This window comes from Cedecea sp., assembly GCF_036500665.1.
Classification (GTDB): Bacteria; Pseudomonadota; Gammaproteobacteria; order Enterobacterales; family Enterobacteriaceae; genus Cedecea.
Genome location: NZ_DASYBS010000009.1, coordinates 1 through 115343 on the forward strand (window position 1 = coordinate 1; position 115343 = coordinate 115343).

At 54.5% G+C, this 115343-nt stretch carries 92 protein-coding genes (1 of these 92 running past the window's edge); 51 read left to right on the forward strand and 41 right to left on the reverse strand.

Annotated features, from left to right (window positions below; translation table 11 throughout):
• Positions 1-224: 224 nt before the first annotated feature.
• Together artJ (VGM55_RS00915) and VGM55_RS00920 are read right to left on the reverse strand one after the other, a co-directional pair.
• Complete coding sequence (artJ, locus tag VGM55_RS00915) at positions 225-956, reverse strand: arginine ABC transporter substrate-binding protein ArtJ (RefSeq protein ID WP_154185035.1); 732 nt, start codon at positions 954-956, stop codon at positions 225-227.
• A gap of 105 nt (positions 957-1061) precedes the next feature.
• Positions 1062-2069 carry a KpsF/GutQ family sugar-phosphate isomerase gene (locus VGM55_RS00920; RefSeq protein ID WP_331634304.1) on the reverse strand — a complete coding sequence of 336 codons (1008 nt, stop codon included), beginning with the start codon at positions 2067-2069 and terminating at the stop codon, positions 1062-1064.
• 170 nt (positions 2070-2239) lie between these two features.
• Here VGM55_RS00920 and VGM55_RS00925 point away from each other — a divergent pair, with 170 nt between their 5' ends.
• From VGM55_RS00925 to VGM55_RS00940, 4 genes are read left to right on the forward strand one after another with little or no spacing between them, the layout of a single operon-like run.
• On the forward strand, positions 2240-2959 hold the full coding sequence (locus VGM55_RS00925; protein ID WP_154185034.1) for a DeoR/GlpR family DNA-binding transcription regulator: 720 nt from the start codon (positions 2240-2242) through the stop codon (positions 2957-2959).
• A 29-nt stretch (positions 2960-2988) separates the two neighbouring features.
• Positions 2989-4293: a four-carbon acid sugar kinase family protein gene (locus VGM55_RS00930; RefSeq protein ID WP_331634305.1), complete on the forward strand. Its 1305-nt coding sequence runs from the start codon at positions 2989-2991 to the stop codon at positions 4291-4293.
• Positions 4294-4311: 18 nt separating this feature from the next.
• Positions 4312-5310 (forward strand): 4-hydroxythreonine-4-phosphate dehydrogenase PdxA, encoded by a 999-nt coding sequence (gene pdxA / locus VGM55_RS00935; protein ID WP_154185033.1) that lies wholly within the window; start codon positions 4312-4314, stop codon positions 5308-5310.
• Between the two features lie 46 nt (positions 5311-5356).
• Entirely contained in the window at positions 5357-6853 is a 1497-nt protein-coding gene (locus tag VGM55_RS00940) for a GntP family permease (RefSeq protein ID WP_154185032.1), read from the forward strand.
• A 49-nt stretch (positions 6854-6902) separates the two neighbouring features.
• Here VGM55_RS00940 and artM read toward each other — a convergent pair whose 3' ends face one another.
• The 5 genes from artM to VGM55_RS00965 form a co-directional block, all read right to left on the reverse strand.
• Complete coding sequence (gene artM / locus VGM55_RS00945; protein WP_154185031.1) at positions 6903-7571, reverse strand: arginine ABC transporter permease ArtM; 669 nt, start codon at positions 7569-7571, stop codon at positions 6903-6905.
• Entirely contained in the window at positions 7571-8287 is a 717-nt protein-coding gene (gene artQ / locus VGM55_RS00950) for an arginine ABC transporter permease ArtQ (RefSeq protein WP_154185030.1), read from the reverse strand. Before artQ ends, artM begins: the two co-directional genes overlap by 1 nt.
• Before the next feature lie 8 nt (positions 8288-8295).
• On the reverse strand, positions 8296-9027 hold the full coding sequence (artJ, locus tag VGM55_RS00955; RefSeq protein ID WP_331634307.1) for an arginine ABC transporter substrate-binding protein: 732 nt from the start codon (positions 9025-9027) through the stop codon (positions 8296-8298).
• Between the two features lie 20 nt (positions 9028-9047).
• Entirely contained in the window at positions 9048-9776 is a 729-nt protein-coding gene (gene artP / locus VGM55_RS00960) for an arginine ABC transporter ATP-binding protein ArtP (protein WP_154185028.1), read from the reverse strand.
• Positions 9777-10003: 227 nt separating this feature from the next.
• A complete protein-coding gene (locus VGM55_RS00965) occupies positions 10004-10528 on the reverse strand; it encodes a lipoprotein (protein ID WP_331634308.1) in 525 nt (174 codons plus the stop codon).
• A gap of 108 nt (positions 10529-10636) precedes the next feature.
• Between VGM55_RS00965 and VGM55_RS00970 the strand changes: the two genes are divergently transcribed.
• Positions 10637-10960, forward strand: a complete 324-nt coding sequence (locus tag VGM55_RS00970) for a heavy metal-binding domain-containing protein (RefSeq protein ID WP_008461083.1) — start codon at positions 10637-10639, stop codon at positions 10958-10960.
• Positions 10957-11787, forward strand: coding sequence for an N-acetylmuramoyl-L-alanine amidase (locus VGM55_RS00975; protein ID WP_331634309.1), 831 nt, complete (start codon positions 10957-10959; stop codon positions 11785-11787). The genes VGM55_RS00970 and VGM55_RS00975 overlap by 4 nt, the downstream gene beginning before the upstream one ends.
• Here VGM55_RS00975 and VGM55_RS00980 read toward each other — a convergent pair.
• The 4 genes from VGM55_RS00980 to poxB all read right to left on the reverse strand — a co-directional run bounded on the left by VGM55_RS00980 (position 11784) and on the right by poxB (position 17138).
• Positions 11784-12794, reverse strand: coding sequence for an NAD(P)-dependent oxidoreductase (locus VGM55_RS00980; RefSeq protein WP_331634310.1), 1011 nt, complete (start codon positions 12792-12794; stop codon positions 11784-11786). The genes VGM55_RS00975 and VGM55_RS00980 overlap by 4 nt on opposite strands.
• Positions 12795-12882: 88 nt before the next feature.
• Complete coding sequence (locus VGM55_RS00985) at positions 12883-14334, reverse strand: SDR family oxidoreductase (protein ID WP_331634311.1); 1452 nt, start codon at positions 14332-14334, stop codon at positions 12883-12885.
• A gap of 15 nt (positions 14335-14349) precedes the next feature.
• Positions 14350-15351, reverse strand: coding sequence for a low-specificity L-threonine aldolase (gene ltaE, locus VGM55_RS00990; RefSeq protein WP_331634312.1), 1002 nt, complete (start codon positions 15349-15351; stop codon positions 14350-14352).
• A gap of 65 nt (positions 15352-15416) precedes the next feature.
• Complete coding sequence (poxB, locus tag VGM55_RS00995) at positions 15417-17138, reverse strand: ubiquinone-dependent pyruvate dehydrogenase (protein WP_331634313.1); 1722 nt, start codon at positions 17136-17138, stop codon at positions 15417-15419.
• A gap of 150 nt (positions 17139-17288) precedes the next feature.
• Between poxB and VGM55_RS01000 the strand changes: the two genes are divergently transcribed.
• A complete protein-coding gene (locus VGM55_RS01000; RefSeq protein WP_154185021.1) occupies positions 17289-17720 on the forward strand; it encodes a DoxX family protein in 432 nt (143 codons plus the stop codon).
• Positions 17721-17903: 183 nt separating this feature from the next.
• Here VGM55_RS01000 and hcr read toward each other — a convergent pair whose 3' ends face one another.
• The 4 genes from hcr to aqpZ form a co-directional block, all read right to left on the reverse strand.
• Positions 17904-18872: an NADH oxidoreductase gene (gene hcr, locus VGM55_RS01005; protein ID WP_331634314.1), complete on the reverse strand. Its 969-nt coding sequence runs from the start codon at positions 18870-18872 to the stop codon at positions 17904-17906.
• Positions 18873-18881: 9 nt separating this feature from the next.
• Positions 18882-20534, reverse strand: a complete 1653-nt coding sequence (hcp, locus tag VGM55_RS01010; RefSeq protein WP_331634315.1) for a hydroxylamine reductase — start codon at positions 20532-20534, stop codon at positions 18882-18884.
• A gap of 141 nt (positions 20535-20675) precedes the next feature.
• Positions 20676-21575: a lysine exporter LysO family protein gene (locus tag VGM55_RS01015; RefSeq protein WP_154185018.1), complete on the reverse strand. Its 900-nt coding sequence runs from the start codon at positions 21573-21575 to the stop codon at positions 20676-20678.
• Positions 21576-21723: 148 nt separating this feature from the next.
• The gene (gene aqpZ, locus VGM55_RS01020; protein WP_061274212.1) at positions 21724-22419 is read right to left on the reverse strand and encodes an aquaporin Z; all 696 of its coding nucleotides are present in this window, start codon (positions 22417-22419) and stop codon (positions 21724-21726) included.
• Positions 22420-22831: 412 nt separating this feature from the next.
• Between aqpZ and VGM55_RS01025 the strand changes: the two genes are divergently transcribed.
• Entirely contained in the window at positions 22832-24487 is a 1656-nt protein-coding gene (locus VGM55_RS01025; RefSeq protein ID WP_331634316.1) for an ATP-dependent endonuclease, read from the forward strand.
• A gap of 19 nt (positions 24488-24506) precedes the next feature.
• Here VGM55_RS01025 and VGM55_RS01030 read toward each other — a convergent pair whose 3' ends face one another.
• The gene (locus VGM55_RS01030; protein WP_331634318.1) at positions 24507-25454 is read right to left on the reverse strand and encodes a VirK/YbjX family protein; all 948 of its coding nucleotides are present in this window, start codon (positions 25452-25454) and stop codon (positions 24507-24509) included.
• A 141-nt stretch (positions 25455-25595) separates the two neighbouring features.
• Between VGM55_RS01030 and macA the strand changes: the two genes are divergently transcribed.
• Together macA and macB are read left to right on the forward strand one after the other, a co-directional pair.
• Positions 25596-26711: a macrolide transporter subunit MacA gene (macA, locus tag VGM55_RS01035; RefSeq protein WP_154185015.1), complete on the forward strand. Its 1116-nt coding sequence runs from the start codon at positions 25596-25598 to the stop codon at positions 26709-26711.
• On the forward strand, positions 26708-28654 hold the full coding sequence (macB, locus tag VGM55_RS01040; RefSeq protein WP_331634319.1) for a macrolide ABC transporter ATP-binding protein/permease MacB: 1947 nt from the start codon (positions 26708-26710) through the stop codon (positions 28652-28654). Before macA ends, macB begins: the two co-directional genes overlap by 4 nt.
• A gap of 78 nt (positions 28655-28732) precedes the next feature.
• Here macB and cspD read toward each other — a convergent pair whose 3' ends face one another.
• Entirely contained in the window at positions 28733-28954 is a 222-nt protein-coding gene (cspD, locus tag VGM55_RS01045) for a cold shock-like protein CspD (RefSeq protein WP_008461102.1), read from the reverse strand.
• Between the two features lie 323 nt (positions 28955-29277).
• Here cspD and clpS point away from each other — a divergent pair, with 323 nt between their 5' ends.
• Together clpS and clpA are read left to right on the forward strand one after the other, a co-directional pair.
• Positions 29278-29598, forward strand: coding sequence for an ATP-dependent Clp protease adapter ClpS (gene clpS, locus VGM55_RS01050; protein WP_008461103.1), 321 nt, complete (start codon positions 29278-29280; stop codon positions 29596-29598).
• A 27-nt stretch (positions 29599-29625) separates the two neighbouring features.
• Positions 29626-31899 (forward strand): ATP-dependent Clp protease ATP-binding subunit ClpA, encoded by a 2274-nt coding sequence (gene clpA / locus VGM55_RS01055; protein ID WP_154185013.1) that lies wholly within the window; start codon positions 29626-29628, stop codon positions 31897-31899.
• Positions 31900-31997: 98 nt separating this feature from the next.
• Here the strand turns inward: clpA and infA are convergent, their stop codons facing one another.
• The 5 genes from infA to trxB form a co-directional block, all read right to left on the reverse strand.
• Complete coding sequence (gene infA / locus VGM55_RS01060; RefSeq protein ID WP_002211347.1) at positions 31998-32216, reverse strand: translation initiation factor IF-1; 219 nt, start codon at positions 32214-32216, stop codon at positions 31998-32000.
• A 285-nt stretch (positions 32217-32501) separates the two neighbouring features.
• On the reverse strand, positions 32502-33197 hold the full coding sequence (aat, locus tag VGM55_RS01065; protein ID WP_331634320.1) for a leucyl/phenylalanyl-tRNA--protein transferase: 696 nt from the start codon (positions 33195-33197) through the stop codon (positions 32502-32504).
• Positions 33198-33385: 188 nt separating this feature from the next.
• Positions 33386-35107: a heme ABC transporter ATP-binding protein/permease CydC gene (gene cydC / locus VGM55_RS01070; protein ID WP_331634321.1), complete on the reverse strand. Its 1722-nt coding sequence runs from the start codon at positions 35105-35107 to the stop codon at positions 33386-33388.
• Complete coding sequence (cydD, locus tag VGM55_RS01075; protein ID WP_331634322.1) at positions 35107-36873, reverse strand: heme ABC transporter permease/ATP-binding protein CydD; 1767 nt, start codon at positions 36871-36873, stop codon at positions 35107-35109. The genes cydC and cydD overlap by 1 nt, the downstream gene beginning before the upstream one ends.
• Before the next feature lie 113 nt (positions 36874-36986).
• Entirely contained in the window at positions 36987-37955 is a 969-nt protein-coding gene (gene trxB, locus VGM55_RS01080; protein WP_154185009.1) for a thioredoxin-disulfide reductase, read from the reverse strand.
• A gap of 493 nt (positions 37956-38448) precedes the next feature.
• On the opposite strand from trxB, the gene lrp reads away from it, so the two are divergent.
• The 10 genes from lrp to VGM55_RS01130 all read left to right on the forward strand — a co-directional run bounded on the left by lrp (position 38449) and on the right by VGM55_RS01130 (position 52988).
• On the forward strand, positions 38449-38943 hold the full coding sequence (gene lrp / locus VGM55_RS01085; protein ID WP_000228469.1) for a leucine-responsive transcriptional regulator Lrp: 495 nt from the start codon (positions 38449-38451) through the stop codon (positions 38941-38943).
• 121 nt (positions 38944-39064) lie between these two features.
• Entirely contained in the window at positions 39065-42772 is a 3708-nt protein-coding gene (locus VGM55_RS01090; RefSeq protein WP_331634323.1) for a DNA translocase FtsK 4TM domain-containing protein, read from the forward strand.
• A gap of 174 nt (positions 42773-42946) precedes the next feature.
• Complete coding sequence (gene lolA, locus VGM55_RS01095; RefSeq protein WP_154185007.1) at positions 42947-43558, forward strand: outer membrane lipoprotein chaperone LolA; 612 nt, start codon at positions 42947-42949, stop codon at positions 43556-43558.
• 8 nt (positions 43559-43566) lie between these two features.
• Positions 43567-44910, forward strand: coding sequence for a replication-associated recombination protein A (locus VGM55_RS01100; protein ID WP_331634325.1), 1344 nt, complete (start codon positions 43567-43569; stop codon positions 44908-44910).
• 95 nt (positions 44911-45005) lie between these two features.
• Positions 45006-46298: a serine--tRNA ligase gene (gene serS / locus VGM55_RS01105; protein WP_154185006.1), complete on the forward strand. Its 1293-nt coding sequence runs from the start codon at positions 45006-45008 to the stop codon at positions 46296-46298.
• A 345-nt stretch (positions 46299-46643) separates the two neighbouring features.
• Positions 46644-49085, forward strand: a complete 2442-nt coding sequence (dmsA, locus tag VGM55_RS01110; RefSeq protein ID WP_154185005.1) for a dimethylsulfoxide reductase subunit A — start codon at positions 46644-46646, stop codon at positions 49083-49085.
• Positions 49086-49095: 10 nt separating this feature from the next.
• Positions 49096-49713, forward strand: coding sequence for a DMSO/selenate family reductase complex B subunit (locus VGM55_RS01115; RefSeq protein ID WP_154185004.1), 618 nt, complete (start codon positions 49096-49098; stop codon positions 49711-49713).
• 1 nt (position 49714) lies between these two features.
• A complete protein-coding gene (locus VGM55_RS01120) occupies positions 49715-50575 on the forward strand; it encodes a dimethyl sulfoxide reductase anchor subunit family protein (RefSeq protein ID WP_154185003.1) in 861 nt (286 codons plus the stop codon).
• A 295-nt stretch (positions 50576-50870) separates the two neighbouring features.
• Positions 50871-52013, forward strand: coding sequence for an MFS transporter (locus tag VGM55_RS01125; protein WP_331634326.1), 1143 nt, complete (start codon positions 50871-50873; stop codon positions 52011-52013).
• A 93-nt stretch (positions 52014-52106) separates the two neighbouring features.
• Positions 52107-52988, forward strand: coding sequence for a LysR family transcriptional regulator (locus VGM55_RS01130; RefSeq protein WP_154185001.1), 882 nt, complete (start codon positions 52107-52109; stop codon positions 52986-52988).
• Between the two features lie 37 nt (positions 52989-53025).
• Here the strand turns inward: VGM55_RS01130 and pflA are convergent, their stop codons facing one another.
• The 4 genes from pflA to ycaO all read right to left on the reverse strand — a co-directional run bounded on the left by pflA (position 53026) and on the right by ycaO (position 59315).
• The gene (gene pflA / locus VGM55_RS01135; protein WP_154185000.1) at positions 53026-53766 is read right to left on the reverse strand and encodes a pyruvate formate lyase 1-activating protein; all 741 of its coding nucleotides are present in this window, start codon (positions 53764-53766) and stop codon (positions 53026-53028) included.
• Positions 53767-53959: 193 nt separating this feature from the next.
• Entirely contained in the window at positions 53960-56242 is a 2283-nt protein-coding gene (pflB, locus tag VGM55_RS01140) for a formate C-acetyltransferase (RefSeq protein WP_331634327.1), read from the reverse strand.
• A gap of 51 nt (positions 56243-56293) precedes the next feature.
• Positions 56294-57151 carry a formate transporter FocA gene (gene focA, locus VGM55_RS01145; RefSeq protein WP_331634328.1) on the reverse strand — a complete coding sequence of 286 codons (858 nt, stop codon included), beginning with the start codon at positions 57149-57151 and terminating at the stop codon, positions 56294-56296.
• 400 nt (positions 57152-57551) lie between these two features.
• Entirely contained in the window at positions 57552-59315 is a 1764-nt protein-coding gene (gene ycaO / locus VGM55_RS01150; protein ID WP_154184998.1) for a 30S ribosomal protein S12 methylthiotransferase accessory factor YcaO, read from the reverse strand.
• Between the two features lie 136 nt (positions 59316-59451).
• On the opposite strand from ycaO, the gene VGM55_RS01155 reads away from it, so the two are divergent.
• The 12 genes from VGM55_RS01155 to kdsB all read left to right on the forward strand — a co-directional run bounded on the left by VGM55_RS01155 (position 59452) and on the right by kdsB (position 73308).
• The gene (locus VGM55_RS01155) at positions 59452-60144 is read left to right on the forward strand and encodes a DUF421 domain-containing protein (RefSeq protein WP_331634329.1); all 693 of its coding nucleotides are present in this window, start codon (positions 59452-59454) and stop codon (positions 60142-60144) included.
• Positions 60145-60306: 162 nt separating this feature from the next.
• On the forward strand, positions 60307-61392 hold the full coding sequence (gene serC, locus VGM55_RS01160; RefSeq protein ID WP_154184996.1) for a 3-phosphoserine/phosphohydroxythreonine transaminase: 1086 nt from the start codon (positions 60307-60309) through the stop codon (positions 61390-61392).
• A 77-nt stretch (positions 61393-61469) separates the two neighbouring features.
• On the forward strand, positions 61470-62753 hold the full coding sequence (aroA, locus tag VGM55_RS01165; protein ID WP_154185425.1) for a 3-phosphoshikimate 1-carboxyvinyltransferase: 1284 nt from the start codon (positions 61470-61472) through the stop codon (positions 62751-62753).
• 193 nt (positions 62754-62946) lie between these two features.
• A complete protein-coding gene (gene cmk / locus VGM55_RS01170; RefSeq protein ID WP_154184995.1) occupies positions 62947-63630 on the forward strand; it encodes a (d)CMP kinase in 684 nt (227 codons plus the stop codon).
• A gap of 118 nt (positions 63631-63748) precedes the next feature.
• Positions 63749-65422, forward strand: a complete 1674-nt coding sequence (gene rpsA / locus VGM55_RS01175) for a 30S ribosomal protein S1 (RefSeq protein ID WP_154184994.1) — start codon at positions 63749-63751, stop codon at positions 65420-65422.
• Positions 65423-65537: 115 nt separating this feature from the next.
• Positions 65538-65822 (forward strand): integration host factor subunit beta, encoded by a 285-nt coding sequence (ihfB, locus tag VGM55_RS01180; RefSeq protein WP_008461182.1) that lies wholly within the window; start codon positions 65538-65540, stop codon positions 65820-65822.
• Between the two features lie 202 nt (positions 65823-66024).
• A complete protein-coding gene (locus tag VGM55_RS01185; RefSeq protein ID WP_331634331.1) occupies positions 66025-68292 on the forward strand; it encodes a ComEC family protein in 2268 nt (755 codons plus the stop codon).
• A gap of 37 nt (positions 68293-68329) precedes the next feature.
• Positions 68330-70078 carry a lipid A ABC transporter ATP-binding protein/permease MsbA gene (gene msbA, locus VGM55_RS01190; protein WP_154184993.1) on the forward strand — a complete coding sequence of 583 codons (1749 nt, stop codon included), beginning with the start codon at positions 68330-68332 and terminating at the stop codon, positions 70076-70078.
• Positions 70075-71058: a tetraacyldisaccharide 4'-kinase gene (lpxK, locus tag VGM55_RS01195; protein WP_154184992.1), complete on the forward strand. Its 984-nt coding sequence runs from the start codon at positions 70075-70077 to the stop codon at positions 71056-71058. Before msbA ends, lpxK begins: the two co-directional genes overlap by 4 nt.
• A 43-nt stretch (positions 71059-71101) precedes the next feature.
• Positions 71102-72334: a winged helix-turn-helix domain-containing protein gene (locus VGM55_RS01200; protein WP_154184991.1), complete on the forward strand. Its 1233-nt coding sequence runs from the start codon at positions 71102-71104 to the stop codon at positions 72332-72334.
• 48 nt (positions 72335-72382) lie between these two features.
• A complete protein-coding gene (ycaR, locus tag VGM55_RS01205) occupies positions 72383-72565 on the forward strand; it encodes a protein YcaR (RefSeq protein WP_039291513.1) in 183 nt (60 codons plus the stop codon).
• A complete protein-coding gene (gene kdsB, locus VGM55_RS01210) occupies positions 72562-73308 on the forward strand; it encodes a 3-deoxy-manno-octulosonate cytidylyltransferase (RefSeq protein WP_331634332.1) in 747 nt (248 codons plus the stop codon). The genes ycaR and kdsB overlap by 4 nt, the downstream gene beginning before the upstream one ends.
• Positions 73309-73356: 48 nt before the next feature.
• On the opposite strand, the gene torA is transcribed toward kdsB, so the two are convergent.
• Both torA and VGM55_RS01220 read right to left on the reverse strand, forming a co-directional pair.
• On the reverse strand, positions 73357-75849 hold the full coding sequence (gene torA / locus VGM55_RS01215; protein WP_331634333.1) for a trimethylamine-N-oxide reductase TorA: 2493 nt from the start codon (positions 75847-75849) through the stop codon (positions 73357-73359).
• 11 nt (positions 75850-75860) lie between these two features.
• Entirely contained in the window at positions 75861-77018 is a 1158-nt protein-coding gene (locus VGM55_RS01220; RefSeq protein WP_331634334.1) for a NapC/NirT family cytochrome c, read from the reverse strand.
• A 254-nt stretch (positions 77019-77272) separates the two neighbouring features.
• Here VGM55_RS01220 and VGM55_RS01225 point away from each other — a divergent pair, with 254 nt between their 5' ends.
• Complete coding sequence (locus VGM55_RS01225) at positions 77273-78166, forward strand: YcbJ family phosphotransferase (protein WP_154184987.1); 894 nt, start codon at positions 77273-77275, stop codon at positions 78164-78166.
• On the opposite strand, the gene elyC is transcribed toward VGM55_RS01225, so the two are convergent.
• Entirely contained in the window at positions 78146-78922 is a 777-nt protein-coding gene (elyC, locus tag VGM55_RS01230; RefSeq protein ID WP_154184986.1) for an envelope biogenesis factor ElyC, read from the reverse strand. The genes VGM55_RS01225 and elyC overlap by 21 nt on opposite strands.
• A gap of 132 nt (positions 78923-79054) precedes the next feature.
• Between elyC and cmoM the strand changes: the two genes are divergently transcribed.
• The 7 genes from cmoM (at position 79055) to VGM55_RS01265 (ending at position 89748) form a co-directional block, all read left to right on the forward strand.
• Positions 79055-79831 carry a tRNA uridine 5-oxyacetic acid(34) methyltransferase CmoM gene (cmoM, locus tag VGM55_RS01235; RefSeq protein ID WP_154184985.1) on the forward strand — a complete coding sequence of 259 codons (777 nt, stop codon included), beginning with the start codon at positions 79055-79057 and terminating at the stop codon, positions 79829-79831.
• 3 nt (positions 79832-79834) lie between these two features.
• Positions 79835-81157, forward strand: coding sequence for a chromosome partition protein MukF (mukF, locus tag VGM55_RS01240; protein ID WP_154184984.1), 1323 nt, complete (start codon positions 79835-79837; stop codon positions 81155-81157).
• Positions 81138-81854, forward strand: coding sequence for a chromosome partition protein MukE (gene mukE / locus VGM55_RS01245; protein WP_154184983.1), 717 nt, complete (start codon positions 81138-81140; stop codon positions 81852-81854). Before mukF ends, mukE begins: the two co-directional genes overlap by 20 nt.
• Positions 81851-86308 (forward strand): chromosome partition protein MukB, encoded by a 4458-nt coding sequence (gene mukB / locus VGM55_RS01250; protein ID WP_331634335.1) that lies wholly within the window; start codon positions 81851-81853, stop codon positions 86306-86308. Before mukE ends, mukB begins: the two co-directional genes overlap by 4 nt.
• 182 nt (positions 86309-86490) lie before the next feature.
• Complete coding sequence (gene ldtD / locus VGM55_RS01255; protein WP_154184981.1) at positions 86491-88329, forward strand: L,D-transpeptidase; 1839 nt, start codon at positions 86491-86493, stop codon at positions 88327-88329.
• Between the two features lie 183 nt (positions 88330-88512).
• Positions 88513-89061: a YcbK family protein gene (locus tag VGM55_RS01260; RefSeq protein WP_331634336.1), complete on the forward strand. Its 549-nt coding sequence runs from the start codon at positions 88513-88515 to the stop codon at positions 89059-89061.
• Between the two features lie 39 nt (positions 89062-89100).
• Positions 89101-89748, forward strand: a complete 648-nt coding sequence (locus VGM55_RS01265; RefSeq protein ID WP_154184980.1) for an MBL fold metallo-hydrolase — start codon at positions 89101-89103, stop codon at positions 89746-89748.
• Positions 89749-89815: 67 nt separating this feature from the next.
• Here VGM55_RS01265 and VGM55_RS01270 read toward each other — a convergent pair whose 3' ends face one another.
• From VGM55_RS01270 to pncB, 4 genes are all read right to left on the reverse strand, one after another.
• Positions 89816-91006 carry an amino acid aminotransferase gene (locus VGM55_RS01270; RefSeq protein WP_154184979.1) on the reverse strand — a complete coding sequence of 397 codons (1191 nt, stop codon included), beginning with the start codon at positions 91004-91006 and terminating at the stop codon, positions 89816-89818.
• Between the two features lie 185 nt (positions 91007-91191).
• Positions 91192-92313 (reverse strand): porin, encoded by a 1122-nt coding sequence (locus VGM55_RS01275; RefSeq protein WP_154184978.1) that lies wholly within the window; start codon positions 92311-92313, stop codon positions 91192-91194.
• A gap of 595 nt (positions 92314-92908) precedes the next feature.
• Complete coding sequence (asnS, locus tag VGM55_RS01280; protein ID WP_154184977.1) at positions 92909-94309, reverse strand: asparagine--tRNA ligase; 1401 nt, start codon at positions 94307-94309, stop codon at positions 92909-92911.
• 177 nt (positions 94310-94486) lie between these two features.
• Complete coding sequence (pncB, locus tag VGM55_RS01285) at positions 94487-95689, reverse strand: nicotinate phosphoribosyltransferase (RefSeq protein ID WP_331634337.1); 1203 nt, start codon at positions 95687-95689, stop codon at positions 94487-94489.
• Between the two features lie 379 nt (positions 95690-96068).
• On the opposite strand from pncB, the gene pepN reads away from it, so the two are divergent.
• On the forward strand, positions 96069-98681 hold the full coding sequence (pepN, locus tag VGM55_RS01290) for an aminopeptidase N (protein WP_331634338.1): 2613 nt from the start codon (positions 96069-96071) through the stop codon (positions 98679-98681).
• 37 nt (positions 98682-98718) lie between these two features.
• Here the strand turns inward: pepN and ssuB are convergent, their stop codons facing one another.
• From ssuB to ssuE, 5 genes are read right to left on the reverse strand one after another with little or no spacing between them, the layout of a single operon-like run.
• Positions 98719-99489 (reverse strand): aliphatic sulfonates ABC transporter ATP-binding protein, encoded by a 771-nt coding sequence (ssuB, locus tag VGM55_RS01295; RefSeq protein WP_154184974.1) that lies wholly within the window; start codon positions 99487-99489, stop codon positions 98719-98721.
• On the reverse strand, positions 99486-100277 hold the full coding sequence (gene ssuC / locus VGM55_RS01300) for an aliphatic sulfonate ABC transporter permease SsuC (protein ID WP_154184973.1): 792 nt from the start codon (positions 100275-100277) through the stop codon (positions 99486-99488). Before ssuC ends, ssuB begins: the two co-directional genes overlap by 4 nt.
• A gap of 9 nt (positions 100278-100286) precedes the next feature.
• The gene (ssuD, locus tag VGM55_RS01305) at positions 100287-101432 is read right to left on the reverse strand and encodes an FMNH2-dependent alkanesulfonate monooxygenase (RefSeq protein ID WP_331634339.1); all 1146 of its coding nucleotides are present in this window, start codon (positions 101430-101432) and stop codon (positions 100287-100289) included.
• Positions 101429-102406 carry a sulfonate ABC transporter substrate-binding protein gene (locus tag VGM55_RS01310; protein WP_154184971.1) on the reverse strand — a complete coding sequence of 326 codons (978 nt, stop codon included), beginning with the start codon at positions 102404-102406 and terminating at the stop codon, positions 101429-101431. Before VGM55_RS01310 ends, ssuD begins: the two co-directional genes overlap by 4 nt.
• Positions 102399-102974, reverse strand: a complete 576-nt coding sequence (gene ssuE / locus VGM55_RS01315) for an NADPH-dependent FMN reductase (protein WP_154184970.1) — start codon at positions 102972-102974, stop codon at positions 102399-102401. Before ssuE ends, VGM55_RS01310 begins: the two co-directional genes overlap by 8 nt.
• Before the next feature lie 247 nt (positions 102975-103221).
• On the opposite strand from ssuE, the gene pyrD reads away from it, so the two are divergent.
• Positions 103222-104232: a quinone-dependent dihydroorotate dehydrogenase gene (gene pyrD / locus VGM55_RS01320; RefSeq protein WP_154184969.1), complete on the forward strand. Its 1011-nt coding sequence runs from the start codon at positions 103222-103224 to the stop codon at positions 104230-104232.
• A 153-nt stretch (positions 104233-104385) separates the two neighbouring features.
• On the forward strand, positions 104386-104928 hold the full coding sequence (zapC, locus tag VGM55_RS01325; RefSeq protein WP_154184968.1) for a cell division protein ZapC: 543 nt from the start codon (positions 104386-104388) through the stop codon (positions 104926-104928).
• Here the strand turns inward: zapC and VGM55_RS01330 are convergent.
• Positions 104925-106040 carry a YcbX family protein gene (locus VGM55_RS01330; RefSeq protein WP_331634340.1) on the reverse strand — a complete coding sequence of 372 codons (1116 nt, stop codon included), beginning with the start codon at positions 106038-106040 and terminating at the stop codon, positions 104925-104927. The two genes, zapC and VGM55_RS01330, sit on opposite strands and share 4 nt — an antisense overlap.
• Before the next feature lie 102 nt (positions 106041-106142).
• On the opposite strand from VGM55_RS01330, the gene rlmKL reads away from it, so the two are divergent.
• From rlmKL to rmf, 6 genes are all read left to right on the forward strand, one after another.
• Positions 106143-108266 carry a bifunctional 23S rRNA (guanine(2069)-N(7))-methyltransferase RlmK/23S rRNA (guanine(2445)-N(2))-methyltransferase RlmL gene (rlmKL, locus tag VGM55_RS01335; protein ID WP_331634341.1) on the forward strand — a complete coding sequence of 708 codons (2124 nt, stop codon included), beginning with the start codon at positions 106143-106145 and terminating at the stop codon, positions 108264-108266.
• Between the two features lie 5 nt (positions 108267-108271).
• Positions 108272-110179 carry an ABC transporter ATP-binding protein gene (locus tag VGM55_RS01340; RefSeq protein WP_154184966.1) on the forward strand — a complete coding sequence of 636 codons (1908 nt, stop codon included), beginning with the start codon at positions 108272-108274 and terminating at the stop codon, positions 110177-110179.
• A gap of 16 nt (positions 110180-110195) precedes the next feature.
• Positions 110196-111464 (forward strand): membrane integrity-associated transporter subunit PqiA, encoded by a 1269-nt coding sequence (gene pqiA / locus VGM55_RS01345; RefSeq protein WP_331634342.1) that lies wholly within the window; start codon positions 110196-110198, stop codon positions 111462-111464.
• Positions 111454-113094, forward strand: a complete 1641-nt coding sequence (gene pqiB, locus VGM55_RS01350; protein ID WP_154184964.1) for an intermembrane transport protein PqiB — start codon at positions 111454-111456, stop codon at positions 113092-113094. Before pqiA ends, pqiB begins: the two co-directional genes overlap by 11 nt.
• Positions 113091-113657, forward strand: coding sequence for a membrane integrity-associated transporter subunit PqiC (pqiC, locus tag VGM55_RS01355; RefSeq protein ID WP_331634343.1), 567 nt, complete (start codon positions 113091-113093; stop codon positions 113655-113657). Before pqiB ends, pqiC begins: the two co-directional genes overlap by 4 nt.
• A 259-nt stretch (positions 113658-113916) precedes the next feature.
• Positions 113917-114084, forward strand: a complete 168-nt coding sequence (gene rmf, locus VGM55_RS01360) for a ribosome modulation factor (protein ID WP_008461244.1) — start codon at positions 113917-113919, stop codon at positions 114082-114084.
• Between the two features lie 71 nt (positions 114085-114155).
• Here the strand turns inward: rmf and VGM55_RS01365 are convergent, their stop codons facing one another.
• Positions 114156-115226: an ABC transporter ATP-binding protein gene (locus VGM55_RS01365; RefSeq protein WP_331634344.1), complete on the reverse strand. Its 1071-nt coding sequence runs from the start codon at positions 115224-115226 to the stop codon at positions 114156-114158.
• Positions 115219-115343, reverse strand: the end of a protein-coding gene (locus VGM55_RS01370) for an ABC transporter permease (protein ID WP_154184961.1). The gene runs 1645 nt beyond the window's last position; 125 of the gene's 1770 nt are visible here — the last part of the coding sequence; its start codon lies beyond the right edge, outside the window; its stop codon occupies positions 115219-115221. Before VGM55_RS01370 ends, VGM55_RS01365 begins: the two co-directional genes overlap by 8 nt.

Sequence of the window (115343 nt, forward strand, 5' to 3'; positions counted from 1 at the left end):
TCGCGAACGACCCCGAATGTTTGGGTGATAGCCGGTGGGTTTACCGCTTCAGCGGCGATGAGCTCGCCGGGCGCCGGGGCTGTCCGGGGGATGGCGTTATCCCCCGGACACGTTCACTACGCTCGGTGATAGCATATGAGCTTGTACTTGAGGTGAACGGAATCTTAGCGGGCCTTACATAAAACATATTTGTGACGAAGGAGCGGCCCGGAGTGAGAACAAACTTACTGCGGGAACCACTCGTTACCGATCTTCTGGTACGTCCCGTCTGCTTTAATCGCCGCCAGCGCGTCGTTCAGCTTCTTCAACAGCGCCTGATTATCCGGGCGAACCGCAATCCCTAAACCGGTGCCAAAGTACTGTGCGTCGGTCACATGCTCGCCTACGGTGCCCAGCTGAGGGTTGGTTTTCAGCCACTCATTCACCACGGCCGTATCGCCGAATACCCCGTCAATACGGCCATTTTTCAGGTCGATAATTGCGTTCTGGTAGCTGTCGTAGGAGACGGTTTTCACCTCAGGATGCTTATCCTGCAGGTATTTCTGGTGCGTGGTGCCGTTTTCCATCCCGATACGCTTGCCTTTGAGATCGTCCAGCGAGCTAAACTGGCCTTTTTTCGCAATCACCACCGCCGAGTTGGCGTAGTACGGGTTGGTGAAGGCGACCTGTTTTGCTCGCTCCGGCGTGATGTCCATGCCGGAAATGACCGCATCGTATTTACGGAACTTCAGCGAAGGGATAAGGCTGTCGAAGGCGTGGTTGGTGAACGTACATTCGGCCTGCATTTGTTTGCATAATGCTTTTGCCAAATCGATATCGAAACCGACGATCTGATTACGGGCATCCAGAGATTCAAAAGGAGGGTAGGTTGCCGAAGAGCCGAAGTTGATTTTTTCTGCCGCGGCCACGTTGAATGCGGCTGTTGCGAACACTGCGGCTAACAGTAACTTTTTCATGCGTGTTGCTCCCGTCTGTCAATATTGTTTTAAATCGCCGTTTCCCGACGTCAAATAACCATGCCAAAAAATGAATTTATATTCAATATAAATGTATTTTTATGTCTATATGGCGTCAGGTACAGGCCGTATGTTCAGCAGGTCAGTGAGGTGCAGCAGACCGACAGCCTGGTTGAGATCGTTAAGTACGGGGAGCACGGTGATGGGGCCTGGCTGATGTTGTTCCATGATGCTGAGGGCTTCATCGACAAGTTGGTGCTGGTGAATACAGACGGGACAAGGGTTCATTATTTCCACTACCGCTGCCTGCAGGAAAAGGTTGTTGTACATCACGTAGCGACGAATATCACCGTCGGTAATAATACCTTCCACCGCATTTTGTTGATTAACAATAAGCACCGCGCCGGAAAGGTGGCGCGTCATGGTGAACAGCGCGTCAAGTATGGTCGTGTCGCGGCTTAACAGGCAGGCTTTTTCCCCGCCGCGCATGACTTTCTCAACCGTCAGCAACAGTTTTCTGCCCAATGACCCCCCAGGGTGATAAAAAGCAAAATGCTCTGTACTGAATTCCCGCTCCTGCATGAGGGCGACGGCGACGGCATCGCCGATAGCCAGAGCCAGCGTGGTACTGGTGGTGGGCGCAAGATTCAGCGGGCAACATTCGTGCTCAACCTTTGACGAAATGAAAATATCGCTGTGCTTAGCAAGCATAGAATCTGCCGAGCCGCATACTGAAATAATCGGTACGCCAATACGCTTTAGCGTCGGCAGCATATTCACGATTTCAGCTGTTTCACCACTGTTAGAAAGAATAAGCATGACATCTTCCCGGCAGACTCGTCCCAGATCGCCGTGCAGCGCTTCCGCGGGGTGCAGGAAAAACGATGGCGTTCCGGTGCTGGAGAGCGTGGCCGAAATTTTATGCGCAATATAGCCCGGCTTTCCTATCGCACTGACGATGACCTTGCCCGATGAATTTAATATTAATTTAATTGCGCGAGCGAATCCTTCATTAATATTAGCGGTTGCGCTAATTATTGCTTTCGCCTCTTCATGTAATACGTTACGGCCTCTGCTAATTAATTCTTGCATGGTGTCGGTTTTATTATTCACGTTGTTTCCTTAAACTAATGATGCTGATTGTGGGGTTTTTACCACAATACTCTTTTAATTTTCTTATTTAGTGAAGAGGTTGTGAATTTGTGATTTTATTCACAGCTGTGTTTTTTTAAAACAGTTAGCTTAAAAATCGAGTGAAGCTAACACTCAACGAGACAGTGGTCATGACACGTTATTCCAAAATGCAAAGGGTACACCGCATTATCGAAATGCTTGATGTTAATCATTCAATTACCATTAACCAGTTAGCGGAATACTTTACGGTTTCACATATGACTATTCGTCGGGATGTCGATGAGCTGCAAAAAGAAGGAAAAGCGAAAGTTATTTTTGGTGGGCAGATTATTAAGGGTTTTATTAACCAGAGTCCAGACTATAAGAATAAGGCGCAGCATAATATTGAGTGGAAAAAGTCTATCGCATTACAGGCCTATAACCTTTTACGCCCCGGCGAAGTGATCTTTATGGATGGTGGTACGACGGTGAAACAGTTGGCCTGGCTGATCGACATTCCACTAACCATTATTACTAATGATATTTCTACTGCTTATATATTGAATGACAATCCCGGCGTTAAGCTGATTATTTGCCCTGGAGAGTTAGTCAGAGAGAGTCGTTCAGCCTATTGCAGTGAAACGCTGCGCTACCTGAGCGATCATTACACCGACCTGGCATTTATAGGGGCGGATGGGTTTGGTGAAAACTATGGCGCCATGACCACGACGCAAAGTAAAGCCGACTGCAAATGGATGGCGATGAATCATGCCGCAAAATCGGTACTGTTGGTTGATGAAAGTAAAAGGAATGTATTTTGCCATTACAAAATAGCCGATCTGGCTAATTTTAATCAGATCATCGTCAATCGCGAGCCGCTTATGACGTGATCTTAATCCGATACAGAGAGGGAAGCACTGTGAAAATAGCCATAATCGCGGATGATTTAACCGGCGCAAATGCCACCGCCGCGCTGTTGAGTACCAAGGGGTTTACCACCATGACCTGCCTGGATGACCACGATGAAGAGGAGACGCGTTTTGATGTCATCTCTTTCTCAACGGATTCTCGCTCGGTTTCATCCTGCGAGGCATACCAGCGCGTGGCGGAGCGCGTTGCTCGCATCAATCCCGAGGAGACGCTGATAAGCAAGCGTATTGATTCGACGCTGCGCGGGAATCTGGGGGCGGAGGTGGATGCCGTTATTGATCGCTTCCCGCATCTGATGGCGATTGTTGTGCCCGTTTATCCTTCAAGCGGCCGCATCTGCGTGGGGGGATCGCTGCTGGTTGACGGTATACCGCTGCAAAATACCGCCATGCGCAATGACCCCAAAAACCCAATGCTGGAATCTTCCGTTGTTGAGCTTTTCCGCCAGCAGACAAATAAGAGCGTAGGATATATTTGTCTGCGTGATGTATTGAGCGGGGAGAGCACCCTGACCAAAAAGCTGAGGGAGCTCTATAGAAGCAATGTTCGTATTGTGATTATAGACGCGACAACGGCGGATGACATTCAGCAAATTGCTCTGGCGGTGCAGAAATCAAAAGTGCCTTTTTTCTGTGTCGATCCCGGCGTATTCACCTCTCAATTGTCATGGCTAAAATTCTCCTCCGGGCGGCGCCGTACAAATAAAGTGCTGCTGGCTATTGGGAGTGTTTCTGATTTAACCCAGCGGCAAATTAAAAAACTTCGCTATGAGCGCGAAGTCTATATCGAGACATTACCGGCCGATATGTTAATTGAGTTTGCATTACACCCTCAAAATACCCTTGAACTGGTCGACCGTTTAATTGACAAAACTCGTACCTTTGATGTTGTTGGCGTTGACTCCGTAGAGTCGCCTGAGCATATTTGCCGTTTGGATACGTTAGCAAAAAAATATGGCGTTGATACTCATGAGGCCAGCTGCATGATAAATCGCGGTATTGCTGAAGTTGTTGCTCAGATTTTAATTAAGGAAAAGTCGCCCATTAGCGGACTTTATGGTAGCGGTGGCGATGTGATGGTCAGCATAACCAAAAGATTAAAAGGCAATGGCGTCGTGCTGAAGGATGAGGTGGAGCCGCTTGCCGTATATGGAAAACTCGTCGGTGGACTGTCAGATGGGCTACCTATTATTACCAAGGGTGGGTTCGTGGGTAATGATGATACGCTTATTCATTGTATTGATTATTTAGTGACGAAGATTTCAAGTAATACCGCTGCAACAGACGTTAATTAATAATAAAAGGAGTTGATTATGAAACCGTTGGTTGTTATTCCAATGGGGGATGCTGCTGGCATTGGCCCGGAGATTACCGTAAAAACATTAGCCTCAGAGAATGCACAACACGATGCCAGAATGATCGTTGTTGGAAATAAAATGGTGCTGGAGGAGGCTGCGAAATTTTCTGATGTGCAATTATCGATTAACGTTATCACCGGGGTAAAAGATTATCTCGACCGCCCGGACACCATGAACCTTATTGAAGCCGGAGAGTTAGATACTGAAACGCTTACGCCGGGTGAAATTCAGGGGCAATGCGGTAAAGCCGCTTATGAGTGTATTGAACTTGCGGTCAATATGGCGCTACGAGGTGAGGTCGATGCCGTTGCAACCACCCCAATAAATAAAGAGTCGCTTAAGGCCGGCGGCGTCGATTTTATTGGCCATACCGAAATTTTTGCTCATCTGACGGGCTCTCATGATCCGCTGACCTTGTTTCAGGTGCATACCCTGCGCGTCTTTTTCCTGACGCGCCATCTCTCGTTGGTCAACGCGATACAAAGCCTGACTCCTGAAAAAGTGTGTGACTACGCCATACGCTGCACCCGCGCGCTACAGCAGCTTGGCGTACCGGCTCCGAAGCTGGCGCTTGCGGCCATTAACCCTCACGGCGGAGAACACGGACTCTTTGGGCACGAGGATGATGACGTTTTATTGCCCGGTATTGAGCTTGCCCGCAAGCAAGGCATCTTGATTGATGGGCCAAAACCAGCGGACAGCGTGTTCCATTTTGCTCTTAAGGGCGCGTGGGATGCGGTGCTTTCGCCGTATCACGACCAGGGGCACATCGCCACCAAAATGGTGGATTTTCACCGCACAATTTCCATCACCGCCGGGATGCCTATCCTGCGAACTTCTGTTGATCACGGTACGGCGAACGACATTGCAGGCAGGGGCATAGCCGACCCTGTAAGCCTGATTGAGGCGGTCAGATTGGCCGCGCTTTATGCACCCTATTATCAAAAACAATAACGTGTGGCGGGCGTAATGGCCTGCCGCCTTTATCCGAGGTGAGTGTATGTCTGATAAACCAATGGAAACCGCTACGGCGGGAATGAGTCCAGGCCTGAAGGGCATAGTTGTCCTTTGTATTGGCTTAGTGATTTTTAACCTCGGTAGTACCAGCGAGGAGGAGTTAAACAGTTTTCGCGTCATTGGTGGCCTGCTGGTCGCGATTGTGGCGCTGTTGTTTATGATCCTCAAAACTCGCATTCCGGCGTTTCCGGCGCTGATTATTGCTGCGGTGATCACCGGCTCGCTGGGGGGGATGAAAAGTGAGCTGATGATAGCCTCCGTGACTAAAGGGTTTGGCGGTACCCTGGGGCATATTGGCATTGTGATTGGCTTTGGCGTGATGATGGGCTCCCTGCTTCAGATGAGCGGGGCCTCTAAACGCATGGCGATTACCTTTATTCGCCTGTTGGGTAAAGGGCGTGAAGAACTGGCGCTGGTTATGATAGGCCTTATCGTCTCGATGGCGGTGTTCTGCGATTCGGCATTTATCGTTTTGGTGCCGTTGGTGAAAGCCATTTCCCGCTCAACCGGAAAGTCGGTGGTTGGGCTGGGCGCTACGCTTGCGGCCGGTTTGGTCATTAGTCACAGCATGATCCCGCCTGCGGTAGGGCCTTTTGGCGTGGTTTCACAATTCAATATGCCCATTGGGCGGTTCATGCTGTGGAGCATGGTGGTGGCGGTTCCCGTGGCAATAGCCGGTTTCCTGTACACCCGACACCTTGGAAAAAGCATTTTCCTGATCCCGACGGAAGACGGTAGCGGGTTTACGCGTGAACGCCCCATTTGCGGAACAGAAGGTCGCGAACAGGAGGAAGACCTGCCGGGTAAGGCAATTTCCTTCGCCCCGTTAATGGTTCCTATCGTGCTTATCCTGCTGGCAACTTTCCTGAAAGAGTTTGGTCATGTCGATCCTGAGATTGATACCTGGCAGCAGTCGCTGACGCAGATGTTTGTGGCAATAGGTCACCCGGTGACCGCGGTGGGAGCCGGGCTACTTATCGCGATTATCGGGCTTGGCAGCCGTTACGATCGCAAAGAAGTGACGCAAAATATGGAAAATGCCATCCGCTCTGCGGGGATCATTTTTCTGGTGATCGGCGGTGGTGGGGCGCTGGGGATGGTGCTGCGTGACTCTGGCGCAGGCAATATGATAGCGGAATATATTATTTTGATGGGCGTGCCGGGCGTCTTGCTGCCGTTGACGATTTCGACGCTGGTTCGCCTGATTCAGGGTTCTGGTACGGTAGCGATGATTACCGCCGCGAGCATCACGGCACCGATGATCGGTACCTTAGGTGTGGATCCTGTTATTGCTGGACTGGGCTGTACGGTAGGGTCATTTATGTTCTCCTACTTTAACGATGCCTATTTCTGGGTGGTAAACCGTTCACTGGGCGTGACGGAAGTGCAGGAACAAATCAAAGTCTGGAGTATCACGTCAACGATCCTCTGGGCGACCGGCTCTGTGACCCTGCTGTTGATTAATGCGCTGTTTTTCTAAAAAGGTTTAGGCGTAAAAAAGGCTTCCGTGTGGAAGCCTTTTTCGCAGTCTAGCTTCGGCGCTCAAACGCCAGCGCCCGGCGTTCGATAAAGCGCATCAACAGCGTAAGCAGCCCGTTAACGATGAGGTAGACCAGCCCGGCAGCGCCAAAGACGGCCACATCATAGGTGCGGCCATACAGCAGCTGCCCGTAGCCCATCACTTCCATGAGCGTAATGGTGTAGGCCAGGGAGGTACTCTTGAACACCAGCACGACTTCGTTCGAGTACGAAGAGAGCGCGCGTTTAAAGGCATAAGGCAACAGGATGGCCAGCGTGTCTTTCTTGCTCATCCCTAGCGCGCTACAGGACTGCCACTGGCCTTCCGGAATGGCTCTGATCGCGCCGTAGAACAGCTGCGTGGTGTACGCGGCGCTGTTCAGCGACAGCGCAATCAACGCGCATAGCCACGGTTCGGAAAGCAGATGCCACAGCACCGGATAGTGCTGGAGCGACGGAAACTGCCCCGGACCGTAGTAAATGAGGAAGATTTGCACCAGCAGCGGCGTGCCGGTAAACAGCGTGATGTAAGCGCGCACAATGTACACCAGCACGGGTGTTTTCAGCGTCAGAACGATGGTAAACAGCAGCGACAGCACGAGCGCCACGGCAATGGAAGCGGCGGTGAGCGTCAGGCTGGTGTGTAGACCTTTCATCAGCTCCGGTAAGTACTCGAGCATCAGTCAGGTCTCCGTTCAAAGCGCGTGGCGCGCAGGTCGATACGCTTCAGGATGTACTGGCTCAGCAAGGTGATAACCAGGTAAATCGCCGCGGCTATCACGTACCAGGTAAACGGCTCCTGCGTGCGGGTAGCGATACTTTTGGTTTGCAGCATCAGGTCGTTCACGCTGATAAGCGACACCAGCGCGGTGTCTTTCAGCAGCACCAGCCACTGGTTACCCAGACCCGGCAGCGCGTGGCGCCACATCTGCGGCATCACCAGGCGGAAGAAAATCGCGGTTTTGGATAAACCCAACGCCTGGCCTGATTCCCATTGCCCAACCGGCACCGCTTTCAGCGCACCGCGCAGCGTCTGCGACGCATAGGCGGAATAGAGCAGGGAGAGGGCAATCACGCCGCAGAGGAACGGGCTGACGTCAAAGTTCTCAATCTCCATTTTGACCGGGATTGCGGCAAAACCAAGATTGAGAGTAAAGCCGTCAGAGAGCATCAGCAGCAGCTGGGAAGAGCCGAAGTAGATAAACAGCACCACCAGAATTTCAGGCAGGCCACGGAAAAGCGTGACCAGCCCTGAGCCAATCCAGGCCACCGGGCGCCATTTGGCGGACTCCCAGACGGCAAAGATCATCGCCAGCGCCAGGCCGACTATCAGGGCACAAACGGCAAGGCCGACGGTCATCCCGGCGGCGCTTGCTAATGGAAACAATTCGTTCATCGAGTCGATTACTTCTGGAACCATTTGTCGTAGATGGCTTTGTAGGTGCCATCTTGTTTCACTTTATCCAGCGCGGCGTTGAATTTGCTCTGCAGGTCAGTGTTGCCCTGGCGCAGGGCAATGCCGAGGCCGGTGCCGAAGTAATCTTTGTCGGTCACTTTGTCACCCACGGCAACCAGTTCCGGGCTGGCTTTCAGCCATTCGGTCACCACAGCGGTATCGCCGAAGACGGCATCAATACGGCCGTTCTGCAGATCCAGCTTGGCGTTCTGGTAGCTGTCGTAAGGCACGGTGGTGATTTCCGGGTGCTTGTCGGTGATGTATTTCTGGTGCGTGGTCCCGTTCTGGATGCCCACTTTCTTGCCTTTCAGCGCGCTGATATCAGCGTATTTGCCCTTCACGCCAACAAACAGCGCGGAGTTGTCGTAGTAGGGCTTAGTGAACAGCACCTGTTTTTCACGCTCGGGCGTGATGTCCATCCCGGCCATGACCGCGTCAATACGGCGGAATTTCAGGCTTGGAATCAGGCTGTCGAACGCCTGATTGGTAAAGGTACAGGTGGCATCGATCTGTTTGCACAGGGCGTTAGCCAGGTCAACGTCAAAGCCGACTATCTTGTTGTTGGCGTCGATAGACTCAAACGGAGGGTAAGAGGCTTCGGTAGCAAAACGGATGGTCTGTGCGGCGGTAGCAGAAAGGCTCAGAGTGGCTAAAAGAGTGGCCAGCAAAACTTTTTTCATTGTCGTTTTCCCGTTCAACATCAGTGAGAGAGATAGAATTTAAACGCATCGGTTTGCGGGTTAGCAAAGCAGCTGGCATCACCTTGTTCGATGATGTGGCCGTTTTCCATATACACCACGCGGCTGGCGGTTTTACGCGCCACTTCTACTTCATGGGTCACGATGACCTGAGTAATGTTGGTTTCCGCCAGCTCGCGAATAATGCTGACGATCTGCGCGGTGATTTCCGGGTCAAGTGCGGCGGTTGGCTCATCGAACAGCAGGATCTGCGGCTCCATCATCAGTGCGCGAGCGATGGCTACGCGCTGCTGCTGACCGCCGGAAAGGTGCAGCGGATAGCGATCCATATACGGTTTCAGGCGCAGGCGCTCAAGCAGTTTATCGGCACGTTCGCGTGCTTTATCTTTGCTGAGTCCCAATACGCGGCAGGGCGCTTCAATCAGGTTTTGCAGCACGGTGAGGTGCGGCCACAGATTGTATTGCTGGAAGACCATGCCGACATTCTGGCGCAAATCGCGAATCGCTTTATCGCCGGGGGCTTTGGAGAAGTCGAAAGTATTGCCTGCGATGCTGAGCCTGCCGGAACGCGGCATCTCAAGCAGGTTGAGTACACGCAGCAGAGAGCTCTTGCCGGCGCCGCTTGGGCCCAGCAACACCAGCGTCTCACCCTGCGGGCAATGTAGTGTGATGTCGAACAGCGCCTGATGGGCACCGTAAAAGCAATTAATGCTGTCTAGTTGAATACTCATGCGCTGAAGTTGAATAGCAATTGAGGCCGCAAAGGGTACCTTTAACAGAATAGTTATGCAATCTTTGTGCGTTAAAACTTAAAAATAACTGCTTTCATGGCGTAAAGTTAGCACAAAATAGCGAGGCGGGTGGTGGCTAAGTATAAAAAACCGCATTCCCTGAAGATGCCAGACTATTTACAGGGGTTATGTTTTTACCACCCGCATAGCGTAAGCTTAAATTGCCGCTATTTCCCTTCTACTGCCTGGCGTAGCGTACCGGTTGGCGCGTGGCTTGCCGCGCCGAGATAGCGCACGTCGTCCACCGCCCAGCACTGACCTTCACGCACCATCAGCACCTCATCTTTCCATGTTTGGCTGCCGCGGGTGAGTTCGACGCGTAGCGGAAGATTGCGCGCGTCGGTATTAGGGATAGTTGATGCAGAGGCAACGCTTGCTTTATCCGGCCCTTCGGACTGGCTGGAGAAGATATCGCTGCGGATAAATGCATCCTGTGCTGCCGGAGAGGTAGTGGATTTTTGCAGCAGCTGGAACAGGGAATCACTCAGGTAAGGCCGCAGCGCGGCAACGGAACTCAGGCCTTCGCCTTTGTGCGCAATACGGTAATCATAGAACTGCTGAGCGACCTCATCCGGGCCGCCGCTGACGCAGGGGCCGCTGCGGGTGCCGATGTCTTTAAAGGCTGGTGTGACTGCAGTACAGGCCGACAGAACCAGCGCACAGGGGAGAAGAGCCAAAGCTGAGCTGCGCATTTTTATTTCCTTATTTTCTCAGGAGGACTACCTTAGCATAGCGTATTGGCTCAAAATCGCGTGGCGATTGCCGGGCTAACATGTTGATGGCAAAGAGAGGAGAACGAGATGCAGTTTACAACAACGCCAGGCCTGGAAGGCCACACCATTACTGAATACTGCGGCGTGGTGACCGGGGAAGCTATCCTGGGTGCCAATATTTTCCGCGATTTTTTTGCCGGGGTTCGCGACATCGTCGGCGGGCGTTCCGGGGCCTATGAAAAAGAGTTACGCAAAGCGCGGGACATCGCGTTTCGTGAAATTCAGGAGCAGGCTGAAAGCCTGGGCGCTAACGCCGTGGTCGGGATTGATATCGACTATGAAACCGTCGGCAAAGACGGCAGCATGCTGATGGTTTGCGTCAGCGGCACAGCGGTTAAAACGCGAAAATGAAAGCCAGGATCTTAGCGCTTGCCCTGGCGCTGCTGCTGGCGGGCTGCGCTGGCCCAAAAGGGATTGTCGATCGGGGCAGCTATAAAGTAGACACCAGGCACCAGGCGCAGGCCGCTTATCCACGAGTGAAAATTCTGGTGATCCACTACACGGCGGATGATTTTTCAAGTTCGCTTTCCACGCTCACCGATCGTAACGTCAGCGCCCACTATCTTGTTCCTGCCGAGCCGCCGCTGTCCGGCGGGAAACCCGTTGTCTGGCAACTGGTGCCGGAAGAACAGCTGGCCTGGCATGCCGGGATCAGCTTCTGGCGCGGTGCCACGCGAATTAACGACACGTCCGTGGGCATTGAGCTGGAAAACCAGGGTTACACCCGGGTGGGCGGTGTTCAGCGCTTCTACCCCTTCAGCCAGCCGCAGATTGCGGTGCTTGAGGATTTAGCGAAGCAGATTATTGCGCGCTATAACATCGCACCGCAAAACGTAGTCGCTCACGGAGATATCGCGCCGCAGCGCAAGGTTGATCCGGGGCCACTGTTCCCATGGAAGCAATTTGCGGATAAAGGTATTGGCGCCTGGCCGGATGCCGCAAGAGTGAGATTTTATCTTAACGGCCGTGGCCCACTGCAGCCCGTGGATAAAACAGAGCTGCTGGATGTGCTTTCCCGCTATGGCTACGAAGTGCTGCCGGGCATGACCAATGCGCAGCAGAAAAGGGTGATTACCGCCTTCCAGATGCACTTCCGCCCGGCGAACTACAGCGGCGAGGCGGATGCGGAAAGCCAGGCAATAGCCGAGGCGCTACTGGAGAAATACGGCCAGGGCTAGCCGCGGTGCAGCGTGCCGTGATCTTTAAGCCACAGCGCGGTGCGGCGAATGCCTTCATCAAGGGTGACGATAGGCTGGTAGCCCAGCTCCGTTTCCGCTCGTGTGGTATCCAGCGTCAGATCGAAGTTCAGCTTGGAGACGCCGTAGTGCGTGAGCACCGGCTCTTTGGCTGATTTATTGCCAAAGTGCTCCAGGCTGCGGGCGATGATGTCCAGCATCGGGTACGGCACAGAACGAATGCGGCATTTGATGCCCAGCTCGTCGATCAGTTTCTGCACGATAGTCCGCAGCGGGCGCGCTTCCATATTGGTGATGTTGTAGGCGCGGCCGGAGGGTAAGTCCTGTTTCTGCGTCGCCAGCCACATCGCGTGTACCGCGTTTTCCAGATAGGTCATATCCACCAGCGCATCGCCCCCGCGCGGCAGCAGCACGCTGCCGTAGTGGCGCATCATCTGCACCAGGCGTGGGAAAAACACTTTGTCGTGCGGCCCGAACAGGCTTTGCGGGCGCAGGATGGTGAAACGGGTGTTCGGGTTGGCCTGCGCCAGCAGCTGAATAACTTCTTCGCTGGCGGCTTTACTGCGGGCAAATTCGTTGGCAAAGCGCACCGGGCGGAAATCTTCGCGGATGTTGCGGTGATGGTGGTAATCAAAGTAGAGCGACGGCGACGAGATATGAATAAAGTCGCGTACGCCCCAGGCCACGGCCCACTCGCCAAGACGACGGGTGGCACGAACGTTGGCGAGGTCGAAGGCCTGCTGGGTTCCCCACGGCGAGGTAAAGCTGGAGCAGTGCCAGAGCGTATCGACATCCGCGAGCATCACTTTAGCCTGAGAAGAGACCAGCTCCGTCAGGTCGGCATGAACAAATTCTGCGCCCATCTTTTGCAGCAGTTTGCCCATCGCTTCGTTGCGCCCGGTTGCCCGGACGCTGACGCCCCTGGCGCGTAAATATTCGACCGCGTTTCGGCCTAAACCGCTGGTTGCGCCGGTGACCAGTACCTTCATGTGACCAACTCGTTATATTTGAGATTAACGCTGCGCATTTTTCCGTGAAACGGCAGCGCATGCAATGGGAATACTGAAAGATTAGGAGCTAACTTCTCTTTTTGATCGAGTTTTGTTCCGCTAAATGAACAATTCGCCGCGCCATTCCCTTAAAGATAAATAAATGGGCGGGGATCATCACCAGCCAGTAGAGCAAACCGCCGCAGCCGTGAGGGTGCCACCAGGCCCTGACGTCAAGCCTGCGCTGGTTGCCGTCATCCTGTAATGTGAAAGACAGCCGCCCAAGCCCTGGCGCTTTCATCCCGAACAGCAGCGTCAGCTCTTTTTCCGGCTCGGCAATAATCACTTTCCAGCTATCCACGGTGTCGCCCACTTCCAGCGTGGCTTTTTCAGGCCGCCCTTTAGCAAGCCGATGCCCGACCAGCAAATCCATCAGCGCGCGGATCTTCCACAGGGCATTGCCAAAAAAGTAGCCTTCTTTGCCGCCGAGCTGGTTAATGACCTGCCACAGTGAACGGAGATCGGCGTGGGTGGTGAGCGTGCAGCCCGCCTGTTTGGCAAAAAAACCGTAATCTGGCCGCCAGCGGGCAAACGCCTGAGCGTCATAGCCCCAGTCCTGCGAGTTGGCAAGCCGGTGTTCGTTCGCCAGCGTCTTGCGTACGGCCTCGTCAAAGCTGATGAGCTGCTGCGGGATGCGTTCGCGCAGGCTGCGGTCATCCGCCAGCAGATCGTGTTCAAGCCCCTGAATCAGCGCTTTTGCAATACCGGGCGGTACCGAGGTAATGACGTTCAGAAACCACACGGAAATCCAGCTGGTGGGGAGGGGGACGGGGATAAGCGGGCGGCGGCGGCCGCTGATGGCCATAAAGCGCTCAAACTGCTGCTGATAGCTGAGTACTTCCGGCCCGGCGGCTTCAAACAGGCGATGCCCGTTCGCCGGATGATCCAGCAGTACCACCAGGTAATGCAGCAGGTTATCCAGCGCAATGGGTGAGGTACGGGAGCGCACCCAGCGCGGCGGTGTCAGTACCGGCAGGTTGTAAACCATATCGCGCATCACTTCGAAGGCCGCTGAACCTGCGCCTACAATTATTCCTGCGCGCAGTTCGGTAACTGGAACGCCTGAATCACGCAGGATATCCGCGGTGATTTGCCTTGCCTTCAGGTGTTTCGAATTTGTTTGCCCACTTTTTGCCTGCAGTGAGCTGAGGAAAATAACCTGCTTCACCGGATGCTCGGTCAGCGCGTCGCGCATATTCAGCGCCGCCTGCCGTTCGAACGCCATAAAGTCATCGCCGTCGCCCATGCTGTGGATCAGGTAATAAACCGTATCCACACTTTCCAGCAAGGCACCCAGGCGGTGTGGCCAGTGTAAGTCAACGTGCCGACATTCGACGCCCGGCCACGGCTGCTTTTTCAGCCAGTCAATGCGGCGTGCGGCGGCGGTGACGTGATGTCCCGCCGCCACGAGTAAAGGCACCAGGTGCTGGCCAATGTAGCCGCTGGCGCCGAGGACCAGTATCCTTTGGGGTTCTGCCATCGTCCCTGACTCCCGTTAGTTTTGCAGGAAGCTGCGCCAGTGGGCGACGACTTCTGCCAGTTGGCCACGGGTGACGTCCAGATGGGTGACCAGGCGCGTTGCCGGGCCCGCGCTGATGATGATGCCGCGCTCACGCATGTAGGGGCCTAAATCTTCCGCTTCTTCCGCCGTCATGCGCACGAACACCATGTTGGTATCCTGACGCATTACGTCGACGCCGATTTCACGCAGCTCGCCCGCCAGCCAGTGAGCGTTATCGTGATCTTCTTTAAGGCGCTCAACGTTATTTTTCAGCGCATACAGGCCAGCTGCCGCCAGAATCCCGGCCTGGCGCATGCCACCGCCGGTCATCTTGCGCCAGCGTACGGCACGTTTGATGTACTCTTTACTGCCCACCAGCAGGGAGCCGACCGGCGTGCCCAGGCCTTTTGACAGGCAGATGGTGAAGCTGTCGCAGTAGCGGGTAATGTCTTCCAGCTGGCAGCCATAGGAAACCACGGCGTTGAAGATACGCGCGCCGTCAACGTGCAGCGCCAGGTTGTGCTTGCGGGTGAATTCCCAGGCTTGCTGGAGGTATTCGCGCGGCAGTACTTTGCCATTGTGGGTGTTTTCAAGGCTCAATAATTTAGTGCGTGCGAAGTGAATGTCGTCCGGCTTAATTTTGGCCGCCACTTTATCCAGCGGCAGGGTGCCGTCGCGATCCGCGTCAATCGGCTGAGGCTGAATGCTGCCCAGTACCGCGGCGCCGCCGGCTTCATAGAGATAGTTATGGGCGGCCTGGCCAACGATGTACTCTTCACCGCGCTCGCAGTGGCTCAGCAAAGCAACAAGGTTGGCCTGAGTGCCGGTAGGTAAAAACAGGGCAGCTTCTTTACCGCTGATTTTTGCCGCGTACTCCTGAAGCTCGTTAACGGTCGGGTCGTCGCCGTAAACGTCATCTCCGGTCGGCGCGGCCATCATTTGCTCAAGCATGGCGCGGGAAGGGCGGGTAACGGTATCGCTGCGTAAATCGATCATGACGGGTCCTTTATCGAGAGGCTGCGCCCGGACAAGTATCCGGGCGCCTGAGGCAACCTTCTTTTTTACCGGAACCAGTTGGTTTTCGCCAGCTCGATAACTTCATCTCCGCGCCCGCTGATGATGGCGCGCAGCATATACAGGCTGAATCCTTTAGCCTGTTCCAGCTTGATCTGCGGGGGAATAGCCAGCTCGTCTTTGGCGACAACCACGTCCACCAGCACCGGGCCATCGGTGCTGAAAGCCTGTTCCAGTGCGGCGTTCAGCTCTTCGGGTTTTTCAACGCGAATGCCGGTGATGCCGCAGGCTTCGGCGATGCGGGCGAAGTTGGTGTCGTGGAGTTCGGTGCCGTCGGTGAGGTAACCCCCGGCCTTCATCTCCATCGCCACAAACCCCAGCACGCTGTTGTTGAACACCACTATTTTAATCGGCAGCTGCATTTGCGCGACGGACAGGAAATCACCCATCAGCATGCTGAAGCCGCCGTCGCCGCACATGGCGACGACCTGACGATCGGGGGCGGTGGCTTTTGCGCCCAGCGCCTGCGGCATGGCGTTAGCCATCGAGCCGTGGTTAAACGAGCCCAGCAGGCGGCGCCTGCCGTTCATTTTTAGATAGCGTGCGGCCCAGACGGTCGGCGTGCCTACGTCGCAGGTAAAAATGGCATCATCGGCGGCGTAATGGCTGATTTGCTGCGCCAGATATTGAGGGTGGATTGGTTTGCCTTCGGTGGCTTTTGCCAGATCGTCCAGCCCTTCACGTGCTTTGCGGTAATTCTCCAGCGCTTTATCGAGGAAGCTGCGATCGGTTTTCTCTTCCAGCATCGGCAGCAGGGCGGAAAGCGTGGCTTTGATATCGCCAATCAGCGCCATGTCGACCTTGCTGTGTGCGCCGATGCTGCCGGGGTTGATATCAATCTGGATAATTTTTGCGTCCGTCGGGTAGAACGCCCGGTACGGGAACTGGGTGCCGAGCAGGATCAGGGTGTCGGCGTTCATCATCGTGTGGAAGCCGGACGAGAAGCCGATTAATCCGGTCATGCCAACGTCGTAAGGGTTGTCGTACTCGACGTGCTCTTTACCGCGCAGGGCGTGAACAATAGGCGCTTTCAGCGTGGCCGCCAGCTGTACCAGTTCATCGTGTGCGCCGGCGCAGCCGCTGCCGCACATCAGAGCGATGTTGTCGTTATAGCGTAGCAGCTGGGCCAGTTTTTTCAGCTCGTCATGATGTGGGACCACGACGGGCTGAGGGGCCGGATACCAGTGAGTGGTCGCGTTTTCTGGCGCAGGCTTAAGCGCCACATCGCCCGGCAGTACGACGACCGAAACGCCGCGGTTCAGGATGGCTTTACGCATGGCTATCGCCAGTATCTGCGGGATTTGTTCCGGGTTAGAGACCAGTTCGCAATAGTGGCTGCACTCACGGAACAGTTCTTCGGGATGGGTTTCCTGGAAATAACCGCTGCCGATTTCGCTTGAAGGAATATGGGCGGCAATCGCGAGAACGGGAACGTGGTTTCGGTGGCAATCGTACAGGCCGTTAATCAGGTGCAGGTTGCCTGGCCCGCATGAGCCCGCACAGACCGCAAGCTCACCGGTAAGGTGCGCTTCTGCCCCGGCGGCAAAAGCGGCGACTTCTTCATGGCGGGTTGGCATCCACTTGATGGTACCCATTCGGTTGAGGCTGTCGCTGAGGCCGTTCAGTGAATCGCCGGTGACGCCCCAGATACGTTTCACGCCCGCGCTTTCAAGCGTTTTGGCCAGCCAGGCCGCTACGGATTGTTTCATCGGTTTTCCTTGTCCAGTGTGATAGCGCTTACAAGCTTAGTTCAATTCCACGTAAGAGCAGGTAAAGGCCTCCCTAAAATTGGGGCTATTTGTTACCGAATATTAAGCGTAAATTATTCTCGTTATCATTTTAAAAGGGTGGCAATTCATATGGTTACTAAATTGTTAAATGCAGTGAATGGTGCATTAAGCAAAGACGATCTGGGTAAATTATTCCTGCGCCTGGCGGTAGGTGGCCTGATGCTGTTTCACGGCCTGCATAAACTGTTTGGCGGCGTGGGCGGCATTAAAGGGATGCTTGCCGCGCACGGCATACCGGAGTTTGTGGCCTACGGCGTGCTGCTGGGCGAGGTGCTTGCGCCGCTGCTGATTATTTTAGGGATCCTGACGCGGCTGTCCGCGCTTGGGCTGGCATTCACCATGATTGTGGCCTGGCTGCTGGTGGGCGTGGGGGAAACCTTTATGCTGGATAAAACCGGGGCATGGGGCATTGAAAGCCTGATGTACTTTTTCCTCGGCGCGCTGGCGATTGTCTTTTGCGGCGCAGGGCGTTACGCGTTTGGCAAGTCTGCCTGGCGGTAAAAAAAGAAGAGGCACCGCGAGGTGCCTCAGATTGATGACAAACAGCCGAAAAACGTGGTTTTCGACTGTTTGGGGCAAACCAGAGAACATTATTCATTGTTTTTATTAGACTTGGGTTCGGACTTTTTTAGAGCAATGAACTTTGTCAGCAGTCTCAAGGCACCGCGTGGTGCCTTTGTAGATTTAAGCGAGCACCAGGTCGCTCTGAGGATGACAGGAGCAGGCCAGCACATAGCCGCTGGCAATCTCCTCTTCCGTGAGCGTCATCGTGCTCGAAACGGTGTAGTCGCCGGAGACTACTTTCGTTTTACAGCAGCCACAAACCCCGGCGCGGCAGGCGGCATTCACCGGCACGCTGTTGTTTTCCAGCGCGGTAAGCAACGTGCTGCCCACCGGCGAGTAAAACTCACGCATCGGCTGTAGCGTAGTGAACTTCAGGCCGCTGGCGGCTGGTGCGGTGGCCGGGGTAAAGAACACCTCCTGATAAAACGCTTTTACGCCAAGCGCGTGAACTTCCTTCTCGACCAGAGCCATGTAAGGCGCAGGACCGCAGGTCATCACTGTACGGCCGGCGATATCCGGTACCGCGGCCAGGATCTCGCGGCTCAGCCGCCCGGCAATAAAACCGTGGGTGGCGTTATTTTCCGCCACCAGCGTCACCGGATAATGCCGCCATTCGTCTGCAAAAATCACGTCCTGCGGAGAGCGCACGTTGTAGATAACCTGCACGTCCGCCTGCGGGCGATGCTTTGCCAGCCAGCGGCGCATGGCCATAATCGGCGTGACGCCGCAGCCCGCCGCCATCAGTAGATAGCTTTCTGACGACAGGTTCTCGCAGCTGAACTCGCCCTGTGCTTCAGACAGCCACAGGTAGTCACCAACCTTCACTTCGCCGGTCAACCACTGGGAGCCGGCGCCGCCGTCGATGCGCCTTACCGTCAGCGTAATAAATTCGCTGAGGCCCGGCGTGGAGGAGAGCGTGTAGGCCCGCAGAGTCTCGCTGCCGTTACGAATGCTCACCAGCGCGTATTGCCCGGCTTTGTAAGGGTAGAAGTCGTGATTGATCAGCGACAGCGTCCAGACATCCGGCGTTTCCTGGTGAATATGGTGCACCTGCATACGGTGCGGGCACAGCGGCGTTGGCATGGTCATGGGGACTCCTTACGCGCTCATTAACTGTTGAATGTCTTGCTCAACGGTGGTGATGGCGCGCAGGCCAAATTTCTCGTTCAGCACCGCCAGCAGGTTTGGCGTCAGGAAGCCCGGCGCGGTGGGGCCGGTCACGATATTGGTGACGCCGAGCGACAGCAGCGTAAGCAGAATGACAATCGCCTTTTGCTCGAACCAGGAGAGCACCAGGCTCAGCGGCAGATCGTTCACGCCGCAGCCCAGTTTTTCTGCCAGAGTGACGGCCAGAATAATCGCCGAATAGGCGTCGTTACACTGGCCCGCATCTACCAGACGCGGCAGCCCTTCGATGTTGCCGAAGTCCAGTTTGTTAAAGCGGTATTTCCCGCAGGCCAGGGTCAGGATCAGGCAGTCCTGAGGCACGCTGGTGGTGAAGTCGGTGAAGTAGTTACGTTCGCCGCGCGCCCCGTCACAGCCGCCGACCAGGAAGATGTGGCGCAGTTTTTCACGGCTGACGAGATCGATAAGCGTATCAGCCGCACCCAGCAGGGTCTGGCGGCCAAAGCCGACGGTGATCAGGTGCTCGATTTCGCTGTACGGGAAGCCCGCCATTTGCTGAGCCTGGGTAATCACCGGGCCAAAGTTATCGCCTTCAAGGTGGCTCACGCCCGGCCAGCCGACGATGCTGCGGGTCCAGATACGGTCATCGTACGCGCCCACGGTTGGGTCGATGATGCAGTTGGAGGTCATCACGATAGGGCCTGGGAAACGGGCGAATTCGGTTTGCTGGTTCTGCCAGCCGCTGCCGTAGTTGCCGACCAGATGCTTGAACTTACGCAGCTCAGGGTAACCGTGCGCCGGCAGCATTTCACCGTGGGTATAGACGTTAACGCCGGTGCCTTCGGTTTGCTCGAGCAGGTTATAGAGATCTTTAAGGTCATGGCCGGAAATCAGGATGCATTTCCCGGCAACCGGACGTACGTTGACCTGGGTTGGTGTTGGGTGGCCGTATTTGCCGGTTTCCCCGAGATCCAGGATTCTCATCACGTTGAAGTTCATCTGGCCGATTTCCATGGAGCAGTCCAGCAGGGCGCCCATGTCCGCAGGCCAGGTGCCGAGCCACGCCATGATTTTATGGTACTGGGCGTAGATGTCGTTATCGTACTGGCCCAGCACGTGCGCGTGTTCCATATACGCGGCAGCGCCTTTCATGCCGTACAGGCACAGCAGGCGCAGGCCGAGAATGTCTTCGCCAATGTCGGCTTTATCGCGGTTTGGCGTAAAGTCGGCGGCCTGGCGCTGGAGATCGCCGAGGTCGTTGTTCACCAGCTGAAGTTCTGCCAAGGGGTTAGTTACGGCTGCCGAAGGACTGATAGCCAGCGTACGGGCTTTAAGATCTTCACGCATGGCGATGGCTTCGCGGGCGTAACCAATGATGCGGGCAGAGTCGAAGTTAACGTTGGTCAGCGTAGAGAAGAAGGCGCGTGGGGCAAAGTTATCAATCTCGTGGTCGATAATATTGCGTTCACGAGCGGCGACCGCCCAGGCAGAAAGACCCTGCAATGTCGCGATCAGCAGATCCTGCAGGTCAGAAGTCTGGGCCGTTTTACCGCAAACGCCCTGGGCATAGGCGCAGCCGTCGCCGGCCGGGGTGCGGATGGTCTGTTCACATTGCACACAAAACATGATGTCACCTTAAAGTTATATTTTAAATACATGTTTAAGGTTAGGCCTCAGCAGAACAGGTTTAAAGGAATTTTTGGTGCAACTTAAAGGGAGATTGATATAGCGCAACTTTGGCGGCAGCAGGCTACCGCCAGAGAGGTATCAGGAAGCGAAGAAAGCCATCAGCAGCGGCGTCAGCAGGCTAAGAATAAAGCCGTGCACGATGGCGGCAGGCACAATCTCCACACCGCCGCTGCGCTGCAGAACCGGCAAGGTAAAGTCCATTGAGGTCGCGCCACAAAGGCCGAGGGCCGTCGAGCGGCTCCGGCGAACCAGGGCAGGGATCAGCATAATCGCCAGCAGTTCGCGCACCAGGTCATTAAAGAAGGTGGCGCTGCCGATAACCGGCCCGTAAGACTCGGTCATCAGGATCCCGGACAGCGAGTACCAGCCAAAACCGGAAGCCATGGCCAGGCCGGTCTTGAGCGGCAAACCGAGAATCATGGCGTTTATCACCCCGCCGGCCAGCGAGCTCAGGACGACCACGACGGCGACTATCATACCGCGACGGTTAAGGACGATTTGCTTAATGGTCATGCCGCTGTTACGCAGCTGAATTCCGACCAGCAGCAGCAGGAAGATAAGCGTGTATTCGCTTGCCTCTGTAGCATGTTTCAGCACCTCGAAACCGGTCAGCCCCAGCAGAAAGCCGAGGGCGACAACGCCACAAAGCTGAAGAGATTCCAGCGCCATTGCCAGGCGGGAAGGCAGCTTTTCCTGTTTATGCTGGTGCCGCCAGGGCAGAGAACGTTCCAGCAGCATAAGGCCCGCTGCGTTACACAGTAAAATCACAACTACGCTGATGACCGAGTAATGCAGGATGGTCAGCAGGTTGCTGGCGAGATTATCGAGAAACGCCAGGCTAATGCCCATCAGGAATAGAATCACGTAAACAATCCAGCTCAGCAGGCGGTTAATAAGCTTGAGCAGGTGAGTTTGTTTCAGTGGGATCAGGTAGCCGGCGATCAGCGGCACCAGGATAATGAGCAATCCTGACAGCATGGCAGGGACAGTCCTTGTAGGTAAAATGTTACGACGGCTGCCACACTACCGAAAGAAAGGAAACGAGTCGAGTAGAGACGAAGAAAAAGGTTTGCGCGGGAGAGGATGGGGAAGTGGCAGGCTCACCGAGGTAAGCCCGCATAACGATTTAGCTACGTTTTTCCAGCAGGGTACGGTAAATAATACCGCCCAGGATCCCGCCAATAATTGGCATGACCCAGAACAACCACAGCTGATCCAATGCCCAACCGCCCTGGAAAATAGCGACAGCGGTACTTCGTGCCGGGTTTACAGAAGTGTTGGTTACCGGAATACTAATTAAGTGAATTAACGTTAATGCCAGGCCAATGGCAATTGGGGCAAAGCCCGGTGCCGCGAATTTATCTGTTGCACCATGAATAACGATTAAGAAACCACAGGTTAATACGATTTCAATAACGATGGCTGACAGCATGGAATAGCCACCCGGTGAATGTTCACCGTAGCCGTTAGAGGCGAATCCACTGGCCGCTGCATCAAAGCCGGTTTTTCCGCTGGCAATTAAATAAAGAATACCCGCAGCGACAATGCCGCCAATAACCTGAGCAATTATGTAGCCAATCACTTCTTTAGCCGGGAAGCGGCCACCGGCCCACAGGCCAAGGGTGACGGCCGGGTTGAAGTGACCACCGGATATATGACCGACGGCAAATGCCATCGTTAACACCGTTAAACCGAAAGCTAATGCAACACCCACAAAACCAATACCCAATTCCGGAAATGCTGCTGCTAATACCGCGCTACCACAGCCACCAAATACCAGCCAGAATGTTCCAAAGAACTCTGCTGCTAATTTTCTAAACATAACCACCCCTACTAAAACCAGAAACAACTTACGGCTCACGCGCTAAATCACGCTAATCCGATTGTCGCTAATTCACCGTCACTAAGTGAATGACGAAAGTAATATTAAATGCGCGCTAATATTAGGTATTTCGCCAATTCGCCACCAGCACAATAAATTCCTGTTTTTTGATTTAGGGCAATGAGGTGTTATTCCTTTTATGGGGATAGGTGTCAGAAGTATAGAGTATCTTTGAATGAAGTAAGAATATTCTGGATAACAAAATTTTTTCACCCGTTGCTGCGAATTGATTGTGCGATGGCCAGAATGTTTTACCGCGTAACGCTTGACATTGCGTGGTTACATTGCTATCCCGCTTGCCGCTATACTCGAAAAGAGCGATGGAATTTAAAGTGAATGCACAGGGGGCAGCATGTTTCTCGAGCGGGTTGAAGTTGTAGGCTTTCGCGGTATTAACCGTTTGTCGTTAATGCTTGAGCAAAACAATGTGCTGATTGGCGAAAATGCCTGGGGTAAGTCGAGCCTGTTGGATGCCCTGACGCTGCTGCTTTCACCGCACCGCGAGTTGTACCACTTTGTTCGTGAAGATTTCTATTTTCCCCCTGGCGACATACACGGGCGTGAAAGTCACCTTCAGATTATCCTGACGTTTCGGGAAGCGGCGTCCGGCCACCATTTAGGGCGGCGATATCGGAATCTCTCCCCGGTATGGGTTGGCGGCAACGACGGCTTTCATCGCATCTATTACCGTCTGGAAGGCGAGCTGGGGGATGAGGGGACGGTACTCACGCTCCGCAGTTTTCTCAACGCTCACGGCCAGCCGCTGACGCTGGATAATATCGACGAAATGGCGATGCACATTACTCGCCTGACCCCTGTTCTGCGGCTTAGGGATGCCCGTTTTATGCGGCGGTTACGTAATGGCGGTATGCCCGAGATGCCGGAAACGGAGCTGACGGCGCGCCAGCTGGATTTTCTGGCGCGGGAGCTGGTCTCGAGACCACAAAACCTTACCGATGCGCAGCTACGGCAGGGGCTGTCGGCCATGGTGCAACTACTGGAACACTATTTTTCCGAACAGGGCGCGGTAGCCCATCAGCGCTTGATGCGGCGGCGTTCTCACGATGAGCAACGCAGCTGGCGTTACCTTGATGTTATCAACCGCATGATTGATAAACCGGGCAGCCGTTCGCACCGAATGATCCTGCTGGGGATGTTCTCTACGTTATTACAGGCGAAAGGCAGCGTGGCGCTTGACCGGGACGCCCGGCCACTTCTGCTGGTGGAAGATCCGGAAACTCGCCTGCACCCGATCATGCTGTCGGTTGCCTGGCACCTGTTGAATTTGCTGCCGCTGCAAAAAATCACGACCACGAATTCCGGTGAGCTACTCTCCCTTACGCCGGTAGAGCAGGTTTGCCGTCTGGTACGTGAGTCTTCCAGAGTTGCGGCGTGGCGACTAGGGCCTGGCGGCATGAACGCGGAAGACAGCCGACGAATTGCATTTCATATTCGTTTTAACCGTGCTTCTTCGCTGTTCTCCCGCTGCTGGCTGTTGGTGGAAGGCGAAACAGAAGTGTGGGTAATGAACGAACTGGCGCGACAGTGTGGGCATCATTTTGATGCTGAAGGGGTGAAGGTGATTGAGTTCGCTCAGTCTGGTTTGAAGCCGCTGATTAAGTTCGCCCGCCGCATGGGCATTGAGTGGCACGTGCTGGTGGACGGCGATGAGGCGGGGAAAAAATATGCGGCTACGGTACGCGGGTTACTGGATAACGATCGTGACCAGGAGCGCGATCATCTCACGGCGCTCCCTGCACTGGATATGGAACACTTTATGTATCGGCAGGGTTTTTCAGATGTGTTTCATCGTGTGGCCCAGATCCCCGAAAATGCACCGATGAATTTGCGCCGGGTTATCATCAAAGCCATTCATCGTTCGTCGAAGCCGGATTTAGCCATTGAGGTGGCGCTGGAGGCTGGACGCAGGGGCGTGGATGCGATTCCACCGTTGCTGCGTAAAATGTTTTCCCGGGTGCTGTGGCTGGCGCGTGGCCGGGCGGATTAGCACCCGGCGCAATGCCGTCTTAGAACTGGCTGTTGATGTTGCTCATCATGCCATCCAGAAGCTCATAGCGACGGCGGTATTCAGCACGTTTTTTACTTGCGATCTCTTCCAGCGGCTTACGTTCTACGCGAGACGGTAGGGCAAACAGGCCATCTGCCCGGAGCTCACCGCTCATCGACAGCCAGAAACTGTCATAGTCTGCGTGTAAACTGTCTTTTTTCTTCTTCTCGTAGCGCCATGAGCGGTAGATATGCGTGCTGTTGCTCACGGCCAGGATGCGCTCTGCGTCGAGCAGCTTCGCCAGTTCGCAGGCAACTTCAAGCAGCATGCGTTTCGGGAACAGGCCATGGCAGGCTTTTGTCGCCGCCTGAATCGCCTCATGCGGAACCCACGGTTTTGCACCCTGCAGGCAGCCAATGAACAGGGTGTTTTTGCCTTCGAACTGATTAAGGGTGAAGGTCATACGCGCCAGGGGAACGCCGTCTTCATTACAGAAGTTGAGGAACGCTTCGCCTTCTTTGCCTTCCAGGTCATGAGAGCTGAGGTCGATAAACATCAGTTCGTTATTTTTACCCACCAGCGTTGCCAGGCGATAGCCTTCGGCGGAGAAGTGCCCGTTAAGCAGTTTTTTCGGCATCTTCTCGGTAATTTTCTGGTAATGGTAACCAATGGCATCGCGCGTGTCCTTGCGGCTAAGCGGCAGTGCAAGGTAAGGGCGGTGCAGGCGGCACGGCAGCCCGGGCTGAGCGTTCAGCATGCTGTCGAGGTGCGGCTGGTTTGCGAGGCTATTCATCAGGCCGGCGGTATGCACAGGCATCACCATTGAGCGTAAAATAAACTTGCGGCGATAAGCCTTTTTGCCCCAGGATGCTCCCGGCTGCCACTCACCCGTTGCTAATGAAAGGAAGAGTTTCCAGCCAGTTTGAGGCAGGGTTTCGGTAACTTGCGCGGCAGCAATCTGGGACATAATTAAAACCTGAATTCGACTAAGATGGCGTTATTTCAGCACGCCGGACGTCAACCGATATTCAATCACTGTTACACTTCTTCACATTGTGCAGTTTGTTTAAGATTTGTTTAATCATGCGTTAGCTATTTCAGGATTTATATGAAACTTAAGGGAAAATTTAAAAAACGTTACTGGCTTTACGCGCTGTTTCTGGTGATATTTTTCCTCTGGCTTTGGCAGTTTTTGAATACTCCAACACCTCATTACCAGACGATGATTGTGCGTAAAGCTTCTCTCCAACAAAGCGTTCTGGCGACCGGAAAGCTCGATGCCGTGCGCAAAGTTGACGTGGGGGCGCAGGTGAGCGGGCAGCTAAAAACGCTGTCGGTGAACATTGGCGATAAAGTGAAAAAGGATCAGCTGCTGGGCGTTATCGATCCTGAGCAGGCAGAAAACCAGGTTAAAGAGGTGGAAGCCACCCTGATGGAACTGCACGCGCAGCGTCTGCAGTCCGTAGCGGAAAGTAAACTTGCAGCAGTCACGCTTTCTCGCCAGCAGTCGTTGGCGAAAACGCAGGCCGTGTCACGGCAGGATCTCGATAAAGCGGCAACCGATCTGGCGGTTAAGCAAGCGCAGACGGGCACGATTGATGCGCAGATCAAGCGTAATCAAGCTTCGCTAAGCACCGCAAAAACCAACCTTGAGTTTACCCGCATCGTCGCGCCGATGGCTGGCGAAGTGACGCAAATAACGACGCTACAGGGGCAAACCGTGATTGCCGCTCAGCAGGCACCGAATATTCTGACGCTTGCGGATTTAAGTACCATGCTGGTGAAGGCGCAGGTGTCCGAAGCTGATGTGATTCATCTCAAGCCGGGTCAGAAAGCTTGGTTTACCGTGCTGGGCGATCCGATGACCCGCTATGAAGGTGTACTGAAAGATATTCTGCCAACGCCGGACAAGGTCAATGAGGCCATCTTCTATAATGCCCGTTTTGAAGTGCCGAACCCGAAAGGTATTCTGCGTCTGGATATGACCGCGCAGGTGCATATTCAGCTGGGTGGCGTAAAAGATGTGCTGACCATTCCGCTGGCCGCGCTGGGCGAACCGATTGGTGATAATCGCTATAACATCACGGTGCTGCGCAATGGTGAAACCAAGGAACGTGAAATTACCATTGGCATGCGTAACGATACCCAGGTACAGGTCGTCAACGGGCTGGAAGAAGGCGAAGAGGTGGTGATCGGCCGCGCCAGCACCGGGAGCAGCAAATGACCGCGCTGCTTGAGCTAAAGGATATTCGTCGTAGCTATCCCTCCGGTGAAGAGCAGGTGGAGGTGCTGAAGGGCATCAGCCTGACGATCGAGGCCGGGGAAATGGTGGCGATCGTCGGGGCGTCAGGCTCCGGCAAGTCTACGCTAATGAACATTCTTGGCTGTCTGGATAAGCCAAGCAGCGGTAGCTACAAGGTGGCGGGCGTCGATGTTGCAAAGCTGGATAACGATGCGCTGGCCACCCTGCGACGTGAACATTTTGGCTTTATCTTCCAGCGTTACCATCTGCTTTCGCACCTGAATGCGTCGCAGAATGTGGAAGTTCCAGCCGTCTATGCCGGTACGACGCGTGCCCAACGGCAGCAGCGTGCGCACGAACTGCTGGAGCGTCTCGGGCTGAAAGAGCGGGTTGACTATCTTCCGTCTCAACTTTCGGGCGGGCAGCAGCAGCGCGTGAGTATCGCGCGTGCCTTGATGAACGGCGGGCAGGTTATTCTGGCTGATGAGCCAACCGGTGCGCTGGACAGCCATTCAGGTGAAGAGGTGATGGCAACCCTGAAGCAGCTTCGTGAGCGCGGCCATACGGTGATTATCGTGACCCACGATCCGGCGGTTGCGGCGCAGGCCCAGCGCATTATCGAAATTCGCGACGGCGAAATTATCAGCAATCCGCCCCCGGTTCAGCAATCTGCAGTGCGTGCGGTTGAAAATCAGGCACTGCGAAGTGGTTCGTCCGTTCAGCAGGTTATCAGCAGCTTCCGCGAGGCGCTCGGTATGGCGTGGTTGGCGATGGCTGCCAACATGATGCGCACGCTGCTGACCATGCTTGGCATTATTATTGGTATTGCCTCGGTGGTTTCCATCGTGGTGGTGGGCGATGCCGCAAAACAGATGGTGCTGGAGGATATTCGCTCTATCGGCACCAACACGATTGACGTTTATCCCGGTAAAGATTTTGGTGATGACGATCCGCAGTTCCAGCAAGCGCTGAAATATGACGATCTGTTGGCGATTCGCCAGCAGCCTTGGGTGAGTTCAGCGACGCCTTCCATCTCCAGCAATTTGCGCCTGCGCTACGGGAGCGTGGATGCTGCGGCCAGCGTCAACGGCGTCAGCGGTGACTATTTCGATGTTTACGGTATGACAATGAGCCAGGGAGCGAGCTTTAACGACGAGCAAATGAACGGCCGGGCACAGGTTGTGGTGTTGGATGCCAACAGTAAAAGGCAGCTGTTCCCGAACAAAAGCGACGTGGTGGGTGAGGTGGTGTTGGTCGGTAATATGCCGGCCACGGTAATTGGCGTGGCGGAAGAAAAACAGTCGATGTTCGGCAGTAGCAAAGTGCTGCGCGTCTGGCTGCCCTATAACACCATGGCCGGGAGAGTGATGGGACAAAGCTGGCTTAATTCCATTACTGTACGGGTGAAGGAGGGCTATGACAGCCATGAAGCGGAGCAGCAGCTCAATCGCCTGCTGTCGCTGCGCCATGCCAGAAAGGATTTTTTCACCTACAACATGGATGGGCTGTTGAAAACGGCGGAAAAGACCACACGTACGCTACAGATGTTCCTGACGCTGGTGGCGGTGATTTCTCTGTTGGTAGGCGGTATCGGGGTGATGAATATTATGCTGGTGTCGGTGACCGAGCGTACTAAAGAGATCGGTATCCGTATGGCGGTTGGCGCACGAGCGAGCGATGTGTTGCAGCAGTTTTTAATTGAGGCGGTGCTGGTCTGCCTGGTCGGTGGCGCGCTGGGAATATCTCTGTCGCTGTTCATTGCTTTTACGCTGCAGCTTGTGCTGCCTGGCTGGCAAATAGGTTTCTCGCCGGTTGCGCTGCTCACCGCGTTTGGCTGTTCAACCGCAACGGGTGTGCTGTTTGGCTGGCTGCCGGCAAGAAATGCGGCGCGATTAAACCCTATTGATGCGCTGGCACGTGAGTAATCTGAGCGGTTGGAAATAAAAATGCCAGCCTTACGGGCTGGCATTTTATCTGCGGGATGTACACAATTAACAGTGGAACTACGCGACCGCTTCCGCCTCGTGGGGAACGATCAGACTGGCATGGTTGCCTTTAGGTCCCTGATGTACATCAAACCTGACAAGCTGCCCGGCTTTTAACGTTCTGTATCCGTCCATCTGAATGGTGGAGTAGTGGGCGAAGATGTCTTCGCCGCCGCCTTCCGGGCAGATGAAACCGAACCCTTTGGCGTTATTGAACCATTTAACAGTACCCGTCTCCATGCTTCGACATCCTTCGTAAATCTTAATAATGAGATGGAATCAACCGGTGGGTAAGGGCGGGCTGTTCAAAACCTCGCCAACTCACCCCGCTACAATGTAGATATTTTATACACTGCGTCAAGCGCCTGGCGGGGCAACCAGGACAACAATGAGTCAAAAATTTGAAGCAGTTAACGCTATTGCTATTAATGTGATGTAGCTCGCTAACGGGAAAACGCAGCGGGATCGAATACGATGCAATACGTTTGCTAAAAGCGTATTACACTCAATATAAGGCTTTGCCTGACAGTGTGTTGGGCTTCAACAAACGATGATAAATCGCAATGGGTAAGACGAACGACTGGTTGGACTTTGACCAAATGGCGGCGGATAAACTGCGCGAAACGCTAAAACCGCCATCCATGTATAAAGTTATACTGATGAACGACGACTACACGCCAATGGAATTTGTTATTGACGTACTGCAAAAGTTCTTTTCTTATGATGTTGAACGTGCCACGCAATTGATGCTCACGGTTCACTATCAGGGTAAAGCTATCTGTGGCATCTTTACTGCAGAAGTAGCTGAAACCAAAGTGGCGTTGGTGAACCAGTATGCAAGGGAGAACGAGTACCCGTTGCTGTGTACGCTAGAAAAGGCCTGACCAGGCCGATAATTTGGGGAGGTGCCTATGCTCAATCAAGAACTGGAACTCAGTTTAAACATGGCTTTCGCCAGAGCGCGCGAGCACCGACATGAGTTTATGACCGTCGAGCATCTGTTACTGGCGTTGCTCAGTAACCCATCTGCCCGCGAAGCGCTGGAAGCGTGTTCTGTGGATATGGTGGCGCTGCGACAGGAACTCGAAGCCTTCATCGAACAAACCACACCGGTCCTGCCCGCAAACGTTGAGGAGCGCGACACGCAGCCGACGCTCAGCTTCCAGCGTGTGCTGCAGCGAGCGGTGTTCCATGTCCAATCCTCCGGGCGCAGCGAAGTGACCGGCGCCAACGTGCTGGTGGCCATTTTCAGCGAGCAGGAATCCCAGGCGGCCTATCTGCTGCGTAAACATGAAGTCAGCCGCCTTGACGTGGTGAACTTCATCTCTCACGGCACGCGTAAAGACGAACCGAATCAGTCATCGGGCTCTGAAAACCCGGTCAACGAAGAGCAAGCAGGCGGGGAGGAACGTATGGAAAACTTCACCACCAATCTTAATCAGCTTGCGCGCGTTGGCGGGATCGATCCGCTGATTGGCCGCGATAAAGAGCTTGAGCGTGCCATCCAGGTTCTGTGCCGTCGCCGCAAAAATAACCCTTTGCTGGTAGGCGAATCGGGCGTAGGTAAAACCGCCATTGCCGAAGGGCTGGCGTGGAGAATCGTGCAGGGAGACGTGCCGGAAGTGATGGCCGACTGCACCATTTACTCGCTGGACATTGGCTCGCTGCTGGCCGGAACCAAATACCGCGGTGATTTTGAAAAACGTTTCAAAGCGCTGCTCAAACAGCTCGAACAGGATCAAAACAGCATCCTGTTTATTGATGAAATCCACACCATCATCGGCGCTGGCGCGGCTTCGGGTGGCCAGGTGGATGCCGCTAACCTGATTAAGCCGCTGCTGTCCGGCGGGAAAATTCGCGTTATTGGTTCGACGACCTATCAGGAATTCAGCAATATCTTCGAAAAAGACCGCGCTCTGGCACGTCGCTTCCAGAAGATTGATATTACCGAGCCAAGCGTTGAAGAGACGGTGCAGATAATCAACGGCCTGAAGCCGAAATACGAAGCGCACCACGACGTACGTTATACCGCGAAGGCTATTCGTGCTGCGGTTGAGCTGGCGGTGAAATACATCAATGACCGACATCTGCCGGATAAGGCTATCGACGTGATTGATGAAGCGGGCGCGCGTAGCCGCCTGATGCCGGTCAGCAAGCGTAAGAAAACCGTTAACGTGGCGGACATCGAGACCGTGGTGGCGCGCATTGCCCGTATCCCGGAAAAAAGCGTCTCCGCCAGCGATCGTGATACGCTGAAAAGCCTGGGCGACCGCCTGAAAATGCTGGTGTTTGGCCAGGATAAAGCGATTGAAGCGCTGACCGAGGCTATCAAGATGAGCCGAGCCGGTCTGGGCCAGGATCATAAGCCTGTCGGGTCGTTCCTGTTTGCCGGGCCTACCGGCGTCGGTAAGACCGAGGTAACGGTTCAGCTGGCGAAGTCGCTTGGCATTGAGCTGCTGCGCTTTGATATGTCCGAATACATGGAACGCCATACCGTAAGCCGCCTGATTGGTGCGCCTCCGGGCTATGTCGGCTTCGATCAGGGCGGTCTGCTGACGGACGCGGTAATTAAACATCCGCATGCCGTTCTGCTGCTGGATGAAATCGAGAAAGCGCATCCGGATGTCTTTAACCTGCTGCTGCAGGTGATGGACAACGGGACGCTGACCGACAACAACGGGCGTAAGGCGGACTTCCGCAACGTGATTCTGGTGATGACCACCAACGCCGGGGTACGGGAAACTGAACGTAAGTCCATCGGGCTTATCCGTCAGGACAACAGCACCGACGCGATGGAAGAGATCAAAAAGATCTTTACGCCGGAGTTCCGTAACCGCCTCGACAACATTATCTGGTTCAACCATCTCTCTACCGAGGTGATTCATCAGGTGGTGGATAAATTTATCGTCGAGCTTCAGGTGCAGCTGGATCAGAAAGGTGTTTCGCTGGAAGTTAGCCAGGAAGCGCGTGACTGGCTGGCAGAGAAGGGCTATGACCGTGCGATGGGCGCTCGCCCAATGGCGCGTGTCATTCAGGACAGCCTGAAAAAACCGTTGGCTAACGAGCTGCTGTTCGGCAGCCTGGTGGACGGTGGGCAGGTGACCGTTGCGCTGGATAAAGACCAGCAGCAGCTAACCTACAATTTTGTCAGTGCGCAGAAGCACAAGCCGGAAGCGGCGCACTAGCGCCGTGCGACGAGTATAAAAAAGGCCGGGCATTGCCCGGCCTTTCTATTACGACTAACTCTCAACGCCGCCCATCTCAGGCCGCGGAATCGAAACTATCAACGGCTACGGAAGACAATGCGGCCTTTGCTCAGGTCGTACGGGGTCAGCTCAACGGTGACTTTGTCGCCCGTCAGAATGCGGATGTAGTTTTTGCGCATTTTACCGGAGATATGAGCGGTAACCACGTGCCCGTTTTCCAGCTCAACGCGGAACATGGTGTTAGGTAACGTATCAAGTACGGTACCCTGCATTTCAATATTGTCTTCTTTGGCCATCTAATCCTCTGGGGTATCACTACCGTAGTTTGAACCGGCAAGATAATGCCGAAGTTCGCTTATCATGTAAAGAATTGTTGGTGAAATCACCAGTGAAAGTGCATTTTGCTTATTACCCGCCGGTTAACAGTTTGCCGCATAGCAACGTCTGCGATGAAGAACGCAAGGAGATAAATGAGAGGGTATTCCCTTAAACAATAAATCCCAGACAATGGCGGGGTAGCAGGCAAAAGCCACTTAGCGGCGCTAATTATAACACCCTCACATAAAATATGTTGTTAAACATTATTGCTCCAGCGTCTGTGGAACCCAGCAGTGAGAGCCTAAATGCTGTGGACGAAGCTCCGCTAATGCATGGAGATAATCCCGGCGGGGAATTTCAATCACGCCCAGCGAAGCCGTGTGCTCATTAAGCACCTGGCAGTCGATCAATTTACCGCCGTGGCGAATAAAGTGTTGGCAGAAAACTAACAGCGCCGTTTTCGAGGCATTAACTTGCCGGCTGAACATGGATTCACCGCAAAACAGCGCGCCCTGCGCGACGCCATACATGCCGCCAACCAACTCTTCTCTGTCCCACACTTCAATGGAATGGGCGTGGCCTAATTCATGCAGACGTAAATAGGCTTCCACAATTTCTGCTGTTATCCATGTCCCTTCATTCCGGTCGCTCGCGCAGCCGTATAGCACGCGCTCAAAGGCATGGTTTAACGTAACGGTATAAGGCGAAGTACGGTGAAAGCGCTTCATGCTACGGCTAAGGTGAAACTGCTCCGGATATAGCACGGCGCGGGGATCAGGGGACCACCACAGAATAGGGTCCCCGGGAGAAAACCACGGGAAAATGCCGCGTTGATAGGCCATCAGCAGGCGAGCAGGGCCAAGGTCGCCGCCAAGCGCCAGTAACCCATTGGGTTCACGTAACGCCCCTTCCGGCGACGGAAAGGCAATCGAGTCACGAGAAAGCTGCACCAGGCGCATGACGACCAACACTCCAGAGCAATAGAGCAATAATAAATTGATAAACCCGTCATACTTTAAGCTGCAGGTGCGTTGGCTGCACCCGCGCACCCCAGTCACATAGTTGGCTATGCTTCTGGAGATTCCCGGTCTTGTCGCCTTTCTGCAACTCGAATTATTTAGGGTTATATATAGTCTATCAGGAACGCCTACAGGCGCTGGCGAAATTGATAATAACGTCCGCCGGACGCCATCAATTCGGCGTGATTACCTTGCTCAATTATTTGCCCATTGTCCATCACAATTATGCTGTCGAAAGCGTTCAAACCGCGCAGGCGGTGGGTGACCATTAAAACGGTTTTGTTCTTGGTTACTTCTTCCATTAAATCAAGTATTTGCTTTTCCGTTGCGGCATCAAGACCTTCGGTGGGTTCGTCCAGCAGCATCAGCGGCGCGTTATGCAGTATCGCTCGCGCAATGGCAAGGCGACGGAGCTCACCGCCGGACAGTTGGCGGCCACCTTCCCCCAGCCAGTTATTCAGCCCGCTATCCTCCAGCAGCTTCTCTAGCCCAACCTGAACCAGTGCGGCGCTGAGCTGTTCATCATTTGCCTGAGGGGATGCCAGCAGCAGGTTATCGCGTAGCGTTGCGCTGAAAAGATGTACACGCTGCGGTACGACACTGGTTGCCTTGCGTAGCGTCGCTTCATCAAACGCGCTGAGGGCGATGCCGTTAAGCTGGATCTCACCCTGCTGTGCATCCCATGCGCGGGTAAGCAATTGCAGCAGCGTGGATTTGCCGCAGCCAGTTTTGCCGAGGATGGCGATGCGTTGTCCCGCTTTGACGGACAACGCGATATCTTTCAGCGCTGGCTGGCTTTGCCCTGGGTAGGTAAAGCTGATTCCGCGAATCTCGAGAGCCGCCTGCTGTTGCTCGGGCAGCGTGGTCTCAGGGAAAGTCACGTCCGGAGCCTGGCTGGTGATTTGCGTTACCCGTAGCGCAGAGGCAATAACCTGGCCGAGATGCTGGAAGGCGCCGGTAACCGGAGCCATTGCCTCGAAGGCTGCCAGCGCACAAAACACGAACAGGGCAATCAGCGCGCCGGGAGACTGGCTTTCGCCGACGCCGGCTGACGCCATCCACAGCATAGCCAGCACGGCAATACCGCTGATGAGCAGCATCACGGCCTGCGACAGGGCAGTTAATCCGGCCTGCCGACGTTGAGCCTCCTGCCAGCTGTTTTCCGTAGCATCTAACTGTTCGCGCGCGCGCGTTGCTGCGCCGAAAATAGTGAGCTCTGCGTGGCCCTGAAGCCATGCGGTCAACCGTTGGCGATAGTTACCGCGCTGGACGGTCAAGGCTTCGCCGGTTGGCTGACCGGCACGGTAAAACAGCGGCGGCAGCAATAACAGGGTAGCGAGCAAAATCCCGCCGAGCGTTAACGCCAGGGTTGTATCAAGAAAACTCAGGCCAAAAGTCACCACCACGATGACGACAAAAGCACCGACGAGCGGTGAAATAACCCGTAAATAAAGGTGATCCAGCGTATCGACATCCGCCACCACGCGGTTTAACAATTCTCCCTGGCGGAAGCGCGCCAGCCCGGCAGGGGAGAGCGGCAGCAGCTTGCTGAAGGTTGAAACACGTAAATGCTGCAGTACGCGGAAGGTGGCATCGTGGCTGACCAGACGCTCAAAATAGCGGCCTGCGGTACGGGTGATAGCAGCGCCACGAACGCCTGCGGCAGGCAGCATATAGTTAAAGCTGTAGAGTCCGGCAACGCCAACCACGGCAGAGGCAGACAGGAACCAGCCTGACAGCGTTAACAAACCAATACTGGCAAGAAGCGTCACAATCGCCAGCACAATGCCTAAAGACAATAACCATTTATGGCGACGGTAAAGCGCCAGATAAGGCAGCAGGGCGCGCATTAAATCTCCTCCTGGCGGCTGGCCAGTAACGCAGCAAAGGGCCCATCTTCAACCGATAGCTGTGCAAAGTTTCCTTGCTGAACAATCTGCCCGTTACGCATAACCCAAATTTGGTCCCAATCGCTGATGTAGTCCAGTTGGTGGGTCACCATCAGGGTAGTTTGCTGGCGCGATGCCTCAGTAAGGGCCTCCATCACGCGCTGTTCGCTATGAGCATCAAGGCTTGCGGCTGGCTCATCCAGCAGTAGGACCCCACAAGGCGCAAGCAGCGCTCGTGCAACGGCGACTCGCTGAGCCTGACCGACAGATAAACGTATGGACTGGTCGCCTGGTGAGGTATCGATGCCTTCAGGCAGCAGCGACAAAAATTCGGTCACTGAGGCTTTCTCAAGCGCGTATCGCAGGCTGGCTTCGTCGGCATCAGGTGAGCCTAATAAAACGTTGTCACGCAGCGTGGCGGCCGGTAGCTGAGGATTTTGCCCAACCCAGCTTAGCTGTTCGCGCCACCACTCCGGTGACAGCTTCGCCATTTCCACACCGTTAATCAGCAGCTGCCCCTGATAAGGCAGGAAGCCTGAAATGACATTGAGCAGGGAGCTTTTGCCCGCGCCGCTTTGCCCAACCACGACGACGCGCTGGCCGGCAGGAAGCGTAAAGTTAAGCGGCCCGGCAAGGACTTTCCCTTCGGTAGAAAGGATAGTCATCTCACGAGCTTCAATGGCAAATGGCCCGCTGCCGGAAAGCTGCGCGGTACCCTGTTCCGGATGCTGCAGAGGAGAGTCGAGGAAGGTCATCAGCGTATCTGCGGCACCCACGGCCTGGGCTTTGGCGTGATAGAAGGTCCCCATATCCCGCAGCGGCTGGAAAAATTCTGGTGCAAGGATCAACGCCAGGAAGCCTGCAAATAGCGTCACGCCGGTGCCATAATGGCCAAAATTAAGTTCGCCGAGATAAGAGAAGCCGAAATAGACGGCCACCACGGCGATAGATAAAGACGCGAAGAACTCAAGCACGCCGGAAGAAAGAAACGCCATGCGCAGCACTTCCATAGTGCGCTGACGGAAGTCCTGGCTTGCTGCACGAATGTTTTCGGTCTCTGCCGCACCGCGGTTAAAGACGCGCAATGTCTCCATGCCCCGTAGGCGGTCCAGGAAGTGGCCGCTGAGCCGCGCCAGCGCCTGGAAATTTCGGCGGTTAGCATCGGCTGCACCCATGCCGACCAGTGCCATAAAGAGTGGGATCAGCGGGGCTGTCCCCAGCAATATCAGCGCCGCCGCCCAGTTGATAGGGAAGATAGCGATGATAATCAGCAGGGGGACCATGACGGCCAGAGACATCTGTGGCAGATAACGCGCGTAATAGTCGTGCATGTCTTCAATCTGCTCGAGGACTAGCGTCGCCCAGCTGCCAACGGGTTTGCCCTGAATCCAGGCTGGTCCGGCCTGATGCAGCCTGTCGAGCACCTGGCGGCGAATCTCCTGGCGGATATGCAGCCCGGCATGAAAACCAACTTTCTCCCGCAGCCAGACAATCCATGCGCGCAGAACAAATACCAGAATCAGTAAAATAAACGGCATGAGCAGCGCTTCACGCGGAATATTTTCCATAATCATGTGCTGGAGAATGCGGGCCAGCAGCCAGGCCTGGGCAACAATCAGTAAACCACTGATCAAACCGAGCAGGCGTGACAGGCCAAGCCAACGGCGAGAGATAAGACTTTGCTGCTTTAGCCAGAGGCTAAGTTCTTGCTGACGGGTTTTATTCATCGCGTGCCAGATGCTGGTAGAAGAAGGAATTCTCAGGCAATTTTGACAGGCAATGTTACATGGCAGAAACAAGAAAGGCGACCAGCAAGGCCGCCTTTTTTAACATCTTTAATTTATTTACACTGTTCGGCCAGGCCGTCGAGATAACGCTCGGCGTCCAGCGCGGCCATACAGCCAGTGCCAGCGGAAGTGATGGCCTGGCGATAGATATGATCCATCACGTCGCCAGCGGCAAAGACGCCAGGGATGCTGGTTTGCGTTGCGTTGCCGTGAATACCGGACTGCACCTTGATGTAGCCGTTCTCCAGCGCCAGCTGACCGTTGAAAATCGCGGTGTTCGGGCTGTGGCCGATGGCCACAAACAGGCCGGCAACTTCCAGCTCTTCGGTAATGTCGGTGTTTTGTGTATCGCGCAGGCGAAGACCGCTGACGCCCATCTGATCGCCGGTCACTTCTTCAAGCGTACGATGGGTGTGCAGCACGATGTTGCCATTCTGCACTTTATCCATCAGGCGGTTAATCAGGATTTTTTCTGCACGGAAGCTGTCGCGGCGGTGGATCAGATGCACTTCCGAAGCGATGTTCGCCAGGTACAGTGCTTCTTCAACCGCGGTGTTACCGCCGCCGATGACCGCAACCTTCTGGTTGCGATAGAAGAAACCATCGCAGGTGGCGCAGGCAGAAACGCCGCGGCCTTTAAACGCCTCTTCAGAAGGCAGTCCCAGGTAACGCGCAGAGGCACCGGTCGCGATAATCAGCGCATCACAGGTGTACTCGCCGCTGTCACCCACCAGGCGGAACGGACGGTTCTGCAAATCGACGCTGGTGATGTGGTCGAAGAGAATTTCGGTTTCGAACTTGGCCGCATGCTCGTGCATGCGTTCCATCAGTAATGGACCGGTCAGGTCGTTAGGATCGCCAGGCCAGTTTTCGACTTCGGTAGTGGTGGTCAGCTGACCGCCTTTTTCCATACCGGTAATTAAGACCGGTTTTAAGTTGGCGCGTGCAGCATAGACCGCTGCGGTGTAGCCCGCAGGGCCGGAGCCAAGAATAAGCAGCTTACTGTGTTTAGCTGTGCCCATGAGATCCTCATTGAACGTTTACAGACAATGAGGCTGATTGTAGGGAATTCGTTGCATTAAAAAAAGGGCGCTGCAATGTTGTTAACGATGTGTGCCATCGTTGCTGCCTATAAGCCCCATGAATATCACCAGCTATATGCATAAATAATCATTGTAATAGAGTGGTAATCACGGGGCGAAAATGATGAATAATCATCAGCCAATAGGAATATCTGGCACGTTCCACTAAAAATAGATGTTTTGCTTTGACAATCCCCTAAGCATTTGCGAAAACATTCGAGGAAGAAAAACATTTGGTGATGTGGAAGCCGCGTGCTCTCGCGCAAACCTGATGCAAATTTACCGAGTTATTGAAATTTACGCATGACGTGGACAGACGCTATGCGTGATGTCGATAGCAGCCGAAAGGCATCGGTCTTCTCACGTACACTCTGAACATTGACGTTACCAGGGTTATGGCAGGTGAAGGAAGGAATAGAGAGAGACAATAATAATGGTAGATAGCAAGAAGCGCCCGGGCAAAGATCTCGACCGTATCGATCGTAATATTCTCAACGAATTGCAAAAAGATGGGCGCATTTCTAACGTTGAGCTTTCCAAGCGTGTTGGGCTTTCACCGACGCCGTGCCTTGAGCGCGTACGTCGTCTTGAACGTCAGGGTTTTATTCAGGGCTATACGGCGCTGTTAAACCCGCATTATCTGGATGCCTCGCTGCTGGTGTTTGTTGAGATTACTCTGAATCGTGGCGCCCCGGATGTGTTTGAGCAATTTAACGCCGCAGTACAAAAACTTGAAGAAATTCAAGAGTGTCATCTCGTATCCGGTGATTTCGACTACCTGTTGAAAACACGCGTACCGGATATGTCGGCGTACCGTAAACTCTTAGGCGAGACCCTGCTGCGTCTGCCGGGCGTTAACGACACCCGTACTTATGTGGTCATGGAAGAGGTCAAACAGAGTAACCGTTTGGTCATTAAGACCCGTTAATACGGGCCAGGTGCAAAATTGGCGTATTTTGGTTACACTCCTGGGAATCCATACAGCAACAGCTCCGGCAAGCCGCCGGTGCTGTTGTCTCCATAGAGTTTAAGGACCTGGAGAGCCTTTCTTGAGCCAGGAATATACCGAAGATAAAGAAGTAACATTGCGGAAACTAAGCAGCGGGCGCCGTTTACTCGAGGCGTTGCTGATTCTTGTTGCCTTATTTGCCATCTATTTGATGGTTGCCTTGTTAAGTTTTAACCCATCAGACCCTAGCTGGTCTCAAACTGCGTGGCATGAACCTATCCATAATTTGGGGGGGACGCCGGGAGCGTGGTTTGCGGATACGCTGTTCTTCATTTTTGGCGTCATGGCCTACACCATTCCGGTGATCATTATCGGCGGCTGTTGGTTTACCTGGCGCCAGCGCGACAGTGAAGAGTTCATCGATTATTTTGCCGTTTCGCTACGCCTTATTGGCGTTCTTGCTATGGTGCTGACCTCATGCGGGCTGGCGGCCATCAATGCGGATGATATTTGGTACTTCGCCTCAGGCGGCGTGCTGGGCAGCTTGCTGAGTACCGCCATGATGCCGTTGCTCAACAGCAGCGGGGGCACGATTGCGCTGCTCTGCGTTTGGGCCGCTGGCCTCACGCTGTTTACCGGTTGGTCATGGGTCAGTATCGCTGAGAAGCTCGGTAGCGCGGTGCTCACGGTCCTGACTTTTGCCAGCAACCGGACGCGCCGGGATAACACCTGGCAGGATGAGGACGAGTACGAAGAAGAGCATCATGAAGACGAACAGCAGCACGTTTCTACCGAGAAGCGTGAATCCCGTCGGGCGCGTATTTTACGCGGTGCGCTTGCACGTAAGCAGCGCCTGTCGCAGAAGTTTGCTAATCCTAACGGCCGCAAAACAGATGCAGCATTGTTCTCCGGTAAGCGAATGGATGATGCTGAAGACGACGTATTGTTCAGCGCGCGCGGTGTAGAGACCGATCCGAACGACGTGCTGTTCTCGGGTCATAAGGCGACATTACCGGAAGAGCAGGAGTACGATCCGCTGTTCAGCGGGCACTCCGCCGTTGAACCGGTTGCCGCCGCTGTTGCAGCGACGACGGCTAATCAACCCTGGGCGGCGCCAGTGCCGCCGGTTGCTCCTATGCCTTCGGTCTCGACGCCAGCTCCGCTTGCCGAAGCTGAGCCTGCTGCGCCCGCGATAGCCTGGGAACCCGCACCGACTACCGTCACGCCGGAACCGGTGATTGCCCCTTCTCCTGAGCATTACACGTCGCCACATCCGGCAAGCGTTCAGCAGCAGATTCCGCATGAAAGTAGCCATCATTGGTCCGAACCGGTTGTGCCGGAAGTTGAACCCGTCATTGACGCTCAGCCAGAACCGCCAGAAGAAGTAAAATACGTGCGTCCACCGATGTACCACTTTGAAGAAGTGGAACAGAAGCGTGCCCGCGAACGTGAACAGCTGGCAGCATGGTATCAGCCCGTTAATGAGCCGAAGCCCGACCCCTATAACTATGCGCCTGTAAAACCAGTGACGCCGGAGTCGATTGAACCAACTGCAGCACCGGTTGCAGCGCCGTTGACGTCGCCAGAAATACCTGCGGCGGACGTGACGCAAACTGCATCGGGTATGCAACAGGCAGCAAAAGCGGTGGCTGGGGCGGCGGCATTTTCACCGGTATTCAGCATCGCCAGTGATGCGCCACGTCCTCAGGTAAAAGAGGGGATTGGTCCGCAGCTGCCGCGTCCTAACCGGGTGCGGGTGCCGACTCGCCGTGAACTGGCTTCCTACGGGATAAAACTGCCTTCTCAGCGTATGGCCGAAGAGCAGGCCAGGCTGGCGGAGAGTCAGCTGCCTGACGACGATTACGGCGATGATAACGATGCGCTGCAGCAGCATGAGCTGGCCCGCCAGTTTGCCGCCCAGCAACAACAGCGCTATGGCGAAGAGTACGAAGACGAAAGCTGGTCGGAAGAAGAGCAGGCAGAGGCGGAAGAAGTCGAGCTTGCGCGTCAGTTTGCTGCGCAGCAGCAGCGCTACGCCGCTCGGCCACAGCAAAATACCGCGCCGTTCTCGCTGGATGATTTTGATTTCCAGTCATCGCTAAAAGAACTGGTTGAGGACAGCCCGAGCGAACCACTGTTCACGCCGAGCTTTGAGCCTGCGCCGCAGCCGACGCAAAATAGCCAACATGTTGCTCAGCCTGCACAGTATGCTCAAGTTCCCCAACCCCAGCCCGTGGCCCCACCGGCAGCACCTGAGCCAAAAGAGAGCCTGATTCACCCGTTCCTGATGCGTAACGGCGACGATCGCCCGCTTCAGAAACCTACCACGCCGCTGCCGTCACTGGATCTGCTGACGTCGCCTCCAACCGAGGTTGAGCCGGTAGATACCTTTGCGATGGAGCAGATGGCGCGACTGGTGGAAGCACGCCTGGCGGACTACCGTATTAAAGCGGACGTAGTGGATTACTCTCCGGGTCCGGTCATCACACGTTTCGAGTTGGATCTGGCGCCTGGCGTGAAGGCTGCACGTATTTCGAACCTTTCCCGTGACCTGGCGCGTTCTCTGTCGACCGTAGCCGTCCGCGTGGTTGAGGTCATTCCGGGCAAACCTTACGTCGGCCTTGAGCTGCCAAATAAGAAACGCCAGACCGTTTACCTGCGTGAAGTCCTCGACTGCGCTAAATTCCGCGACAACGGCTCGCCGTTGACCGTGGTTCTGGGTAAAGACATCGGCGGCGAGCCGGTGGTTGCCGATCTGGCGAAGATGCCTCACCTGCTGGTGGCGGGTACGACGGGTTCCGGTAAGTCGGTTGGTGTTAACGCCATGATCATCAGCATGCTATATAAGGCGACGCCGGAAGAAGTTCGCTTCATCATGATTGACCCGAAAATGCTTGAGCTGTCGGTGTACGAAGGGATCCCGCATCTGCTGACCGAAGTGGTGACGGACATGAAGGATGCCGCGAATGCCCTGCGCTGGAGCGTGAACGAGATGGAGCGCCGCTATAAGCTGATGTCCGCGCTTGGCGTGCGTAACCTTGCGGGTTACAACGAGCGTGTGCTGGAAGCTGAACGTATGGGCCGTCCGATCCCGGATCCTTTCTGGAAACCGGGTGACAGCATGGATGCCACGCATCCGATGCTGGAAAAACTGCCGTATATCGTGGTGCTGGTGGATGAGTTTGCCGACTTGATGATGACGGTGGGCAAAAAAGTTGAAGAGCTGATTGCTCGTCTCGCACAGAAAGCACGTGCGGCCGGTATTCACCTCGTTCTGGCAACGCAGCGCCCATCGGTTGATGTCATTACCGGCCTGATTAAAGCCAATATCCCAACCCGTATCGCGTTTACGGTGTCGAGTAAAATTGACTCGCGTACCATCCTTGACCAGGGCGGTGCGGAATCACTGCTCGGTATGGGGGATATGCTTTATTCTGCGCCGAACTCCACGACGCCGATTCGCGTGCACGGTGCCTTTGTTCGCGATGAAGAAGTTCATGCCGTGGTTCAGGACTGGAAAGCGCGTGGTCGCCCGCAATACATTACCGGTATTACCGATGATGAAGGCAGCGGCGACGGCAGCGGCGGTGGAATGGATGGAGATGAAGAGCTTGATCCGCTGTTCGACCAGGCGGTCGCTTTTGTGGTTGAGAAACGTAAAGCGTCCATCTCCGGCGTGCAGCGCCAGTTCCGCATCGGCTATAACCGTGCGGCGAGGATTGTTGAGCAGATGGAAGCCCAGGGGATCGTCAGTCCGCAGGGACATAATGGTAACCGTGAAGTCCTCGCGCCACCGCAGTTTGAGTGAATGGGCTGGCGCCTCATCGTTAAATGAAAAAGAGCCGCACACGCGGCTCTTTTTGCAAAGATGGGTAAATTACCGGAAAATCAGCTTATTCTTCTGTTGCGGGAGTCAGAGACTCCTCTACAGTGAGCAGCAGAGCGCCATCGTCAGGTGGTCAATGAATCCAGAGGGAAAATAATGAAAAAAGTCGTAATTGCCTGTGCGCTGTTAACCGCAATGACCGCGACCGGAGCCTGGGCTGACGCCGCCGGTGATCTGCAGGGTCGCCTTGATAAAGTCGGGAGCTTCCACGCCAGCTTCACGCAAAAAGTCACTGACGGCAGCGGTGCGGCGGTGCAGGAAGGGCAGGGGGACCTGTGGGTTAAACGCCCTAATCTGTTTAACTGGCATATGACTCAGCCGGATGAAAGTATTCTGGTTTCCGACGGTAAAAGTCTGTGGTTCTACAACCCATTTGTTGAGCAGGTCACGGCGACGTGGCTGAAAGATGCCACCAGCAATACGCCGTTTATGCTGATTGCACGTAACCAATCCAGCGACTGGAAACAGTACAATATCAAGCAAAGCGGCGATGACTTTGTGCTGACGCCAAAAAGCAGCTCGGGTAACCTGAAGCAGTTCACCATTAACGTGGGCCGCGATGGCACAATCCACCAGTTCAGCGCGGTGGAACAGGACGACCAGCGTAGCAGCTATACTTTGAAGGCTCAGCAAAACGGTGCCGTGGATGCCGGTAAGTTTACGTTCACCCCGCCAAAAGGCGTCACGGTGGACGACCAACGTAAATAGAGGCTTGAGTGAGCAATCTGTCGCTCGATTTTTCAGATAATACCTTCCAGCCGCTGGCCGCGCGTATGCGGCCAGAAAATCTGGCGCAGTACATCGGGCAGCAGCATCTTCTGGCTGCCGGAAAACCGCTGCCCCGGGCCATTGAAGCAGGCCATCTGCATTCCATGATCCTCTGGGGGCCGCCGGGAACCGGCAAAACGACCCTGGCCGAAGTGATCGCCCGCTATGCCAACGCGGACGTCGAGCGTATTTCCGCGGTGACCTCAGGTGTAAAAGAGATCCGCGAAGCCATCGAGCGCGCGCGGCAAAACCGCAATGCAGGACGGCGTACCATCCTGTTTGTGGACGAAGTTCATCGCTTCAACAAAAGCCAGCAGGATGCCTTCCTGCCGCACATTGAAGACGGCACCATCACCTTTATTGGCGCTACAACCGAAAACCCTTCATTTGAACTGAACTCGGCGCTGCTTTCCCGTGCTCGCGTTTACCTGTTGAAATCACTGACCGTTGTGGATATCGAGCAGGTGCTCGATCAGGCGATGAGTGATAAAGATCGGGGCTACGGTGGGCAAAATATTATGTTGCCGGACGAGACGCGAAAAGCGATTGCCGAACTGGTGAATGGTGATGCGCGTCGGGCGCTGAATACGCTGGAAATGATGGCGGACATGGCCGAGACAGACGCCAGCGGAAATCGTGTTTTGCAGACCCAACTTTTGACGGAGATTGCCGGCGAACGCAGCGCTCGCTTTGATAATAAAGGCGACCGTTTTTATGACCTTATTTCGGCGGTGCATAAATCTATTCGTGGCTCCTCGCCAGACGCCGCCCTTTACTGGTACGCACGCATTATTAGCGCAGGCGGTGACCCACTTTACGTCGCACGGCGCCTGCTGGCTATCGCGTCTGAAGACGTCGGCAATGCTGACCCAAGAGGGATGCAGGTGGCGATTGCCGCATGGGATTGCTTTACCCGCGTTGGGCCAGCAGAAGGGGAGAGAGCCATTGCTCAGGCGATCGTTTATCTTGCCTGTGCCCCGAAAAGCAACGCTGTCTACACCGCATTCAAAGCCGCAATGGCGGATGCGCGTGAGCGCCCGGATTATGACGTTCCCGTTCATCTGCGCAATGCCCCAACGAAGCTGATGAAAGAAATGGGCTATGGCCAGGAATACCGTTACGCTCACGATGAGCCCAACGCCTACGCAGCCGGGGAAGAGTACTTTCCGCCTGAAATGGCACAAACTCGCTACTACCGGCCGACCAGCAGAGGCCTGGAAGGCAAGATTGGCGAAAAGCTAGCCTGGCTTACCGAGCAGGATCAGAAAAGCCCCACAAAACGCTACCGCTAATGCAGGCGTTGCGGTAAGGTTAGCAAGACTATCAAAGCGGCCGCAGGCTGTGGCCGCACTTCCTATAAATTCAATTCGATAAGCACAGGATAAGCATGCTCGATCCCAATCTGCTGCGTACAGAGCCAGACGCAGTCGCTGAAAAACTGGCACGCCGGGGCTTTAAGCTGGATGTAGAAACGCTGCGCTCTCTTGAAGAGCGTCGTAAAGTACTGCAGGTCAAAACGGAAAATCTGCAGGCTGAACGTAACTCGCGATCGAAATCCATCGGCCAGGCGAAAGCGCGCGGAGAAGACATTGAGCCGCTGCGCCTGCAGGTTAACCAGCTGGGCGAAGAGCTGGATGCAGCGAAAAACGAGCTTGATTCTCTGCTGGTGGAAATTCGCGATATCTCGCTGACCCTGCCAAACATTCCCGATGACTGCGTGCCGTTGGGCAAAGACGACAGCGAAAATGTTGAAATTAGCCGCTGGGGCGAGCCGCGCAAGTTTGATTTTGAAGTGCGCGACCACGTAACCCTGGGCGAAATGGCAAAAGGCCTCGACTTCGCTGCTGCCGTTAAACTGACCGGTTCCCGCTTTGTGGTGATGCAGGGGCAGGTGGCGCGTATGCATCGTGCGCTGACCCAGTTCATGCTGGATCTGCACACCGAGCAGCACGGTTACATGGAAAACTATGTCCCGTACCTGGTTAACCAGGACACGCTGTACGGTACTGGCCAATTGCCTAAATTTGGCGGTGACCTGTTCCATACTCGTCCGCTGGAAGAAGAAGCTGACAGCAGCAACTATGCGCTGATCCCAACCGCGGAAGTGCCGCTGACCAACCTGGTTCGCGATGAAATTATCGACGATGAATCCCTTCCACTGAAGCTTACCGCGCATACGCCGTGCTTCCGTTCCGAAGCGGGTTCTTATGGTCGCGATACCCGTGGTCTGATCCGTCAGCATCAGTTCGATAAAGTTGAGATGGTGCAGATCGTTCGCCCGGAAGACTCAATGGACGCGCTGGAAGAGTTGACCGGCCACGCTGAAAAAGTGCTTCGGCTGCTGGGCCTGCCATATCGTAAGGTGCTGCTGTGCAGCGGTGATATCGGTTTTGGTTCGGCTAAAACCTACGATCTGGAAGTCTGGTTACCCGCGCAGAATACCTACCGTGAAATCTCTTCCTGTTCAAACATGTGGGATTTCCAGGCGCGTCGTTTACAGGCACGCTGCCGCAGTAAGGCAGACAAGAAAACTCGCCTGGTTCACACTCTGAACGGTTCCGGTCTGGCGGTTGGCCGTACCCTGGTCGCGGTGCTGGAAAACTACCAGCAGGCCGATGGCCGTATTCAGGTGCCGGAAGCGCTGCGTCCGTACATGAATGGCCTGGAATACATCGGTTAATCCACCGTTTGTAACCCACCGAAAAAGCGCCTCAGGGCGCTTTTTTTATGCCCTAAGTCAGCGGCTTTTCGCCAACACCGCCTTTCTTGACACCAGACAATAACCCCTACTCCCAAAGAAGTATTATTGCACCCCGGAAAGCGGGTGATGATTGTTCAATTAAAACTTTAACCTAATCATCATTTGACGACCGTGATTCACAAGGCGTGACGCGGCCAGGTCAATCCTCCAAAAAATATTAACCGGACACCCCTTTCAACTTTAACTGCGCAGCGGTATGTGGGCTCTCAACCCGCGTCGCCGCTGTCAGCTTATTTTAACTGTGAGCAAAACAAGTAGGTCACTATGACTGATAAAACCCCTAACGCGATCCTCGCGGCAGAGGTCAGCCGTCGTAAGCTGGTCCAAACCACGGCAATCGGTGGTTTAGCTGCTGCAACTAGCGCCTTCTCGCTTCCCTTTTCCAGACTCGCTTTTGCCGCCCAGCCCGTTCATCCCGGCGGCGATGAGAAAGTGGTCTGGAGTGCCTGTACGGTAAACTGCGGTAGCCGCTGCCCACTGCGTATGCACGTGGTAGATGGCGAAATTAAATACGTCGAAACCGATAACACCGGTGATGATGATTACGAAGGTTTGCATCAGGTTCGTGCCTGCCTGCGTGGTCGTTCAATGCGCCGACGCGTCTACAATGCCGATCGCCTCAAGTACCCGATGAAGCGCGTAGGTGCGCGCGGCGAAGGGAAGTTTGAGCGCATCAGCTGGGACGAGGCGTTTGATACTATCGCCAACAGCATGAAAGGCATCATCAAAGAGTATGGCAATGAAGCTATCTACCTGAACTACGGTACGGGTACGCTGGGCGGAACTATGACGCGCTCCTGGCCACCGGGCTCCACGCTGATTGCCCGCCTGATGAATTGCTGCGGTGGTTATCTCAACCACTATGGTGACTATTCCACGGCGCAGATCGCGGCGGGTCTGAACTACACCTACGGTGGCTGGGCGGACGGGAATAGCCCGTCTGATATTGAAAACAGCAAGCTGGTGGTGCTGTTCGGCAATAATCCTGGCGAAACGCGCATGAGCGGCGGTGGGGTAACCTATTATCTCGAACAGGCTCGTCAAAAATCCAATGCGCGAATGATTATTATCGACCCGCGCTATACCGATACAGGCGCAGGGCGTGAAGATGAGTGGATCCCTATTCGCCCAGGCACCGATGCGGCGCTGATCTCCGCGCTGGCGTGGGTGATGATAAGCGAAGACCTCGTAGACCAGGCTTTCCTCGATAAATACTGCGTGGGCTATGATGAAAAAACGCTGCCGACGGACGCACCACGCAACGGGCATTATAAGGCTTACATTCTTGGTCAGGGGGCAGATGGCGTTGCTAAAACGCCGGAGTGGGCTTCGCAGATAACCGGGATCCCGGTCGACCGCATTATCAAGCTTGCAAGAGAGATTGGCAGCGCTAAACCGGCCTTTATCAGCCAGGGTTGGGGGCCGCAGCGTCACTCCAACGGCGAGCTGGTTTCCCGGGCCATCGCCATGCTTTCCATTCTGACCGGCAACGTCGGCATTCACGGGGGCAACAGCGGGGCACGTGAAGGCTCTTACGATCTGCCGTTTGTTCGTATGCCAACGCTGGACAATCCGGTTCAGACCAGTATCTCAATGTTTATGTGGACCGATGCCATCGAGCGTGGTGCGGAGATGACCGCTATCCGGGACGGTGTGCGCGGCAAAGATAAACTGGCTGTGCCAATCAAAATGGTCTGGAATTATGCCGGTAACTGCCTGATCAACCAGCATTCCCAGATCAACCGCACCCACGACATTCTGCAGGATGACAAGAAGTGCGAGATGATTGTGGTTATCGACAACCACATGACGTCCTCTGCGAAATACGCCGACATTCTTTTGCCGGACTGCACCGCTTCCGAGCAGATGGATTTCTGCCTTGATGCCTCCTGCGGCAACATGTCTTACGTGATTTTCGCCGAACAGGCGATCAAGCCGCGTTTTGAATGCAAGACCATCTATGAGATGACCACTGAGCTGGCGAAGCGCATGGGTGTGGAGCCACAGTTTACCGAAGGACGAACTCAGGAAGGTTGGATGCGTCACCTTTACGCTCAGTCTCAGGAGGCGATTCCAGAATTGCCGAGTTTTGAAGAGTTCCGCAAACAGGGAATGTTCAAAAAACGCGACCCGGAAGGGCACCACGTAGCCTACAAAGCCTTCCGCGGAGATCCGCACGCGAATCCGTTAACTACGCCGTCCGGCAAGATTGAAATCTACTCCGCGCAGCTGGCTGAGATTGCTGCCACCTGGGAACTGCCGGAAGGTGATGTTATCGATCCTCTGCCGGTGTATAGCGCCGGCTTCGAGAACGTTGGCGATCCGTTGGCGGAGAAATGGCCGCTGCAGATGACGGGCTTCCACTATAAAGCCCGCGCCCACTCAACGTACGGTAACGTCGACGTGCTGAAGGCCGCCTGCCGCCAGGAGATGTGGATTAACCCGCTTGATGCAAAACAGCGTGGCATCACCAATGGTGATGAGGTGCGTATTTTCAACGATCGCGGAGAGGTGCGTATTAGCGCAAAAGTCACGCCACGCATCATTCCTGGCGTTGTCGCCCTGGGAGAAGGGGCCTGGTACAGCCCGGATGCCAACAAAGTGGACAGAGCGGGCAGCATTAACGTGCTAACGACGCAGCGCCCGTCACCGCTGGCAAAAGGCAATCCATCCCACAGTAACCTGGTCCAGGTTGAAAAGGCGTAAGGAGCAGTAAATGACAACCCAATATGGCTTTTATATCGACTCCAGTCGCTGCACCGGCTGTAAAACCTGCGAACTGGCGTGTAAGGATTTTAAGAACCTGACCCCGGAAGTGAGCTATCGTCGCATTTATGAGTATGCGGGTGGCAACTGGCAGGAAGATAACGGCGTATTCCATCAGGATGTCTTCGCCTACTACCTTTCTATCTCCTGTAACCATTGTGAAGATCCGGCCTGTACCAAGGTCTGCCCAAGCGGCGCGATGCATAAGCGCGAAGATGGCTTCGTGGTGGTGAACGAAGACGTTTGTATCGGCTGCCGCTACTGCCATATGGCGTGTCCGTACGGTGCGCCTCAGTACAACGAAGAGAAAGGGCATATGACCAAGTGCGACGGCTGCTATGAGCGCGTTGCCGAAGGCAAAAAACCGATTTGCGTTGAGTCTTGCCCGCTACGGGCGCTGGACTTAGCGCCTGTCGATGAATTACGTAAAAAATACGGCACTCAGGCCGCTATTGCTCCGCTGCCTGCATCGCACTTCACAAAACCAAATATCGTGATTAAACCTAACGCCAACAGCCGCCCGAGTGGGGATACCAGCGGTTATCTGGCCAACCCGAAGGAGGTGTGAGATGGGAAACGGATGGCATGAATGGCCGCTGATGGTCTTTACGGTACTGGGCCAGTGCGTTGCCGGCGGGTTTATCGTTATGGCGCTGGCATTGCTGTACGGCGTGAACGACAGGGCGCTCCGCAGGCGCGCCGAGCTGATGATGGTGGTGCTCTGGATCCTGATGGGCGTCGGTTTCATCGCCTCGATACTACACTTAGGCTCGCCGCTGCGCGCCTTCAACTCCCTGAATCGCCTCGGCAGTTCGGCATTGAGTAATGAAATTGCCAGCGGCTCGGTATTCTTTGCCGTCGGCGGTTTCTGGTGGCTGTTGACCGTACTCGGCAAAATGCCCCAGGCGCTCAGCAAGGCCTGGGCCGTGGTGACTATGATTCTGGGCGTGGTATTTGTCTGGATGATGAGCCGGGTGTATTTAATCGATACGGTACCGACCTGGTTTAGCGTCTGGACGCCGATGAACTTCTTCCTGACGATGTTTATCGGCGGCCCGCTGCTTGGCTACCTGCTGCTGCGTGCGGCAGGCGTTAGCGGCTGGGGGATGCGTATCCTGCCGGTCATCACGCTGCTGGCGCTGCTGGTCAGCATGGTTGTTGTGCTGATGCAGGGGATGGAGCTGGCAACGCTGCACAGCTCCATTCAGCAGGCTTCTGCGCTGGTGCCGGAGTACGGCTCGCTGATGGCATGGCGGATGGTTCTGCTGGTCCTTGCTCTGGCCTGCTGGATTGCGCCGCAGCTGAAAGGATATCGTCCTGGCGTTGGGCTGTTGACGCTGGCGATGGCGTTTGTGCTTGCGGGCGAGCTAATGGGTCGGGGCGTGTTCTACGGGCTGCATATGACGGTTGGTGTGGCGATAGCGAGTTAACATTTCATTGCGTTATAAGCGCGTCTGCGGGCGCGCTTTTTCATGTTTCGGATAAGAAAATCTCACCTGAAGATCCATGAAATTTTTCATTGCTCATTTTGGCCTGCTTTTCGCTATATCGCATCAAAAACAGGGAGATACAATTTACGTGACCCCGGTCACTTATTAGCAGGATAAGTTTTTCAAATCGTCCCCGCCAAAACCCCGCTCACCCCCCATTATTGCTGGATTGACAATCAATTTGCCGGTGGCATGATGCGCACAAATTTGTTCACTTCCTCACGGCTCGACACCCATGACCATCTATACCCGTCCCGTATTGCTACTGCTTTGCGGGCTACTGCTGCTGACTCTGGCGATGGCGGTTTTAAACACGCTCGTCCCGCTTTGGCTGGCTCACGACAATCTTCCTACCTGGCAGGTCGGGATGGTGGGCTCTGCCTACTTCACCGGTAACCTGGTGGGCACGTTGATTACTGGGTGGGTGATTAAGCGTCACGGGTTTAACCGCAGTTACTATCTGGCTTCCGTTATCTTTGCCGTGGGCTGCGTTGGCCTCGGGCTGATGGTGGGGTTCTGGAGCTGGATGGCCTGGCGATTTGTCGCCGGCGTGGGCTGCGCGATGATTTGGGTAGTGGTCGAAAGCGCGTTGATGTGCAGCGGCACTTCCCGCACCCGCGGTCGCCTGCTGGCGGCTTACATGACCGTCTATTACATCGGGATGGTTGTCGGTCAGCTGATGGTGAGCAAGCTGTCCACCGAATTAATGAATGTTCTGCCATGGGCAACGGCGTTGGTGCTGGCGGCAATCCTTCCGCTGCTGTTTACCCATATCGTCAGCGATGGCGATGAACACCGTGACAATACCCCTGTCTGGCCAATGCTGCGCCAGGCTCGCCTGGGCATCAACGGCTGTATCATGTCCGGTATCGTGCTTGGTTCGCTGTACGGCCTGATGCCGCTGTATCTTAACCACCAGGGCGTTAGCGATTCCGGCATCGGTTTCTGGATGGCGCTGATGATCAGCGCAGGCATCGTTGGTCAATGGCCGATGGGCCGCCTGGCTGATAAATATGGCCGCCTGCTGGTGCTGCGCGTTCAGGTCTTTGTGGTGATCCTCGGCTGCCTGGCCATGCTCAGCAATGCCGCAATGGGACCTGCGCTGTTCGTCCTGGGCGCGTTTGGCTTCACGCTTTACCCGGTTGCGATGGCCTGGGCCTGTGAAAGAATTGAACGCCATCAGCTGGTCGCGATGAACCAGGCACTGTTACTGAGCTACACCATCGGCAGCCTGATTGGGCCAACGATTACCGCGCTGCTGATGCAGAACTATTCGGATAACGTGCTGTTTATCATGATGGCCGCGGTATCGTTTGTGTACCTGATGATGCTGCTGCGCAAAGCTGGCCAGCATCCTACGCCGGTGGCTCACGCCTGATACTGCTTTTTGCATCGTTTCCCTGACGTGTATTCCTGACTCGGAATACGCGTTTTTCTATGGGAAAATGGCCCCTTAATATAAGGGGAAACGATGAATACGGTTAACTTTACGCTGGCCCAAATTGAAGCTTTTGCCTGCGTTTGTGAATGCGGTACCCTCACAAAAGCGGCTAAAAAACTCAATAAAGACCGGACCACGGTCAGCCAGCTGCTGGATTACCTCGAAATCGATCTCGGCTACACGCTGTTCGATCGTTCCACCCGTCCTTTGACCTTAACCGAACCTGGGAAGTTGCTGTATCGCCAGGCCCGGTTATTTCTTCACGAAGCTCAGGCTTTCTCTGAAGTTGCGCGGCAAATGCCGGGCCAGATAGAGACTCGCCTGACGCTCTGCTATGACCCTTTCACGCCAAGAGATTTCTTACTGCGTCTGGTGGAAAAGCTTGCAGCCGAACAGATAACGCTCGATTTGCTGATGAGTGAACGCCCTGAAGCTGAAATCTGGCTGGATCAGGGCAGGGCGCATATCGGTATTTATCAGGCGCTAAATCGTTCGGTGAACGACAGGCTCCAGTGGCGTGCGGTGGGCAGCCTGGCATTGGCGGCATGCGCGAAGGTGGGCTTCTTTAAGACCAAACCGGTCTCACTCTTACGCCTTGCCGCCAGCACGCAGCTGATACCTTTTCGCGAGCTTCCTGATTCACTCGCACAGCGCATTCAAATTGCCGACCGCGTAATACGCGTTAACGAACTCTCTTTGCTGGAAAAGCGCCTGTGTGCCGGAGAAGGGTGGGCATTTTTACCGTTGCATTTTGATGTAGAAAACTGGCCGGGGGTTGAGCGGCTGGAGACAGAAGTCGGGGACCGTGGGCTAATGCATCCTGTGGTGGCGCTGTGGAAGCCTGGGCATATTGCTCCGTTACAACTGGAGAGGGTTATGGCGGCGATAGAGGCTGCCTGGCAAGAAGCGTAAAAGCCATGCTCCCACAGGCGGGAGCACTTAGCCGGGCTCAGTACATCACTTTGTGACCGTACTGCTCCAGAATGCCTTTCACGCGCTCCATCGTCTCTTTCTTAGGTGGATGAACGCCGTCCAGCTTGTACTCTTCACCCATCGCCACCCATTTGTGTTTGCCCAGCTCGTGATAAGGCAGCAGTTCTATCTTCTCAACGTTGCCCATATCGCGGGTGAACTCCCCAAGCCGATGCGCGGAGTCGTCATCGTCAGACCAGCCAGGTACGACCACGTAGCGGATCCACACTTTAATGTCTTTTTTCGACAGATATTGTGCGAACTCAAGGGTACGATGGTTTGATACGCCGACCAGGTTTTGGTGGATTTCGTCGTTCATTTGCTTCAGATCGAGCATGACCAGGTCAGTCACTTCCAGCAGCTCGTCAATTACCGGATCGTAGCGGCGAACAAACCCGTTCGTGTCGAGGCAGGTATGAATGCCTTCCTGGTGACAGGCGCGGAACCAGTCACGCACGAACTCTGCCTGCAGAATAGCCTCGCCGCCGGATGCGGTGACGCCGCCGCCTGAGGCATTCATAAAGTGGCGATAGGTGACGACTTCTTTCATGAGCTCTTCTACCGTCACTTCTTTGCCACCGTGGGTGTCCCAGGTGTCGCGGTTGTGGCAGTACAGGCAGCGCATCAGGCAGCCCTGGAAGAAGGTAATGAAGCGAATACCGGGGCCATCCACGGTACCACAGGATTCAAAAGAGTGAATTCGTCCGATTGCTGACATTGCGGTGATCTCTCCAGGTGTGGCCCGTCCAGGGCCTGTGTATGCACAGCTCAAGCCGGCTGTGTTAAGTCTGTTTTGGCAGTTACCCAGAGTATAGATAGCTGGCAAAGCAGGCTGGTAGCAGAGAGGTTAGTAAAAAGGCCCCACGGGTGTGGAGCCTTTATATATTACGCTTCTTCAGTCTAACAGGAAATTAGATGGACTGAGTGAAGGTACGGGTAATAACGTCCTGCTGCTGTTCTTTAGTCAGCGAGTTGAAGCGGACTGCGTAACCCGATACACGGATGGTGAGCTGAGGATATTTCTCAGGGTGTTCCATCGCATCCAGCAGCATTTCACGGTTCATGACGTTCACGTTCAGGTGCTGACCACCTTCGATGTTCGCTTCGTGGTGGAAGTAACCGTCCATCAGGCCTGCGAGGTTGGTTTTACGCACATCATCGTCTTTACCCAGCGCGTTTGGCACGATGGAGAAGGTATAAGAGATACCATCTTTCGCGTAGGCAAACGGCAGTTTAGCAACGGAGGTCAGAGAGGCAACGGCGCCTTTCTGGTCACGACCGTGCATTGGGTTAGCGCCTGGACCGAACGGAGTACCTGCGCGACGACCGTCTGGGGTGTTACCGGTTTTCTTACCATAAACCACGTTAGAGGTGATGGTCAGAACAGACTGGGTTGCGATGGCGCCACGGTAGGTGGTCAGTTTCTGAATTTTCTTCATGAAACGTTCTACCAGGTCAACGGCGATGTCATCTACGCGAGGATCGTTGTTACCGAACTGTGGATATTCACCTTCGATTTCGAAGTCGATAGCCAGACCGTCTTCGTCACGAATTGGTTTAACTTTCGCGTATTTGATTGCAGACAGGGAGTCAGCTGCAACGGACAGACCCGCGATACCACAAGCCATGGTGCGAACAACGTCACGGTCGTGCAGAGCCATCAGGGACGCTTCGTAGCTGTATTTATCATGCATGTAGTGAATGATGTTCAGCGCGGTAACGTACTGTTTAGCCAGCCAGTCCATGAAGTGATCCAGACGATCCAACACGTTGTCGTAGTCCAGAACGTCTGCGGTGATTGGCGCTTCTTTAGGACCAACCTGCATTTTCAGTTTTTCATCAACGCCGCCGTTGATGGCATACAGCATGGTTTTCGCCAGGTTTGCACGAGCACCGAAGAACTGCATTTGCTTACCAACGATCATTGGGCTTACGCAGCAAGCAATAGCGTAGTCATCGTTGTTGAAGTCAGGGCGCATCAGATCGTCATTCTCGTACTGCAGAGAAGAGGTATCGATGGAAACTTTAGCCGCGTATTTTTTGAAGTTCAGTGGCAGTTTTTCAGACCACAGAATGGTGATGTTTGGCTCCGGAGACGGCCCCATGGTGTACAGGGTGTTCAGGAAGCGGAAGCTGGATTTGGTGACCAGCGTACGGCCATCAACGCCCATACCGCCGATAGATTCTGTTGCCCAGATTGGGTCACCGGAGAACAGCTCATCATATTCAGGGGTACGCAGGAAGCGAACCATACGCAGTTTCATGACCAGATGGTCAATCATTTCCTGAGCCTGCAGTTCGTTGATTTTACCCGCTTTCAGGTCACGTTCGATATAGGCATCCAGGAAGGTGGATACGCGTCCGAAGGACATTGCCGCGCCGTTCTGAGATTTAACCGCAGCCAGGTAGCCGAAGTAAGTCCACTGAATAGCTTCCTGTGCGTTGGTAGCAGGGCCAGAGATATCGCAGCCATATTTAGCCGCCATTTCTTTGATTTGACCCAGCGCACGGTGCTGCTCGGAGATCTCTTCACGCAGACGGATAGTCGCTTCCAGGTCTTCACCGTTTTCCAGTTTGGTCTGCAGTGAGTTGAACTGAGCGAATTTGTCTTTCATCAGATAGTCGATACCGTACAGCGCAACGCGACGGTAGTCACCGATGATACGGCCACGGCCATAGGCATCTGGCAGACCGGTGATAACACCGGACTTACGGCAGTTCAGGATGTCTTTGGTGTAAACGTCAAACACGCCCTGGTTGTGAGTCTTACGGTATTCGGTGAAGATTTTTTTCAGCATTGGGTCGAGTTCACGACCGTATACTTTGCAAGAACCTTCAACCATTTTGATGCCACCGAACGGAATAATGGCACGTTTCAGAGGTGCATCGGTTTGCAGACCCACGATAGTTTCGAGGGACTTGTTGATGTAGCCCGCATCATGAGAAGTGATGGTTGAAGCCAGGTCGGTATCGAAGTCAACAGGCGCGTGAGTGCGGTTTTCCTGTTTAACGCCTTCCATCACGTTGTCCCACAGTTTGGTAGTTGCGTCGGTAGCACCTGCCAGGAAGGACTCGTCACCCTCATACGGGGTGTAGTTTTTCTGAATAAAGTCACGTACGTTGACTTCATTCTGCCAGTCGCCTTTAGCAAAACCTTCCCAGGCTGTGGCTAACTTTTCATTAAGCTCGGACATGTAACACCTACCTTCTAATGTGGAGTTCTTAAACCTACGTGTTGGCTAAACTTAGTGTTTATCGCCACCGCGCAGATAAATTACCCAGTATGTCAACCCAACCAGTAAACCTCCGCCGATGATGTTTCCGATAGTTACCGGAATCAGGTTATCGGTGATGAAGTTCAGCACGGTCAGATGCGAGAAACTTTCCGGAGAAGACCCTACGGCGGTCCAGAATTCCGGGCTGGCAAAATCACGAACCACGATGGCCATCGGGATCATGAACATGTTTGCGATGCTGTGCTCAAAGCCGCTGGCAACAAACATGGCAACCGGAAGGATCATAGCAAACATTTTGTCCATCAGGCTGCGGCCGGAGTAGCTCATCCAGACGGCGAGGCACACCATCAGGTTCGCCAGAATGCCGAGGCAGACGGCCTCAACAAACGTATGATGCATTTTATGGTCGGCGGTCTGCAGGACGTTCAGGCCCCAGGCACCGTTGGCTGTCATATACATGCCGGACAGCCAGATAAGAAGTACAAAGAGCAGGGCACCCACCAGGTTACCAATGTAGACATTAGCCCAGTTACGCAGTAACTGGCACCAGGTGATACGGCCGCTTGCTTTGGCTACGACTATCAACACGGTGGAGGTAAAGAGGTCTGCACCGCAGATAACGCAAAGAATTAAACCCAGTGAGAAGCAGGTGCCGCCAATCAGTTTGGCAATCCCGAAGGGGAGAGTGGATGTGCCCGTTGTGGCGGTGATGTAGAACACGAAGGCAATCGAAATGAAGACGCCTGCGGTAATCGCTAAGTAAAAGGTCGTTAGCGGTTGCTTGGTCGCTTTATAGACGCCAGCGTCTTCGGCAATTTTTGCCATCGCTGGTGGGAGTACTAGATCAAAAGGGTTGTCAGCTTTCACACTAACTCTCTCTTATTTAATTCGGCGAGGAGATACTAACAAAGCATTATAGAGTAAAAATTGATGTGGATCATATCTCGCCAAGCTAATAGGCACTGAAAAAGCAGGTCTTTATCTTTTTTTCAGCATAACTGATTGATTATCAATGAAAAAATAAATTTTAATATTTATAAGTAAAATTGAATTTAGCCCGTTCCTCGCACAAAAATGGTTAATTACAATGGGGTATTTTTATATTTTGATAACATTATTTCCGCTATCGATAAATAACTATTTACCCTAAGTTAACCAAAAGATTACATAGTAAAATATTATTGTTGCAATAATAAAATGGGGCGCAAAAGCGCCCCACAATATAGCTTAGGCCCGGTGCAGTGCGCACCTGTAAGTTGTCAGTAAATTACTTTACCTGCCAATATTTGGCTTTGGCACGCTGTAATTTTTCGTAAGCCTGCAACAAAGCCTGATGCGCCGGGAAGGCTTTCAGCTCTTTATCTACGGGCTGCAGACCATAAAACGCGGCTTCTCCGCTCATTGCTGCGCTGGCCGCATCCACCGCGTCCGCGCCATACATACGTACAAAAGCATTCAGGTATTGCAGCGGTTGGCGCTCTTCTTCCTGTGACAGTAGCAGTAGGGTTTGCAGGCAACGGTAGTAGTTGGCGCGTTCCGGGCTAAAGATTGAAGCGTTAAACTCCATGGTCCATTCGGTCCAGATAAGCGCTTGCTCCAGGTCACCACCGGCAAGCGCCAGCATGGCTTTCAGTTCACCAATGCGCAGCGTATACCAGCCGTTGTCTTTGCCGGTTGCCAGGCCCAGCAGCTCACGTACGCGGGTGAAATCGTCGTGCCCTTCGTCGTCAAGTTGAGAAATCAGGTCAAGGTAGTCCTGCTGTTCCCATTCGCTGTCCGGCAGCGCCAGGATAGTTTCACGCAGATGGCTACCCATGCTGTTGTTGGCCAGCAGCAGGTCGTCAGCAGGGTAAATGTCAGACATGCCAGGCACGATAATACGGCAGGCGTAAACATCCAGATGCTCGTAGTCGGCGATATACACTTCTTTATCTTCAGACTGGAAGATAGCCATTAATGTCGCGAACTCTTCTTCTGTTGTACCGGCGAAGCTCCAGTCGGCAAACGGGTAATCCGCATCTTGCTTGAACATATCCCAGGAGATCAGGCCGCTGGAATCGATGAAGTGAGTTTCCAGGTTAGCGTGTTCAGCCACCTCTTCGTCATCGAAGGTTGGCGGGGTAAATACGTCCAGATCTTTCAGGCCACGTCCCTGCAGCAGTTCGGTAACGGTACGCTCCAGCGCCACGCCAAAATCAGGGTGTGCGCCAAACGACGCAAAACAGGTCCCGTTTGCCGGGTTAAACAGCACCACGCAGATAACCGGATATTTGCCGCCCAGGGAGCCGTCATAAGCGAAAATTGGGAAACCTTCTGCTTCAAGCGTTTTAATGGACTCCACCACGCCAGGATAACGTGCCAGCACCTCTTGCGGGATCTCAGGCAGGCTAATGCTTTCGGCGATAATGCGGTTTTTGATGTGACGCTCAAAGACTTCTGAAAGCCCCTGAACGCGGGCTTCGTTAGCGGTATTACCTGCAGACATGCCGTTGGAAACATACAGGTTACCGACGATGTTCATTGGAATATAAACGGTCTGCAGATCTGACTGGCGGGTAAACGGCAGGGCGCAAATACCACGCTCTTCGTTTCCGGACTGGAGGTCGATCAGCATGCCTGCGCTTAATTCATTTTCTGGATCGTAGAACGCGCGCAGACGGTCGTCGAGGATACCTTCTGGCAGTTGTTCATCTTCCGGCAGAGAGAACCACTTCTCATTTGGGTAATGAACAAACGGGCCATTAGCGATGGTATCACCCAGCCAAAAGTCAGCGAAGAAATAGTTAGTCGACAGACGTTCAAAATATTCACCCAGCGCGGATGCCAGCGCGGCTTTTTTGGTTGCGCCTTTGCCGTTGGTGAAGCACAGAGCGCTGTCTTTGTCGCGAATATGCACTGACCAAACGTTCGGTACCGGGTTAAGCCAGGAGGCTTCTTCGATATTGAAACCGAGGTCGGTCAGCTTTTTCTGGAAGCGAGCGATGGAGTCTTCCAGGGCGGCATCTTTGCCAGGGATAAATGTCTGAGTCATGGGGTTCACTTTAGTGGTACGCAAAACGCGCAATGATACGGGTTTTACCGGGAGGACGCCATTATCCACCCGGCGCAGGCGACGCTAGCATAACAGGCTATGCTTAATTACAGTAACTCCCTGTTATGGTGGAAAAATGAAGGCTTTTGACCTGCAGCGTATGGCGTTTGATGAAGTCCCCCCCGATTTTTTGTGGGAGGTTGTCCTCCGTAGCCTTTTTACCTTTGTGCTTGTCTTTCTGTTTCTGAAGGTGACCGGCCGGCGGGGTGTGCGACAAATGTCGCTCTTTGAAGTGCTGATTATTCTGACGTTGGGCTCTGCCGCGGGGGACGTTGCTTTCTATCACAATGTGCCGATGTTGCCCGTGTTGGTGGTCTTTCTGACCTTGGCTGGCCTGTATCGTCTGGTGATGTGGCTGATGGCACATAGCGAAAGGCTGGAAAACCTGCTTGAGGGTAAGCCCACGATCATTATTGAGGGCGGGGAGTTCGCGTGGGAGAAGATGCGGGCGCAAAACATCACCGAGTTTGAATTCTTTATGGAGCTCAGAGTGCACGGCGTCGAGCACCTTGGGCAGGTCAGGCTAGCGATACTTGAAACCAACGGTGAGATTAGTCTTTATTATTACCCCGACGAAGAGGTAAGACCCGGGCTGCCTATTTTACCGGGCGGCTGCGTTGAGCATTTCACCACCGCGCCGCGAAAGGGGGAGTATGCTTGCATACGCTGCAGCGAAGTGGTGACACTGAACGCCGGCGACCGACATCGATGCCCTCGCTGTCATCACGCAGGATGGGCCAAAGCCAGTACTGCCTGCCGCATCACCTGACCGCCAGATATCGGGCAGTTTTTTCCACCGTCGGTAGATTGTGTTGTGTGATTTTGCGCACATTACCCCCCTGCACGGGATTAACCGTTGCAACACTGCGCCGCTGAATGATAAAACCGATGATGTAATAAAAACTTATTGCTCGAGGCGTGGTGAGGGGAAATGACACAGGTATACAATTTTAGTTCTGGTCCGGCAATGTTACCGGCTGAGGTACTTCGTCGTGCACAACAGGAGTTGTGCGACTGGCACGGTTTGGGCACTTCCGTAATGGAAATTAGCCACCGTGGTAAAGAGTTTATTCAGGTCGCAGAAGAGGCGGAAAAAGATTTTCGCGATCTGCTGCAAATCCCCTCCAACTATAAAGTTTTATTCTGCCATGGCGGTGGTCGCGGCCAGTTTGCCGGCGTGCCGCTGAATATCCTCGGGGACAAAACCAGCGCTGACTATATCGACGGTGGCTACTGGGCAAACAGTGCAATAAAAGAAGCGAAAAAATACTGTCAGCCAATCGCCCACGATGTGAAAATTACCGTTGACGGCAAACGCGCCATTAAACCAATGAGCGAGTGGCAAGTGTCTGACAACAGTGCTTTCTTGCACTACTGCCCGAATGAGACCATCGACGGCATCTCCATCGACGAAACCCCTGATTTTGGCGATATCGTTGTTGCCGCGGACTTCTCTTCCACTATTCTGTCACGCCCTATCGACGTTAGCCGTTTTGGTGTGATCTATGCAGGTGCGCAGAAAAACATTGGCCCTGCTGGCCTGACGCTGGTTGTGGTACGTGAAGATCTGCTGGGCAAAGCCCATAAAGCGTGCCCGTCAATCATCGATTACACCGTTTTGAACGACAATGATTCGATGTTTAATACGCCGCCAACGTTTGCATGGTATCTGTCGGGGCTGGTGTTTAAATGGCTGAAAGAGCAGGGTGGCGTAGCCGCTATGGATCGTATCAACCAGGCCAAAGCTGAGTTGCTGTACGGCGTGATTGATAACAGTGATTTTTATCGTAACGACGTAGCTGCGTCGAACCGCTCTCGTATGAATGTGCCGTTCCAGCTGGCAGATAGCGCGCTGGATAAAGTATTCCTTGAAGAGTCCTTCGCTGCAGGCCTGCACTCGTTGAAAGGTCACCGCGTTGTTGGCGGTATGCGTGCATCAATTTATAACGCTATGCCGCTTGATGGCGTGAAAGCGCTGACCGACTTTATGGTGGACTTCGAGCGTCGTCACGGTTAACAACTACACCTGTACTTCGCCCCGCGGCCCGTCTGCGGGGTTTTTATTCTGTTTGAGTTGAGAGTATTTTTCCCATGCTGGAATCCCTGACGTTACAACCCATCGCGCTGGTCAACGGCACCATCAATCTGCCAGGTTCAAAAAGCGTGTCCAACCGTGCTTTGCTGTTGGCGGCGCTTGCCAAAGGTACGACTGTGCTGACCAATCTGTTGGATAGCGATGATGTCCGCCATATGCTTAATGCCCTGAAGGCGCTGGGCGTTAGCTATACGCTTTCGGCGGATCGTACCCGTTGTGAGGTCACCGGCGTGGCCGGGCCGCTGCAGGCAAAAGGCGACCTTGAGCTGTTTTTAGGCAATGCAGGTACCGCTATGCGTCCGTTGGCTGCCGCATTGTGCCTTGGCAGTAATAACATTGTCCTGACCGGTGAGCCGCGCATGAAAGAGCGTCCTATCGGCCACCTGGTGGATGCGCTGCGTCAGGGCGGGGCGCAGATCGAATATCTGGAACAGGAAAACTATCCGCCGTTGCGTCTGCGCGGTGGTTTCAGCGGTGGCAAGGTTGAAGTGGACGGCAGCGTTTCCAGCCAGTTCCTTACTGCGCTATTAATGACCGCGCCGCTGGCAGGGAGCGATACCGAAATCACCATTAAAGGTGAGCTGGTCTCCAAACCTTATATCGACATCACGCTGCACCTGATGAAAACCTTCGGCGTTGAGGTGGAAAACCGCGACTACCGCAGTTTTGTCATTCGCGGCGCACAGCAGTACCAGTCCCCGGGCGCTTACCTGGTAGAAGGTGATGCCTCTTCTGCTTCCTACTTCCTGGCTGCCGGGGCGATTAAAGGCGGCGTTGTGAAAGTGACCGGCATTGGCCGTAACAGCGTTCAGGGCGATATCCGTTTTGCGGACGTACTGGAAAAGATGGGGGCGAAAGTGACCTGGGGCGATGACTTCATTAGCTGCGAGCGCGGCGAGCTGAACGCCATCGATATGGACATGAACCATATCCCGGATGCGGCGATGACCATTGCTACCGCGGCACTGTTCGCCAAAGGCACGACCACTTTGCGCAATATCTATAACTGGCGCGTAAAAGAGACCGACCGTCTGAGCGCGATGGCCACTGAACTGCGCAAAGTGGGGGCCGAAGTGGAAGAGGGTGAAGACTACATCACCGTTACGCCACCGGCTAAACTGACGTTTGCCGAAATCGGTACCTACAACGATCACCGCATGGCGATGTGCTTCTCGCTGGTGGCGCTGTCCGATACGCCGGTCACCATTCTCGACCCAGGCTGTACCGCGAAAACCTTCCCGGACTACTTCGAGCAACTGGCGCGCATTAGCACTCAGGCATAACGCATGATGAAACCGCATCGCCCGATGCGGTTTTTCTTTTTCCCTACGATTCCTTACAACGCACGTTGCGCAATTCTTCTACACTCAGCCTGATTCCCGAGGATATTTGCCCGGAAAGATAACAGTCCTGGCGGTTGCGGCGTATAATGCGCGGCGTTTACCACCCGCGAATCCAGCGATAGAGGAGAAAACGATGACGGCATCCGCCCCGGTAATAACGATTGATGGCCCAAGTGGCGCCGGTAAAGGCACACTCTGCAAGGCCATGGCCGAAGCGCTGCAGTGGCATCTGCTGGACTCTGGTGCAATTTATCGCGTCCTGGCGCTTGCTGCGCTGCATCATCACGTAGACGTCGCTTCGGAAGACGCGCTGGTTCCTCTTGCTGCACATCTGGACGTCCGTTTTGTTTCCACCAACGGGAATCTGGAAGTGATCCTGGAAGGGGAAGATGTGAGCGGTGAAATCCGCACTCAGGACGTGGCAAATGCCGCCTCTCAGGTCGCAGCGTTCCCACGTGTCCGCGAAGCTCTGCTGCGTCGCCAGCGTGCTTTCCGCGAAGCGCCGGGCCTGATTGCCGATGGCCGTGATATGGGGACCGTTGTGTTCCCGGACGCGCCGGTGAAAATTTTCCTTGATGCCTCCTCTGAAGAGCGTGCGCACAGGCGTATGCTACAGTTGCAGGAGAAGGGCTTTAGTGTTAACTTTGAACGCCTTTTGGCCGAGATAAAGGAACGCGACGATCGCGACCGCAATCGGTCCGTAGCGCCGCTGGTACCCGCTGCCGATGCTTTAGTGCTGGATTCCACCAGTATGAGTATTGAGCAAGTGATTGAAAAAGCGCTACAATACGCCCGCGAAAAGCTGGTGCTCGCTTGAGATAGCGACCAAATTTCGAAGTACCTGCTGCAATGGAATGTGAGCAGGCATGTGAAACAACCCCATCCGACATGAAGTCAGATGGACGTTAAATTGAAGAATCCTGAAGATTATCAATATGACAGAATCTTTTGCTCAACTATTTGAAGAATCCCTCAAAACAATCGAAACCCGTCCGGGTTCCATCGTTCGCGGTGTTGTTGTTGCTATCGACAAAGACGTAGTACTGGTTGACGCCGGTCTGAAATCTGAGTCCGCCATTCCGGCAGAGCAGTTCAAAAACGCCCAGGGCGAGCTGGAAATTCAGGTTGGTGACGAAGTTGACGTTGCGCTGGACGCAGTAGAAGACGGCTTCGGTGAAACCCTGCTGTCCCGTGAAAAAGCTAAACGTCACGAAGCTTGGATCACGCTGGAAAAAGCTTACGAAGAAGCTGAAACTGTGGTCGGTGTTATCAACGGCAAAGTTAAAGGTGGCTTCACTGTTGAGCTGAACGGTATTCGTGCGTTCCTGCCAGGTTCCCTGGTTGACGTTCGTCCAGTTCGCGACACCCTGCACCTGGAAGGCAAAGAGCTTGAGTTCAAAGTTATCAAGCTTGACCAGAAGCGCAACAACGTTGTTGTTTCCCGTCGTGCGGTAATCGAGTCTGAGAACAGCGCAGAGCGCGATCAGCTGCTTGAAAACCTGCAAGAAGGCATGGAAGTTAAAGGTATCGTTAAGAACCTCACTGACTACGGCGCATTCGTTGACCTGGGTGGCGTTGATGGCCTGCTGCACATCACCGATATGGCATGGAAACGCGTTAAGCATCCAAGCGAAATCGTGAATGTTGGCGACGAAATCACTGTTAAAGTGCTGAAGTTCGACCGCGAACGTACTCGTGTATCCCTCGGCCTGAAACAGCTGGGCGAAGATCCATGGGTAGCTATCGCTAAGCGTTATCCAGAAGGTACCAAACTGACTGGTCGCGTGACCAACCTGACCGACTACGGCTGCTTCGTTGAAATCGAAGAAGGCGTTGAAGGCCTGGTTCACGTTTCCGAAATGGATTGGACCAACAAAAACATCCACCCATCCAAAGTTGTTAACGTTGGTGATGTAGTGGAAGTTATGGTTCTGGATATCGACGAAGAACGTCGTCGTATCTCCCTGGGTCTGAAGCAGTGCAAAAACAACCCATGGCAGCAGTTCGCTGAGACCCACAACAAAGGCGACCGCGTTGAAGGTAAAATCAAGTCTATCACTGACTTCGGTATCTTCATCGGCCTGGACGGCGGCATCGACGGCCTGGTTCACCTGTCTGACATCTCCTGGAACGTTGCAGGCGAAGAAGCAGTTCGTGAATACAAAAAAGGCGACGAAATTGCAGCTGTTGTTCTGCAGGTTGACGCAGAGCGTGAGCGTATCTCCCTGGGCGTTAAACAGCTCGCAGAAGATCCGTTCAACAACTACGTTGCGCTGAACAAGAAAGGTACTATCGTTACTGGTAAAGTAACGGCAGTTGACGCGAAAGGTGCTACAGTTGAATTAGCAGATGGCGTAGAAGGCTACCTGCGTGCTTCTGAAGCTTCCCGTGACCGCGTTGAAGATGCAACTCTGGTTCTGAACGTTGGCGACGACGTTGAAGCTAAATTCACCGGCGTTGATCGTAAAAACCGTGTTGTGAGCCTGTCTGTTCGTGCTAAAGACGAAGCTGACGAGAAAGATGCAATTGCGACTGTTAACAACAAACAGGAAGAAGGCAACTTCTCTAACGCAATGGCTGAAGCATTCAAAGCAGCTAAAGGCGAGTAATCGTCCGAGCGTTGTATCCCGGCTTCTGCCAGGGTATAAAATCAGGGCGGCTTCGGCCGCCCTTGTTCGATTGAGAGCTGTAAGCTAATTTTCCTGAATGGAAACCGGAGGAATCATGACCAAGTCAGAATTGATCGAAAGACTTGCAACCCAGCAATCTCACATCCCTGCGAAAGCGGTAGAAGATGCGGTGAAAGAAATGCTGGAGCATATGGCCTCTACGCTCGCCGAGGGTGAACGTATTGAAATCCGGGGTTTCGGCAGTTTCTCCTTACACTATCGCGCTCCTCGCACCGGACGTAACCCCAAAACCGGCGACAAAGTGGATCTGGAAGGTAAATACGTTCCGCACTTTAAGCCAGGCAAAGAGTTGCGTGACCGCGCCAATATTTATGGTTAATTCTTCGGAGTTAACAAAAATGGCACCTCAAATGAGGTGCCATTTTTTTTTCCTTTCCCACTGTTTTTGCGAGCCGTTTCTAAAGCGGGAACGCAACGTTGCTTACCTGGTTCAATGTTGCCCAGTACATCTCGTGTTCTCGTGATAACTTTCTGATTCTACAACAAGACTGGTGCACACTGCCTGTAACAAGGAGGTGGGTGTGTTTTCAATACCGGCTGTGGCCAGCGCTATTATGCTTAGTTCTCTCCCACTGTTATGGTTACCAATTATTCCGGAAAGAAATGGCATTCTGCTGCTTCTGGCCACTGCGCTGGCGCTGGCCGGATTTTTGGGGCACGTACGCTGGGTGCGGTATCTGGTGCTGTGCCTTTTATTCCTGAGCTGGAGCCTTCTGGCCGCGCGGCAAATGCTGGACGCGTTGGCTGACGTTGGGCAAAAACCGCTGACTGCCCAGGTGAAAGTTACGCGCAGTGACGGTGAAAAGCGGCACGAGCTACAGATAGTGAAGCTGAACCAGCATTATCTGTTTCCTGCTCCGGGCGTGGTATTAAGAAATAGCGTTTTGCCTGAGCCCGTCTGCGAAGGGCAGATCTGGCAGATGACGCTAAGACTTCGCCCAGTACATGCTCAGCTGAATGAGGGGAGTTTTGATGGGCAGCGTTACGCGCTTTCACAGCTTCTGCCGTTTAACGGCAGCGTACAGAACGCCAGTCTATTATCAGATCGCTGTAATCTTCGTGGGAAATGGCTACAGCGAGCCAAAAATGCCACCGCACACCTTCCATGGCAGGGGGTCATTATTGCTCTGGGGTTTGGCGAGCGGATTGACGTTAGCGATGATGTCAAAAAAATTATGCGTGACACCGGTACCGCGCATCTCATGGCAATTTCTGGACTGCATATTGCGTTGGCCGGAGGCATTGGCTGGCTGTTTGCGCGGGCGTTACAGTTTTGTCTACCGACCTTCCTGATCGGCTATCGTTTTCCCCTGTTGATGAGCTTTAGCATCGCGCTATTTTATACCTGGCTGTCGGGCATGAACCCTCCTGCCGTAAGAACACTGGTCGGTATGGGGATCTGGATGGTGCTACGCCTTAGCGGCAGAAAGTGGCCCTCGTGGGAAGTCCTGCTTTGCTGTGTGGCCGGCATTGTGTTTAGTGAACCGCTGGCTATTTTGGCGGAGAGTCTTTGGCTATCCGCTCTTGCGGTGTGCGGGCTTATCTTTTGGTATCAGTGGGTGCCGCTGCCGCGTATGGGCATCCATCGCTGGTTTCGGCCTTTTATCGATCTGCTTTACCTGCAAACGGGCGTCACGTTACTGCTTATTCCGCTTCAGGTGGTGTTATTTCACGGCGTAAGCTTGACCTCGCTGGCAGCAAATCTCTTCGCCGTGCCGTTGATTACGTTCGTTAGCGTTCCTTTGATACTGGCCGGCATGGTATTTGGGGAGTTACCGGGTATTGGCGAGTGGATTTGGTCTCTGGCGGATAAATCTCTGGCAGGCGTATTTGCACTATTGGCCAACTTACCGCAAGGCTGGAGGGAGGTGGATCGCCGCTATCAGTTTTTGGCGTTCATTGCCTGGTGGGCCGTGATTGTCTGGCGAGGCGGGTTTTGGCGAAGTTCTCCTTCAGCGGTTACGGCGGTGTTGCTTTTGATGATATTCCCTTTCTGGCGTAAACCGGCTATCAATAGCTGGGCCGTCCATATGCTTGATGTCGGGCATGGGCTTGCGGTTGTTATCGAACGAGAAGGGAAAGCATTACTTTACGATACGGGAAATGCATGGCCTGGTGGTGATGCGGCAAGAACCGTGATTATTCCGTGGTTAAAATGGCGTAACCTGCAGCCTGAACAGGTTATTGTCAGCCACGAACATCTTGACCATATCGGTGGCTTAAAAAGCCTTAAGCAGCAGTGGCCCGTGCTGAGCATCCGTAGCCCTCTGCACTGGGAAGGGCATGAACCGTGCTTTCGTGGCCAGCAATGGCAATGGCAGAACATTCAATTTGATGTGCTGTGGCCACCGGAAGAGCACGAAGGTAAAGGGAACAATCGCTCTTGCGTAGTCAAGGTAAGCAAAGGGGGTTTTAGTCTGTTACTGAGTGGCGATATGGAAGCGAGCGCGGAATTAGCTATGCTGAGAGGGCGCTGGCAGGTCGTACAAGCCGATGTTTTGCAGGTTCCTCACCACGGTAGCCGAACATCATCCAGCGGCCCACTGCTACGAGCCGTCTCCGGCAGCGTGGCGCTGGCTTCGACGTCGCGCTATAACGCCTGGCGGCTGCCGTCCCCAAAGATTATCGACCATTATCGGAAATACGGTTATCAATGGTACGACACCGCGCAGTCCGGGCAGCTGACGATTGAAATAAAGGGTGATAAATGGCAAATCTCTGGCTTCAGAGAGCAAATATTGCCCCGTTGGTATCATCAGTGGTTTGGCGTCACCCGCGATAATGGGTAGAATATGCGGCTATTTCATAAAAGGCTGGTTCGACTTAATGCAGAACGATAAAGATCTCTCCACGTGGCAGACTTTCCGCCGGCTCTGGCCGATGATTTCCCCATTTAGAACGGGTCTGATTGTGGCTGGGATAGCGTTAATCCTCAATGCTGCGAGCGATACCTACATGCTTTCGCTGCTGAAACCATTACTGGATGATGGTTTTGGGAAAACGGACTCGTCGGTGCTGTTGTGGATGCCACTGGCCGTTATTGCCCTGATGGTACTGCGCGGCATCACAAGCTATGTCTCCAGCTACTGTATTTCATGGGTGTCAGGGATGGTGGTAATGAACATGCGTCGTCGCCTGTTCAGCCACATGATGGGAATGCCGGTCGCTTTCTTCGATCAGCAGTCAACGGGTACGCTGCTTTCACGTATTACCTACGATTCTGAGCAGGTTGCTTCTTCATCCTCAAGCGCGTTGATAACCGTGGTGCGTGAAGGCGCCTCTATCATCGGCCTGTTTGTGTTGATGTTCTGGTACAGCTGGCAGCTGTCGGTTATTTTGATTGTGCTGGCCCCCATCGTCTCATTTGCGATTCGCTTTGTTTCTAAGCGCTTCCGCAATATCAGTAAAAATATGCAGAACACCATGGGGCAGGTGACAACCAGCGCTGAGCAGATGCTCAAGGGGCATAAAGAAGTGCTCATCTTCGGCGGCCAGCAGGTGGAAACCGATCGCTTCGACAAGGTTAGCAACCGCATGCGTAACCAGGGGATGAAACTGGTTTCTGCGTCCTCTATTTCTGACCCTATTATTCAGCTAATTGCCTCCTTTGCGTTGGCCTTCGTGCTGTATGCCGCAAGTTTCCCAAGCGTAATGGAAACGCTCACCGCGGGGACGATTACGGTTGTCTTCTCTTCCATGATCGCGCTGATGCGCCCGCTGAAGTCGCTGACCAACGTTAACGCTCAGTTCCAGCGTGGGATGGCCGCCTGCCAGACGCTGTTCTCTATTCTCGATTCCGAGCAGGAAAAAGACAGCGGCAAACAGGTCATTGAGCGTTCTAAAGGCGATGTTGAATTCCGTAATGTCACCTTTACTTATCCGGGGCGTGATGTTCCTGCGCTGCGCGACATCAATCTGACCATTCCAGCCGGTAAGACCGTTGCTCTGGTCGGACGCTCAGGTTCCGGTAAATCGACCATCGCCAGCCTGATCACACGTTTTTACGAGCAGGAAAAGGGCGAGATTCTGGTTGATGGCCAGGATATTCGCGACTATACCCTTGCCTCGCTGCGTAACCAGGTTGCGCTGGTCTCCCAGAATGTTCACTTGTTCAACGACACCATTGCCAACAATATCGCCTACGCTCGTACCGAGCAGTATTCTCGCGAAGATATCGAAAAAGCCGCACGTATGGCCTACGCCATGGACTTCATCAGCAAGATGGATGACGGCCTTGATACGATGATCGGTGAAAACGGTGTGCTGCTCTCCGGCGGCCAGCGTCAGCGTATCGCTATTGCTCGCGCGCTGCTGCGCGATAGCCCGATTCTGATCCTCGATGAGGCGACTTCTGCGCTCGATACCGAATCAGAACGCGCTATTCAGGCCGCTCTGGATGAACTGCAGAAAAACCGCACCTCGCTGGTTATCGCCCACCGTCTGTCGACTATCGAGCAGGCTGACGAAATCGTGGTGGTGGAAGATGGCCGCATCGTTGAGCGTGGTCCTCACCAGGAGCTGCTGGCTCATCGCGGGGTTTACGCCCAGCTGCATAAGATGCAATTCGGCGAATGATAGCGCGTATCTGGTCGGGAAAATCACCTCTCTACCTGCTGCTGCTGCCGCTTTCCTGGCTATATGGCCTGGTCAGCGGCGCTATTCGTCTGTCTTATCACTTAGGCTTGCGCACCGCCTGGCGCGCTCCGGTGCCTGTCGTTGTGGTTGGGAACCTGACGGCTGGCGGCAACGGAAAAACGCCGGTGGTTATCTGGCTTGTTGAGCAACTGCAGCAGCGCGGTGTTCGCGTTGGTGTAGTCTCTCGCGGCTATGGCGGAAAAGCGGCCTCTTATCCTCTGTTGCTTAATGCGCAAACCACGCCTTCTGAAGCTGGAGATGAGCCTGTACTGATCTTTCAGCGTACTGGTGCGCCTGTCGCCGTCGCGCCCAAACGCAGTGATGCCGTTAAAGCCCTGATACAGGCAACGGCTCCACAAATTATCATCACCGACGATGGCCTGCAGCATTATGCTCTGGCACGCGATAAAGAAATCGTTGTTGTCGATGGCGTGCGTCGTTTCGGTAACGGCTGGTGGTTACCCGCAGGCCCTATGCGCGAGAGAGCAGGGCGTCTGCGCAGCGTGGATGCGGTTATCGTTAACGGCGGTGAACCTCAGGTCGGTGAAATTGCAATGCGTCTTGAGCCAGGGCTTGCGGTTAACTTACTCAGCGGCGAGCGCCGCCCGGTGACGGATTTTACCAACGTTGTCGCAATGGCCGGTATTGGCCATCCGCCGCGCTTTTTTGCCACGCTCGAGCAGTGCGGCATCACACCGATGGAAACCGTTGCGCTTGCCGATCATCAGGCGATTACCGAGCTGGATATGCTGAATATCTCCGACTCTGAGCAAACGGTACTGATGACGGAAAAAGATGCGGTGAAATGCCGTGCGTTTGCAGAGGGGCATACAAACTGGTGGTATCTGCCGGTGGATGCGCAGCTCGCTTCGCCACTGGCTGAAACGCTGCTTAAGGAGTTACTGGGTCTGGTGCGTTAGCTCTGGCGGCACCGGTTATTTGTTCGTTAATTACAGGTGTGCCATGACCGTTGTGCAACTTTCGCTACGCGCTGCCCGGAATCTGCACCTTGCAGCCCAGGGGCTGCTACAAAAACCTCGCCGCCGTGCGCGTCCCTCGGACGTTGCCGACGCTATCTCCCGCATGTCGCTGCTCCAGATTGACACCATCAATATCGTTGCCCGCAGCCCGTATCTGGTGTTGTTCAGCCGCCTTGGGCAGTTTGAGCCTGGCTGGCTGGACGGTGCGTTGGCTAGCGGTGAGCTAATTGAATACTGGGCCCATGAAGCCTGTTTCCTGCCGAAGAAAGACTTCTCTCTTATTCGCCACCGAATGCTGAGCCCTGAAAACATGGGATGGAAATACCGCCCGGAGTGGATGAATGCGCATGCGGAAGATATCAGACAGTTGCTCGCTTATATCGAAGAGAACGGCCCGGTACGCTCCGCCGACTTTGAGCATCCGCGTAAAGGCGCAAGTGGCTGGTGGGAATGGAAGCCACAGAAAAAACACCTCGAAGGGTTGTTTACCGCCGGGAAGGTTATGGTTACCGAGCGGCGAAACTTCCAGCGCGTTTACGATTTAACCCATCGGGTTATGCCGCACTGGGATGATACGCTGCACCTTATTGAGCAGTTTGAGGCTGAGCGGCAGATGCTGGAAAACAGCGCCCGCAGCCTGGGGATCTTTCGCCCTGAATGGCTGGCGGATTACTACCGGCTGAAAAACCTGGCATTAAAACCCCTGATTGAAGCCTGGCTGTTATCGGGCAATGTTGTTCGCGTCAAGGTTGATAAACTGGGAGAGATGCTGGTGCATCATTCGCTACTGCCGCTGCTTGAAAAGGCGCAGCAAAATCAGCTTAGGGCTACCCACAGCGCGGTACTCTCGCCGTTTGATCCGGTCGTTTGGGATCGTCGCAGAGCCGAGGTTTTGTTTAACTTTTCCTACCGCCTCGAATGCTACACGCCGGCGGAAAAGCGCCGCTACGGCTATTTTGTTTTACCGCTGCTGCATAAAGGTGCATTGGTTGGCAGAATGGACGCAAAAATGCACCGCAAGCAGGGAGAGCTTGAGGTGATAAGCCTCTACCTGGAGGAGGGCCTTAAGGTGACGGGTTCGTTGCTGGAAGGCTTGCACAATGCACTCACGGAGTTTGCTCTTTGGCAATCGGCTACGCATATTTCCTTTGGCACATTGCCGGAAGAACTGAGAGAAACCTGGGGAACAGGCTGGGAAATGGCCCCGGCGAGCTAGTCATTTATGCTATTCTGGTGCCGTTGATGGCACTCATCTGGAGTAATTATGGAAAGTCGTTTACTTGAAATCATTGCCTGCCCGGTCTGTAACGGCAAGCTCTACTATAACCAGGAAAAGCAAGAGCTTATCTGTAAGCCTGACGGCCTGGCCTTCCCGTTGCGCGACGGTATTCCGGTTCTGCTGGAAAGTGAAGCCCGTACGCTGACTTCAGACGAGACCAACCCATGAGTTTTGTCGCCATTATTCCCGCACGTTATGCGTCGACGCGTTTGCCGGGTAAACCTTTAAAAGAAATCAACGGTAAAGCAATGGTCCTGCATGTGCTGGATCGTGCCCGTGAGTCAGGCGCTGAACGTATTATTGTCGCAACCGATCACCCTGATGTTGCTCACGTCGTCGAAGCGGCAGGTGGAGAGGTTTGCATGACCAGCCCCGATCACCAGTCCGGCACCGAACGCCTGGCAGAAGTTATTGAGAAATGCGGTTTCAGCGATGACACGGTTATTGTGAACGTGCAGGGCGATGAGCCGATGATCCCGCCGATTATTATCCAGCAGGTTGCCAGTAACGTCGCTAACAGCAAAGCCGGCATGGCGACTCTGGCGGTGCCCATCGAATCGGCGGAAGAAGCCTTTAACCCAAACGCGGTTAAAGTGGTGATGGATGCGCAGGGCTATGCGCTGTATTTCTCACGCGCCACTATTCCGTGGGATCGTGAACGTTTCGCCGCATCCCGCGAACAAATTGGCGATACCTTTCTGCGTCACATCGGCATTTATGGCTACCGCGCCGGTTTTATCCGCCGCTATGTCAGCTGGGAGCCAAGCCAGCTCGAGCAAATCGAAATGCTCGAGCAGCTGCGTGTGCTGTGGAACGGGGAAAAAATTCACGTAGCCGTCGCAAAAGCGATCCCGAGCATTGGCGTGGATACGCCGGAAGATTTGGAGCGTGTTCGCCTGGCGATGCGTTAACCCCTTTTATGGGAAACAATGGCTGCCCCGCAAGAGGCAGCCATTTTTTTAGGCACCTACCGGTACCGCATGAGCGGTATTTACTAAGGCAGGGCCATGATATTTCTCAATATCCAGCTGTGCCATTTGGCCACAGTTACCCTGCGCCAGACTGGAGGAACCAATATCGAAGGTCAGGCAGTTTACATTCCCATTCTTACAGATCGATCCCGGAACGGCAGGGTCGGCAGGGTCGAACCATGCCCCTTCGCTGATACGAACCACACCCGGACGCACCCTCTCTGTTACCACTGCACCCACCATAATTTGCCCGCGATCGTTAAAGGCACGAACCAGGTCGCCGTCGGTGATTTTTCTGGCGTTAGCATCTTCAGGATGGATCCAGATAGCCTCTCGATCCGCGACGGCGTATTTCTCCCGCAGCGGAGTATTATCCAGCTGGGAGTGCAGTCGGTTAATCGGATGGGCCGTATTGAGCGACAAGGGGTATTTATCCGCCAGCGGGCTTTGATACCACTCCTGAGGAGGAAGCCAGCCAGGGAGTCCGCGACAGTCGGCGTAATCCATTTTTGCGACGGCATCTGAATAGATTTCAATCTTACCGGATGGCGTGCCCAGCGGATTAAGCAGAGGGTTCTCGCGGAAATCTGCGAAACGAATCCATTGTTTATTTTCTTTCGGGATCGGGAAACGGATGTAGTTGTTTGATGCCCAGAACATATCGAATGGCGGTAGGGCAACGCGAGCGTTACGAGCCTGCTCTTTCATATTGTCATACATCCCCTTAAGCCACTGCATCTCATCCTTGCCTTCGCTATACCCTTCCAGTACACCGAGTTTTTCTGCCAGGCCGGCGAAAATATCATAGTCGTTACGTGCTTCGTGCTGCGGCGGGACGCACTGATGCATCGGGAAAACATACAGCTGCGAATAATCCCCACCCATTTCGAGATCGTTTCGTTCGTAGCTGGTTGTGGCCGGTAGCACGATATCGGCGTATTTGGCAGTGGCGGTCCAGTAGGGCTCGTTCACCACGATGGTTTCCGGACGCTGCCAGGCCTTGATCAGGTTATTCGTATCCTGGTGCTGGTGGAAGGTATTGCCGCCGGCCACGTAGACCATCTTCACATCCGGGTAGGTGACTTTGCTGCCGTTAAAATTAATGGTTTTGCCGGGGTTTGCCAGACAGTCAGCGATACGCGCCACCGGGATAGATGCCGGGCCGTTCTTTGGTGCACTCCCGGCAGAAATCCCGGCCAAAATACCGCCGCGAGCGGTGGGGCTCCCGCCGGATGAATAATGATAACTGAACCCAAATCCGCCGCCGGGCAGGCCAATCTGGCCCAGCATGGCGGCCAGAGTGACCAGCAGCCAGTGAGGCTGTTCGCCATGGTGCTGGCGCTGGATACCCCAGCCGCCCATGATCAGGGTTCTGTGTTTTGCCATGTCGCGAGCCAGAGTGCGTATTGCCTCTGCCTCTATTCCGCATATAGCCGCAGCCCAGCTTGCATCTTTCACCACACCGTCTTCGTTACCCTTCAGGTAGTCGGCGAACTTATCGAAGCCGACGGTATAGGTTTTTAAAAAATCGGGATCGTGTAACTTTTCTGCCAAAAGAGTATGGGCCAGCCCGATAATCATTGCGCTATCGGTATAGGGGCGAGGGGCGATCCACTGGGCATTCAGCTCGCGTGTTGAATCACTGTTCACCGGGTCGACGCTGATAATACGGGTGCCTTTTTGCTTTAGCGCTGCAAAACCTGACTGACCTTCATGATCGGGGATGTTCCAGCTGTTTTTTAGCGTAACCGAAGGGTTACATCCCCAAAGTATGACAAGCTCGGTATTCTCGATAACGTTAGGCCAGGTGGTTTGCTGTTCGTAGACCTCCATCGAGCCCACGACGTGGGACATAATGACCTGTGCTGCACCCGTTGAGTAATCTCCGGCGTAGTTGACAAATCCACCGCTCAAATTCAGCAGGCGATGGAGCAGGGTACGGCTATTATGCAAAATACCAACACTCTTCCAGCCGTAAGACCCTCCGTAAATAGATTGTGGACCGTGTTCCTTTTGCAGCCGGGCAATTTGCTCGCTGACGAGCGTTAAGGCTTTATCCCAGCTTACCTGCACCCATTCATCTTGCCCGCGCAGCTCGGGCTTGCCGTTTAGCGGTCCGCCTTCAAGCCAGCCTTTGCGCACCATTGGGTATTTAATACGGTTTGGCGCATGGACCTGGTGCGGCACCATGTTAATCAATTCGTTGGGGAAAGGATCGTCCTGTACCGGTTTCACGCTGACCATACGTCCCTCTTGTACGATAGCTTCGAAAGCCCCCCAGTGAGCGCCGGTAAGGATGCCCTGCTGCGCCTGGCGTAGTGCAGTGAACTGCGGTAAGGCTTCGCTGATAGCTTGTGCCAGCGCGGTTCTGGGCCAAATTGCGGAAAGGAGCGGTAAGCTTGCCAGCGCGACGGCGCCGGTTAGAAAGCGGCGGCGGCTTATCGGCCCTGAAGCATTGGTCATCGTTTCTTTATCTTTCATGGTATGACTCCTTACTGAGCTGCCGCTGCATCTGACGGCATATCACTGGCATGCTGCTGTACGTACTGGGTCAGGACCCGTAATTGTTCCTGCGTCAGTGAAGTACGCGGTGCCATTCCTTTTACTACGCCAATCCACTGGTTCGCGTTAAAGCGATCCAGCGCGGTCAGGCCATGGCAACCCGTGCAATTGGCTGACATCATCTCTGCGGCGTAATGCCAGATAGGTTCTGGTTTATCGATAAGCTGTTGCCTGGGGAGCCAGACGCGTAGCACAACTTTGCTCCAGACAAGACCTGTTCCGGGATCCGTTTTGCTGCTCAAGGTTTTGATCTTGCTTTGTGCTTCTTCGCCCAGCAGTACGCTCAGGATGCGTTTCCCTGCTGCAGCGTAGAAAACCTCGCTCACGCCATCCTGCTGCCATCCGCTGACCTCGGCTTCGACCATTTCACCTTCCCGGCTGACGACGCTGAGTTTTGTCGAGGGCATCAGATTACCGGCATTATGCTGTTTGCTGTCCATGCTCAACCAGAAGGGCTGGGTGGCAGTAGAGTAGAGCGTGGTGGCGTTTCCGGGGGTATTTGCGGCGGCGTTGGCAAGTTCACTTGCGCCGCTTGCGGCCAGCTCGCTCATGTCAGGCAGGATATGTGCCACGCCTTTGTGGCAATCGATGCAGGTTTCCCCATTTTTAATTGCCACAGGGTGCTGCTGACGAGCCTCTGTGCGTTGGGCCAGAACGTCCATTGCTTCAAAACTGTGACACGAGCGGCAGGTCGCTGAATCACTCTTTTTCAGCGTCTCCCAGACGCTTTGTGCCATGGCCAGCTTGTGGGATTCGTATTTCTCTGGCGTATCGATTTTGCCGGTCGCTTCCCCCCACACATCTTTTAACGCCATGACTTTGGTTTTCAGGTAGTCAAGCGGTTGGTGAGGGACATGGCAGTCGGCGCATTCAGCGCGGATGCCTTTGGCGTTCTGGAAATGGATGCTGCCCTGATATTCAGCCAGCGGCTGCTGCATTGCGTGGCAAGAGATGCAGAATTCTGTGTCACTGGTTTTATGCATCACCGTTGCCGTGCCTGCCAGCAAAAACGCACCCAGCAGGGCCCCTGCAAGCAATATCCACAACCCGCGCCAGCGGCGCGTATTCTTGTTTTTTTCTTTGTTCATAAATCATCCCATGATTAAGGCGTCGGAGTAGGAACGGCGCTTCCGCATTGACGCTAAACTAAACTGGATCTCCTTCAGGAGGGGTAACTATAAGGTGGTATGAGCTAATGGCCTATAATATGTGTGTGTTTTTGTGATTGTTTATTGATTTGGTGAGGGGATTTCTTTTTCTGAAACCCAATTGATCTGGAGTGGTGACAACTTCGCCTGGTGCGCTCATTATTAAATCAACAGTATTACCAGGGGAAATCGGTATGGAATTGCTGCGTAAGGAGCTAAGCCACCTGCTGGGTGAGAAACTGAGCCGCATTGAGTGCATTAGCGAGCATGTGGAAACTGCGCTTTGGTCATTGTACGACAGCGGTGGCAATGCCATGCCGCTGCTGGCAAAAAGCTATACCTCACCGGGGCTGGCCACTCAGCTGGCGTGGAAAATGTCGATGCTGGCGCGTTCCGGCACCGTAAGAATGCCGGTGGTCTACGGCGTGCTCACGCACGAAGAGCGTCCTGGCCCGGATGTCTTGCTGATGGAGCGCCTGCGCGGTGTTCCCGGCGAAGCGCCAACCCGCACACCCGACCGCTGGGAGCAGCTAAAAGACCAAATTGTTGAAGGATTGCTGGCCTGGCATCGCGTTGATAGCAGCGGCTGTGTGGGCAACGTCGACAGCACTCAGGAAAACATCTGGCCACACTGGTATCGCCAACGGGTAGAGGTACTCTGGAGCACGCTTAATCAGTACCAGAACACAGGGTTAACGATGCAGGACAAGCGCATTCTGTTCCGGACTCGTGAATGTCTGCCCCGTATGTTCGAAGATTTCAGCGATAACTGCGTGCTGATCCACGGTAATTTATCCCTCCGCAGCATGCTTAAGGATTCCCGTAGCGATCAGCTACTGGCGATGGTAAACCCCGGCGTGATGTTATGGGCGCCACGAGAGTACGAGCTGTTCCGCCTTGCCGAGCCAGGCCAGGCCGAAAGTCTGTTGTGGCACTATCTGCAGCGGGCGCCGGTAGCCGAGTCTTTCCTCTGGCGGCGCTGGCTGTACGTATTGTGGGATGAGGTGGCTCAGCTGTTGCAAACCGGCCGCCTGAACCGACCGGTCTTTGATAATGCCTCGAAGTCGCTACTTCCCTGGCTCTCCTGAGGCGCCTTTTAGCCATTGCCAGATACGCCCCAGCGTTTCATAGCCCGCGCGCTCGCTGTGCATCAGCCATACCGGGTCGGGGATAGCCTTCTCCCACGGATTTAGCGGAGAGGTTATCGCCAGCTGGTTAGCCGGTGCAGGGAGAGGCCGTAGCCCGGCTCGTGTGAAGAAGATCATCGCCCGTGGCAGGTGAGACGCGGACGTGACCAGGATAAACGGCTGCTGACCTATCAGCTTTGCCACGGCGTGCGCTTCCTCTTCGGTGTCTTTTGGTGAATCCAGGGTGATAATGTCACTTCTGGAAATCCCCAGACTTTCCGCAACCCGAGCTCCTGCCTCTGCCGTGCTGACGGAATTTGTCATCGCCCTGGCTCCGGTAAAGATAAGTTTTGCCCCCGGATTTAGCTGTTTCAGACGAATCGCTTCGGTGAGTCGCGGTAAACTGTTGTTAATCAGGTTGGAGCTGGGCGCCCAGCCGGGGTTCCAGGTATAGCTGCCGCCCAGGACAACGATATAGCTCGCATTGTCGCTCTGTTGGCGAGTGGCATAGGTATCTTCTATAGGCTTTAACATCCAGTCTGCGATGGGCTGCAAACTGATCAGGAAGAGTAACAGCCAGCTTGCGGTGAGCAACCCTTTAGCCGTTTTCTGCCAGCGGGTAAACCACAGCAGTGCCAGGGCCACGCCCATGGTTAATAGCAGGAAAGGCAGAGGCAGCAGCAGCCCGCCGATGATTTTTTTCAGTATGAAAAGCATTAATTTCGGATCCTTTTTAACCATCCAGCAGGGAAACGCCTGTGATATTACACCAGATGGGTTCATTCTCGCCCCGGCTGTGCCAAAATAGCGGTTTTGTCAGATGACCTCTTTTGTCACGGAGCTGTACCCATGGTTGACCGCAATTTTGACGATATTGCCGAGAAGTTTTCGCACAATATCTACGGCACGACGAAAGGCCAATTGCGGCAGGCAATTCTCTGGCAGGATCTTGATGCTTTTCTTGCTACCCAACCCGCAACATTAAGGGTACTGGATGCCGGTGGTGGTGAAGGGCAAACGGCGACACGATTTGCTGAGCGAGGCCACGACGTTGTGCTTTGCGATGTTTCAGCAGAGATGATTGCACGTGCTAAAACGCTCGCACAGGAGAAAGGTGTGAGCGATAACATGCATTTTGTACAATCTGCCGCTCAGGATATGGCTCAGCATTTGGAAAGCCCGGTTGATCTGATATTGTTTCATGCGGTACTGGAATGGGTAACCGATCCTCATACCGTACTGAAAGCGCTGTGGGATTGTTTGCGTCCCGGCGGCACGTTGTCGCTAATGTTCTACAATGCAAACGGCCTGCTAATGCGAAACATGTTTGTCGGGAACTTCGAATATGTGCTGCAGGGCATGAAAAAAAATAAGCGCAAAACCCTTTCGCCCGACAATCCGCTGCAGCCAGAACAGGTTTACCACTGGCTGGAGCAAATTGGCTGGCAAATTACCGGTAAAACCGGCGTGCGGGTGTTCCATGATTACCTGCGAGATAAACACAAACAACGAGATGGTTTTGACGATTTGCTGACGCTGGAGACGCGTTATTGCAGGCAGGAGCCGTTTATCAGTCTCGGCCGCTATATTCACGTAACCGCGTTTAAGCCGCAGAGCCAAGGATAAATTATGAGTGATTTTTCCCAGACAGTGCCTGAACTGGTTGCCTGGGCCAGGAAAAATGATTTTTCGATCTCGCTGCCCACCGAGCGCCTGACGTTTTTGCTGGCGGTCGCCACCTTAAACGGTGAGCGCCTTGATGGTGAGCTGAGCGAAGGAGAGCTAATTGATGCGTTTCGCCATGTGAGCGACGGTTTTGAACAAACCAGCGAAACCATCAACGTGCGCGCTAATAACGCGATCAACGATATGGTGCGCCAGCGTCTGCTTAACCGCTTTGTGAGCGAGCTTACAGAAGGTAATGCTATTTACCGCCTGACGCCGTTGGGCATCGGGATCACCGATTACTATATTCGCCAGCGTGAGTTTTCCACGTTGCGCCTGTCCATGCAGCTTTCTATCGTTGCCGGCGAGCTTAAGCGCGCCGCCGATGCCGCCGATGAAGATGGCGATGAGTTCCACTGGCACCGTAATGTCTATGCACCGCTGAAATACTCCGTCGCGGAGATCTTTGACAGCATCGACCTTACCCAACGCATCATGGACGAGCAGCAGCAACAGGTTAAGGACGACATTGCCCAACTGTTGAACAAAGACTGGCGGGCGGCAATCTCAAGCTGTGAGCTGCTGCTGTCAGAAACGTCAGGTACGCTACGCGAGCTGCAGGATACGCTGGAGGCGGCGGGTGATAAGCTGCAGGCAAATCTGCTGCGCGTCCAGGACTCGACCATGGGGCGCGATGATCTCCACTTTGTCGATCGCCTGGTCTTTGACCTGCAAAGCAAGTTGGACCGTATTATTAGCTGGGGCCAGCAGGCGATTGACCTGTGGATTGGCTATGACCGCCACGTGCATAAGTTTATCCGTACCGCTATTGATATGGATAAAAATCGCGTCTTTGCTCAGCGTCTGCGCCAGTCCGTACAGCGCTATTTCGATGCGCCGTGGGCGTTGACCCATGCCAGCGCCGATCGTCTGCTGGATATGCGTGATGAAGAAATGGCGCTGCGTGATGAAGAGGTGACCGGCGAGCTGCCAAGCGAGCTGGAGTTTGAAGAATTTAACGAAATCCGTGAACAGCTGGCAGCGCTGATTGAAGCGGCGCTGCAGGTCTATAGGACTAAACAGGTTCCACTTGATCTTGGGATCGTCGTGCGGGATTACCTGGTGCAGTACCCGCGTGCGCGCCATTTTGATGTGGCGCGTATTGTTGTAGACCAGGCGGTACGCCTTGGCGTAGCGGAAGCGGATTTCACAGGGTTGCCTGCGAAGTGGCAAACCATTAACGATTACGGAGCCAAGGTACAGGCGCATGTCATCAACAAATATTGAACAAGTGATGCCGGTTAAACTGGCACAGGCGCTGGCCAACCCTCTCTTTCCAGCGCTCGACAGTCAGCTGCGCGCCGGGCGACACATTGGCCTTGAAGAGCTGGATAATCATGCCTTTTTGATGGACTTCCAGGCGTATCTGGAAGAGTTCTACGCACGCTACAACGTTGAGCTGATTCGCGCGCCGGAAGGTTTTTTCTATCTGCGTCCTCGCTCCACTACGCTTATCCCGAGGTCGGTGCTCTCTGAGCTGGATATGATGGTCGGCAAGATCCTTTGCTATCTCTATCTCAGCCCGGAACGTCTGGCAAATGAAGGTATTTTTACCCAGCAGGAGCTTTACGACGAACTGCTGACGCTGGCGGATGAGAACAAACTGCTGAAGCTGGTTAACAACCGCTCCACGGGGTCGGATCTCGACCGCCAGAAGCTGCAGGAGAAAGTTCGTGCTTCTCTTACTCGTTTGCGTCGCCTCGGCATGATCTGGTTTATGGGTCATGACAGCAGTAAATTCCGCATCACCGAATCGGTCTTCCGTTTTGGGGCTGATGTTCGTAGCGGCGACGATCCGCGTGAAGCCCAGTTGCGCATGATTCGCGACGGCGAAGCCATGGCGGTAGAAAGCCGCCTGCAGCTCAATGATGAGAGCGATGAGCCACAACCAGGACTTGATAACGCGGAGGATGAACAGGAATGATTGAACGCGGAAAATTTCGCTCGCTGACGCTGGTTAACTGGAATGGTTTCTTTGCCCGTACCTTCGACCTTGATGAGCTGGTTACTACGCTTTCCGGCGGTAACGGGGCGGGTAAATCCACCACCATGGCGGCCTTCGTAACTGCGCTTATCCCGGACTTGACCCTGCTTCACTTCCGTAACACCACGGAAGCCGGTGCCACCTCAGGCTCTCGTGATAAAGGCCTTCACGGCAAGCTGAAGGCTGGCGTCTGCTATTCAACGCTTGATGTGATCAACTCGCGGCATCAGCGCGTGGTGGTTGGTGTGCGCCTCCAGCAGGTTGCCGGGCGCGACCGTAAAGTCGATATCAAGCCTTTTGCCATTCAGGGCTTGCCGACCGCTATCCAGCCAACGCAACTGCTGACTGAAACGCTGAATGAACGTCAGGCTCGCGTCCTCAGCTTGCAGGAGCTGAAGGACAAAGTTGAAGCCATTGAAGGCGTGCAGTTTAAGCAATTTAACTCCATCACCGATTATCACTCGCTGATGTTCGATCTGGGTATTGTTGCCCGCCGTCTGCGCAGTGCGGCCGACCGTAGTAAATATTATCGCCTGATTGAAGCCTCGCTTTACGGGGGGATTTCCAGCGCGATTACTCGCTCTCTGCGAGACTACCTGCTGCCGGAAAACGGCGGCGTGCGCAAGGCCTTCCAGGATATGGAAGCGGCGCTGCGTGAAAACCGCATGACGCTGGAAGCTATTCGCGTCACGCAGTCCGATCGCGATCTGTTTAAACATTTGATCTCCGAAGCCACTAACTATGTGGCGGCGGACTATATGCGTCATGCCAACGAGCGTCGCATCCATCTCGATAAAGCGCTGGAGTTCCGCCGTGAACTGCTGACCAGCCGCCAGCAACTGGCCACCGAGCAGTATAAGCATGTCGATATGGCACGTGAGCTTGGCGAGCATAGCGGGGCGGAAGGCGACCTCGAGACTGATTATCAGGCAGCGAGCGACCACCTGAATCTGGTGCAAACGGCTATTCGTCAGCAGGAAAAGATAGAGCGCTACGAGGCCGATCTCGACGAGCTGCAAATCCGCCTTGAAGAGCAAAACGAAATTGTCGCCGAAGCGCACGAACAGCAGGAAGAGAACGAAGCCCGCGCTGAAGCCGCCGAGCTGGAAGTGGATGAGCTGAAAAGCCAGCTTGCTGATTACCAGCAGGCGCTGGACGTACAGCAGACCCGCGCCATTCAGTATCAGCAGGCGCTGCAGGCGCTTGAGCGCGCTCGTAAGCTTTGCCATCTTCCAGATTTGACTGCGGACAGCGCCGATGAGTGGCTGGACACGTTCAAAGCGAAAGAGATGGAAGCGACCGACAAACTGCTCTCGCTTGAACAGAAGATGAGCGTCGCTCAGGCGGCCCACAGCCAGTTCGAACAGGCTTATCAGCTCGTTACGGCCATCGGCGGAAGCGTTAGCCGCAGCGATGCCTGGGAAACCGCCCGCGAGTTGATTCGCGACAGCAATAACCAGCGCCATCTCGCTGAGCAGGTACAGCCGCTGCGTATGCGTCTGAACGAACTTGAGCAACGTCTGCGTGAACAGCAGGAAGCCGAACGCCTGCTGGCCGACTTCTGCAAACGGCAGGGTAAGCAGTTCGATCCAGAAGAGCTGGAGGCGCTGCACGAGGAGCTGGAAGAGCGCATTGGCGCGCTACAGCAAACCGTTGCTGACGCCAGCGAACAGCGTATGGCCTTGCGCCAGGAGCTTGAACAGCTACAGGCGACGATTAAAACGCTGAACCTGCGTGCCCCAAGATGGATTGCAGCACAAACCAGCCTGACCCAGCTTTGCGAGCAAAGCAACGAGCAGTTTGAAACCAGTCAGCAAGTGACTGAATACATGCAGCAGCTGCTGGAGCGCGAGCGCGAGTCTACCGTTGAGCGTGATGAAGTCGGGGCGCGCAAGCGTGCCGTTGACGAAGAAATTGAGCGCCTTAGCCAGCCGGGCGGAGCAGAAGATCCGCGCTTGAACGCCCTGGCGGAACGCTTTGGTGGCGTGCTGCTGTCCGAAATTTACGACGATATCGGTCTTGAAGATGCCCCATACTTCTCGGCGCTTTATGGTCCGTCGCGCCATGCGATCGTCGTGCCGGACCTGTCTCTGGTGCGTGAGCAACTGGAAAATCTCGAAGATTGCCCGGAAGATCTTTACCTGATTGAAGGCGACCCATCTTCGTTCGATGACAGCGTGTTCACCGTTGAGGACATGGGCGCGGCGGTGTTGGTGAAAACTGCCGAACGCCAGTGGCGTTATTCTCGCCTGCCGGAGCTGCCGCTATTTGGTCGTGCCGCGCGTGAAAACCGCCTTGAAGCACTGCACAACGAGCGTGAGTCACTTGCAGAACGCTTTGCGACACTCTCTTTCGATGTGCAGAAAAACCAGCGCCTGCATCAGTCATTTAGTCGTTTTATTGGCCAGCACCTTGGCGTGGCATTTGAAGACGATCCGGAAGCAGAAATTCGCCAGCTCAATAGCCGTCGCGGCGAAATCGAGCGGGCAATCAGCAACCACGAGAATGACAACCAGCAGCAGCGCCAACAGTTTGATCTGGCAAAAGAGGGCGTGGCACAGCTTAACCGCCTGCTGCCGCGCATTAGCCTGCTGAATGACGAAACGTTGGCTGACCGCTGCGACGAAATTCAGGAACGCCTGGATGAAGCCGAAGAGTCTGCTCGCTTTATTCAGCAGCACGGCAACCAATTGATTAAGCTTGAGGGTATTGCCGGCGTTCTGCAAAGCGACCCTGAACAGTTTGAACAGCTGAAAGATGATTATGCCCACGCGCAGCAGATGCAACGCGATGCACGTCAGCGCGCCTTTGCACTGACTGAGGTTGTCCAGCGCCGTGCTCACTTCAGCTACAGCGACTCTGCTGCCATGCTCGACGGCAACAGCGATCTGAATGAGAAGCTGCGCCAGCGTCTGGAGCAGGCCGAAGTGGAACGTACCCGCTCCCGTGAAGCCTTGCGCCAGCATGCTCAGCAACTGGGGCAGTACAGCCAGTTAATGGCGTCATTAAAAAGCTCCTTTGATACCAAAAAAGAGCTGCTGACCGACCTGCATAAAGAGCTGCAGGATATCGGCGTGCGTGCCGACGCCGGCGCAGAGGAAAGGGCGCGTGCGCGTCGTGATGAGCTGCATACCGCGCTTAGCAACAACCGTTCACGCCGTAATCAGCTTGAGAAGCAGCTGACTTATTGCGAAGCGGAGATGAATAACCTCACTCGTAAACTGAAGCAGCTTGAGCGTAACTACTTTGAGATGCGCGAGCAGGTTGTGACGGCGAAAGCTGGCTGGTGCGCCGTGATGCGTATGGTGAAAGACAACGGCGTTGAGCGCCGCCTGCACCGTCGCGAACTGGCCTATCTCTCCGGCGACGATCTGCGCTCCATGTCGGATAAAGCGTTGGGTGCGCTGCGCCTGGCCGTTGCCGACAACGAACATCTGCGCGATGTGCTGCGCATGTCGGAAGATCCGAAGCGCCCTGAACGTAAGATCCAGTTCTTTGTCGCGGTTTACCAGCATCTGCGCGAACGTATTCGCCAGGATATCATCCGTACCGATGACCCGGTAGAAGCTATCGAACAGATGGAAATCGAGCTGAGTCGCCTGACGGAAGAGCTGACCTCGCGCGAGCAGAAGCTGGCTATCAGCTCTCGCAGTGTGGCGAACATCATTCGTAAAACCATTCAGCGTGAGCAGAACCGTATCCGTATGCTTAACCAGGGCCTGCAAAGCGTCTCCTTCGGCCAGGTGAAGAGCGTTCGTCTTAACGTCAACGTGCGTGAAGCTCACGCCACGCTGCTGAATGTGCTTTCCGAGCAGCATGAGCAGCATCAGGATCTGTTTAACAGCAGCCGCCTGACCTTCTCCGAAGCGTTGGCGAAGCTTTATCAGCGCCTGAACCCGCAGATCGACATGGGCCAGCGCACGCCGCAGACCATCGGTGAAGAGCTGCTGGATTACCGTAACTATCTGGAAATGGAAGTTGAGGTAAACCGTGGTTCAGACGGTTGGCTACGTGCGGAAAGTGGGGCGCTGTCTACCGGGGAAGCTATCGGTACCGGGATGTCTATCCTGGTGATGGTTGTTCAGAGCTGGGAAGACGAGTCCCAGCGCCTGCGTGGGAAAGACATCTCCCCTTGCCGTCTGTTGTTCCTTGATGAAGCGGCGCGTCTGGATGCCAAGTCCATCGCTACGCTGTTCGAACTGTGTGAGCGACTGGAAATGCAATTAATTATTGCTGCGCCAGAAAACATCAGCCCTGAAAAAGGCACTACCTACAAGCTGGTGCGTAAGGTGTTCCAGAACAGCGAGCATGTTCACGTTGTCGGCCTGCGTGGCTTTGCAGCACCGGCGTTGCCTGAACCCGAGCCTGAATCCGGCACGGCCGACGCGTCGTAAAAGTAACAGCCAGGTTTGTCAATTAACTAAGCGGGCTACGGCCCGCTTTTTTTTGTGTCGAACAGCCTTAATCTTTAATTTTCTTTACATTTTGTCAGGCAAATGGTTTTTACTGTTTATATACTAGTGGTGAATACTTCCCGCCTTTGAAGGTGAGCATAGTGATAAACAGGGGGCAAGGGATGTTGCTAGGAAAAGTAAAAAGTTTTCGATTGTCGGCGGTGAGTTACTGTCTGGCACTCAGTTTCGCTCCGCTGTTTACGGTACAGGCCGACGAGCCTGCCGTCGTTCCGTCTGATAGCTCGGCTTTTCAGACCGATAGGCCAACGGAGCTGAATCAACCCTTAGCGCAGTCTACGGCGACGGCCACGATGGCCGGCACGCTGCCAACCAACACCTCTACCATGTCTGCTGCGCAAAGCCGTTCGCAGCTTATTGCCGGGCTGCCTGCGGGCTACACGCCGGTTTACCTGAATGCACTGTCGGCCTTTTACGCCGCCAGAGACATGAAGCCGATGTGGGAAAACCGCGATGCGGTTAAAGCCTTTCAGCAGCAGCTGGCGGAAGTGGCTATAGCCGGTATCCAGCCGCAGTTTAACCAGTGGATTGAGTTATTGACTGACCCTGCCGTTAGCGGTATGGCGCGTGATGTCGTGCTTTCTGATGCCATGATGGGCTATCTGCAATTTGTCTCCGGGATCCCGATTGACGGTAATCGCTGGCTCTACGGCAGCACGCCCTACAAACTAAACACGCCGCCGCTGTCGGTTATTAACCAGTGGCAGGTCGCCGTCGACCAGGGCTCGCTGGTCAACTTTATTGCGAGTCTGGCGCCACAGCACCCTCAATATGCCCAACTGCATCAGTCTCTCATTCACCTGCTGTCCGATACACGCCCGTGGCCTCAAATGACAGGCAAAGAAACGCTTAGGCCGGGGCAGTGGAGTAATGATGCGGGGGCACTGAGGGAAATACTGGCGCGAACCGGTATGCTGCAGGATAAGTCATCGGGCACGACGACTACCGTTGCTGATGTTACGGTAAGCCCGTCGGCAATTAGCGTTGAAGATATGCCTGCACCTGCAGGTAAAAAGCAGAAGGCCGCTGCTCGCGGCGTCTATGGTCGTGACCTTGTTGACGGTGTAAAACGTTTCCAGCAATGGCAAGGGCTGGGGGCGGACGGGACTATCGGCCAGCTGACGCGTGACTGGCTAAACGTCACGCCTCAGCAACGCGCGGCGCTGGTGGCGCTGAACATCCAGCGTTTACGCCTGCTGCCGGATAAACTTGATACCGGCATTATGGTGAACATTCCTAACTACTCGCTGGTTTACTACCTTAACGGCAATGAGGCGTTGGCGTCACGCGTTATCGTTGGGCGCCCTGACCGTAAAACCCCGATGATGAGCAGCGCGCTGAATAATGTCGTGGTTAACCCGCCGTGGAACGTGCCCCCGACCCTTGCACGAAAAGATATATTGCCTAAGGTTCGCCAGAATCCAGGCTACCTGGAACAGCATGGCTATAGCGTAATTCGCGGCTGGAGCAATAACGCCGAGACGATAGACCCGTGGCGCGTTGACTGGTCGACGATTACCGAGAACAACCTGCCGTTCCGCTTCCAGCAGAAGCCAGGCACGCAAAATTCGCTTGGTCGCTACAAGTTCAATATGCCGAGCTCCGACGCTATCTATCTGCACGACACGCCAAACCATACCCTGTTCCAGAAGGATTCCAGGGCGCTGAGTTCGGGCTGCGTGCGCGTGAATAAAGCCTCTGAACTGGCGAACATGCTGCTGCAGGATGCCGGATGGAATGATTCCCGTATCTCCAGCACGTTGCAGGAGGGGAATACCAAATACGTGAATATCCGCCAAAACATTCCCGTTAATCTCTACTATCTGACGGCGTTTGTCGGAAAAGAGGGGCGTACCGAGTTTCGTACAGATATTTACAATTATGATCTCACCGCGCGATCTGGCGCACAAAACCTCGTTAAAGCCGGGTTATTAATCCGCTAAACGCAACATTTCTAATGAATTAGTGGTCGTATAAATTGTAAAACGCAGCAGGGCCCTCTACAGGGCCCGCCGTTGCTGGGTTTTATCGTGCCTTGACTACCCGGATTCGGGCAGTTATGGTGCGTGGCAGTGCGCAAAAGTGCATATTAAACGATCATTTTATTACCTGTAGACCTGGATATCATGGACAAATTTGACGCTAATCGCCGCAAGCTACTGGCTTTGGGGGGCGTGGCTTTCGGTGCCGCTCTCATGCCTTTGCCGTCGTTTGCCACCCTCTCGACACCACGCCCGCGTATTTTGACTCTCAATAACCTGCATACTGGAGAGTCACTGAAAGCTGAGTTTTTTGATGGCAGAGGCTATATTCAGGATGAATTAGCAAAACTTAATCACTTCTTCCGGGACTACCGGGCGAATAAGATTAAATCCATCGATCCTTCGCTGTTCGACCAACTCTATCGCCTGCAAGGGCTTTTGGGGACTAATAAACCGGTCCAGCTGATTTCCGGCTACCGCTCCATCGACACCAATAATGAACTTCGCGCTCACAGCCGCGGCGTGGCGAAAAAAAGCTACCACACCAAAGGCCAGGCGATGGATTTCCATATTGAAGGCGTTTCGTTAAGCAATATTCGCAAAGCAGCATTATCTATGCGCGCATGTGGTGTAGGATACTACCCCAGCAGCGACTTTGTGCATATTGACACCGGGCCGGTAAGGCACTGGTAAAACAACGGAATCCGGCTTTGTTGTCGGTAATGGAGCAGCATGAACTATCACATTATTCCGGTCACGGCTTTTGCCCAGAACTGTTCTCTTATTTGGTGCGAGGAAACGCAGCAGGCGGCGCTGGTGGATCCTGGCGGCGATGCCGCGCGCATTAAGCAAGAAGTGGCGCAGAAAAACGTGCAGATTAGCCAAATCCTGTTGACGCATGGTCATCTCGATCACGTCGGCGCGGCGGCTGAGCTGGCGGCACATTACGGCGTGCCCGTTGTGGGGCCGGAAAAAGAAGATGAGTTCTGGCTGCAGGGACTGCCACAGCAAAGCCGGATGTTTGGCCTCGACGAGTGTGAGCCTTTGACGCCGGACCGCTGGTTAAACGAAGGGGAAGGTGTTTCCGTAGGGAATGTAACTTTACAGGTGTTGCATTGTCCGGGGCATACGCCTGGCCATATTGTCTTCTTCGATGCGGCCTCTCGTTTGCTGGTTTCTGGTGATGTCATCTTTAAAGGCGGGGTGGGGCGCAGCGATTTCCCTCGTGGCGATCATGCGGCGTTGATTGATTCGATCAAGCGTAAGCTACTGCCGCTGGGAGATGATGTGACCTTTATTCCTGGCCACGGCCCGATGTCTACCTTAGGCTACGAACGCCTGCATAATCCATTCTTGCAGGATGAGCTGCCGGTCTGGTAAAGCCGTTTTCCAGTAAAATAAAAAGAGCCGCTTACGCGGCTCTTTTACTTTTTGCTGCCTGTAAATTTTACAGCACGGCAACGATGGCTTCGCACAGCGGCGCCATGTTATCCGGGGTCATTCCCGCAACGTTAACGCGGCCGGAGGCGACGGCGTAAACACCAAACTCTTCGCGCAGGCGCAGCACCTGATCTTTGGTCAGGCCGCTGAACGAGAACATCCCGTTCTGGTTAATGATGAAGCTGAAGTCGCGGTTGGCACCTTTCTCCTGCAGGGTATTCACAAACAGCTGACGCATGCGGTGAATACGCTGGCGCATATCGGTCAGCTCTTGTTCCCACATGGTACGCAGCGCGTCATTGCTCAGAATGGTCGCAACAACGGAGGCACCGTGTGCCGGTGGGTTGGAATAGTTGGCGCGAATAACCGATTTCACCTGGCTGAATGAACGATCGGCGGTGTCGGCATCGGTGGCAACCAGCGTGAAAGCACCTACGCGTTCATTGTACAAACCGAAGTTCTTGGAGTAGGAGCTGGCCACCAGCAGTTCTTTATGGCCGGCCGCGAAAATACGCAGGCCTTCGGCATCCTCTTCCAGCCCGCGGGCAAAGCCCTGATAGGCGAAGTCAAACAGCGGCAGCCAGCCTTTGGCCAGCGACATCTCTGCCAGCGTTTTCCACTGTTCGGCAGTAGGATCGATGCCGGTTGGGTTATGGCAGCAGCCGTGGAACAGCACTACGTCACCGGCTTCGGCCGCCTGCAGGCTGGCCACCAGACCATCAAAGTCCAGACTGTGATTTTCCGCATCGTAGTAGGCGTACTCTTTCACTTCCAGTCCGGCGGCGTTAAACACGCTTTTGTGGTTAGGCCAGCTTGGGTTGCTTACCCAGACGCGTTTCGCTGATGTATTTTTTGCCAGGAAGTCAGCGGCCACGCGCAGCGCACCGGTACCGCCTGGTGTTTGTGCCGTACGGGCACGTTTATCGGCGATAAGCGCATTGTCTTTACCGAACAGTAGCTCTTGCGTGCAACGGCCAAATTCAGGAATACCATCAATACCCAGATAGTTTTTGGTGGTCTCATTTTCCAGCAGATAAAGCTCTGCTTTCTTCACGCTGGTCAGGACAGGGGTTTTACCGGTCTCGTCCTTATAGACCCCGATGCCGAGGTTGATTTTGGTTGGACGGTCGTCGGCGCGAAACAGGTCGGCCAGACCAAGAATAGGATCGGCAGGGGCAGCGGTAATGTTCTCAAACATGACGGGTTCCATTAGTGATATCGGGGGAAATCGCTTTCAGGTTAACTGCTGTTTTACGAATTGCCAACCGTTTGCGATAAAAAGAGACGGTTAGCGATAACATCGGGTTTATTCTACTTTTTTGCCATAAAAAAACAGGGCCGAAGCCCTGTTTTTAAACATTTCAGACAAACAAATTGCTGAAATTAGAACTGATAGGTCACGCCAACTGCTGCCTGGTCGTCAGAACCAACCCAGCCGCCGCCAGTTTTAGCTGCTTCGCTGTCGCTCAGCAGGTTGAAGCGGTAGTCAGCATAAACGTTAAAGTTTTTGTTGAAGTAGTATGTCGCACCCGCTTCGATGTATTTAGCCAGATCGGCACTGCCGCCATCTACGCTAGCCAGTTTTTTGCCTTTGGACTGAACGTATGCCAGGGATGGACGCAGACCGAAGTCGAACTGGTACTGAGCGATAACTTCAAAGTTCTGAGTCTTCTTCGCTACGCTGAAGTAGTTCGGGTCGTCAGCCTTTTCTGGGCTGTTATAGACGTTGTTGCTCAGCTGGCTCATGTTGCGAGTCTCAGCATAAACCGCGGCCAGATAGATGTTGTTCGCGTCGTATTTGGTACCCAGTGCCCAGGCTTCAGCTTTGTTGCCGTTGTTGTCTTCTTTCTGCTTGGTGGTGCGGTTGGAGTTGCTGTAAGCACCAATTGCAGAGAAGCCTGCGCCGAAGTCATAGCCCAGAGAGTAGCCTACGCCGTCGCCGTTAGACTGGGATGGGTTAGCACGATCGTTTTTGCCCTGGTACTGAATACCAAAGTTCAGACCGTCAACCAGACCGAAGAAACCGCTGTTGCGGTAGGTCAGCAGGCCGTTAGAACGGCTGGTCATGTAGTTGTCTACATAGCCACCGCCCCAGGTTTCGCCAGACCAGGATGGCGCCATGTCGGTGTAGGATTCAACATCGTAAACGATACCGTAGTTACGGCCGTAGTCGATGGAACCACCATCAGTAATTTTCAGACCCGCGAATGCCAGACGGGTAGAGTTAGTCTGGTTACCTTCGCCGCCGTTTGCACGAGCACGATATTCCCACTGGCCATAGCCGGTCAGATCGTTATTGATCTGGGTTTCGCCTTTAAAGCCGATCTGGCCGTAGTTGACGTCGGTATTGCCTTTGTCACCGGTGGTGGTGAAGTCACGCTCACCAACAACTTTACCGTACAGATCCAGTTTGTTGCCGTTTTTGTTGTAGATTTCTGCAGCGTTAGCTGCACCGGCTACCAGCAGAGCAGGGATTACCACTGCCAGAATATTGCGCTTCATCATTATTTATTACCCTCATTGTGGTTTTTATGGACACCTGCCACTGCCGTCAATAATTCTTTACGGAACTATTGATGATAGTTTGGTGTCTTTCTGTATCTGTCAGGCATCTTTCCATCCATGAAACCGTTTCGCTAGCCTGAAAGTGCTACAAATGTCTAAACTGAGTTTCAAAAAGAAAATATGTGTAACTAAATATTAATTTTCGGGAACTTTGTGAACCATTTCAAATTTCATCCTCAACGCAACATCAATGCATCATTTCTTAGCATATATATATGAATTACTTATGTTTAATCCGCATAAGGTTAAATTCTGAGCATCATTCGTTCACAATTGTTCATTTTTTGTCTTGTTTTTAGAAGTCTGGATGGCTGTGTGAAAAATAGACAAATGTGCTATGCCCACCACTATTCAGGCGCGCTAGCAAATTTAAGCGCAACTTTTGTTAAAAATTGTGAGCAGGAAACAGTTCGTAACGGGCGAGTGGCAAATGAGGGTTGAAATTGACGTTTGTTTAAGGTTCGTTGAAGAAAATATACCGTATGCAATGAAACGTAAAAAGGCCAGCTTCAGCTGGCCTTTGACGTTTTTAAACTTAGAAACTCGCGTTACGCGGCGTACGTGGGAACGGAATGACATCGCGTACGTTCTGCACACCGGTGACATAGGCGATGAGGCGCTCGAAGCCCAGGCCAAAACCGGAGTGTGGAACAGTGCCGTAGCGGCGCAGATCGCGGTACCACCAGTAATCTTCTTTATTCAGCCCCATTTCAGCCATACGCGCGTCCAGCACATCCAGACGCTCTTCACGCTGGGAGCCGCCGATGATTTCACCGATGCCCGGTGCAAGGACGTCCATAGCGGCAACGGTCTTACCGTCTTCGTTCAGGCGCATATAGAAAGCTTTGATGTCTTTCGGGTAGTTTTTTACTACCACCGGTGCCTTGAAGTGCTGCTCGGCCAGGTAACGCTCGTGCTCGGAGGAGAGATCGACGCCCCAATAGACCGGGTTTTCGAACTTCTGCCCACAGTTCAGCAGGATTTCGACCGCGTCGGTGTAGTTCACCTGGGCAAAGTCAGCGGAGATAAAGCGTTCCAGGCGCTCAATGGCCTCTTTGTCCACGCGCTCAGCAAAGAACTTCATGTCGTCCATACGTTCTTCCAGGACAGCCTTAAAGACGTACTTGAGCATCGCTTCGGCCAGCCCGGCAACATCGTCCAGATCGGCAAACGCCACTTCCGGCTCCAGCATCCAAAACTCGGCCAGGTGACGGCTGGTGTTGGAATTTTCAGCACGGAAGGTTGGTCCGAAGGTGTAAACCTTAGACAACGCACTTGCATACGTTTCGCCGTTCAGCTGGCCGGAAACGGTCAGGAAGGCTTCTTTACCGAAGAAGTCTTTATCGAAGTCGACTTTACCTTCAGCGGTGCGTGGAAGGTTTTCCAGATCCAGCGTTGAAACGCGGAACATCTCGCCTGCACCTTCGGTATCAGAAGCGGTGATCAGCGGAGTGGACACCCAGAAATAACCATTTTCATGGAAGAAGCGATGCAGTGCCTGAGCCAGCGTATGACGAACGCGGGCAACGGCGCCAATCATATTAGTGCGTGGGCGCAGGTGAGCCACTTCGCGCAGGTATTCAATACTGTGACGTTTTGCCGCCATCGGATAGGTATCCGGATCGTCAACCCAGCCGGTCACTTCCACTTTGGTCGCCTGGAGTTCGAACGCCTGACCTTGACCCTGAGACTCAACCACAACACCGGTGACGATAACGGAACAGCCGGTAGTCAGGCGCAGAACGTCTTCATTGTAATTGGGCAGAGAATTATTAATGACGGCCTGTACAGGATCAAAGCAGGAACCGTCATAGACGGCGAGGAAGGAGATACCAGCTTTTGAATCTCTTCGAGTACGTACCCATCCGCGCACGGTGACTTCGCTGTCAACGGCGGCACGGCCCTGGAGTACGTCGGCTACAGGCACAACGCTCATAGTTTTCTCTCTATTAAATGGTCAATGACAAAAAAAATAGTAACCCACAAACGGGGGTTATCTATGTTACCTGTCACGCGCCATCAGACAAGCAGAATTCGCGTTGCTTATGAAGAAATAAAGGAAAGTGGGGAGGTCGGTGAATAGCGAACCCGCTATTCACCGAGGATTGCTGAATCAGCTGGCTTTTTTGACCAGCGGCAGGTCAAAGGCTTTACGCAGCGCGCGCACAAAGGCTTTGTCGTGACAGATGGTTTTTCCCGGGCTGTCGGAAAGCTTCGCGACCGGTTTACCGTTGCACTCCACTAGCTTGATAACGATGTTCAATGGCTTGACCTGAGGAATATCGCAGGTGAGGCGGGTGCCGATGCCAAAGCTGAGATTTACCCGCGACGAGAACCGGCGATAGAGCTCTACGGCTTTGTTTAAATCCAGGTTATCAGAAAACACCAACACTTTAGTTAACGGGTCGATGCCAAGCTTTTGATAATGGGCAATCGCTTTTTCTCCCCACTCTACCGGGTCGCCAGAATCGTGGCGCAGGCCCTGGTAGCGCGTTGCGAAAGCTTTACCGAAGTCGCGCAGGAAAGCATCCATGGTGATGCAATCAGTCAGCGCAATCCCAAGCTGGTCAGGATACTCGTCAAGCCATGCCTGCAGCGCGGCGCGCTGGCTGTTCGCCAGAACCGGGCTAATTTGCTGATGAGCCTGGAACCATTCGTGAGCCTGAGTGCCCATTGGCGTGAGGTTAAGGCGGCGCGCCAGAGCGTAATTGCTGGTGCCGATAAACCACGGTTCCTGCTGAAGGCGCTCAACAATCGCCTGCTGCACCTCGCGCGAGAAGCGGCGGCGGGTGCCGAAATCCATTAGCCGGAAATGGGAAAGATCCAGGCCGGAAGTCAGCGCATTAAATTCCTGCAGCTTACTTTCCAGGTGATCTAAAGCCATTTTGGGCGTGACGCCCGGCGCGCGATGCTGGTGAACGACTTCACTGATCACGGCAAGTAACGGGACTTCCCACATGATCACTTCCCGCCACGGCCCGCTGAGGCGGATATCTAAATGCCCCTTATTATTGGTCACCTGGACCTGGGAAGGGTCATAGCGGAAGTTACGCAGCCAGTCGAGATAGTCGGCTTTGAAAAAGGGCAGGCTTTTAAGCCAGTGAAATTCCTCGTCGCTGAGGCGGAGGTGCTGCATAGCCGCCACCTGCTCACGAATAGCATCGGCATGAATGCCCAGCAAATCGTCTCCGCGGCAGCGGAATTCCGCTGCGACGCTAACGTCGTAATAGCGGTGGTAAACCGCTTGCTGCATATGAAGCTTATAGGCGTCAGTATCCAGAAGCGTTTGCAAAATCGGGGAAGCGTGTCGTGTCATGGCGCGTTTCAGCATCCTCTCACAGGAGCGTTTCCATCAGTCCGGGCAAATAAAGACGCGGGAGTATACCCTGATTATCCGTTTATTGAAGCAGGATCACAATATTAGGGGGGGCGGGGGGAAAGGGCAATTTGTGCCATACCGGGGTTATGCACAAAGTAACGCGTTGATATAACTATGTTTAGAGTACTAAACAAAATGTGCGATTACCGCCTGACAGCCGCATCTTCTATAAGGTGGATGACCACTGAAGTGCTACGCTGAGCCGCTAAAGTTTTTTGGGCGCAGATGGCCAAAGATGAAGATTCTGCGTAGCAACATTCCGGCAACAGGAATAGACTGAAGCTCGTTATCTTACGGACGATGTATAAGGTTTTTTATGACACAACAGCCACAAGCCAAATATCGCCACGACTATCGCGCGGCGGATTATACGATAACCGATATCGATTTGACCTTTGACCTGGACGCCGCAAAAACTCAGGTCACAGCGGTCAGCAAAATTGTTCGTCAGGGCGCGGCGGGCGCACCGCTGCATCTTGATGGTGAAGATCTCACGCTGGTTTCTATCGCCGTAAACGGCACCGCCTGGCAGCATTATCGTCAGGAAGAGGGCGCGCTGATTCTTGAGCAACTGCCGGACACCTTTACGCTCACTATCGTTAACGAAATCAGTCCGGCGACCAACACGGCGCTTGAAGGGCTGTATCAATCCGGCGAGGCCTTGTGTACTCAGTGTGAGGCAGAAGGTTTCCACCATATTACCTGGTATCTGGACCGCCCGGACGTGCTGGCGCGCTTCACGACCAAAGTCATCGCCGACAAAAGCAAATACCCTTATTTGCTGGCTAACGGCAACCGTATTGCCGAAGGCGATCTTGAAAACGGGCGCCACTGGGTGCAGTGGCAGGATCCCTTCCCGAAACCATGCTACCTGTTTGCGCTGGTGGCCGGTGATTTTGACGTCCTGCGCGACAGCTTCAAAACCCGCTCCGGGCGTGATGTTGCGCTGGAACTGTTTGTTGACCGCGGCAACCTCGATCGTGCTGACTGGGCGATGACCTCGCTGAAGGCCTCAATGAAATGGGATGAAACCCGCTTCGGCCTTGAGTATGACCTCGACATCTACATGATCGTCGCCGTCGACTTCTTTAATATGGGCGCGATGGAAAACAAAGGGCTGAATATTTTCAACTCGAAATATGTGCTGGCCCGCGCCGAAACTGCAACCGATAAAGACTATCTCGATATTGAACGCGTTATCGGCCACGAGTATTTCCACAACTGGACCGGTAACCGCGTGACCTGCCGCGACTGGTTCCAGCTTAGCCTGAAAGAAGGCCTGACCGTCTTCCGCGATCAGGAGTTCAGCTCTGACCTGGGGTCTCGTGCGGTAAACCGTATTCAGAACGTGCGCACCATGCGTGCCATGCAGTTCGCCGAGGACGCCAGCCCGATGGCGCACCCGATTCGTCCGGATAAAGTCATCGAGATGAATAACTTCTATACCCTGACGGTGTATGAGAAGGGGTCGGAAGTCATTCGCATGCTGCATACGCTGCTGGGCGAAGAGAACTTTCAGAAAGGGATGCAGCTTTACTTTGAACGTCACGACGGCAGCGCGGCTACCTGCGACGACTTCGTGCAGGCGATGGAAGATGCGTCGAACGTTGATCTGTCCCATTTCCGCCGCTGGTACAGCCAGGCCGGGACGCCGGTTGTCACCGTACGTGACGACTACAACCCGGAAACTGAGCACTACACGTTGACGATTAGCCAGATGACGCCGCCGACGGCGGAGCAACAGGAAAAACACCCGCTGCATATCCCGTTTGATATCGAGCTTTACGACAACGAAGGGAAGGTTATTCCGCTGCAGAAGGACGGCCATCCGGTTCACCATGTGCTGAATGTGACCCAGGCAGAGCAGACTTTCGTCTTCGACAAGGTCTACTTCCAGCCGGTGCCGTCCCTGCTGCGCGAGTTCTCCGCGCCGGTGAAGCTTGAGTACAAATGGAGCGACCAGCAGCTGACGTTCCTGATGCGCCACGCGCGTAACGACTTCTCTCGCTGGGATGCGGCGCAGAGCCTGCTGGCAAACTACATTAAAATCAACGTGAACCGCAGCCAGCAAGGGCAGCCGCTCTCACTGCCGCTGCACGTGGCTGACGCATTCCGCGCGATTCTGTTGGATGAGAAGATCGATCCGGCGCTGGCCGCTGAGATCCTGACGCTTCCTTCGCAGAATGAAATTGCCGAGCTGTTCCAGACTATCGATCCGATCGCCATCGCTGAAGTTCACGGGGCGCTGACCCGTACTCTGGCGTCCGAGCTGGCCGACGAATTCCTGGCTATTTATAACGCTAATAAGCTCGACAGCTATCGTGTGGATCACAGTGATATCGGCAAACGCGCATTGCGCAATACTTGCCTGCGCTATCTGGCGTTTGGCGATGTTGAACTTGCCGAGCAGCTGGTGCGCGAGCAGTATCAGCAGGCGGACAATATGACCGATTCCATCGCCGCGCTGTCTGCAGCCGTTGCCGCGCAGCTGCCGTGCCGTGAAGCGCTGCTGGCCGAGTACGATGAGAAGTGGCACAAAGATGGCCTGGTGATGGACAAGTGGTTTGTGCTGCAGGCGACCAGCCCGGCAAGCAACACGCTGGCTAAGGTTCGTGAACTGCTGAATCACCGTTCCTTCAGCCTGGGTAACCCGAACCGCGTTCGCTCTCTGATTGGCGCGTTTGCCTCAGCCAACCCGGCAGCGTTCCATGCCAAAGACGGCAGCGGCTACCAGTTTATGGTGGAAATGCTGACCGAGCTGAACAGCCGTAACCCGCAAATCGCTTCTCGTCTGGTTGAGCCGCTGATTCGCCTGAAGCGTTATGACGCGGAACGTCAGGCTAAGATGCGCGCCGCGCTGGAGCAGTTGAAAGGGCTGGAAAACCTGTCAGGGGATCTGTTCGAGAAGATTGCTAAGGCTCTGGCATAAGCGTTGCCCCTATCCCTTTCAGGGATAGGGTATAAACTCAGCCGGTGCGCACCGCGCGCGCCGGTTCTTGTACACCTCGTTTCATCACTCTGGCAAGCACTTCGGCCTCCAGTTCGGCCAGCTTCACCGATCCCAGGCGGCGCGGACGCGGTAAATCGACCGTGAGATCCAGGCCAATTTTCCCTTCTTCTATGAGCAGCACGCGATCGGCCATCGCAACCGCCTCGCTGACGTCATGCGTCACCAAAAGTACCGTGAAGCCATGCTCCTGCCACAACGAAACAATCAGCTCCTGCATCTCAATACGCGTCAGGGCATCCAGCGCGCCAAGCGGTTCGTCGAGTAACAACAGGCGTGGGCGATGGATGAGCGCCCTTGCCAGCGCGACCCGCTGCTTTTGCCCGCCGGAAAGGGCGGCCGGCCACTCGCTGGCTCGATTTTCAAGACCAACGGCGGTAAGCGCCTTGAGCGCCGCCTCTCGCCAGTTGTTTTTCAGCCCCAGCCCGACGTTGTCTATCACCGTTTTCCAGGGCAGCAGCCTGTCGTCCTGGAACATCAGCCGCGTATCTTCCTGGCTGTCCCTTAGCGGAGTATTACCTGCGAAAAGCGCTCCGTGATTGGGCGTTTCCAGCCCGGCAAGCAGGCGCAGCAGCGTACTTTTACCGCCGCCGCTGCGGCCGACCACCGCCACGAACTGCCCGGCGGGAATACGCAGGTTAAGTTGATTAAGAATGGTTTTATCGCCGTAGCGTTTACTCACTCTATTCAGCCACAACGGGGTTCCCTGGTTCAGGCGTGCAGTTGTCATATTGTCTCCTCCTTTAACTGATAAGCCGGATGCCAGCGTAACCAGACGCGTTCCAGCAGGCGGGCGCTGACGTCGGCGAGTTTGCCCAACAGCGCATACAGCACGATAGCTACCACCACCACGTCGGTTTGCAGGAATTCCCTGGCATTCATCGCCAGGTAGCCAATCCCTGAATTTGCCGAGATCGTCTCGGCGACAATAAGCGTCAGCCACATCAGGCCTAAGGCGAATCGCACGCCGACCATAATGGACGGCAGCGCACCCGGCAGAATGACGTGCACAAACAGGCTAAACCCGGAGAGGCCGTAGCTGCGGGCCATTTCCAGCAGCCCGCGATCGATATTGCGGATGCCGTGCCAGGTATTGATATAAATTGGGAACAGCGTACCGAGCGCGACTAAAAAGATTTTGGCGGTTTCGTCGATGCCAAACCACAGGATAACCAGCGGGATCAGCGCCAGGTGCGGAACGTTGCGCAGCATCTGAATAGAGCTGTCCAGCAGGCGCTCTCCCCAGCGAGACAGGCCGCTAATCAGGCCTAAGATCAGGCCCAGCGATCCGCCGATGCTGAACCCAATCACTGCTCGCCAGGAGCTGATAGCCAGATGTTGCCAGAGTTCACCGCTGGCCGAGAGGCTCCAGAATGCCAGCACTACGCCCTCGGGAGAGGGCAAAATGCGCGTGGAAAGCCAGCCTGCAGATGAAGCTAATTGCCAGAGAAGGACGATAGCCACCGGCAGCGCCCAGGGCGCCAGGCGCAGTAAGACTTTGTGAACGGCCGCTTGCATGGTGCCTCCCTAGCTTTGCGCCACTTTACGCGGGATAAAGTCGTTGGCGACAACTTCTCCTTTCTCTTGCACCTGTCGTGGCTGAGGAATTTCAGGGATCGCGACGTCAAGGTGAGGGAACAGCAGTTCGCCCGCGCGGTAGGCTTCTTCCAGGTGCGGATAGCCGGAAAGAATAAAACTGTCGATACCCAGGTCGGCGTATTCATTAATACGGGCTGCGACGGTCGGCCCGTCGCCCACCAGCGCGGTGCCTGCGCCGCCGCGAACCAGTCCTACGCCTGCCCACAGGTTCGGGCTGATTTCCAGCCTGTCTCGCTTACCGCCGTGCAGGGCGGCCATCCGGTGCTGGCCAACAGAGTCGCTGCGGGCGAATGCTGCCTGCGCTTTGGCGATAGTCAGGTCATCAAGATGTGAAATCAGTCGGTTTGCAGCCTGCCAGGCTTCTTCGTTAGTTTCCCGCACGATGACGTGCAGGCGGATACCAAAGCGGACTTCACGCCCCTGAGCTGCCGCTTTCGCCCGAACCTGATCTATTTTCTCTTTCACCAGCTGCGGCGGTTCGCCCCAGGTCAGGTAAAGGTCAACCTGCTCGGCGGCCAGATCCTGAGCGGCGTCGGAGGACCCGCCAAAATAAAGCGGCGGGCGAGGCTGCTGCACCGGAGGATAAAGCAGCTTCGCGCCTTTTACTTTTATGTGTTTGCCATCGTAGTCGACGGTTTCGCCCTCCAGCACGCGCCGCCAGATGCGGGTAAATTCCGCCGAAGCCTCATAGCGTTCTTCATGGTCGAGAAATACGCCTTCCGCAGCCAGTTCCTCGGCGTCGCCGCCGGTCACCAGGTTGAACAATGCCCGCCCGTTGGAAAGGCGGTCAAGCGTGGCGGCCTGGCGAGCGGCAAGAGTAGGGGATACAACGCTCGGGCGTAGCGCGACCAGGAACTTAAGCCGTTGAGTGACCGGAATCATTGAGGCGGCCACCAGCCAGGCATCCTCGCAAGAGCGGCCGGTCGGAATCAGCACGCCGGTGAATCCTATTCGGTCGGCGGCCTGGGCAATTTGCTGCAGATAGCCATAGTCGACCGGACGCGCGCCCGTATCGCTGCCAAGATAGTGACCATCTCCGTGGGTGGGTAAAAACCAGAACAGATTCAGACTCATGACTTAGCTCCTTGTGTCGCGGCGGTGGGCTGCCAGATGCGGGTACGAATATCGACCTTCTTCGGCACGAGGCGGTTTTCATAAAACAGGTCAGCGGTATTTTGCTGTTTGCCTGCGGTAGCCTCGCTAACCGGGGTAATTTCTGAAGGAGGGCGATGGTCAAAGTAAGTGGCGATCACCGCTTCAGGCAGGCCCATCGTTTTGGCGAGAAGTGTTACGCTTTCCGCCCGCTGCGTGCGGGTCAGCGCGTCGGCATCGCTAAAGGTTTTCAGTACCTGTTGAAGAAATGTGCCGTTCGCTTCTGCGTAAGGGCGGGAGGCTAAATAAAACGATCCGGTTTGATTCAGTTCGCTGCCGTCCGTTAAGACGCGCACCCCGCCGTTCAGCAGCGCGGCCGAATAGTACGGATCCCAGATAGCCCAGGCGTCTACGTTACCCTGCTGGAAAGCGGCCCGCGCATCGGCGGGAGTCAGGTAAGCGGGCTGAATATCGGAAAAGTTCAGTCCGGCCTTTTGTAGCGCGCGCAGCACCAGATTGTGTGAGCTGGAGCCTTTCTGAAAGGCAATTTTATGGCCTTTTAAATCCGCCACCGTTTTCAGCGGACTATTCTCCGGCACCAGGATCACCTCTGCTTTCGGCTTGGGCGGCTCGGCCCCCACGTAGAGCAGGTCTGCACCAGCGGCCTGCGCGAAGATCGGCGGAATATCACCGGTGCTGCCCAGGTCAATACTGCCGACGTTCAGCGCCTCCAGCATCTGCGGCCCGGCGGGAAATTCAACCCACGAGACTTTGGTATTCGGGTATTGCTTCTCCAGTAGCTGGTGGCTTTTGGCTAACACCATACTGACGGAGCCTTTTTGGTAACCAATGCGCAGCTGCTCCGGGCCGCTGTCCGAGGCGTTGCTGTAAGTTGAAAAGGCGAGCAGGCCAGCAAACGCCAGCCACGGAGAACGACGTTTGAGCAGGTTAAACATGGCTCACCCCTCGAACGTTAAACGGGGACGGCACGGCAAAGTCGCGGCGATGAAGCGCCTGCCAGAAGGTTTCCAGCGATTCATCAAGACGTTTTTGCAGGTTTGGCGTGAACTGCGGTTTGTGCTGGTAATCGGTTACCTGGCCGTCGTCGGCAAACACGCCGTGCAGGATTTCCTGCGCTTTCAGCGCGTTTAATACGGGCTTAAGGGCGTAGTCCACGGCGAGCATATGGGCAACGGTACCGCCTGTTGCGAGCGGCAGGACGACCTTTTTTTCCAGGGCTCGTTCGGGGAGCAAATCGAGCAGCGTTTTTAGCGCACCTGAAAACGAGGCTTTATAGACCGGCGTGGCGATAATCAGGCCGTCGGCGGTACTGAGCTGTTCGGTGAGCGCCAGCAGCGCCGGGCTATCGAACCGGGCGTAGAGCAGATCTTCCGGCGCGAAGTTCTGTAAGTGCCAGTGATAGACTTCAACATCCAGGGCGCTCAGCTTCTCCCGCGCATACTCCAGCAGCGAGCTGGAACGGGACGGGTAGCGAGGGCTTCCGGCCAGGGTAATCACACGCATCACGACTCCTTATAACTAATTGTTTGCTTTTATCTAACATTGATAACAATTAGCGTGATACTCGCAGAGATGATTTCCGTGGCTAAGTGATTTTTCCAGGATAGATTTGCGAAAAAGCGCATATTGCGCGTTGGGAAAGAAAACGTTTGCCTCTATTCAGGCTTTTTTGCGACAGGTCAATTCCAATCATCCCCTGGATCGTGAATAATAGCGCCCCGGTCTGCACACCGGGAATCCAGGAGAGTTCATGTACTACCCCTTCGTTCGTAAAGCCCTTTTTCAGCTCGATCCAGAGCGCGCGCATGAGTTAACTTTTCAGCAGTTACGTTTTGTCACCGGTACGCCGCTTGAGTGGCTGGTTCGTCAGAACGTGCCGTCAAAACCGGTGACCTGCATGGGGTTAACGTTCAAGAACCCGCTGGGCTTAGCCGCGGGTCTGGATAAAAACGGGGAATGCATTGATGCCTTCGGGGCGATGGGCTTTGGCTCCATTGAGATTGGCACCGTGACGCCGCGTCCGCAGCCGGGGAACGATAAACCGCGCATCTTCCGCCTGGTGGAGGCCGAAGGGCTGATCAACCGAATGGGGTTTAATAATCTCGGGGTGGATAACCTGGTTGAAAACGTCAAAAAAGCGCATTTCGACGGCGTGCTCGGGATTAATATCGGCAAGAATAAAGATACCCCCGTTGAGCAGGGTAAAGATGATTATTTGATCTGCATGGATAAGATTTATCCGTATGCTGGCTACATTGCGATCAATATTTCGTCACCAAATACCCCAGGATTACGTTCGTTGCAATATGGTGAAGCGCTGGACGATCTTTTAAGCGCCATTAAAAATAAACAGCAGGCGCTGCAAGCTATCCACCATAAATATGTTCCTGTGGCGGTGAAGATCGCGCCGGATCTTTCTGAGGAAGAATTGATCCAGGTTGCGGACAGTTTAGTTCGCCATAATATTGATGGGGTGATTGCAACCAATACCACCTTAGACCGTAGTCTTGTCCAGGGGATGAAGCACTGCGACGAAACCGGTGGCTTAAGCGGTCGCCCGGTACAATTAAAAAGCACGGAAATTATTCGTCGCTTGTCTCAGGAATTAAATGGTCGACTACCGATTATCGGCGTCGGCGGTATTGATTCAGTTATCGCTGCTCGCGAGAAGATCGCGGCGGGAGCTTCACTGGTTCAAATATACTCCGGCTTCATTTTTAAAGGCCCGCCGTTGATTAAAGAAATCGTTACTCATCTCTGATCATTTACGCTTTGCAAACAACCAGGGCTTTATTTTCGGCTCTGGTTGTTTTATATTCCGCTACTGTTGCTTATTTAAACATATTGGTCTTTTATTAATATGGTATGAATTTGAGTGGCAATTCAGCAGCGGGATAAATGAAGGGTAAGCATTATGCGGATAAAACCGGACGATAACTGGCGTTGGTATTTCGATGAAGAGCACGATCGAATGATGCTCGATTTGGCCAATGGCATGCTATTCCGTTCGCGCTTTCCGCGCAAAATGCTGACCCCGGATGCCTTTGAAAATTCAGGCTTTTGTGTCGATGACGCGGCGCTCTATTTCTCCTTTGAAGAAAAATGCCGTGATTTACCGTTGGGTAACGAGCAACGTGCTGAACTGGTGCTCAACGCCCTGGTGGCGATTCGTTTCCTGAAACCACAGATGCCGAAAAGCTGGCATTTTGTCTCTCACGGTGACTGTTGGCAGCCGGGGATCGGGGACGGGGCCTGCGTGTGGCTAAGCGAGAATATGCAGCAGGTGAACCTGCTGGTGGTAGAAACCGGTGATAATGCCGCGCTTTGCCTGCTCGCTCAGCAGGGGCTCACGTTAGCCGGCCGCACTATGCAGCTGGGTGATGCTATCAAAGTCATGAATGACCGACTGAAACCGCAGCCTTTGAGCAGCGGCCTCAGCCTGGATCAGGCCGTTTAACGCGGCGCGACGCTCACGTTTCCGGCAGGAACACAGCTGCAGCACAAAATTGTGCCATCGGCGCCAATCGCACCTTTCTTTAACGCCTTCACTTCGCCGTCCAGCAAACGAATTCGACAGCTTCCGCAAATTCCGGCCCGGCAAGAATAGGGGACGCGGATCCCTTTGTTTTCCAGCTGCTCCAGCAGAATTTGCTGGTTATTACCCTGGAACGTGGTGCCTTCCCAGTCGATATTAACGCTGCTTTCAGGCTGGCTTTGCGGCTCGAGGCTTTCGACCACTTCACCCGGGCCATAAACATTGGCCGGTTTGTGGGCCAGCACTTCCAGCTCATCGCCCACGCGGATAACCCCGCTGTTACGGGCAATTAAGTTCTGCCCGAAGTCTACTGCACCGCTGTTATCTTGTGCCGTACGGAAACCCTGCAGCGTTTTCAACGGTTCGCCGCTTGGGTGTTTCAGGCCACGTTCCGGGCTTACGGTGGTAAAGATACAGCGGCTGCAGGGCTTGACGACGTCGAAGGTGACGCCGCCGATACGCACCACTTTCCAGGTGTCTTCTGCCCATGCGGGTACCCCGGTGACCACCATATTGGGGCGGAACTGGGTCATTTTGACGCTGGCCGGGCAGCGGTTTTGCAGGTCGCGCAGCGAGGCTTCATTGGTCAGCAAATAAGGGAAGCCGTCGGCAAACGAGAGCGGTACCTCTTCGTGACGCTTCACCCGGCGGGTAGGCTCCTCACCAACCCAGCGAAGCTGCACCGGGCGGGAGAAGAAACCGCTTAGCCACTGGTTAATTTCGTCAGGGGCAATAAGCGCGGTAAAGTGCGAACCCCAGACTTCAGTTGGCGCAGGCGCCTCGGCAAAATCAGCAAAGCGAATGCTGGCCGAGCTGCCGTCCGGGGCTGATAGATAAAGGCCGTCATGCAGAAACGCCGGGGTGAACAAAACCATCTGTGGGTGCTGGCGGGCGGTAATAAAGGTGCCATCCAGTTCGGTAATCATAAAGATGCGATCGAAGGCCAGCCCGCAGGTGGTTACCTGCGCGTGGGAGAGCGCCAAACCGCGCATCGATTTTACCGGGTGAATAAAGAGTTGAGACAAAGTAATCACGGCGCCCTCCGTGGGAAATAAATTAAGAGGGCAACTTTATGACATGCGTTGCGGATTAGCTATAATGCGCCACAATTTTCTTTTTACCTGATAAGTGACGATATGAATTCTCTGTTTGCCAGTACGGCGCGTGGGCTTGAAGAGCTGTTAAAAACTGAACTAGAAAACTTGGGGGCCCAGGGCTGCCAGGTGGTTCAGGGCGGCGTACATTTCCAGGGGGATACTCGTCTACTCTATCAAAGCCTGATGTGGAGCCGCCTGGCTTCGCGCATTTTGCTGCCGCTCAGCGAATGCAAAGTTTACAGCGATCTCGACCTTTACCTTGGCGTGATGGCTATCGACTGGCCTGCGCTGTTCGGGCCGGGCGCAACGTTTGCCGTCCACTTCAGCGGTCTGAATGAAACCATCCGCAACAGCCAGTACGGCGCGCTGAAGGTAAAGGATGCCATTGTTGACTCCTTTACCCGCAAAAATCTGCCGCGCCCGGATGTCGATCGCGAACAGCCCGATCTGCGCATTAACGTCTGGCTGAACAAAGATACCGCCAGCATTGCGCTGGATCTCAGCGGTGAAGGTCTGCATCAGCGAGGCTACCGCGATGCAACCGGTGCTGCGCCTATTAAAGAAACCCTGGCTGCGGCCATCGTGATGCGTTCCGGCTGGCAGCACGGTACGCCGCTGCTGGATCCGATGTGCGGTTCCGGTACGCTGCTGATTGAAGGTGCGATGATCGCTACCGATCGTGCGCCGGGCCTGCATCGTAAGCATTGGGGCTTCCTGAACTGGGCGAAGCATGATGCCGACGTCTGGAAAGAGGTGGTGACCGAGGCACAGGTTCGCGCTCGCCGTGGCCTGACTGAATATCCGTCTCGCTTCTATGGTTCAGATAACGACAGCCGCGTCATTGAACGCGCCCGCGCCAACGCCCGTCGCGCAGGTCTTGGCGAGGTGATCAGTTTTGACGTTAAGGACGTCGCTAAGCTGACTAACCCGCTGCCGGAAGGCCCTGCGGGTACGGTGGTCAGTAACCCACCTTACGGTGAGCGTCTGGAAAGCGAGCCTGCTCTGATTGCCCTGCACAGCCTGCTGGGTCGCCATCTGAAAAATCAGTTCGGCGGCTGGAATCTGTCGCTGTTCAGCGCCTCCCCTGAGCTGCTGAGCTGTCTGCAGCTGCGCGCCGATCGCCAGTTTAAAGCGAAAAACGGCCCGCTGGACTGCGTGCAGAAAAACTATCAGCTGGCGGTTAGCCCTGCCGGTGTTGCCGCAGCCAGCGGTCAGATTGCTGAAGATTATGCCAACCGCCTGCGTAAAAACGTCAAAAAGCTTGATAAGTGGGCCCGTCAGGAGGGGATTGAATGCTATCGCCTGTACGACGGCGACCTGCCGGACTACAACGTTGCGGTTGACCGCTACGGCGACTGGGTCGTGGTGCAGGAATATGCGCCCCCGAAAACCATCGATCCGAATAAAGCCCGCCAGCGCCTGTTTGACGTCATCGCGGCAACGCTTGCGGTACTTGAGCTGCCAACCAACAAGCTGGTGCTAAAAACCCGCGAGCGTCAGAAAGGGAAAAGTCAGTACCAGAAGATGGGCGAGAAGGGCGATTTCATGGAAGTCAGCGAATTTGACGCGCGCCTGTGGGTTAACCTCACCGACTACCTGGATACCGGCCTGTTCCTTGACCACCGCATCGCTCGCCGTATGCTGGGCCAGATGAGTAAAGGGAAAGACTTCCTGAACCTGTTCGCTTATACCGGCAGCGCAACGGTACATGCGGGTCTCGGCGGGGCGAAAAGCACCACCACGGTGGATATGTCGCGTACCTATCTCGAGTGGGCGGAGCGTAACCTGCGCCTGAACGGCCTAACCGGTCGAGCACATCGCCTGGTCCAGGCTGATTGCCTTGGCTGGCTGCGCGACAGCGACGAACAGTTCGACCTGATCTTTATTGACCCGCCGACGTTCTCCAACTCCAAGCGTATGGAAGATTCTTTCGACGTGCAGCGTGACCATATTGCGCTGATGAAGGATCTGAAACGCCTGCTGCGTCGCGGTGGCACCATTATGTTCTCCAACAATAAACGTGGCTTCAAAATGGACTTCGCCGGCCTGGTGGAGCTTGGCCTGGTTGCACAGGAAATCACACAAAAAACGCAGTCGCAGGACTTTGCGCGCAACCGCCAGATCCATAACTGCTGGTTAGTCACTCACGAATCCCGGGATTAATAGTCATGTCATTAATTAGTATGCACGGTGCCTGGCTGTCGTTTAGCGACGCGCCGCTGTTAGATAACACTGAATTACACATTGAAGAAAACGAACGCGTCTGTCTGGTCGGCCGCAACGGCGCGGGCAAATCAACGCTGATGAAGATCCTCAACCGTGAGCTGCCGCTGGACGATGGCCGCATGGTGTATGAACAGGATCTGATCGTGGCACGTTTGCAGCAGGATCCGCCGCGTAACGTTGCGGGCACGGTGTATGACTTTGTGGCTGAAGGCGTGGAAGAGCAGGCTGAGTACCTGAAGGCTTATCACGATATCTCCCATAAAGTGATGACCGATCCGAGCGACAAAAATCTCAACGAGATGGCGCGCATTCAGGAGATCCTCGATCATCAGGGACTGTGGCAGCTGGACAGCCGCATTAATGAAGTGCTTGAGCAGCTTGGCCTGGAAGCGGATACCGAGCTTTCCGCGCTGTCCGGCGGCTGGCTGCGTAAAGCGGCGCTGGGCCGCGCGCTGGTCAGCTCCCCGCGCGTGCTGCTGCTTGATGAACCGACTAACCACCTGGATATCGAAACCATCGACTGGCTGGAAGGCTTCCTGAAGGAGTTCCAGGGCAGCATTATCTTTATCTCCCACGACCGTTCCTTTATTCGCAATATGGCGACCCGTATTGTCGACCTGGATCGCGGCAAGCTGGTGTCTTACCCGGGCGATTACGATCAGTATCTGCTGGCGAAAGAAGAAGCCCTGCGCGTGGAAGAGCTACAGAACGCCGAGTTTGACCGCAAGCTGGCGCAGGAAGAAGTGTGGATCCGCCAGGGCATCAAAGCGCGTCGAACCCGTAACGAAGGGCGCGTTCGTGCCCTGAAAGCGATGCGCCGCGAGCGCGGTGAACGCCGCGAAGTGATGGGCAGCGCGAAAATGCAGGTCGAAGAGGCGAGCCGCTCCGGCAAAATCGTCTTCGAGATGGAAGACGTTAATTACCAGGTTGCCGGCAAAACGCTGGTGCGTGATTTCTCCGCTCAGGTTCAGCGTGGCGATAAAATCGCGCTGGTGGGGGCGAATGGCTGCGGTAAAACCACGCTGCTTAAGCTGATGCTTAGCCAGCTACAGGCCGACAGCGGCCGCGTGCACTGCGGTACCAAGCTGGAAGTGGCCTACTTCGATCAGCACCGCGCCGAGTTGGATCCTGACCGCACGGTGATGGATAACCTGGCTGAAGGGAAGCAGGAAGTGATGGTAAACGGCAAGCCGCGCCACGTGCTGGGCTACCTGCAGGACTTCCTGTTCCATCCAAAACGCGCCATGACCCCGGTGCGTGCGCTTTCCGGTGGGGAAAGAAACCGCCTGCTGCTGGCCCGTTTATTCTTAAAACCTAGCAACCTGCTGATCCTCGATGAACCAACCAACGACCTGGACGTCGAAACGCTGGAACTGCTGGAAGAGCTGATTGATGGCTACCAGGGCACGGTTATGCTGGTTAGCCACGACCGTCAGTTTGTCGATAATACCGTCACCGAATGCTGGATCTTCGAAGGCCAGGGCAAAATCGGTCGCTATGTCGGCGGCTACCATGATGCCAAAGGCCAGCAGGGTTCCGCCCAGCCTTTACGCCAGGCGGCTGCGGCTAAATCCGAGAAGGTTGAAGCGCAAAAAGCAGAACCTGTTAAACGTGCCAATAGCAAACTAAGCTATAACCTGCAGCGCGAACTGGAGCAGCTGCCTCAACGACTTGAGCAGCTTGAGGCCGATTTAGGCGTGCTGCAGGCAAAAGTCGGCGATGCGGATTTCTTTAACCAGCCGCACGATACGACCCAGAAAGTCCTCGCGGAAATGTCCGCAGCGGAGCTGGCTCTGGAAGAGGCATTCGAACGCTGGGAGTATCTCGAAGCGCTGAAAAACGGCTCGTAATCTAAGGAGAGTTACGATGTGTGCCACACACCACCATCGCTCGCATATTTTGTGTCGACAATGTGATTTGCTGGTGGCATTGCCGGAGCTGCAGGACGGCCACAAAGCCTCCTGCCCGCGCTGTGGCACACCGTTGGTCATGCAGTGGTATTTACCGCGCCAGCGGCCGACGGCTTACGCTTTGGCGGGGCTGTTTATGCTGCTGCTGGCCAACCTGTTCCCTTTCATTAATATGAAGGTGGCCGGGATCAGCAGCGAAGTCACGCTGATGCAAATCCCCGGCGTGATGTTTTCTGAGGATTACGCCAGCCTCGGCACCTTCTTTCTGCTTTTTGTCCAGGCGGTGCCGGCCTTCTGCCTGATAACCATCCTGCTGTTAGTTAACCAGGCGAAGCTACCTTTCGGGCTTAAACGCTGGCTGGCGCGAGTCCTGTTCCAGCTGAAAAGCTGGGGCATGGCGGAAATCTTCCTCGCCGGCGTCCTGGTCAGCTTCGTTAAGCTTATGGCCTATGGCGATATTGGCGTGGGCAGCAGTTTTATACCCTGGTGCCTGTTCTGTATTTTGCAGCTAAGGGCCTTCCAGTGCGTCGACAGACGCTGGCTTTGGGACGATATTGCGCCCATGCCGCCGGTGCATCAGCCGCTAAAAGTTGGCGTATCGGGTATCAAGCAGGGGCTGCGTTCCTGCTCCTGCTGTACGGCAATTGTTGAGGCTGACACGCTGGTTTGCCCGCGCTGTGGGACACACGGTCACGTGCGCCGCAGACACAGCCTGCAGTGGACGCTGGCGCTGCTGATCACTTCTATCATGCTCTACCTGCCAGCGAACATTTTGCCGATCATGGTCACCGAGATGCTGGGTAGCAAATATCCCTCCACGATTTTAGCCGGGGTGATCCTGCTCTGGAGCGAGGGATCTTATCCGGTGGCGATGGTGATTTTCATCGCCAGTATTATGGTGCCGACGCTGAAAATGATCGCCATTGCCTGGCTGTGCTGGGATGCAAAAGGGCACGGCAGGCGTGACAGCGAACGTATGCATCTGATTTATGAAGTTGTCGAATTTGTTGGCCGCTGGTCAATGATCGACGTGTTCGTGATTGCCGTCCTTTCTGCGCTGGTGCGTATGGGCGGGTTGATGAATATCTACCCGGCTATGGGGGCATTAATGTTTGCTTTTGTGGTTATTTTGACGATGTTTGCAGCGATGACCTTTGACCCTCGCTTGTCCTGGGATCGAGCAGACGATGTAACTGATGAGGAGTCTTCCGAGCATGGAAAATAAGAGCGGCGAGGCGAAAGTACAGAAGGTAAAAAACTGGTCGCCGGTTTGGATCTTTCCCATCGTAACGGCGCTGATTGGCGCCTGGATCCTGTTTTACCACTACAGCCATCAGGGGCCGGAAGTGACCCTGATCACCGCCAATGCCGAAGGAATTGAGGGCGGAAAAACCACCATTAAAAGCCGCAGCGTGGATGTCGGTGTCGTAGAAAGCGCACAGCTTACTGATGATTTACACCACGTGGAAATTAAGGCCCGGCTCAATTCCGGGATGGAAAAGCTGCTGCATAAAGATTCTGTCTTCTGGGTGGTAAAACCGCAGGTTGGGCGGGAAGGGATTTCCGGACTTGGGACGCTGCTGTCCGGCGCCTATATTGAGCTGCAGCCTGGCACCAAAGGCGAGCAGCCGGAAAACTATGCTTTGCTGGATGCCCCCCCGCTTGCGCCGCCTGACGCTAAAGGTATTCGCATCACGCTCGACAGCAAAAAAGCAGGTCAGCTCACCCCTGGAGACCCGGTGTTGTTCCGCGGCTACCGCGTGGGCTCGGTGGAAACCAGCACCTTTGATACCAATAAACGTGCTATCAGCTACCAGCTGTTTATCGCCGCGCCGAACGACAGGTTGATTACCAGCAACGTTCGCTTCTGGAAAGACAGCGGCATTGCCGTGGATATGTCTTCCCAGGGCATGCGTGTTGAAATGGGCTCGCTGACCACGCTGTTTAGCGGCGGCGTGAGCTTCGACGTGCCTGACGGGTGGGAGTGGGGCAAGCCGGTTGAATCCGGCACCGACTTCCAGCTGTTTGACGATCAGAAAAGCATTCAGGATTCGCTGTTTACCGATCATATCGACTACCTGATGTTCTTTAAAGATTCTATTCGCGGCCTGCAGCCGGGTGCGCCGGTAGAGTTCCGGGGCATTCGTCTGGGTACCGTCGCTCAGGTGCCGTTCTTTAATGAAAGCATGCGCCAGAAGCTGAACGATGATTTCCGTATTCCGGTGTTGATTCGTATTGAGCCGGAACGCCTGAAAAATATGGTGGGGAATGAGGCGGATATCCCATCGAACCTGAAGGCGTTGATTCAGCGCGGGCTGCGTGCCTCAATGAAAACCGGCAATCTGATCACCGGGGCGCTGTATATCGATCTTGATTTCTATCCGAATGAGAAAACGGTGACAGACATTCCGAGCATCAGCGGTTATCCGGTTATTCCAACCATGAGCGGCGGTCTGGCGCAAATTCAGCAGAAACTGCTGGAAACGCTGAACAAGATCAACAATCTGCCGATTTCGCCGATGCTGGAACAGGCGACGAACACGCTGGGTGAAAGTCAGAAAACCATGCGTCATCTGCAACAGACGCTGGATAACCTGAATAAGATAACCGCCAGCCAGTCTATGCAGCAGCTGCCGGAAGATATGCAGAAAACGCTTCGCGAGCTGAACCGCAGCATGCAGGGCTTCCAGCCTGGCTCCGCGGCCTACAACAAGATGGTGGCGGATATGCAGCGTCTTGATCAGGTGCTGCGTGAGCTGCAGCCGGTATTGCGCACGCTGAACGACAAGAGCAATTCGCTGATATTTGAAGCGAAGGATAAAAAGGATCCGCAGCCGAAGAGGGCACAACCATGAAAAAGTGGCTCACGCTAGCCGCCGTTTTAACGCTGTCCGCCTGTAGCAGTAGCGATAACGGCAAGACGTACTATCAGCTGCCGCAAAGCTCACAGCCTGTTATGCAGGCCGTGAGCCAGCCGGGAAGCCACTTACTGTGGGTCGATCAGATTACGGTCCCTGATTTCCTGGCGGGTACCGGGGTGGTTTACCAGACGACCGATGTGCAGTACGTCATTGCATCCAGTAATCTGTGGGCCAGCCCGCTGGACCAGCAGCTGCGTAATACGCTGGTGAGTAACCTCAGTAGCGCGCTGCCTGGCTGGGTGGTTGCTTCTCAGCCGTTAGGAAACGATCAGGAAGCGCTAAGCGTGAACGTGACCGGCTTCCACGGCCGCTACGACGGTAAGGTAATTGTCAGCGGAGAGTGGTTGCTGAAGCGCCAGGGTGAGATCATCAAGCGTCCGTTCCATATCGAACTGAAGCAGCAGGATGACGGCTACGACGCGATGGTGAAAACGCTGGCGCAGGGCTGGCAGCAGGAAGCGAAGAGCATGGCTTCGGAGCTCACACGGCTTAATTAATAGGTAAAATGATTGGTACGAAAAAGCTGCGATTTTCACCGATGGGTGGTCGCAGCTTTTCTTTTTTTGTGAACCGCTTAGCGCTGAGATAGCCCGACTTTTCGCCGAAAAGATAACCAGAATAGCGCATAAATATGACATTGGCGTGAATTTTGCGCATTGACGCTCATGCCATTTCGCGTTATTGATTACCTGTGGTTGCACACTTTGTAATCACTGTTTTCTTTTCCACCAGACAATGTAATGAGGGAAACGAGGCATGAAGAGACAAAAACGAGATCGCCTGGAACGGGCACATCAACGTGGTTATCAAGCAGGTATCGCCGGACGCTCAAAAGAGATTTGTCCATATCAGACTCTGAATCAGAGGTCCTATTGGATGGGAGGCTGGCGAGAAGCCATGGAAGACAGGGCGGTTACTGCGTAATCACTGTCTCTTTAGAAAAAGAAACCTCCGCCGTGCGGAGGTTTCGCCTTTTTGAGCCCATGTAAAATCAATCAGGGTTTAGGGAAAATCCAGACGTGCTGTTCTGGCAGCTGCAGATGATGCGGTTGAGCGTCACGCATTTCATTGCCGTAGGCGCGGATAACGAAATCATCCCCCGCGGTACGGAATAAATACTCCCAACGGTCGCCTAAATACATGCTGGTCAACAGCGGCAGCGTCATGCCGTTTTCTCCCGGCTGGTCTGCAATACGGACGCGCTCAACGCGAATCACCGCCGTGCCTTCCTGCCCGGCCACTACGCCAGCGCCTGCTTGCCCCCATAGCGCCCAGTCGCAGCCTTCGATGCGTGCTTTGCCGTCGCGCACTTCGGTCACCTTGCCGTTCAGGCGGTTGTTGCTGCCCATAAACTCGGCGGTAAAGAGCGTTTGCGGCGAGCCATACATCTCCTGCGGCGTGCCCTGTTGCTCTATTTTGCCGTTATTCAGCAGCAGGATTCGGTCGGAAATCGCCATCGCTTCGTTTTGGTCGTGGGTAACCATCAGCGCTGACAGGCCGAGCTTGATAATCAGCTCACGCAGGAAGACGCGCGCCTCTTCGCGTAGCTTCGCATCCAGGTTGGAAAGCGGCTCATCCAGCAAAATCACCGGTGGGTTATACACCAGCGCCCGGCCAATGGCCACGCGCTGCTGCTGCCCGCCGGAAAGCTGATAAGGATGGCGCTGGCCGAGGTGACCCAGGCCCAGCTGATCCAAAACCGCCTGCACCCGCTGATTGATCTCCGCCGTCGCCACTTTACGCAGCTTTAGCGGGTAAGCGACATTTTCAAAGACGGTTTTATGCGGCCACAGGGCATAAGACTGGAATACCAGCCCCAGGTTACGTTCCTCCGCTGGGATCTCTTTACGGGACGCACCGTCGTAAACGTTGCTTTTCCCGATAACAATAGTGCCCTGGGTGGGCTTTTCCAGCCCGGCGACGGCGCGTAGCAGCGTGGTTTTGCCGCTGCCGGAAGGACCAAGCAGTGAGACGACCTCACCGCGTTTGAGATCCATGGAAACGCCTTTCAGCACCGGGTTGTCGCCGTAGGTTAAGTGCAGGTTCTCGACCGATAACTCAATCATGTAATTTCACTCCAAAACGAAGGGCAATGCCGAGCCCTAACACCACGAACAGAATATTGATAAAGGAAAGTGCGGCGACAATATCGATGGCGCCTGCCGCCCACAGCGAAACCAGCA

Excerpts from the sequence above, each read along its gene's own strand:
- VGM55_RS01115 (WP_154185004.1), top strand. The coding sequence starts at position 49,096 with ATGACAACCCAATATGGCTTTTATATCGACTCCAGTCGCTGCACCGGC.
- VGM55_RS01130 (WP_154185001.1), top strand. The coding sequence starts at position 52,107 with ATGAATACGGTTAACTTTACGCTGGCCCAAATTGAAGCTTTTGCCTGC.
- trxB (WP_154185009.1), bottom strand. The coding sequence starts at position 37,955 with ATGGGCACAGCTAAACACAGTAAGCTGCTTATTCTTGGCTCCGGCCCT.
- VGM55_RS01015 (WP_154185018.1), bottom strand. The coding sequence starts at position 21,575 with ATGCTGTCAGGATTGCTCATTATCCTGGTGCCGCTGATCGCCGGCTAC.
- dmsA (WP_154185005.1), top strand. The coding sequence starts at position 46,644 with ATGACTGATAAAACCCCTAACGCGATCCTCGCGGCAGAGGTCAGCCGT.
- VGM55_RS00985 (WP_331634311.1), bottom strand. The coding sequence starts at position 14,334 with ATGGCAGAACCCCAAAGGATACTGGTCCTCGGCGCCAGCGGCTACATT.
- artJ (WP_154185035.1), bottom strand. The coding sequence starts at position 956 with ATGAAAAAGTTACTGTTAGCCGCAGTGTTCGCAACAGCCGCATTCAAC.
- aqpZ (WP_061274212.1), bottom strand. The coding sequence starts at position 22,419 with ATGTTTAGAAAATTAGCAGCAGAGTTCTTTGGAACATTCTGGCTGGTA.
- lrp (WP_000228469.1), top strand. The coding sequence starts at position 38,449 with ATGGTAGATAGCAAGAAGCGCCCGGGCAAAGATCTCGACCGTATCGAT.
- VGM55_RS01365 (WP_331634344.1), bottom strand. The coding sequence starts at position 115,226 with ATGATTGAGTTATCGGTCGAGAACCTGCACTTAACCTACGGCGACAAC.
- ssuD (WP_331634339.1), bottom strand. The coding sequence starts at position 101,432 with ATGAGTCTGAATCTGTTCTGGTTTTTACCCACCCACGGAGATGGTCAC.
- asnS (WP_154184977.1), bottom strand. The coding sequence starts at position 94,309 with ATGAGCGTTGTGCCTGTAGCCGACGTACTCCAGGGCCGTGCCGCCGTT.
- mukE (WP_154184983.1), top strand. The coding sequence starts at position 81,138 with ATGTCATCAACAAATATTGAACAAGTGATGCCGGTTAAACTGGCACAG.
- VGM55_RS01120 (WP_154185003.1), top strand. The coding sequence starts at position 49,715 with ATGGGAAACGGATGGCATGAATGGCCGCTGATGGTCTTTACGGTACTG.
- rpsA (WP_154184994.1), top strand. The coding sequence starts at position 63,749 with ATGACAGAATCTTTTGCTCAACTATTTGAAGAATCCCTCAAAACAATC.
- VGM55_RS00965 (WP_331634308.1), bottom strand. The coding sequence starts at position 10,528 with ATGCGCAGCTCAGCTTTGGCTCTTCTCCCCTGTGCGCTGGTTCTGTCG.
- poxB (WP_331634313.1), bottom strand. The coding sequence starts at position 17,138 with ATGAAACAATCCGTAGCGGCCTGGCTGGCCAAAACGCTTGAAAGCGCG.
- VGM55_RS00940 (WP_154185032.1), top strand. The coding sequence starts at position 5,357 with ATGTCTGATAAACCAATGGAAACCGCTACGGCGGGAATGAGTCCAGGC.
- VGM55_RS00970 (WP_008461083.1), top strand. The coding sequence starts at position 10,637 with ATGCAGTTTACAACAACGCCAGGCCTGGAAGGCCACACCATTACTGAA.
- VGM55_RS00975 (WP_331634309.1), top strand. The coding sequence starts at position 10,957 with ATGAAAGCCAGGATCTTAGCGCTTGCCCTGGCGCTGCTGCTGGCGGGC.
- artQ (WP_154185030.1), bottom strand. The coding sequence starts at position 8,287 with ATGAACGAATTGTTTCCATTAGCAAGCGCCGCCGGGATGACCGTCGGC.
- macB (WP_331634319.1), top strand. The coding sequence starts at position 26,708 with ATGACCGCGCTGCTTGAGCTAAAGGATATTCGTCGTAGCTATCCCTCC.
- serC (WP_154184996.1), top strand. The coding sequence starts at position 60,307 with ATGACACAGGTATACAATTTTAGTTCTGGTCCGGCAATGTTACCGGCT.
- cspD (WP_008461102.1), bottom strand. The coding sequence starts at position 28,954 with ATGGAGACGGGTACTGTTAAATGGTTCAATAACGCCAAAGGGTTCGGT.
- rmf (WP_008461244.1), top strand. The coding sequence starts at position 113,917 with ATGAAGAGACAAAAACGAGATCGCCTGGAACGGGCACATCAACGTGGT.
- kdsB (WP_331634332.1), top strand. The coding sequence starts at position 72,562 with ATGAGTTTTGTCGCCATTATTCCCGCACGTTATGCGTCGACGCGTTTG.
- pflB (WP_331634327.1), bottom strand. The coding sequence starts at position 56,242 with ATGTCCGAGCTTAATGAAAAGTTAGCCACAGCCTGGGAAGGTTTTGCT.
- lolA (WP_154185007.1), top strand. The coding sequence starts at position 42,947 with ATGAAAAAAGTCGTAATTGCCTGTGCGCTGTTAACCGCAATGACCGCG.
- hcp (WP_331634315.1), bottom strand. The coding sequence starts at position 20,534 with ATGTTTTGTGTGCAATGTGAACAGACCATCCGCACCCCGGCCGGCGAC.
- VGM55_RS00925 (WP_154185034.1), top strand. The coding sequence starts at position 2,240 with ATGACACGTTATTCCAAAATGCAAAGGGTACACCGCATTATCGAAATG.
- VGM55_RS01260 (WP_331634336.1), top strand. The coding sequence starts at position 88,513 with ATGGACAAATTTGACGCTAATCGCCGCAAGCTACTGGCTTTGGGGGGC.
- msbA (WP_154184993.1), top strand. The coding sequence starts at position 68,330 with ATGCAGAACGATAAAGATCTCTCCACGTGGCAGACTTTCCGCCGGCTC.
- serS (WP_154185006.1), top strand. The coding sequence starts at position 45,006 with ATGCTCGATCCCAATCTGCTGCGTACAGAGCCAGACGCAGTCGCTGAA.
- ihfB (WP_008461182.1), top strand. The coding sequence starts at position 65,538 with ATGACCAAGTCAGAATTGATCGAAAGACTTGCAACCCAGCAATCTCAC.
- VGM55_RS01155 (WP_331634329.1), top strand. The coding sequence starts at position 59,452 with ATGAAGGCTTTTGACCTGCAGCGTATGGCGTTTGATGAAGTCCCCCCC.
- infA (WP_002211347.1), bottom strand. The coding sequence starts at position 32,216 with ATGGCCAAAGAAGACAATATTGAAATGCAGGGTACCGTACTTGATACG.
- rlmKL (WP_331634341.1), top strand. The coding sequence starts at position 106,143 with ATGAATTCTCTGTTTGCCAGTACGGCGCGTGGGCTTGAAGAGCTGTTA.
- pdxA (WP_154185033.1), top strand. The coding sequence starts at position 4,312 with ATGAAACCGTTGGTTGTTATTCCAATGGGGGATGCTGCTGGCATTGGC.
- ltaE (WP_331634312.1), bottom strand. The coding sequence starts at position 15,351 with ATGATCGATTTACGCAGCGATACCGTTACCCGCCCTTCCCGCGCCATG.
- VGM55_RS01270 (WP_154184979.1), bottom strand. The coding sequence starts at position 91,006 with ATGTTTGAGAACATTACCGCTGCCCCTGCCGATCCTATTCTTGGTCTG.
- VGM55_RS01275 (WP_154184978.1), bottom strand. The coding sequence starts at position 92,313 with ATGATGAAGCGCAATATTCTGGCAGTGGTAATCCCTGCTCTGCTGGTA.
- pqiB (WP_154184964.1), top strand. The coding sequence starts at position 111,454 with ATGGAAAATAAGAGCGGCGAGGCGAAAGTACAGAAGGTAAAAAACTGG.
- VGM55_RS01000 (WP_154185021.1), top strand. The coding sequence starts at position 17,289 with ATGGTTACTAAATTGTTAAATGCAGTGAATGGTGCATTAAGCAAAGAC.
- VGM55_RS01225 (WP_154184987.1), top strand. The coding sequence starts at position 77,273 with ATGGAATTGCTGCGTAAGGAGCTAAGCCACCTGCTGGGTGAGAAACTG.
- ycaR (WP_039291513.1), top strand. The coding sequence starts at position 72,383 with ATGGAAAGTCGTTTACTTGAAATCATTGCCTGCCCGGTCTGTAACGGC.
- aat (WP_331634320.1), bottom strand. The coding sequence starts at position 33,197 with ATGCGCCTGGTGCAGCTTTCTCGTGACTCGATTGCCTTTCCGTCGCCG.
- artM (WP_154185031.1), bottom strand. The coding sequence starts at position 7,571 with ATGCTCGAGTACTTACCGGAGCTGATGAAAGGTCTACACACCAGCCTG.
- VGM55_RS01030 (WP_331634318.1), bottom strand. The coding sequence starts at position 25,454 with ATGTCCCAGATTGCTGCCGCGCAAGTTACCGAAACCCTGCCTCAAACT.
- elyC (WP_154184986.1), bottom strand. The coding sequence starts at position 78,922 with ATGCTTTTCATACTGAAAAAAATCATCGGCGGGCTGCTGCTGCCTCTG.
- artP (WP_154185028.1), bottom strand. The coding sequence starts at position 9,776 with ATGAGTATTCAACTAGACAGCATTAATTGCTTTTACGGTGCCCATCAG.
- pncB (WP_331634337.1), bottom strand. The coding sequence starts at position 95,689 with ATGACACGACACGCTTCCCCGATTTTGCAAACGCTTCTGGATACTGAC.
- ycaO (WP_154184998.1), bottom strand. The coding sequence starts at position 59,315 with ATGACTCAGACATTTATCCCTGGCAAAGATGCCGCCCTGGAAGACTCC.
- torA (WP_331634333.1), bottom strand. The coding sequence starts at position 75,849 with ATGAAAGATAAAGAAACGATGACCAATGCTTCAGGGCCGATAAGCCGC.
- pflA (WP_154185000.1), bottom strand. The coding sequence starts at position 53,766 with ATGTCAGCAATCGGACGAATTCACTCTTTTGAATCCTGTGGTACCGTG.
- pqiA (WP_331634342.1), top strand. The coding sequence starts at position 110,196 with ATGTGTGCCACACACCACCATCGCTCGCATATTTTGTGTCGACAATGT.
- pepN (WP_331634338.1), top strand. The coding sequence starts at position 96,069 with ATGACACAACAGCCACAAGCCAAATATCGCCACGACTATCGCGCGGCG.
- ssuB (WP_154184974.1), bottom strand. The coding sequence starts at position 99,489 with ATGACAACTGCACGCCTGAACCAGGGAACCCCGTTGTGGCTGAATAGA.
- VGM55_RS00980 (WP_331634310.1), bottom strand. The coding sequence starts at position 12,794 with ATGAAGGTACTGGTCACCGGCGCAACCAGCGGTTTAGGCCGAAACGCG.
- cmoM (WP_154184985.1), top strand. The coding sequence starts at position 79,055 with ATGGTTGACCGCAATTTTGACGATATTGCCGAGAAGTTTTCGCACAAT.
- VGM55_RS01310 (WP_154184971.1), bottom strand. The coding sequence starts at position 102,406 with ATGTTTAACCTGCTCAAACGTCGTTCTCCGTGGCTGGCGTTTGCTGGC.
- pyrD (WP_154184969.1), top strand. The coding sequence starts at position 103,222 with ATGTACTACCCCTTCGTTCGTAAAGCCCTTTTTCAGCTCGATCCAGAG.
- ssuC (WP_154184973.1), bottom strand. The coding sequence starts at position 100,277 with ATGCAAGCGGCCGTTCACAAAGTCTTACTGCGCCTGGCGCCCTGGGCG.
- ssuE (WP_154184970.1), bottom strand. The coding sequence starts at position 102,974 with ATGCGTGTGATTACCCTGGCCGGAAGCCCTCGCTACCCGTCCCGTTCC.
- mukF (WP_154184984.1), top strand. The coding sequence starts at position 79,835 with ATGAGTGATTTTTCCCAGACAGTGCCTGAACTGGTTGCCTGGGCCAGG.
- hcr (WP_331634314.1), bottom strand. The coding sequence starts at position 18,872 with ATGACCATGCCAACGCCGCTGTGCCCGCACCGTATGCAGGTGCACCAT.
- VGM55_RS01200 (WP_154184991.1), top strand. The coding sequence starts at position 71,102 with ATGACCGTTGTGCAACTTTCGCTACGCGCTGCCCGGAATCTGCACCTT.
- VGM55_RS01025 (WP_331634316.1), top strand. The coding sequence starts at position 22,832 with ATGTTTCTCGAGCGGGTTGAAGTTGTAGGCTTTCGCGGTATTAACCGT.
- cydD (WP_331634322.1), bottom strand. The coding sequence starts at position 36,873 with ATGAATAAAACCCGTCAGCAAGAACTTAGCCTCTGGCTAAAGCAGCAA.
- ldtD (WP_154184981.1), top strand. The coding sequence starts at position 86,491 with ATGTTGCTAGGAAAAGTAAAAAGTTTTCGATTGTCGGCGGTGAGTTAC.
- cmk (WP_154184995.1), top strand. The coding sequence starts at position 62,947 with ATGACGGCATCCGCCCCGGTAATAACGATTGATGGCCCAAGTGGCGCC.
- clpS (WP_008461103.1), top strand. The coding sequence starts at position 29,278 with ATGGGTAAGACGAACGACTGGTTGGACTTTGACCAAATGGCGGCGGAT.
- VGM55_RS01265 (WP_154184980.1), top strand. The coding sequence starts at position 89,101 with ATGAACTATCACATTATTCCGGTCACGGCTTTTGCCCAGAACTGTTCT.
- lpxK (WP_154184992.1), top strand. The coding sequence starts at position 70,075 with ATGATAGCGCGTATCTGGTCGGGAAAATCACCTCTCTACCTGCTGCTG.
- macA (WP_154185015.1), top strand. The coding sequence starts at position 25,596 with ATGAAACTTAAGGGAAAATTTAAAAAACGTTACTGGCTTTACGCGCTG.
- VGM55_RS01220 (WP_331634334.1), bottom strand. The coding sequence starts at position 77,018 with ATGAACAAAGAAAAAAACAAGAATACGCGCCGCTGGCGCGGGTTGTGG.
- VGM55_RS01125 (WP_331634326.1), top strand. The coding sequence starts at position 50,871 with ATGACCATCTATACCCGTCCCGTATTGCTACTGCTTTGCGGGCTACTG.
- VGM55_RS01340 (WP_154184966.1), top strand. The coding sequence starts at position 108,272 with ATGTCATTAATTAGTATGCACGGTGCCTGGCTGTCGTTTAGCGACGCG.
- pqiC (WP_331634343.1), top strand. The coding sequence starts at position 113,091 with ATGAAAAAGTGGCTCACGCTAGCCGCCGTTTTAACGCTGTCCGCCTGT.
- mukB (WP_331634335.1), top strand. The coding sequence starts at position 81,851 with ATGATTGAACGCGGAAAATTTCGCTCGCTGACGCTGGTTAACTGGAAT.
- clpA (WP_154185013.1), top strand. The coding sequence starts at position 29,626 with ATGCTCAATCAAGAACTGGAACTCAGTTTAAACATGGCTTTCGCCAGA.
- artJ (WP_331634307.1), bottom strand. The coding sequence starts at position 9,027 with ATGAAAAAAGTTTTGCTGGCCACTCTTTTAGCCACTCTGAGCCTTTCT.
- zapC (WP_154184968.1), top strand. The coding sequence starts at position 104,386 with ATGCGGATAAAACCGGACGATAACTGGCGTTGGTATTTCGATGAAGAG.
- cydC (WP_331634321.1), bottom strand. The coding sequence starts at position 35,107 with ATGCGCGCCCTGCTGCCTTATCTGGCGCTTTACCGTCGCCATAAATGG.